The organism is Crossiella sp. SN42 (assembly GCF_023897065.1).
Lineage (GTDB): Bacteria > Actinomycetota > Actinomycetes > Mycobacteriales > Pseudonocardiaceae > Crossiella.
Map to the genome: position 1 here is coordinate 57,672 of NZ_JAMHIV010000009.1, position 114,591 is coordinate 172,262.

Consider the following 114,591-nt stretch of genomic DNA (forward strand, 5'->3'; position numbering starts at 1 on the left):
TCGTCGTCCGGTTGAAGGGCGGCGACTCCTACGTCTTCGGGCGCGGTTTCGAGGAGCTCATCGCCTGCGCCGAGGCCGGTGTGCCGGTCACCGTGGTGCCGGGGGTGACCAGCGCGTTCGCCGTGCCGGCGCTGGCCGAGGTGCCGGTGACGCATCGCGGGGTGGCGCACGAGGTGGTGGTGGTCTCCGGGCACGTCGCACCGGATGACCCGCGTTCGCTGGTGGACTGGTCGCTGCTGGCGCGGATGCGCGGCACGCTCGTGCTGCTGATGGCGGTGGAGCGGGCCGAGGTGTTCGCCGCCGCGCTGGTGGAGCACGGCAGGCCCGCGGACACGCCGGTCGCGGTGATCCAGGAAGGCGCGACGCGGAGTCAGCGCGTGCTGCGCTGCACGCTGGACCGGCTCGGCGCGGCGATCAAGGACGAGGACATCCGGCCGCCCGCGATCATCGTGGTCGGGCCGGTCGCGGGACTCGCCGCGGAGCTGCCCGGCCGCTCCGGCTGATCGCGCGCCGGCACCCCCGCGTCACGCCGAGCGGCGAACCGCGGGGGAGTCGAGCGATCCGCGTGCTGAGCGATCCGCGCGGCAGGCGCATGAGCGCTGGCCTGGACCCCAAACGCGACACACAACGAGAACGGCCCCGGCGCCAGATGAATGGCGCCGGGGCCGTCCCCGTCAGTACTGCTGTTGGTCAGCGACCCGCGCTCGGGCGGCGGGCGGCGCCGCCGGTGTGCCTGCGCGGCTGCCAGCCGCCGCGGTTGGCGCTCGGGCGGCCCTCGCCGCGCCAGCCCTCGCCGCCGGCGCGCCGGTTGTCGCCACCGGAACGGTTCTCGGTGCGGTAGCGGCTGTCGCCACCACCACTGCCGCCGGTGCTGTGCCGGCTCTCGGAGCGGGTGTTGTCGTAACGGCTCTCGCCACCGGCGCGGTTGTCCGAGCGGTAGCGGTTGTCGCCGCCGCGGTAACCGCCGGTGCGCTCACCGGTGCCGCGGTTCTCGCCGTAGGAGGAGCGGTTCTCGCCGTAGGAGCCGCCGCTGCGGTTCTCCGGGTAGCGGTTGCCGTAGGAGCGGTTCTCCCGGTAGCCACCCTCGCGGGTGTCCCTGGCCGCGCCGTCCCTGGGGGCAGCGTCCCTGGCGGCGCCGTCACGGTAGCCGCCCTGCCGCGGGCCGCGGTGGTCGTCGTTGCGGCGGTAGTTGTCGCCGCCCCGGTAACCCTCGGCGCTGCGGTAGCCGCCGCCGTTGCCCCGGTACTCGCCACGCTCCTGCGAGCGGTTGTCAGCGCCGCGGTTGGCCTCGAACCGGCTCTCGCCGCCCTCGCGTCGCGCGTCGGTGAAGTCGCGGCGGGAAGCCCCGCCACGCTCGTCAGTGCTCGGCTTGAAGCGGTTCGGACGACCGCCCTGGCCACGGTCATTCCAGCTGCTGCGACCGCGGTAGCCGCCGCCCTCGCCACGCTCGGGCCGGTCGCCGAACTTGCGGCGGCCCTGCGGGCGCTCCGGCTCGTCCGGGATCGCCACGCCACTGGGCTCGCGGGCGCCGGTCAGCTCGATCAGCGCCTGGTCGCCGGGGCGGACCTTGGTGGTCACCGGGCTGACGCCGGCCTTGCCGGTCATCGCCTGCACCGAGCGGCGCTGGTTGTGCAGCACCAGGGTGACCACGGTGCCCGACTCGCCGGCGCGCGCGGTGCGACCCGCGCGGTGCAGGTAGTCCTTGGGGTCGGCCGGGGGGTCCACGTGCAGGACCAGGCTGACGTTGTCGACGTGGATGCCGCGGGCGGCGACGTCAGTGGCGACCAGCACCGGGGCGATGCCCTCGCGGAACTCGGCCAGCGTACGGGTGCGCGCGCCCTGGGTCTTGCCGCCGTGCAGCGCGCCGGCGCGAACGCCCAGGCTGCGCAGCTTCTTGGTCAGGCGGTCCACGGTGTGCTTGGTCCGCACGAACATGATCGTGCGGCCCTCACGGGCGCCGACCTCGGCCACGATGGTGTTCTTGTCCTCGGCCGAGATCAACAGCACGTGGTGGTCCATGGTGGTCACGCTCGCCGAGGAAGGCGCGGTCGAGTGCGTGACCGGGTTCTTCAGGTACTGACGGACCAGCTTGTCCACGTCACCGTCGAGGGTCGCGGAGAACAGCAGCCGCTGACCATTCGGGTCGACCAGGTCGAGCAGCTCGCGGACCTGGGGCAGGAAGCCCATGTCAGCCATCTGGTCGGCCTCGTCCAGCGCGGTCACGGTGACCTCGGACAGGTCCGCGGTGCCCTGACGCACGTGGTCGGCCAGCCGGCCGGGCGTGGCGATCAACAGGTCGACGCCGCGGCGCAGCGCGCTGATCTGCTTCGGGAACGAGGTGCCCCCGACGACCATGCGGCAGCTGAGGCCGAGCGCGTCGGCGTAGTCGGTGAGCGAGTCCTGCACCTGCATGGCCAGCTCACGGGTCGGCACCAGCACCAGGCCACGCGGCTGGCGGGGCTTGGCGTGCGAGCCGGCCAGGCGGGTCAGCATCGGCAGGCCGAAGGCCAGGGTCTTGCCGGAACCGGTCTGACCACGGCCGAGCACGTCCTTGCCGGCGAGCGCGTCCGGCATCGCGGCGGCCTGGATCGGGAACGGGGTGAGGATGCCCTTGCGCGTCAGCGTCTGCACCAACTGGATGGGCAGGCCCAGCTCGCTGAAGGAAGGAACCGCCTGCTCGACGACGCCGGCAGCGTCCTCAGGGCGAACGGGACTGACAGATGTGTCAACGGACACAGATGACCTCCGAGACGTGGCACGTCTCGGGGATGCCCCCCGCCATGGATGGCGGTTCGGGAGCTGATCGCAAGGACGAGCCCGGCGCGTTGCGCGCCTCTGGTGGGTGTGGTTGGCACCACGGGCCGTTCAGTGTGGCTGGGCGGGGACATATGTCATCCGCCCGATCGCGGTACTCGATCAGTGTAGCTGGTGTCCGAACAAGCTCCGCACCGATCCAGCTCCTAGTGAGCGAGCTAACGTCAGCACTGGTCAGCGGAGCGGTGGTCCGGTGGACGCGACGTGTCCACCGGACCACCCTGACAACTCAGCCGATCACCGGATTCCGGCCTCTCTGGCCAGCAGCTCGACCAGCCATTCCGGGTCGGCCACCGCGGGCGGCATGCCGCGGCTGACAAACCAGTCGCACACCCCGCGCACATCGCGTTCCAGGTAGCTGCTCGCCGCCGGGTTGGCGACCAGGTCCACCGCCTGCGGCAGGTCGATGAGCATCAACCGTCCCTGGTGCACGAGCAGGTTGAACGCGGACAGGTCGCCGTGGGTCAGGCCTTGTCCGGCCAGCTCCAGCAGCGCCTGGACCAGCTGCCGCCACAGGCCACGCAGCTCGTCCGGGTCCGGGCGCAGCTGGGCCAGCCGGGGCGCGGCGGTGCCGTCGGGCTCGCCGAGGAACTCCAGCAGCAGCTCGGTGTTGGCCAGCTGCACCGGGTACGGCACCGGCACCCCGGCCAGCCACAACCGGCTGAGCACGGCGAACTCGGCGACCGCCCACTGCTGGCTGATCACATCGCGGCCGAAGGAGGTGCGCTGTTGCATCGCGCGCATCTGCCGCGACTCGGCGACCTTGCGGCCGTCCAGGTAGCCGGCGTCGCGGTGGAACATGCGGTGCTCGCGGGCCCGGTACCGCTTGGCGGCCAGCAGACAGGAGGTCCCGTCCGCACCGGTCCGCTCGATCAGGTGCACGTCGGCTTCCTTGCCGGTCTTGAGCACACCCAGCTCGACGTCGGTGACGTCCGGGTCGGTCACCAGCCATTCCGGGATCGGCGCGGGTCCGCGTTCGGACCGGGAGAGCTCCTCGAACCGCCGTCGCCGGGTCGCGTCGCGCGGCTCCTCGTCGTCGAAGCGCTTCTTGCGACGCGGGGTGCGGGTGGAACTGAAGGCGTTGTCGTACTCGTGCCTGCGCACGCTGGGTCTCCTAGGTGACTACACCCCAGCCGCGCGCGGAAAAGAGGTCAGCGACCGGCGGGGAGAACGGGTGGGCAGCGGCGGACCGCGCCCATGGCGACAGTCAGTTCCATCTGTCCCACCTCCTCGACCCAGCCGGTGTGCTCACCGGCGCCGGTGCGTGCGAAGGGCAGCATGCCGACCGCCCGCGCGCCGCACAACCGAATTACTTGTCAGCGGCGACTCCTCAGCCGCTGACAATCACATCCAGCGCCAGGTCCCCGGCCCGCTCCACCCGCATACCCGCCGCCACCGCGACCTTGCGCACCGCCTCCACCGTCCCCGGCTCGGACCGGGACACCGCCAGCGCCCGCGCCAACCTGCCCTTGTGCGACTTGTTGTGGTGGCTGACCACGGTCCGCTTGCCGCGCGCGTCCTCGGTCAGCACCCGCACCGCCACCGCACCCGGCACCTTCGCCAGGTTCGCGTAGACCCCGGACCGCAGATCCACCACCAGCCCGTGCACCGCGGCCAGCGCGGGCTCCAGCGCGGGCCGCCACAGCGACCCCAGCGGCCCGATCGCGGGCAGCACACTGCCGCCGGAGAGCCGGTAGGCCGGAATCCGATCACCCGCGGCGAGCACCCCGAACAGCGCCGAACCCACCGCGAGCCGGGCGTTCGCCCTGGCCAGCTCCGCCTTGGTGAACGCGGCCACGTCCAGGGCGTCGTAGAGCACCCCGGTGTAGCGCCGCAGCGCGGGCAGCGTCGGCGCGCGCCGCAGCTCGGCGTTGCGCTCCACCTCACCGGTCTGCCGCGCGGACAGGCCCAGCGCGGCCAGGCTGGCCGGCACATCGGCGGACAACTCCACCAGCGCGTCCACCAGCTTCTCCCGCACCGGGTTCAGCTCGGGCGCGAACAGCCCGTCCACCGCGAGCGCGGGCCCGTCGCCACCGGGCGCCTTGGTTTCCGAAGGGGGGAGCAGAACCAGCACCAACGCACCCTATCCGGGGACGGCGCCGGGAAATTCAGTCGTCACCTCCTCGAGTGGTCCCTACCTTCCTTAGTCATGCGGACCTCCGGCACGGACCTCGTCCATCGGCCCCTCACCACGGCCGACACGCCGGCCTGGGCCGAACTGAGCGCGGCCGTGGCCAAGACCGACCCCGGCGCCGAGGAGTTCTTCGCGAGCGAGCTCGCCGAGGACCTGACCGTGCCCGGCTTCGACCCGGCCGCCGACTCGCTCGGTGTCTTCCACGGCGAGATGCTGGTCGCGGTCGCCCTGGTCCACCGCAAACCCACCGGCGAGCCCGAGCTGTGGTACCGGCTGGACGCCGACGTGCACCCCGACTACCGCCGCCGCGGCATCGGCGCCAACCTGCTGCGCTGGCAGCGCGAACGCGCCAGGCAGATGCACCGCGACAGCGGCAGCACGCTGCCCGGCTTCGTCGCCGCGGGCCGTCACCAGGACGCCGCGGACCACGAGAAGATCCTCACCGCGGCCGGCATGGAGCCGGTGCGCTGGTTCTTCGACATGGAATGCGACCTGACCACACCCCCGGCCGCCGCGCCGATGCCCGGAGGCCTGCACCTGACCGACTTCCCGGTCAGCGAGGACGAGGCGGTCCGGCTCGCCCACGTGGAAGCCTTCGGCGACCACTGGGGCAGCCCGTACGCCGACCCCGAGCACTGGCAGCACCACTTCGTCGGCTCCAGCCAGTTCCGCCGCGACCTGTCCAGGGTGGCCTACGACGGCGACCAGATCGCCGGGTACGTGCTCTGCTTCCAGGGCGAGCACGACCGCGCCGCCCATGGTCAGGAACGGGTGTGGCTCGGCGACATCGGCGTGCGACGGCCCTGGCGCCGCCGCGGCCTGGCCGCCGCGATGATCGCCGACGTGCTCGCCCGCTTCGTCGAGGCCGGGGTGCCGCGCGCGGTGCTCGGCGTGGACGCGGACAACCCGACCGGCGCGCTCGGCGTGTACCGGCGCGCCGGGTTCGTGGTCACCCAGCGCTGGGTCAGCCACGGCGAACGACTCGCGCCCGCCACCGACGAGCCGCGACCGCCGGCGCGCGACCAGCGCTGAGCCGTCCTCAGCTCGCGGCGGTCAGCTCGCCGTGGTCGGCGATGCAGAACTCGTTGCCCTCCGGATCGGCCAGCACGGTCCAGGCCAGGCCCGGCACCTCGTGCGTGGCCAGCACCTTCGCGCCCAGCCCGACCACTCGCTCGATCTGCCCGGCCGGGTCCACGCCGCCGAGGTCGATGTGCACCCGGTTCTTGCCCGCTCGTTCCTCGGGCACCTTCTGGAACCCGAGCACGGTCGCGCCGGGCACGGGCGGCGCGGTGACCACGTAGTCGCCGTAGTCGACCGAGACCGAGGTGCCCAGCACCTGGGTCCAGAACCCGGCCAGCGCCTGCGGATCCGCGCAGTCGATGGTCACCATGCCGATGCTCAGTGCTGCTGTCTGCTCTGCCATGGCGGGCACGCTAGACCCCGCCACCGACAACCCGCCTGCGCTGCGCGGATACCCTTCACTACGCTTCCGTGCGCGCCCAGTCACACCGCGCCCACCCGACACCGAAACCCCAGGAGTCCCGTCGTGATCACCAGGATGTCGTCGTTGTTCCTGCGCACGCTGCGTGAGGATCCGGCGGACGCCGAGGTGCCGAGCCACAAGCTGCTCGTGCGCGCAGGCTACGTCCGCAGGGTCGCCCCGGGCATCTTCTCCTGGCTGCCGCTGGGCTACCGGGTGCTGCGCAACGTGGAGAAGGTCGTCCGCGAGGAGATGGACGCCATCGGCGGCCAGGAGGTGCACTTCCCCGCGCTGGTGCCCCGCGAGCCCTACGAGGCCACCGGCCGCTGGACCGAGTACGGCGACACCCTCTTCCGGCTCAAGGACCGCAAGCGGGCGGACTACCTGCTCGGGCCCACCCACGAGGAGCTGTTCACCCTCATGGTCAAGGGCGAGTACGGCTCCTACAAGGACTACCCGGCCGTGCTCTACCAGATCCAGAACAAGTACCGGGACGAGGCGCGCCCGCGCGCGGGCATCCTGCGCGGCCGCGAGTTCGTCATGAAGGACTCCTACTCCTTCGACCTCGACGACGAGGGCCTCAAGCGCTCCTACGAGCTGCACCGCGAGGCCTACATCCGGATCTTCGACCGGCTCGGCCTCAAGTACGTGATCGTCTCCGCGGTCTCCGGCGCGATGGGCGGCTCGGCCTCCGAGGAGTTCCTGGCCGAGAGTGAGACCGGCGAGGACACGTTCGTGCGGTCCCTGGAGTCCGGCTACGCGGCCAACGTCGAGGCCGTCACCACTCCGGTGCCCCCGGCTCGCCCGATCGAGGGACTGCCCGCGGCCCAGGTGCACCACACGCCGAACACCCCGACCATCGAGACCCTGGTCGACTTCCTCAACGCCGCCGGTCTCGGCCGTGAGTTCACCGCGGCGGACACGCTGAAGAACGTCATGGTCAAGGTGCGCAAGCCCGGCGACGCCGAGTGGCAGCTGCTGGCCGTGGGCGTGCCCGGCGACCGCGAGGTCGACTTCAAGCGCCTGGAGGCCTCGGTCGCGCCGCTGGAGGTCGCGCTGCTGGAGGAGGCCGACTTCAAGGCCAACCCCTGGCTGGTCAAGGGCTACATCGGCCCGAAGGCCATCCAGGACAACGGGGTCCGCTACCTCGCCGACCCGCGCATCGTCACCGGCACCGCCTGGGTGACCGGCGCGGACCGGGCCGACCACCACGTCATCGACCTGGTCGCCGGCCGTGACTTCACCCCGGACGGCGTGATCGAGGCCGCCGAGGTCCGCGCGGGCGACCCCTCGCCGGACGGCGCCGGCACCCTGGTCACGGCGCGCGGCATCGAGATCGGCCACATCTTCCAGCTCGGCCGCAAGTACGCCGACGCTTTCGGCCTGGACGCGCTCGGTCCGGACAGCAAGCCGGTCCGGATCACCATGGGCTCCTACGGCATCGGCGTCTCCCGCGCGGTCGCCGCGGTCGCCGAGCAGAGCTACGACGAGCGCGGCCTGATCTGGCCGCGCGAGATCGCGCCCGCCGACGTGCACGTGGTCATCGCGGGCAAGGACGAGACCCTGCGCGAGGGCGGCGAGAAGCTGGCCGCCGAGCTGGACGCCCAGGGCATCCGGGTGATCCTGGACGACCGCACCGCCTCGCCGGGGGTGAAGTTCGCCGACGCGGAGCTCATCGGCGTGCCCACCATCGTGGTGGTCGGGCGCGGCCTGGCCAACGGCGTGGTCGAGGTCAAGGACCGGCGCTCCGGCGAGCGCGAGGACGTGCCGCGCGAGGAGGCCGTGGCCAAGCTGGTCGCCCTGGTGCGCGGCTGAATCTGGCGTGACAACCAGGCACCGGGTACACCTGCGTAGGTGACTGCGCAGCTACCCCTGGACGCCAACGGCGTGGACGAACTGGCGGCTCGCCTGCGGGCGGGGGGCATCGACCTGATCGCACTGTCCTTTGTGGACAACGCGGGGATCGCGCGGGTCAAGGCGGTGCCCACCCGCAGGCTGCCGGCGGCCGTCCGGCACGGTGTGGGCGCCTCGCCCTGCTTCGAGACCTTCACCTGCGACGACCGGCCGCTGGTCGGCAAGTACCTCGGCGGACCCGACGGCGACCTGCGGCTCATCCCGGACCTGAACCGGCTGGTGCCACTGGCCGGGCAGACCGGCTGGGCGCTGGCCCCCGCCACCAAGTTCACCCAGGACGGTGAGGTCTTCACCGCTTGTCAGCGCAGCTTCGCGGCCCGGCAGGTCGCCGCGGCGGCCGAGCTCGGCCTGGAGCTGCGGATGGCGTTCGAGACCGAGTGGCAGGTCGGGCTGCCCGGTACCGGAACCGAGTTCGTGCCCGCGTTCGAGGGGCCGGGCTACGGGCTGTCCCGGTTGTCCGCGGTCGCCGACTACGCGCGTGAACTGGTGCAGGTGCTCGACCGGCAGGAGATCCAGGTCGAGCAGTTCCACCCCGAGTACGCGCCCGGCCAGCTGGAGCTGTCCATCGAGCCGAACGACCCGGTGGCCGCGGCCGACGACGTGCTGCTGGTCCGGCACACCATCCGCAGGCTCACCGCGGCGCACGGCTGGCGGGCCAGCTTCGCGCCGACCGCGATCGCGGGCCGTTCCGGCTCCGGCGCCCATGTTCACCTGTCCGTGCACGGCAAGGACGGCCCCGTGTTCTCCGGCGGGCCCGGTCGCCACGGTCTGCGACCGGTGGGGGAGGCGTTCCTGGCCGGGGTGCTGCGCGAGTTGCCCGCGCTGCTGGCCATCGGCGCCGGGAACCCGGCCAGCTTCCTGCGGCTGCAGCCCTCGTTCTGGGCCGGGGCCTGGCAGTGCTGGGGCCGGGAGACCAGGGAGGCGGCGCTGAGGTTCATCACCCCCTCGGCCGGTCAGCGGGTCAGCGCGGCCAACGCCGAGGTCAAGTGCTTCGACGCCACCGCCAACCCGTACCTGGTCCTCGGCGGCATCATCGCGGCCGGACTCGCGGGCGTGCGCGCCGAGCTGACCCTGCCCCCGGAGATCACCGGCGACCCGGTCGCCATGACCGAGGACCAGCGCGCCGCCTCCGGCGTGCACCGGCTGCCGACCTCGGTGCTGGCCGCCGCGGACGCGCTCGCCGGCTCGGCGGTCCTGGCCGAGGCGCTGGGCGCGCCGCTGCACGACGCGATCCTCACCGTGCGCCGCGGTGAGGCGGAACGCTTCGCCGAGGCCGGCCCCGAGGAGATCGTCGCGCGCACCCGCTGGCTGTTCTGAATGATCACCGACGAGGTGGTCTTGCTCGACCACCACTGCCACGGCGTGGTCGACGCCGACCTGGACCGGCCCGCCTTCGAGGCGCTGCTCACCGAGGCGCCCACCGCGCACCCGGGCCGCAGCGGCTTCGACTCGCTGCTCGGCGCGGCCGTGCTGCGCTGGTGCGCCCCGCTGCTGGACCTGGAACCGCACTGCGACCCCGAGCGCTACCTCGCGCGACGCTGGGAACTGGGCTGGACCGAGGTCAGCAGACGGCTGCTGCGCGCGGCCGGGGTCGGCACCTGGCTGGTGGACACCGGGTACAGCTCGGTGTCCCTGACCACCCCCGCCGAGCTGGCCGGACTCGGCGGCGGCGTGGCACACGAGATCCTCCGCCTGGAACAGGTCTTCGAAGAGATCTCCAGAGAAGCCGATTCCGCGGGCTTGGCGGATGCGGTGGAGGCGGCGGTGCGGGCCCGCGGCGCGCACGCGGTCGGGCTGAAGAGCATCGTCGCCTACCGCACCGGCCTCGACCTACCAGCCCAGCCACCCTCGGCAGCGGAGTTCACCCGCGCCGCTGACCACTGGCTGCGCGAGGGCGGCGGCAGGCTGGCCGACCCGGTGCTGCTCGGCTGGCTCGCCCACCTGGGCGTGCGGGTCGGCGCCGAGCTCGGCCTGCCGCTGCAACTGCACACCGGCTTCGGCGACCCGGACCTGCGGCTGCACCGCGCCGACCCACTGCTGCTCAGCGACTTCCTCGCCGCCACCCGGCACGGCAGCGCCACCGTGATGCTGCTGCACTGCTGGCCGTTCCACCGCAACGCCGGCTACCTCGCGCACGTCTACGGCCAGGTCAGGGTTGACGTCGGACTCGCCGTGCCCTATGTCGGCGAGCGCGCCCACGAGGTGCTCGCCGAACTGCTGGAACTGGCCCCGTTCAGCTCGGTCTGCTACTCCTCCGACGGCTACGGCCTGCCTGAGCTGCTGTTCCTGGGCGCCAAGCTGTGGCGCCGCGGCCTGGGTCGCCTGGTCGACGCCTGGCTCGCCGACGACGCCCTGTCCACCAGGTCCGCCGAACGCCTGGTGCACGGCATCGCCGCGGGCAACGCCACCAAGGTCTACATCCATGTGCGCCCGAATGGAGCAACCGGCTAGGCGGAATCGCCCACATCGCTTATGAGTCTGTTGAAACGCACCTCCTTTAGTTCGTATCTGCTGGTCACAGCGATCTTGTGTGCTGGATCTCATGCGCCCTGCACGCACCACACTGACCCTGCTGACCGCGGTGACCGCCGCGTTCGCGGGCACCCTGGCCGCCCTGCCGGCCACCGCCGCCCCCGCCCCGCCGGGGATGTCCGTCGTCGCCAACGAAACCCAGCCGATCTACTCCCACGCCGAGGCCATCCGCGAGACCGTCTACATCGAGTCCGCGATCGACAGCGACTCCGACGGCAAGCCCGACCGCATCGCCGCCGACGTGATGCGACCCAAGGAGACCAACACCGCGGGCCTGAAGTCACCCGTGGTCATGGAGGCCAGCCCGTACTACCGCGGCACCACCGCGCGGGAACGCGCCGTCGACGCCGACCGCCAGATCCCCGGCACCGCGCCCCGCGGCTTCGGCCGCTGGTACGACGAGTTCTTCGTGCCGCGCGGCTACGCCGTGGTCGAGGTCGAGATGCAGGGCACCTCGCGCTCCACGGGCTGCCCGACCACCGGCGGCAAGGAGGACACCGCCTCCATCGCGGCCTCCATCGACTGGCTCAACGGCCGCAAGAAGGCCTTCTACGCCGACGGCAAGCCCGCGGTCGCCTCCTGGAGCACCGGCGCGGTCGGCATGCTCGGCGTCTCCTACAACGGCACCCTGCCCAACGCGGTGGCCACCGCGGGCATCGAGGGCCTCAAGACCATCGTGCCGATCGCGGCCATCTCCAGCTGGTACGACTACACCCGCGACCAGGGCATCGGCTACAGCGGCGGCTGGGACCGGCGCTACCCGGAGTACCTGGCGAACTACGTCATCAGCGCCGAGGCCAAGACCAAGTGCGCGGCCAAGGTGAAGGCCCTCGGCGACAACGCCGGTGACGACACCTTCGACTACACCCCGTTCTGGCAGGAGCGCGACTACCGCCCCAACGCCGCCAACATCAAGGCCTCGGTCTTCGTGGTGCACGGCCAGGAGGACTGGAACGTCAAGCCCGGCCACTACTCCAAGCTCTGGTACGAGCTGGTCAAGAACAACATCCCGCGCAAGATCTGGCTGCACCGCGGCGCGCACCTCGACCCGATCGGGTTCCGCCAGGCCGAGTGGCAGAAGGTCATGCACAAGTGGATGGACCACTGGCTGGTCGGCCTGGACAACGGGGTCATGAAGGAGCCGATGGCCGACATCCAGCGCCCCAACGGCGCCTGGGAGACCCACTCCACCTGGCCACAAGCCGGCACCGCCGACGCCAAGCTGTACTTCGGCCCGGCCGCCGCGGGCGCGGTCGGCTCGCTGAACAAGACCGCGAGTACCGGCACCCAGTCCTTCACCAACAACAGCAGCCAGACAGAGGCCACCGCGGTGTCCACCCCGGAGACCACCAAGGCCAACCGGCTCGCCTACCTGACCGCCCCGCTGGCCAAGAACACCACCCTGTCCGGCACCACCAAGCTCGACGTCACAGTCACCCCGGACAGCAACAGCACCCCGCTGACCGCGGTGCTCGTCGACTACGGCCCGGCGACCACCACCACACTGTCGGACAAGACCCCGGAGCAGTTGCTCACCGAGTCCTGCGAGGCAGCTGACCTGGCCATGCGCACCGGCTGCGCGGCCCCGCCCGCGGAAAGCCAGGCGGCGGCCACCTACCAGGTGGTCACCAAGGGCTCCATCGACGTGAAGAACCACGCCTCGCTCAAGACCGGCACCGCGCTGACCCCGGGCACCGCCTACCGGGTGCGGTTCGAGCTGCACCCGAAGGACTACGTGTTCCCGGCCGGGCACCGCATCGGCGTGGTCCTGGTGGCCAACCTGAGCAGCTACGTCTCGGTGGACGCCGCCGCCCGTGGCGTCCGGGTGTCCCTGGCCAACAGCAGCATCGATCTGCCCCTGGTCGGCGGCGGCACCGCCCTCGGCGGCTGACCGGATGACCTCACCCAACAACGGGTAACACCAGGTCAACCGTGGTCCCGCCCGGCAGCGCGCCGGGCGGGACCACCGGCCGTTCCGTGACCAACGTCCACAACCGGACAACCCGAAAGTTGTTCGGCTCCGAAACATTGGGCCATTAGGCCGATTCACGGAACCTGGTCGTCATGTGTGCTGTCAGCGGCCATGCCTCGGTGAGGCAGGTATGGCCGGAGGAGGATTCATGGAACACGCGCGCAGACCTGTCGCGCTGCTCGCCAGTGCGGTGGCCCTGGCCACCGCGTCGGCGCTGATGATGCCGCTTTCCGCCGCGGCGACCCCGCAGGGGCCGGTGGTCGGCAACGAGACCAAGCCGATCTACTCCCACGCCGAAGCGGTGAAGGAGACCGTCTACATCGAGTCGAAGATCGACAGCGACTCGGACGGCAAGCTCGACCGGATCGCCGCGGACGTCATGCGGCCCAAGGAGACCAACTCCGGCCTGAAGGTCCCGATCGTGATGGAGGCCAGCCCGTACTACCAGCTGGCCCCGCTGCTGACCAGGGACCGGATCGATCGGCAGATCCCGAGGCTGCCGAAGGACTTCCGCCGCTGGTACGACGAGTTCTTCGTGCCGCGTGGCTACGCCGTGGTCGAGGTCGAGATGCAGGGCACCGCCCGCTCCGACGGCTGCCCGACCACCGGCGGCAAGGAGGACACCCGCTCCATCGCGGCCTCCATCGACTGGCTCAACGGCCGTGCCAAGGCCGTCTACGCCGACGGCACCCCCGCCGTGGCTTCTTGGAGCACCGGCGCGGTGGGCATGCTCGGCGGCTCCTACAACGGCACCCTGCCGACCGCGGTGGCGGCCACCGGCATCAAGGGCCTGAAGACGATCGTCCCCATGTCGGCGATCTCCAGCTGGTACGACTACACCCGCGACCAGGGCATCGGCTACAGCAACGGCTGGGACGAGCGCTACGCGGAATGGCTCGCCAGCTACGTCGCCAGCCCCGCCGCGCGTGAGCGCTGCAAGGAACAGCTGAAGGCACTCGGCGACAACTCCGGCGACGACACCTTCAACTACACCCCGTTCTGGCGGGAACGCGACTACAAGCCGGACGTGGACAACATCCGCGCCTCGGTGTTCGTCGTGCACGGCCAGGAGGACTGGAACGTCAAGCCCGCACACTACTCGAAGCTGTGGGACCTGCTGGCGAAGAACCACATCCCGCGCAAGCTGTGGCTGCTGCGCGGCGGGCACATCGACCCCAACGGCGTGCGCCAGGCCGAGTGGCAGGCCGCGATGCACCGCTGGATGGACCACTGGCTGTACGGCCTGGACAACGGCGTGATGAAGGAGCCGATCGCCGACATCCAGCGCCCGGACGGCAAGTGGGAGACCCAGACCAGCTGGCCGGACAAGAAGGCGGAGGACACCCGCCTGTTCTTCGGCCCTGCCGCCAACGGCGTCGCGGGCACCCTCGGCTCGCTGCCGAGCTGGCCCACCGGCACCCAGTCCTTCACCGACGACCCGGCGCAGACCGAGGCCAACGCGATCGGCGGTCCGGAAGCCGCCAAGGCCAACCGCCTCGCCTACCTGACCCCGGAGCTGAAGCAGCCGGCCAGGATCTCCGGCACCTCCGAGGTCACCGTGCGGGTCACCCCGGAGACCACCAGCACCCCGCTGACCGCGCTGCTGGTGGACTACGGCTCGGTCAGCGACCCGGCCTTCAGTCCCGTCGTGGTCACCCGCGGCGCGATCGACGTGAAGAACCACCTGTCGCTGAGCTGGGAACACGACCTGAAGCCCGGCCAGTCCTACTACGTGCGCTGGAAGCTGCACCCGAAGGACCACATCTTCGCTGCCGGACACCGCATCGGCCTGGTCGTGGTGGCCAACAACGCGAGCTACGTCTCGGTCGACCCCAAGGCCGGCAAGAACTCGATCTCGCTGCTGACCAGCCACGTCGAGCTCCCGGTGGTCGGCGGCCGCAAGGCCCTCGGCTTCTGACCGACCCCCAGGGGCCGCGCACTCCCGGCGGCCCGCACCACCAGCACTGACCACAGCGCCCCGGCGGCCAACCGCCGGGGCGCTGCCACGTCCACACCAGCCAGGGCAACCGCCCCACGACCGATCCCACCGCTGGTCAGCGCCGGCGTCGCCGCCGATTCCCGCCGCTGGTCAGCGCAAGCGTCACCGCCGGTCTCGCCACTTGTCCGCAGCAACGTCGCCGCCGACCCCCGCCATTGGTCAGCACCACCGCCATCGCCGATCCCGCCGTTGGTCAGCGCCAGTGTCACCGGCAGTCCCGCCGTTGGTCAGCGCACCAACGCCGCCAGCACCCCCGCCGTGTCCGCCAGGTCCGGCAGCACGACATGCGCCCCCGCCGCCCACAGCTCAGCCGCGTCACACCGCCCGGTCGCCACCCCGACCGCGGTCGCCCCGTGGTGCAACGCCGCCGCCACGTCATGCGGCGTGTCACCCACCACGACCACCCGGTCCGCGGGAAACGCGACCCCGTACTTGCGCTCGGCCAGCGCCACCGCCGTACCCACCAGCGGATGCCGCTCCACCGACTCGTGCCCGTACCCGCCGACCTCGAAGTCCACGTGCTCATCCAGCCCGAACGCGTCCAACTTGAACCGCGCGACCTCCGGCAGGTTCCCGGTGACCAGGCTCTGCACCACCCCCGGCGTGCTGGCCAACGCCCGCAACACCGCCGCCGCGCCGGGCAACGCGCTACCCCGCTCAGGCAAGACCGCCCGATCCTCGGCGACCACGTCGACCAGCGCGGCGAACACCCGCCGCACCTCGTCCTCGCTCTCCGGGATGCCGTGCCGGTTGAGCAGTTCGGTGGTGATCGCCCGCTCAGTCCGTCCCTGCATCGACGGCACATGCCGGATCACCTGCCCGGCGACCCGCCGCAACACCGTCCCGTACCAGTCCGCGCCGATCCCGCGCAGGTCCACCAGGGTGAGGTCGATGTCCCACAGCACCAGCGTGTGCGGCGTCATCATTCCGCCGGCCGCAGACTGGAGATGATCTTCTCCAGCTCGGCCGGGTCCGGCGAGTCCGGCGTCTCCTGGTCAGCCTGGACCACGAACACCGCCCCGGTCTCCGGCGTCTCACCCACCACCGCCACCACGTGCACCACACCCACTCGCGGGTTGCACTCGTGTTTGGACGTCACCTCGACCTTGGCCGTGACCCGTGCGGCCGAGCGGCTGCCCACCTTCATCGGTTTCGCCGTGCTCAGCTCCACCCGCGGCTGCACACCCGCGTTCTCGCCGTACCGGCCGTCAGCCCACAGTTTCGCTCCCTCGGCCGCGGTGACGTTCACGTCCGAGATCTTCGCGCCACCGACCCCGACCAGCGCGCGCCGGGCATTGCGCCATTTCGGATCGGCGGTGCAGTAGCCCTCCTTGAAGGCCGACACCCCGCTCATCGCGACCTTCGGCCCGTTCCCGTCCTCGAACCCGACGATCGTGGAGGAGTTGAGCACCTTCCACTCCTTCGGCACGTCGTAGGCCAGCCCGCGCTTCGTCCATACCGCCTGCCACCCGCTGACCTGCGGAACCATGGACTTGCTCGGCACTGTCGTGGTCGGCGCGACCGAACGCGAGGTGGTGCTCCTGGTGGTCCGCGCGGTCGAGCTGGCCGCGGCGGGCGAAGCCGACTCATCCGGCCCGGACTCGTCGGAACCGCTGACCAGGAACACGATCGACACCAGCCCGATGACGATCACCGCACTCAGCGCCACCACCGCGATCCGGCGTCCGGACCGCCCAGGCGGCGGCTGCTGCGGCGGAGCCGGGCCGTCGCTCCGATACACGCCCAGCCCGCCGTACTCCGGCCCCGAGCCGTAGAACTCGGTGTTCTGATACCGCTCCCAGTAGGCCGGATCCTGTCCGTTGCCGGGTCCTGACGATGTCACCCCGCGACCGTACCCGTCCCGAGCCGGAGTGACCGGCTACTTGACCAGCCGCACCGAGTCGAGGATCTGCCGCACCTCGGCGTCGGTCGGCCCGCGATCGGCGAACTTCCCCTCATACGACACGTCGAGCACGAACACCGAGGTGCCCTTCGCGCCCTTCGTCGCCAGCGCGACGACCTGTCCGCGCGGCGCGTTGCACTCGCTGGTCTTCGCCGCCGTGGTGTTCGCGACCACCAGCACCCCGGTCGTCCCGGCGTTGTCGAAGTTCTTCGGCTCGTTCGTGGTCACCTTCGGCTCGACCTTGTCGACCGTGTAACCCCTGGTCGCCACGTTCTTGGCCAGCTCGGTGGCGGCGCGGGCCAGGTTGTTGTCATCGGTGCGGCCGGAACCGACCTCAGCGCGGGTGTACTGCAACGAGTTGCAGGTGTATGGGTGCCGCGCCGCCATCCCGCGCAGGATCGGCCCCGAGGTCGTGCGCGACATGCCCTCAGCGCCCTTCTCCCAGTTCGCGGGCACCTTGTAGGTCAGACCGGCCTCGGCGTTGGTGATGGTCTGCGTCGCCGTGGACCCTGCGGTACCGGAACCGCCCGAGGCCGACGAGGTCGCCGGAGTGGTCTGCGCCACCGGCGGCGGGGTCTCATCCCGGGACAGCAGCACCACGACCAGCACCAGTCCCACGACGATGACCAGGCTCAACGCCGCGATGATCGCCATTCGCCAGCGGTTCTTCGGCGGCTCGGGCTGGCCTTCGCCGAACACGCCCAGACCCCCGTAGGCCCCGGTGAACTCGCCGCCGCCCCTGTTGCCTTGATCCCCAGACCACGTCACGGCTGGACACCGTACCTAACGCAGCTGAGACCGCCGGGTCTCCGGCACGATCAACATGCCGACCACCGTCAAACCCAGGCACGCCGCGAGCATCCAGGCCACCGGTGCGGGTGACCCGGTGCTGCGCAGTAACTGCGTCCCGACCAACGGCGCGGCCGCACCGGCCAGCATCGTCGCCGCCTGGTAGCCGATCGACACGCCCGAATACCGCACCGTGGTGTCGAACAGCTCCGCGTAGAACGCCGCCTGCGCCCCGGTGAGCAACCCGTGCAGCAACAACCCCACGCCCACCGCGAGCAACACCCACGCCTGGTCCCTGGTCGCCACCAGCGGGAAGAACACCGCCGTCCACGCTGCGGCCAGCACGGCCGCGACCACCGCCACCGGCCGCCGCCCAAACCGGTCTGACAAGGCACCACCAGCGAGCATCGCCAGCACCTGCACCACGGAGCCCACCGTCACCGCCGCCGTGGCGGCCCCGGCCGGCAACCCGATGTGGTTCGCGTAGACGAGCAGGAAGATCGTGAAGACGTAGAACGTCGCGTTCTCCCCGACCCGCGCCGCGAACACGCTGAACAACTCCCGCGGATGCCGCCGAAACGCAGTCACCAGCGGCGCCCGCTCCGGCCGCGCCTCCCGTTTCGCCTCGGCGAACAACGGCGACTCCGCCACCCGCAACCGAACCCACAACCCCACCAGCACCAGCACAACTGAGGCCAGGAACGGAATCCGCCAGCCCCAGGAGGTGTAGTCGGCGCTGCTCATCGAGTAGGCGGTCGCCGCCAGCGCGGCGGTCGCCAACAGGTTGCCCAGCGGCCCCCCGCTCTGCGGCGTCGACGTCCAGAACCCCCGCTGCCGGGCAGGCCCGTGCTCAGCGACCAGCAACACCGCCCCGCCGAACTCCCCACCCAGCGCGAACCCCTGCACCAGCCGCAACAACGTCAGCAGCAGCGGCGCCACGATCCCGATCTCGGCATACCCCGGCAGCACGCCGATCAGGAACGAGGACACCCCCATGAGCAGCAGGCTGACCGCGAGCAACTTCTTCCGCCCGACCCGGTCCCCGAAATGCCCGAACACCACCCCACCCAACGGCCGCGCGACAAACCCGACGGCATAGGTGACCAGCGCGAGCAACACCCCGACCAGCCCATCGGCCTGCGGAAAGAACACCGGCCCGAAGATCGTCGCCGCGGCCGCGCCATAGAGGAAGAAGTCGTAGAACTCGACCGTCGTGCCGATGACCCCGGCACTCACCACCCGCATGAGCGGCCCACGCGCCACTGTCCCGTCAGAGCCCGCCCGCACCCCGTCACCCATGCGCGGCAGCCTGAAGCGCCCCCAGCGCGTAGTCAAGATTTTCGGACGACTTTGTCCGTTATCCGGACAACGATCGGAGGGCGGCCGTCGTCAACCACACCGCGAGCTCTCAACTCACCCCACCAACAGGCTGAGCCGCACCTTCCGCACCGGATTGTCCACATTGGTGTCCACCAAGCACACCGACTGCCACGTCCCCAACGCCATCCGCCCGCCCAGCACCGGAACCGTCGCATACGGCGGCAACAACGCGGGCAACACGTGGTCCCGCCCGTGCCCTGGCGAGCCATGCCGATGCCGCCACCGATCGTCCTTCGGCAACAACTCCCGCAGCGCGGCCAACAGGTCGTCATCGCTGCCCGCCCCGGTCTCCAACACCGCCAGGCCCGCCGTCGCGTGCGGCACCCACACGTGCAACAGCCCGTCGCGCCCACCAGCGTTAGCCAGGAACCGCTCGCACTCGGCCGTGAGGTCGTAGACCACCTCGACCGACCCGGTCCGGATCTCGATCTCCTCAGTCAACACCCCTTGCACGCTACCGATCCCGGCCTAGGGTCGCGTTCGTGCGCCCCACCCCAGAACACAAGTTCGACGCCCCGCCCGCCTACCTGAACACCGCCAGCATCGGCATCCCGCCCGCATTCGTGGCAGACGCCGTCAGCGACTCCATCACCCGCTGGCGTACCGGCGCCGACGCCGCCCCGGACTTCGACGAGCACGTCGCCACAGCCCGCGCGGGCTTTGCTGCCCTCGTCGGCGTCCCACCAGAGCAGGTCGCTAGCGGCGCCAGCGTGTCCCAGTTGGTCGCTTTGGTCGCGGGCAGCATCCCCGACGGCACCCGCGTGCTCACCGTGCCCGATGACTTCACCAGCGTCACGTTCCCCTTCGCGGCCCAGGCCCATCGCGGCATCACCGTCACCGAGGTCGAACCCGAGAAGCTCGCGTCCACTGTGGACCAGGCCGACCTGATCGCGGTCAGCCTCGTGCAGTCGGCCACGGGCGCGGTGCTCGACACAAAGGCCCTCCGCGAGGCAGCCGCAGGCGTCCCGGTGCTGCTTGACGTCAGCCAGGCGGCCGGTTGGCTGCCACTCTCACTCGACTGGGCAGACTGGGTCGTGGGCGCCGCCTACAAGTGGCTGCTGTCGCCCCGTGGCGCGGCGTGGCTGGCCGCGCGGCCGGACGCGCTTGAGCGCACGCGTCCGCTGGCCGCCAACTGGTATGCCGGAGAGGACCCTTGGGCCTCGATCTACGGGCTGCCGTTGCGGTTGGCGAGTGATGCTCGACGTCTCGACCTGTCACCAGCGTGGTTCGCCCAAGTGGGTGCCGCGGCCGCGATTCCTTGGCTGGCAGGGCTCGACTTGGGTGCGGTTCGCGACCATTGCGTGGGGCTTGCCAACGCTGTGCGCCGAGGGCTTGAGCTTCCCGAGGGCAGGTCAGCGATCACCTCTCTTGACCTCTCGACGGACCAGATCGAGCAACTGCGCGCGGCGGGAGTGCGGTTCAGCATGCGGGCGGGCAGGGCGCGTCTGTCTTTTCACCTCTACAACACCGCTGCGGACGTCGATCTGGTGTTGGACGCGCTCACGTAGTTCGAGCGCCCCAACGGCCGGCTCGAGCCGCGGCGTGGGTGAGCCTCCTACCCGGGGTCGTGCGTGCAGCCGGTTCCTGGTCTCGGCGCGGTAGGGGGATGGGGCCGGGCGAGACGATGACGGCCGGCGTCTGCGTGGCTGCCGCACGAAGCGGCGGGAGGTCGATCAGGGACGAGAGCGTGCCGCCGACGCGGTGCTTGGCTGTGGCGTGGCGGTTGGAGGGGCGTGGGCGCATGCGGGTGCCCAACCAGCTGGGGATCGTGCGCGATTTGGTGTGCCGCATCGTGCTGAGTTGGCGGTTGCACAAGGTGACCAGTGCCTCGGCCCGGCGTTCGGATTTTGGGGTTGGCGCCTTGCCGGTTGGGGTGGGCAGGACGGTGTTCAGCGCCTCTTGCAGGGTCGCGCCGCCGGGCTGGTCCAACCTGCCGTGCAGGGTGACGGTGCCGTCCTCGTGGGTGCGGATGGCCAGGCGGCCGCGTTCAGGTTGATCCTGGGCAGTGCCTCGGCGGATGGTGGTTTGTTCCCGGCGGACTTGCCGGACGTGTTCGCGGAAGCGGCTCGCGTCGAGGGTTCGGGCTGTTGTCAGCAGGTCCGGCAGTGCGGAGGTGAACGCGGTGGCCCCGATCCCCACGCGGGTCCGGGCGAGCAGGCTTACATGGGCATAAGGAAGTTCGCCTTCGGTGAACAGAGTGGCGACCTTGGGGAGCTCGCGGAGTTGCCGGGCGACGCAGACCCGTTGGGACGCCTCAGATCCAGTCATCCGCAATTCGCCGACCAACCAAGATCGCATCGAAGTGTGGCGGTCGAGTTTGTAGTCGGCGCGGGCGTCCGCCTCGCCGATGGTGCGGCTGAACTCGGCTTGGAGCCGGGTGAGCTGCCGCCACTGGTCGCGGAGTTGTTTTCGCAGGTCAGTCCTCATGCGCTCGACGTTAGGGGGAGGGGCCGACATTTTTCGAGCTGGGGAGGGGGTGGATTTTGTGGAATCACTCAGGTCGGTGAACGTTGCCGCGGTGGCTTTCGGTGGTCTGGGGTGGACCACAATGGTGGAGGGCATGCCCGTGCGCCGTGTCGCCGTTGTCCTTGCCCTTGTCAGTGTTCTTGTCCCGGTTGGATCCGCGCAGTCGCGGCCACAGCCAGTCGAAGTCGTAGATGCTCGGACTGAGTACTCGTCGACGTTCGCCAACCCCGATGGCTCCCGAACGCTGGTGCTGCACACCGGGCCGGTTCATGTTCGGGACGGCGGTAGCTGGCGGCCGGTCGACCTCACGTTGCGGGCGAGCGCGGACGGGCGGGTCGAGCCGGTGGCGCATCCGCTGCGGTTGAGCCTCGGTGGGCAGGGGAGCACGGAGTTGGCGCGAATGGTGGACGGGCAGGCTCGGTTCAGCCGAGCGTGGCCGACGCCACTGCCGGCCCCCGTGCTGGCGGGCAATCGCGCCACCTACCCCGGCGCGCGGCCTGGCGAGGACCTGGTGGTGACGGTGACGCGCAGTGGCTTCACCCAGCGATTGGTGCCCAGTGGCGGAGCGGCGACGCTGACGGTGGCGAGCGAAGGTGCCGGGAGCGAGGCGTCGGATATGGTCGCTGAGCCCACGAGTGTGTCGCTGGGGCCGGTGTTGGACACCTACGTGCAGAGCAACATCCTGACCGCGCCGATGGGATACCAGCCGGACATCCGGGTCGGGACGTTCGACGGGACGATCGTGGCGCGGTCGTTTCTCAGTTGGCAGTTGGCAGAGCTGCGGGGCAAGCAGGTCCGGCGAGCGGAGCTGAAGCTGTGGAACTGGCACTCGTGGTCTTGTCAGGCTCGGGCCTGGCAGGTGTGGGAGACCGCGGCCGCTGACGCGAAGACCGCTTGGAGCAGGCAGCCGGCGTGGTTGCGGCAGGTGGCCGGTTCGACGAAGACCCTGGGGCACTCGGCGAGTTGCCCGGACGGTGCCGTCGAGGTGGAGCTGACCGGGCTGGTGCGTGAGTGGGCCGGTGGCGGCGCCGAGTTGGGCGGGCTGGGTTTGCGGGCTGAGAACGAAGCCGATGTGTTCGGGTGGAAGAAGTGGTCGGCGAGTGAGGCCACTGAGGGGCGGCCGCCTCGGCTGGAAGTGACCTACCAGCAGGGATAATCACAATTGACCACTCGGTTCGTGGTCCCGGGCGGATGCGGTTACGGTGAGAGACCGTGTCGGAGCATCTGTCATCCGGACCGGTGAGGGAACTGTCGGACCCGCGGCGTGGGGGCGGTACCTCGCAGTTGCCGGCTGTGTCTTTTGGGATGGACGGGGGTCACTCGATCGTGGGTGAGCCGGAGACGCCCTCGCTTGCTGAGCGGCCGGTGGTCCACTACGCGATCAAGGGCCTGGGGCTGGTCGGGGTGGCCATTCTGTCCGGGTTGCTGTGGGTGGCTTTCCAGCCTTCGCTGGTGGCGGGCACGCCGACCACGCCGCCTGGGGTGCCGGCGTACCAGTTCGCGGCGCATGCCGAGCACCGGGACACCGAATGCGGGAAGCGGGCCTACGGGGCTGTCGCGGAGTTCCTGGCGAAGTCCTCCTGTCAGCAGGTGGTCCGGTCGTTGCACACGACGAGCATCGCGGACGGGACCAAGGTGGTGGTGTCCGTGGCCGTGGTGCGCATGGCGGACAGCAAGGACGCGGTGGAGTTGAACCGGCTCGCGTCGCGGGACAAGACCGGCAACATCGCCGACCTGCTCCGCGACGGCTACACCGTGCCGGACGGGCCACGGAAGCTGACCGGGGCGGGCTATGCCTCCAGGGTCAGCGGTTCCGTGGTCACCATCGTCGAGTCGGACTTCTTCACCGAGGGCCGGGCGGATGTCGAGCTGCTCAAGGCAATCAGCACCGACGCGTTGCGGTTCGGCGCGATCATGAGCTGAGCGTGCCGACAGCGCTGCGCGCAGGGCCCTTGGACGGCTGGCTGGCTGAGCGCGGTTCGCGCCTTCCGTCGCGGCTCAGGGCTGGCCGGGGAACGGCACGGTGAGCGGTGTCGCACCGCCGGCCTTGCGCCACCGGGTCGCGCGGACCGCGGCCGCGGTCAGGGCATCCAGGCTGGTGCGGCGCAGGTTCGCGTCCGTGGTGCGTTCCAGCACCGCGCGCCACGCCGCCGCGGTGTCGGTTTCGGCGGTGACCAGCAGCGTGATGGCCGTCGGCTGGTCGGTGACCGGCTGCGGCGGGGCGTAGGCGGGTTCGGCCGGCACCGGCGTGGCGCCGACGTCGCGGAGCAGGCGCTCGGTCGTGTCGCGGCGGGCCCGGTGCTGCGTCGCGCCGTCGCGGAGCGCGTTCTGCTGCGCGTCCTTCACGAACGCCGTGGCCAGGCCGTAGGCCCAGTCCGCGGCGTGTTCGGCGGCCAGGGCGCGCTGCAGGGCGGCGAGCGCTTCTGGCTCCATCGCGGCGGTCGAACCGCTCGGCTGCGGCGAGGTCATGCCAGCACCTCCCGCAGGCTCGCGCAGCAGGCGGCGACCGAGCCGACCAGGCCCGCCCGGTACGGCGGCAGGCCGGCGACCAGGCCAGCGGCCTCCTTCTCCGCGGCGGCCACCGCCTCCCGCAACGCGGTCAGCGCGGCGTTCTGCTGTCCGGCCACCGGGGGCGGGGCCGCGCTCGTCGGCGCGGCCGAGGCCGTGCTGGAGGCGCGGGCGGGGCGGGCCCGGTCCAGCTCCTTCCGCAGGGCCTGGACGTGTTGCAGGCGGTCACCGGCCACGGCGTCGGCCTGCGCGGCCAGGCCCTGGTGCGCGGCCGCGGTGGCCTTGGCCAGGGCGGTGTCCGCCTGGGCCCGGGTGAGCAGCGCCTCCAGGGGATCGGCTTGCTCAGGGGCCGGTTCGGGGGTGCACGCGCTGGCCAGCGGCAGCGCCGTCACGGCGAGTGCGCCGGCCAGCAGCACCCGGCGGCGGCCGAAACGCGGGAGGACGATGGTCACACCGAGTCATCCTGCCAGGCCGCCGACCAGGGCCGCGGAACCGCACACTCGGCGACTCAACCGAACGAGGGGTGATCGTCTGGACCCGGGCACCTCCTCCGACGAGATACGCTGAGCAACCTCGGCCGGTGAAGTGCAGCACCGGACGCGGGACGGCTCTTGCCATCTGCGGTCGCCGTCGCAGCCCTCTGCACCGCAGACAAGGAGTGACCACGTGTCCAGCGCGCCGCGCGACGAGCTCGTCGCCCAGCTCGAACCCCTCGTGCGGGAAACCGTGCACGAGGTGGGCTTCGAGCTGGAGGAGCTCGACATCCGGCAGGCGGGACGGCGTCGGCTGGTCAGGGTGGTCGTCGACTCCGACGACGGCATCGGGCTGGACGAGATCGCCAAGGTGTCCCGGTCGGTGTCGGCCACCCTTGACGCCCACGACGCGATCCTGGCCAGCGCCTACACCCTCGAGGTCACCTCGCCGGGCATCGACCGCCCGCTGACCCACCCGCGCCACTGGCGGCGCAACCGGCTCCGGCTGGTGAAGGTGCGCCCGCTGGAGGGCGCCGAGTACGTCGGCCGGGTCGGTCCCGCCGACGAGCACGACACCGGCGGCGTGGTGCTGCTGGTGGACGGCGAGCTGCGCACGGTCGCCTACCGCGAGATGGCCAAGGCCGCCGTCGAGGTGGAGTTCCGCCAGCCGGCCGCCGAAGACCTGATCAAGCTGGACCGTTGCCAGGGCACGGACGCATCGAAGGAGGAGTCGAAGTGAACGTCGATATCGCCGCACTCCGGGCAATCGAACGGGACAAGGACATCCCTTTCGAGACCGTCCTGGAAGCCATCGAGACCGCGCTGCTCACCGCGTACAAGCACACCGACGGGCACGCCCCGCACGCCAGGGTCGACATCGACCGCAAGTCCGGCTTGGTGCGGGTGCTGGCGCAGGACCTCGCGCACGACGGGTCGATCGCCCAGGAGTGGGACGACACCCCTGAGGGCTTCGGCCGGATCGCCGCGACCACCGCGCGCCAGGTCATCCTGCAGCGGCTGCGCGACGCCGAGCACGAGAAGACCTTCGGCGAGTTCGCGGCCAAGGAGAACGAGCTCATCGCCGGAGTGGTGCAGCGGGACGCGCGGGCCAACTCCCGCGGCATGGTCGTGGTGCAGATCGGCGACACCGAGGGCGTGCTGCCGCCGGCCGAGCAGGTGCCCGGCGAGGACTACCAGCACGGCAACCGGATCAAGTGCTACGTGGTCGGCGTCTCCCGCGGCATGCGCGGCCCGCAGATCACCCTCTCCCGCACCCACCCGCACCTGGTGCGCCGGCTGTTCGCGCTGGAGGTCCCGGAGATCGCCGACGGCACCGTCGAGATCGCCGCGGTCGCCCGCGAGGCCGGCCACCGCTCCAAGATCGCGGTGCGCTCCACCGTGTCCGGCGTGAACGCCAAGGGCGCGTGCATCGGGCCGATGGGCGCGCGGGTGCGCAACGTGATGAGCGAGCTGTTCGGGGAGAAGATCGACATCGTCGACTACTCCGAGGACCCCGCGACCTTCGTCGGGAATGCCCTCTCGCCCGCCAAGGTTGTCTCCGTTCAGGTGGTCGACGAGCGGGCGAAGACGGCCCGAGTGGTCGTGCCGGACTTCCAGCTCTCCCTCGCCATCGGCAAGGAGGGCCAGAACGCCAGGCTCGCCGCGCGGCTCACCGGCTGGCGGATCGACATCCGCAGCGACGCGGACCCTGCCGGACCTGCGGCGGGGGCGGCGGCGGCCGGTGCTACGGCATCCGGTTCGGCTGACGGAGCCTGAAGCGTTAGACTCTAACTTGGCGCAACGCTGGGGAGCGGTTTTCGTGCACGAAGGTCCGGTTCGGACGTGTGTCGGATGCCGGTCCCGGGCGTTGGCCCGTGAGCTGCTGCGACTGGTGGTCGATAACGACTCGCTCGTTGTCGATCTTCGGCGTAGGTTGCCCGGTAGGGGAGCGTGGTTGCATCCCGACCCGGAATGCCTGCGCCTGGCTGAGCGGCGTCGAGCGTTCCCGCGTGCGTTGCGCGTTCCGGGACCGGTGGACGCGGTCGAGGTCAGGAACCACCTGGAGCAGCACGCTTGAGAATCTCCACCGACACGAGGACCTCTCGAGTCATGTCCGGAACAAGGAAGCAGGTCGACCCGTCATGAGTCAGCCGTGAAGCTGAAGCCATGAGCGCGTTTCGACGGTAGGCGAGGTCGAGCGGGATTGCCGCTTGGCCTCCAGATAAGGAGACCAGTGCCAGGCAAGGCCCGTGTGCACGAGCTCGCTAAGGAGCTCGGAGTCACCAGCAAGGAAGTGCTGAACAAGCTCAAGGAGCTTGGCGAGTTCGTCAAGTCCGCGTCGTCCACCGTGGAAGCCCCCGTCGCCCGCAGGCTTCGGGACTCCCTGGGCGCCACCGACAGTCCGAAGCGCTCCGCTCCGCGACCCACGCCGCCCGCTTCCCGTCCGTCCCCGACCGATGTGAAGCCCAAGTCCGCCGAGCAGCCCCGGCCGGCCGCGCCGGCGCCCGGCCCGGCCGCGACGCCGGGTCGTCCCGGCCCCGGCCCGAAGCCCGGTCCGCGCCCGCCGGCCCCCAAGCCGGCCGAGCAGGCCCCGGCCCCCGCGGCGGCGGCCGCTCCGGCGGCGGCTCCCGCGCCGTCGGCCCCCAAGCCCGCACAGCCGAAGCCGGCCCCCAAGGTCGAGCAGCCGCGGGTGGAACAGCCCAAGGTCGAGCAGCCGAAGGCCGACGCGCCCCGGTCCGACCAGCCCAAGACCGACCGGCCCTCGGCAAGCCGTCCCGGACCGCGCCCCGGCCCCAAGCCGGCGCCGGACGCCGGTGTTGTGCCGCCGAAGCCGCAGTCCCCGAAGCCCGGTCCGCGCGCGCCGCGTCCCGGCAACAACCCGTTCGGTGTCGGCGCCGGTGCGCCGCCCGCGCGTCCTTCCGGCCCGCGTCCCGGCACGCCGGGCGCCATGCCGCCCCGGCCGAGCGACTCGCGGCCGGGCGACGGGCGTCCCGCGGCCGCGCCGCGTGGTGACCGGCCCGCTCCGGGCAGTGGTGGCCCGCGCCCGACTCCGGGCAACATGCCGCCTCGGCCCAACCCGGGCATGATGCCTCCCCGGCCCGCACGGCCTGCTGGTCCCGGCGGCGGTGGCCGCGGTGGCCAGGGTGGTCCCGGCGGCGGCCGTGGCGGCCCCGGTGGCGGCGCTGGCCGTCCCGGTGGCGGTGCCGGCGGTGGCGGTGGCTTCCGCGGTGGCCCCGGTGGTGGCGGTGGCGGCGCTGGCCGTCCCGGTGGCGGCGGCGGTGGCGGTGGCTTCCGCGGCGGTCCCGGTGGTGGCGGTGGCGGCGGCGGTTTCCGCGGCGGTCCTGGTGGCGGCCCCGGTGGCGCGCCCGCCGGTGGCGGCGGTGGCTTCCGCGGTCGTCCGGGCGGTCCCGGTGGCCGTGGCGGTGCCGCGGGTGCCTTCGGCCGTCCCGGTGGTCCGGCTCGCCGTGGTCGCAAGTCCAAGCGCCAGAAGCGCCAGGAGTTCGACAACATGCAGGCCCCGTCCATCGGCGGCGTGCGCCTGCCGAAGGGCAGCGGCGAGGCCATCCGGCTTCCCCGTGGCGCCTCGCTGACGGACTTCGCCGAGAAGATCGGCGCCAACCCGGCCGCGCTGGTGCAGGTGCTGTTCCACCTCGGTGAGATGGTCACCGCGACCCAGTCCGTCTCCGACGAGGTGCTCGAGCTCCTCGGCTCGGAGATGAACTACCAGGTCCAGGTCGTCAGCCCGGAGGAAGAGGACCGCGAGCTGCTGTCCTCCTTCGCGATCACCTACGGCGAGGACGCCGGTGACGAGGAAGACCTCGTCATCCGCCCGCCGGTGGTGACCGTCATGGGTCACGTCGACCACGGTAAGACCCGGCTGCTGGACACGATCCGCAAGGCCAACGTGCACGAGGGCGAGGCAGGCGGCATCACCCAGCACATCGGCGCCTACCAGGTGCTGACCCAGCTGGAAGGCAACGACCGGCTCATCACCTTCATCGACACCCCTGGTCACGAGGCGTTCACCGCCATGCGTGCCCGTGGTGCGAACTCCACCGACATCGCGGTGATCGTGGTCGCCGCCGACGACGGTGTGATGCCGCAGACGGTGGAGGCGATCAACCACGCCCAGGCGGCCAACGCGCCGATCGTGGTCGCGGTCAACAAGATCGACAAGGAGGGGGCGAACCCCGCCAAGATCCGCCAGCAGCTCACCGAGTACGGGCTGGTCGCCGAGGAGTACGGCGGCGAGACCATGTTCGTGGACATCTCCGCGCGCCAGGCCATCAACATCGACGGTCTGCTCGAGGCGATCCTGCTCACCGCGGACGCCTCGCTGGACCTGCGGGCCAACCCGGCCATGGAGGCCCAGGGTGTCGCGATCGAGGCGCACCTCGACCGCGGCCGTGGCCCGGTGGCCACCGTGCTGGTCCAGCGCGGCACGCTGCGCGTGGGTGACTCGATCGTGGCCGGTGACGCCTACGGCCGAGTCCGCCGCATGGTCGACGAGCACAACGTGGACGTCACCGAGGCGACTCCGTCGCGTCCGGTGCAGGTCATCGGTCTGACCTCGGTGCCGGGTGCGGGTGACACCTTCCTGGTGGTCGAGGAGGACCGGGTCGCCCGGCAGATCGCCGAGCGCCGCCAGGCTCGCATCCGCAACGCGCAGAACGCGGCGAAGCGGAAGCGGATCAGCCTGGAGGACCTGGACTCCGCGCTGAAGGAGACCAACCGCCTCAACCTGATCATCAAGGGCGACAACTCCGGTACCGTCGAGGCGCTGGAAGCCGCACTGATGAAGATCGAGGTCGGCGACGACGTCCAGCTGCACGTCGTGCACCGCGGCGTCGGTGGTGTCACCGAGAGCGACATCAACCTGGCCACCGCGGAGAACACCATCGTCCTGGGCTTCAACGTCCGGGCCGAGGGTCGTGCCACCGAGCTGGCCAACCGCGAGGGTGTGGAGATCCGGTACTACACCGTGATCTACCAGGCGATCGACGAGATCGAACAGGCCCTCAAGGGCATGCTCAAGCCGGAGTACGAAGAGATCCAGCTGGGCCGCGCCGAGATCCGCGACGTGTTCAAGTCCTCCAAGGTCGGCACCATCGCGGGTTGCATGGTGCTCTCCGGGGAGATCAAGCGGAACACCAAGGCCCGGCTCCTCCGCGACAACAACGTCATCGCGGAGAACCTGCCGATCTCGACGCTGCGCCGGTTCAAGGACGACGTCACCGAGGTCCGCGAGGGCTTCGAGTGCGGTCTGACGCTCGGCAACTACTCCGATCTCAAGGTCGAGGACATCATCGAGACCTACGAGATGCGGGAGAAGCCGCGCAACTGAGGTTGTGGCGGGCCCGGACCGACCCCTGGTCGGTCCGGGCCCGTACCCATCGACTTACCCACTGGTGATGCCATTTGTACGTCGGGTCGTTGGAACTCGACATCCTGCTCGGCGACGTGCATTCGCTGAAGCAGAAGCGGTCGCTGGTCCGTCCGGTGATCGCCGAGATCCGCCGCAAGTTCGAGGTGTCCGCCGCCGAAGCCGGCCATCTGGACCTGCATCGCCGTGCCCTGGTCGGGGTGGCCCTGGTGGCCGCGGACCCCGGGCACGTCCGGGACGTGCTCGACGCCTGTGAGCGGCTGGTCGCCGCCCGGCCCGAGCTGGAACTGCTGTCGGCGCGCCGGCGCGTGCACGGCCCGGAAGACGAGTAACAGAGAAGGCAAGACCCGAGAAAGGGAGTGAGCGCCGTGGCCGACCAGGCCCGCGCCCGCAGGCTGGCCAAGCGGATCGCCCAGATCGTGGCCTCCGCGATTGAGCACCAGATCAAGGACCCGCGACTGGCGAAGGTGACGATCACCGACGCCAAGGTGACCGGAGACCTGCGCGACGCCACCGTGTACTACACCGTCCTCGGCGACACCGTGGACTCGCCGCCGGACCTCGCCGGCGCTGCGGCCGCACTCGCCAGCGCGACCGGTGTGCTCCGGTCATTGGTCGGGCAGGGCACCGGGGTGCGGTTCACCCCGACGCTGGCCTTCATCGCCGACACCGTGCCGGACACGGCGCGGCAGATGGACGAGCTGCTGGCCAAGGCCAGGGAGGCCGACGCCGAGGTCGCGCGCATCGCCTCCGGGGCCAGCCCCGCCGGTGACGCCGACCCGTACCGCGCGCCGCGCGATGCGGACGAGGACGAGGCGGACGAACCGGCTGACGGTGAGCTTCGCCACCGCTGAACAGCGCGGATATCGCCGGAAGGCATGGACGTGACCTGGGGTTGTGGGCGAGGCTGACCCCCTGAGGTCAGCTAGAGCAGCACGACTGTCGCGGAGGTGAGCGCCCTGGCCGGCGAACGTGGAGCGATGGCCCCACCCGAGCTCGAGGTGGCGGCGGTCGCCCGGCTGCTGGCCGACGCGACTGACGTCACCCTGCTCGGACACGTCAACCCGGACGCGGACGCCCTCGGCAGCGCCCTCGCCCTCGGTCTCGCCCTGCACCGCCTGGGCAAGACCGTCCGGGTGTCCTTCTCCGCACCGGACCGCGCGCCCGAGGCCCTGGTCGCCCTCGACACCGCGCACCTGCTGGTCCCGCCGTCACAGGTGCCCGAACTGCCGCCAGTGCTGGTCGCCATGGACACCGGCAGCCTCGCCCGCCTGGGCTGGCTGGGCGAACGAGTGCCGCGGATCATCGCCGAGGGCGGACACGTGGTGGTCATCGACCACCACGCCTCGAACACCCGCTACGGCACCCACCACATCGTCGACGACCGCGCCGAGTCGACCACGGTCCTGGTCCTCCGCCTCCTGGACGAACTGGGCGTCGACCTGGACCCCGACATCGCCCGCTGCCTGTACGCCGGCCTGGTCACCGACACCAGCTCGTTCCGCCGAGCACGCCCTCAGACCCACGAGCTGGCCGCGCGCCTGCTTGCGGCGGGCGTGGACGCCGAGGCGACTGCCCGCCCGCTGATGGACCACCACCCGTTCGCCTGGCTGCGCATGCTGTCGACCGTGCTGGGCGGCGCCCAGCTGGAACCGGACGGCGCGCGCGGCTTCGGGCTGGTGCACGCGGTGGTGCGGTTGCGTGACGTGGCGGGCCTGCGCAGCGAGGACGTGGACAGCATCGTCGACGTGGTGCGCAGCACCGCCGAGGCCGAGGTCGCGGTCGTGATCAAGGAGACCGGCGATCAGGAGTGGTCGCTGTCCATGCGCGCGGTCGGCAGGGTCAACGTGGGCGCGGCAGCGCAGGCGTTGGGCGGCGGCGGGCACCGGTTGGCGGCGGGCTGCACGATGCGCGGATCGCTGGAACAGGTGCTCGACGAGGTGCGCGCGGCATTGAACGCGGCTCCGTTGCTGTAGCCGAGCGGAGACGGACGCGGCGCAGGGCCTGGTGGGATTTGGCTTACCGCGATGGTCGGCATGCGGCTCGCGCGCGAACACCGCGGTTGCGTGCGAACAGCGCGATTGCGCGCGATGCCTGGCCGAACCTGCGCTGAACGCCAGCAGGAGCTGCACTGGGCCGATGCCGATGCCGATGCCGATGCCGATGCCGATGCCGATGCCGACGCCCAGAGCTGACGCTTGGCAGGCATGCCGGCACCGCAAACTGGCGCGGTTTCGTGGTCGCCGGGCACTGAGTAAGACTTTGGTACCCGGGAGTTTCGCGTTGTCCGGTTGCTCCTTCGCGGAGAATCCTTGCTGATCAGGTGCGTTGGCGGGCGCGGAAGGCCGCCACATGGACGCGGTTGGCGCAGCGGGCGGAGCAGAAGCGTTTGGCGCGGTTTGTCGAGGTGTCGACGAAGTAGGTGGCGCAGTCCTCGGCGGCGCAGTGGCCCCAGCGGTCCAGGCCGTGGCGGACTACTGCCTGGGCCAGGCCCCAGGCGGCGGCCGCGGCGACTTCCTGGGCGGGTGGGGCGTCGGGTTCGGCGACGTGGATGTGCCAGTTGGGGACCTCCTCGCCGTCGCCGTGGCCGGACAGGCGTGGGCGCGGCGGGTGCGCGGCCAGGAGGGTGTTCACCCTGCTCAGCACGGCGTCAGGGTCGTTGTCGACGGCGGCTGCCAGTGCCTGGCGGAGGGCGGTGGCGACGGTGCGGAGGGCGTCCAGGTCGGCTTCGGTGGTGCGGTCGGCCCACCAGGGCTCGTCGTGCAGGGCGGCGCGGAGGTCGGTCAGGTTGTCCAGGCTCGCGTTGGCGAGGCGGAGGGCCACGTCGAGGTAATCGGCGTTGTCCATTGTCGGTCCTTACGTCTACGCTGCCGGATGTCAGGGGCCAAATCGCTATCAGCACCTTACCGGGAGGTTGGCGTGGAGCAGGTTCCGCTGCGGAGGGTGCTCTCGTTGGCGCTGCCCGCGTTGCTGGTGCTCGCCGCGGAACCGCTCTACCTGCTGGTCGACACCGCGGTAGTGGGGCAGCTGGGTGCGGTGCCGCTGGCCGCGCTCGCGGTGGGCGGCGTGGTGCTCGCGCAGGTGTCGACGCAGCTGACCTTCCTCTCCTACGGGACCACCGCGCGGGCCGCTCGCCTGCACGGGGCCGGGCGACGGTCGGAGGCGGTCGCCGAGGGCGTGCAGGCGACCTGGCTGGCGCTGCTGCTGGGCGCGGTGCTGGTGCTGCTCGGGCAGCTGTTCGCCGGGCCGGTGGCGCGGGTGCTCGCGGGGGAGGGGCCGATCGCGGACTCGGCCGTCTCCTGGCTGCGGATCGCGCTGTTCGGGGCGCCGTTGATCTTGGTCACGATGGCGGGCAACGGCTGGATGCGCGGCGTGCAAGACACCGCGCGGCCGATGCGCTACGTGCTGTTCGGCAACGCGCTCTCCGCCGTGCTCTGCCCGGTGTTCGTGCACGGTCTGGGTGAGTTCGACGGTTGGGGCCTGGAGGGGTCCGCAGTGGCCAACGTGCTCGCGCAGGCCGTCTCCGCGGTGCTGTTCCTGCGCGCGCTGGCGGTGGAGCGAGTGCCGTTGCGGCCGCACTGGCGGAGCATGGCCGCGCAGCTCGGGCTTGGCCGGGACCTGGTGCTGCGCAGCCTGGCCTTCCAGGCCTGCTTCGTCTCGGCGGCCGCGGTGGCGGCGCGGACCTCGGCGGCGACCGCGGGGGCGCATCAGGTGGTGTTGCAGCTGTGGACGTTCCTGGCGTTGGTGCTCGACTCGCTGGCCATCGCCGCGCAATCGTTGGTCGGGGCGGAGCTGGGCGCCGGACGGGCGGGGCGGGCGCGAGCGCTGGCCGGGCAGATGACTCGGTACGGGCTGGTGTTCGGGATCGCGCTCGGGGTGCTGTTCGCGTCGTTGTCCGGGGTGCTGCCGCAGGTGTTCACGCCGGATGCCGGGGTGCTCGCCGAGGTGCCGCACGCCTGGTGGTTCTTCGTGGCGTTGCAGCCGGTGGCCGGGGTGGTGTTCGCGCTGGACGGGGTGCTGCTCGGCGCGGGTGACGCGGCGTTCCTGCGCACCGCGACCCTCTTGTCAGCGGCGCTGGGCTTCCTGCCGCTGGTGTGGGCGTCCATGGCCTTCGGCTGGGGTCTGCTCGGAATCTGGACGGGGCTTACCGCGTTCATGTTGTTGCGGCTGGCCGCGGTGCTGTGGCGGGCCGGCAACGGGCGCTGGGCGGTGGTCGGCGCCGTGCGCGACTGAGCGCGCTCGTGGGTTGTGGGACAGCACACGTCTCAGCTTGATAACGCCAACGAGTGATCATCCGATGTCTAGGGTGGGCCAGCGTCGGCCGCACTCTTTCCCTGATTTCGCATTGTGATTTCTGCTGTTCTCTGGAGGGTTTTCTTGTCGGCCGAGCGTGCCCGTCGTCAGGCGTGGCTGGTCTGGTCCATCGCGGTAATGGTGTACGTGGCCGCCGTCTTCCACCGCACGTCACTCGGGGTCGCCGGACCCCAGGCCGCCGAGCGCTTCGGCGTCGGCCCGGCCGCGCTCGGGGTGTTCACCGTGCTGCAGATCGGCGTCTACGCCGCCATGCAGATCCCCACCGGCCTGCTGGTCGACCGGTTCGGGCCGCGCCGGGTGCTCACCGCGGCCGCGCTGCTCATCGGCGCCGGGCAGATGTTGTTCGCGCTCGCCGAGACCTACCCGCTGGCGCTCACCGCCCGCGCCGTGCTCGGCTGCGGTGACGCGATGACCTGGGTCAGCCTGCTCCGCCTGATCGCCGGGCACTTCCCCGCGCGCAAGTACGCCGTGGTGGTCTCGGTCTCCGCCGCGCTCGGCGGTGCGGGCAACCTGGCCTCGACCGTGCCGCTGACCATGCTGCTCGACAACGTCGGCTGGACCCTGACCTTCCTGGTCGCGGGCGGTCTGACCACCGCCTACGCCGTGCTGGCCGGCGCCAAACTGCGCGACGTGCCCGTCGGCGCGCCCGCACCGGCGGGTGAGCCCGTGCCGCTGCGCGCGGTCGGCCGGTCCGTGGCCGCGGCCTGGCGGATCCCGGGCACCCGGCTGGGGTTCTGGGTGCACTTCTCCACCATGTTCGCCCCGGCCGTGCTCGGCCTGCTCTGGGGCTACCCGTACCTGACCGAGGCGCAGGGGCTGAGCCCGCACGTGGCCAGCGCCATGCTCGGGGTGCTGGTGCTCGGCGCGATCGTCGGCGGGCCGCTGTTCGGCTCGCTCATCGGCCGCCGGCCGGAGCTGCGCATGCCGCTGGTGGTGGGCTTCCTCGGCGGCGCCGTGCTGACCTGGGCTGTGCTGCTGGGCTGGCCGGGCGGACAACCGCCGATCGTGCTCGTCGCGCTCGCCCTGGTGGTGCTCTCGCTGGGCGGACCGGCCTCCACGGTCGCCTTCGCGCTGGCCCGCGACTACAACTCGCTGCGCACGGTCGGCACGGCGACCGGCCTGGTCAACGTGGGTGGCTTCACCGCGACCACGATCGCCGCGCTCAGCGTCGGGCTGCTGCTCGAGCTCGCCGCGCCGCTCGGCTCCGCAGGCAAGTTCCAGGTCGCGCTCTCGGCGATCCTGCTGGTGCTGCTGTTCGGCACCTGGCGGACCGCGGTGTGGTGGCGGCGTGCTCGCGCGGTGGTGCTCGCCGCGGCCGCGCGGGGCGAGGAGGTGCCGGTCCAGCTGCGCGCACGTCGCTGGGACGACCTCGCCGCCGTGCCCGTGCCGGCCGCTGCCTAGGATCGCGCCTCGTGACCCGAGCTGAACGCGCCTCACGTCCCCCCGTGCCACCCGGTCTTGTCGTGGTGGACAAGCCGAGCGGGATGACCTCCCACGACGTCGTCGCGCGGGTGCGCCGGATCATGGGCACCCGCAAGGTCGGGCACGCGGGCACGCTGGACCCGATGGCCACCGGTGTGCTCGTGCTCGGCATCGAGCGCGCGACCAAGCTGCTCGGCCACCTCGCCCTGGACACCAAGGCCTACCTGGCCTGCATCCGCCTCGGCGCGGCCACCACCACCGACGACGCCGAGGGCGAGGTGACCTCGGCCGCCGACGCCTCGGCGGTGTCCGAGGACGCGGTACGCGCGGAGATCGCCAAGCTCACCGGCGACATCATGCAGGTGCCCAGCTCGGTCAGCGCGGTCAAGATCGACGGTCAGCGGGCCTACGCGCGGGTGCGCGCGGGTGAGGAGGTCGTGCTGGAGCCGCGGCCGGTCACCGTGGCCCGCTTCGACCTGCTCAACCTGCGCCGCGAGGGCGAGTTCACCGACCTGGACGTGCTGGTCGAGTGCTCCTCCGGCACCTACGTGCGCGCGCTGGCCCGCGACATCGGCCGCGAGCTGGGCGTGGGCGGGCACCTCAGCGCGCTGCGCCGCACCAGGGTCGGCCCGTTCGGCCTGGCCGTGGCGCGCACGCTGGAGAAGCTGGAGGAGCAGCCGCAGCTGAGCCTGGACCTGGACGCCGCGGTCGCCACCGCCTTCCCCCGCTGCGACGTCGACGCGGGCGCCGCCGCCGCGCTCGCGCACGGTGGCGCGCTGCCCGCGGCGGGCATCGACGGCACTTACGGGGTGTTCGCGCCGTCCGGGAAGGTGATCGCGCTCGCCAAGGACAACGCGGGCCGGGCCAAGCCGCTCGTGGTGCTCGCCCCGTCCGGCTGACGATCACGGGGCACCGTAGGCTCGCCTCGTGCAACGGTGGCGCGGACTGGACAACCTGCCTGGAGGCTGGGGACGCTGTGTGCTGACCGTCGGGGTTTTCGACGGCGTGCACCGCGGTCATCAGCAGCTCATCGCCCGAGCCGTCGAGCTGGCCAGGGAACGCGGCCTGCCCAGCGTGGTGATGACCTTCGACCCGCATCCGTCCGAGGTCGTCCGCGCCGGCAGTCACCCGGCGCAGCTGACCACCCTGGCCCGGCGCGCCGACCTGGTCGAGGAGCTCGGCGTCGACGTGTTCTGCGTGCTGCCGTTCAACCCCGACCTCTCCCGGCTGCCCGCCGACGAGTTCGTGCACGAGCTGCTGGTGGAGCGGCTGCACGTGGCCGCGGTGGTGGTCGGGGAGAACTTCCGCTTCGGGCACCGCGCCGCCGGGGACGTCGAGCTGCTGCGCTCCCTCGGCAGGCGGTTCGGCTTCGTCGCCGAGGGCGTGCGCCTGCTCGCGGAGGACTCGGTCACCTTCTCCTCCACCTACATCCGCGCTTGCATCGACGCTGGTGACGTGGCCGCGGCGGCTGCCGCGCTGGGTCGTCCGCACCGGCTGGAGGGCATCGTGGTGCGCGGGGACCAGCGCGGCAGGCTGCTCGGTTTCCCCACCGCCAACCTCTCCAGTCAACTGCATTCCGCGGTGCCGGCCGACGGTGTGTACGCGGGTCGTCTGGTGCATGTCGGGCACGTCAGCCACGGGGTGCCCGGCGAGGTCCGCTCGCTGCCCGCGGCCATCTCGGTGGGCACCAACCCGACCTTCTCCGGCCGGGAGCGCCGGGTCGAGGCCTACGTGCTCGACATCAACGAGGACCTCTACGGCGAACGCGTCGCGCTGGACTTCGTGCACCGCCTGCGCGCCACCGAGCGCTACGACAACGTCGACGCGCTCATCGCGCAGATGCACCTGGACGTCGCGCGGACGCGTGAGCTGCTCGCTGACGAGTGAGCCCTCGGCGGGTGCACTTGCGAACGCCTCGGCGGTTCGCGCCGGTCCAGGGCGTCCGACCTGGCAGGATTCAAGTCGCTGAGACGCAGGTCGCCGGGGACCGAGCCAACTGGGAGTGCAATAGCAGTGGAGGAACAGAAGATCGTCCAGCGCAACCTCGCGCTTCAGCGTGAGTGGTACGGCGAACCGCTGGGAGACCGGGTCCGGCGGCTGGTGGTCGCCTACGACATCTCCCAGGCGCAGCTGGCCGACGTGCTCGGCATCAGCGCGCCGATGCTCAGCCAGGTGATGAGCGGCCGGCGCGCGAAGATCGGCAACCCCTCGGTGCTCGCCCGGATGGTCATGCTGGAGCGGCGGGTGCTCACCCCCGGCGTCGCCGCTGGTGAGAAGGGCGCCATCGCCGAGGCGCTGGTGCAGGTCCGTGACTCCCGGCCCAAGGTGAGCATGGACACCCTGCCGGTGGACGAGGGCCGGGCCGAACAGGCCACGCTCAACCGGCTGCGCGACCTGGCCGTCGCCGAGGAGCTCAGTGGCGCCGCCGACCTGCTGTCCACCCGCTATCCGGCGCTGGCCGACCTGCTGCGCCGGGCCGCGGAGGAGTCCTGAGCCAGGCGCGGCTGTTCACCGCGATCTGGCCGCCGCCTGAGGTGACCGGTCATCTTGCCGCGCACATCGGAGCCAGTGCGGGGACTCGCCTGAACGGTTCGACCGACGACACCGGTTCCGCCGGGGACACCGCTTCAACCGGCGCTACCGGTTCAACCGGTACTACTGGTTTAACCGGTAGCGCCGGTTTAACTGGTGCGGGCGCCGGCTTGGCCGGAGCGGATACCGGGTTGAGCGGTGTGGGCGCGGGCGCGCGGGCCGAGCCGATCGAGCGCTGGCACCTCACGCTGTGCTTCCACGGACCGGACTCCATCGAGGACCGCACCGCCTACCTGGCACGACGGCTGCCCGGACTGCGCCCGCCACGGCTGCGCGTCGGCGGCTGGGGCGAGTTCCGCAGCGTGCTCTGGGCCGGGATCGAGTACGCGAGCCCGGCCGACGAGCAGGCGCTGCGCGCCCTCGCGGTGGCCGCGGGAACTGACCCGGAGCGCTACCACCCGCACCTGACCCTGCTGCGGTGGTCCGGCGACCGTCCGGAAACACGTTCGCTGACCACCCGGCTGACCGACTACACTGGTCCCTGGTGGACACCAGCGGAGGTCGCCTTGGTCCGCAGCGACCGGACCCCGCTCGGGCCCAGCTATCACTCTGTGGCGCGGCTCGCCCTGACGGGCTGAGACGCACTGCGCCGAACGGCTGCTACCCTCAATCTTTGGGTCCGGCTGCGTTCCGTGGCGGCCGGCACCGTCCAACCCCCGCCTGATCGGCGAGGGGTCCGCACGGAACGAGTGAAGTACAGGAGAAACACGCGTGGCACTGTCCACTGACCAGAAGAAGACCATCCTCGGCGAGTACGCCACCCACGAGGGCGACACCGGTTCGCCGGAGGCCCAGGTGGCCCTGCTGAGCAAGCGCATCAGCGGCCTCACCGAGCACCTCAAGACCCACAAGCACGACCACCACTCGCGTCGCGGACTGCTGCTGATGGTCGGCCGCCGCCGTCGCCTGCTGGACTACCTCAAGAAGAGCGACATCGAGCGCTACCGCTCGCTGATCGCCCGTCTCGGCCTGCGCCGCTGACTTGAGACCGAGGGGGAGTGGCCTGGCCGCTCCCCCTCGGTACATCACGACCGCGCGCGCCCAAGGCGCGCGCATGGGCTGGATGCAGTAGAAAGCCAGCCAGACCGCACAAGGGCCCGCGCCGTCCCAGGCAGCGGAGGTGAGGACGCCGGTCCTCGGTAGTGGTTCCCGGGCAGGACGCCCGGGGGCTTCGATCGAAGACCGGCAGACGTTCGTCGCGACACTTCCGCCGGGACAGCCGCGTGGTGGCCCTACAGAGAGAGAAACAAAGAGGAGTAACCACGTGACCGATGTCGAGATCTACGAATCGACCGCTGTCCTGGACAACGGCAAGTTCGGCACCAGGACCGTTCGCTTCGAGACCGGCCGCCTGGCCCGTCAGGCCGCGGGCAGCGTCGTCGCCTACCTGGACGACGAGACCATGCTGCTCTCCGCGACCACGGCGTCCAAGCACCCCAAGGACCACCTCGACTTCTTCCCGCTGACGGTGGACGTCGAGGAGCGCATGTACGCCGCGGGCCGCATCCCCGGCTCGTTCTTCCGCCGCGAGGGCCGTCCCTCCACCGACGCGGTGCTCACCTGCCGCCTCATCGACCGGCCGCTGCGCCCGTCCTTCGTCGACGGCCTGCGCAACGAGATCCAGGTCGTCGTCACGGTGATGAGCCTCGCGCCCAGCGACCTGTACGACGTGCTGGCGATCAACGCCGCCTCCGCCTCCACCCAGCTCGCCGGCCTGCCCTTCTCCGGGCCGGTCGGTGGCACCAGGGTCGCCCTGATCGAGGGCCAGTGGGTCGCCTTCCCGACCCACGAGCAGCTGGAGAACGCCGTCTTCGACATGGTCGTGGCCGGCCGCATCGTCGGTGACGACGTCGCGATCATGATGGTCGAGGCCGAGGCCACCGAGAAGACCATCGAGCTGGTCGCCGGTGGCGCCGCCGCGCCCACCGAGCAGGTGGTGGCCGCCGGTCTGGAGGCCGCCAAGCCGTTCATCCGGGCGCTGTGCGAGGCCCAGCAGGAGCTGGCGGGCAACGCCGCCAAGGAGACCGCGGACTACCCGGTCTTCCTGGCCTACGAGGCCGACGTGCTGGCCGCCGTCGAGGCCGCCGTGGCCGCCGACCTGGCGCAGGCGCTGACCATCGCGGACAAGCAGGAGCGCGAGTCCCGCCTGGACGAGCTCAAGGTCAAGGTGCTGGACACGCTCGTGCCCGACGCCGACGCCGAGCTCGCCGGCCGGGAGAAGGAGATCGGCGCGGCCTTCCGCTCGCTGACCAAGAAGTCGGTGCGCCAGCGGATCCTGCGCGACAAGGTCCGCATCGACGGCCGCGGGGTCAGCGACATCCGTAGCCTCGGCGCCGAGGTCGCGGTCATCCCGCGGACCCACGGTTCCGCGCTGTTCGAGCGCGGCGAGACCCAGATCCTGGGTGTCACCACGCTGAACATGCTCCGCCTCGAGCAGCAGATCGACTCGCTGTCGCCCGAGACGCACAAGCGCTACATGCACCACTACAACTTCCCGCCGTACTCCACCGGTGAGACCGGCCGCGTCGGCTCCCCGAAGCGGCGCGAGATCGGCCACGGCGCGCTGGCCGAGCGGGCGCTCATGCCCGTGCTGCCCACCCGCGAGGAGTTCCCCTACGCGATCCGCCAGGTCTCCGAGGCGCTGGGCTCCAACGGCTCCACCTCGATGGGCTCGGTGTGCGCCTCCACCATGTCGCTGCTCAACGCCGGTGTGCCGCTGAAGGCGCCGGTCGCGGGTATCGCCATGGGCCTGGTCTCCGACGAGGTCGACGGCAAGACGCGCTACGTCGCGCTGACCGACATCCTCGGTGCCGAGGACGCCTTCGGTGACATGGACTTCAAGGTCGCCGGCACCAAGGAGTTCATCACCGCGCTCCAGCTCGACACCAAGCTCGACGGCATCCCCTCCGACGTGCTCGCCGGTGCGCTCGACCAGGCCCGCGACGCTCGGCTCACCCTGCTGGAGGTCATGGCCGAGGCCATCGACCGCCCGGACGAGATGAGCCCGTACGCGCCGCGCGTGACCTCGGTGACCATCCCGGTCGACAAGATCGGCGAGGTGATCGGGCCGAAGGGCAAGATGATCAACTCGATCACCGACCAGACCGGCGCCGACATCTCCATCGAGGACAACGGCACCATCTACGTCGGGGCCGCGGACGGTCCGTCCGCGCAGGCCGCGATCGACATGATCAACGCCATCGCCAACCCGCAGCTGCCGAAGGTCGGCGAGCGCTTCCTGGGCACCGTGGTCAAGACCGCGGCCTTCGGCGCGTTCGTCTCGCTGCTGCCGGGCAAGGACGGCCTGGTGCACATCTCCAAGCTGGGCAACGGCAAGCGGATCAACAAGGTCGAGGACGTGGTCAAGGTCGGTGACAAGCTCCGGGTGGAGATCGCCGACATCGACCAGCGCGGCAAGATCAGCCTCGTCGTGGTGAACGAGGAAGACGCCGCCAAGGCCGCCGACGCCAAGACCGAGGGTGCCGACGCCACCCCGGAGCCGGCTGACGCGTGACGTCGCGGGACGACAACAGGGCAGGGGGCGCTTCCGGCGCCCCCTGCGCCGTATCGGAGGACTTTGTGACCGAGGTGTTGGAGCGCACCTCGGAGGACTGCGCAGTGCAGCGCACCATGCTGCCGGGCGGCCTCCGGGTGATCACCGAACAACTGCCGGGCGTGCGCTCGGCGTCGGTGGGGATCTGGGTGGCCATCGGCTCCCGGGACGAGCCGCCGGAGGTCGCCGGCGCCGCGCACTACCTGGAACACCTGCTGTTCAAGGGCACCAAGCGGCGTGACGCGGTGCAGATCGCGGAGGAGATCGACGCGGTCGGCGGTGAGCTCAACGCCTTCACCGCCAAGGAGCACACCTGCTACTACGCGCACGTGCTCGACGCGGACCTGCCGCTGGCGGTGGACCTGGTCGGGGACGTGGTCTTCGACGCGGTGTGCGCCGATGCGGACATGGAGCTGGAACGCGGCGTGGTCCTGGAAGAGATCGCCATGCGCGATGACGACCCGGAGGACCTGCTGCACGAGGCCTTCTGCACCGCGATGCTCGGCGACCACCCACTCGGACGGCCGGTGCTCGGCTCCGAGGAGTCGATCACCGCGATGAGCCGGGACGCGCTCTACGGCTTCTACCGGGACAACTACACCCTGCCCCGGATGGTGCTGGCCGCGGCCGGCAACGTGCGGCACGAGCAGGTGCTGGAGCTGGCCCGGACCGCGCTCGGCGACCGGTTGGTCGGCAGCCCGCCGCCGCAGCCGCCGCGGGTCGGCGTCGCGGAGATCACCCGGGGACCGCGGCTGGTGCTCTGCGAGGACGACACCGAGCAGGCGCACCTGATGCTCGGCGTGCCCGCGCTGGACCGGCATGACGACCGGCGCTTCGCCCTCGGCGTGCTCAACGCGGCGCTGGGCGGCGGGATGAGCTCGCGGCTGTTCCAGGAGGTGCGGGAGCGGCGCGGACTGGCGTACTCGGTGTACTCCTCGGTCGCCGCCTACGCCGACACCGGGCACCTCGCGGTGTACGCGGGTTGTCAGCCCGAGCGGCTCGGCGCGGTCGCCGGCGTGGTGCGCTCGGTGCTCACCGGCATCGCCAGGGACGGGCTGCGGCCCGCCGAGGTGGCCAGGGGCAAGGGGCAGCTGCGCGGTGGCCTGGTGCTGGGGCTGGAGGACACCAGTTCGCGGATGTCGCGGATCGGCAAGGGCGAGCTCAACTACGGCGACCACCTCACCGTGGAGGAGACCCTCGGGCGGATCGACTCGGTGACCTCGGAGCAGGTGGCCGAGCTCGCACGGGAGTTGTTGGAACGCCCGCTCAGCGCCGCGGTGGTCGGCCCGTACGCTTCTGCCGACGACCTGCCGAACGAGGTGCACGAGGTGATCGCATGACGGCCCCCGCCCAGTCCGAGGCACGTTCCGCCGACGAGCCGATCCGTGTCGGGGTGCTCGGCGCGCGCGGCCGGATGGGCGCCGAGGTGTGCCGCGCGGTGGACGCCGCGCAGGACATGGAGCTGGTCGCCATGGTCGACGAGGGCGACTGGCTGGCCAGTGTCGGCGACGCCGGCGCCGAGGTGGTTGTCGACTTCACCCACCCCAGCGTGGTGATGGACAACATCCGCTACTGCGTCGAGCAGGGCATCCACAGCGTGGTGGGCACCAGCGGGTTCGACGACCAGCGGCTGGCCGAGATCCGCGGCTGGTTGCGGGACAAGCCGGAGCTGGGCGTGCTGGTGGCGGCGAACTTCGCCATCGGCGCGATCCTGTCGATGCGGTTCGCCGAGCTGGCCGCGAAGTACTACGAGTCGGTGGAGATCGTCGAGCTGCACCACGCGCGCAAGGCCGACGCGCCCTCCGGCACCGCGGCCCGCACCGCCCGGCTCATCGCCGAGGCCAGGGTCAAGGCGGGCATGGGGCCCATCCCGGACGCCACCACGCAGGAGCAGGACGGCGCGCGCGGCGCGGACGTCGACGGCATCCGGGTGCACTCGCTGCGGTTGTCCGGGCTGGTCGCGCACCAGGAGGTGCTTTTCGGCACCGCGGGGGAGACGCTGACCATCCGGCACGACTCGCTGGATCGCAGTTCGTTCATGCCGGGGGTGCTGCTGGGCATCCGCGCGGTGCGCGGCCGGCCGGGGCTGACCCTCGGCCTGGAATCCCTGCTCGACCTGTGACCGCCCGCCGATGAACGCACGCAGAGTCGCCTACATCCTCACCGCCGTGCTCGCGGTGTACCTGGTGCTGCTGGCCGAACGCGCCTACACCCTGGTCACCTCGGGCACGGCGGTGGGCGCGGTGCTGGGCCTGGCCATCCTGATCCTGCCGATCCTGGGCGCCTGGATGGTGCTGGCCGAGCTGCGCTTCGGCAGCCGGACCGAGACCCTGGCCCGCCGCCTGGACGAGGCGGGTGAGTTGCCGGATGTCAGCGACCTGCCGCGACGGCCGTCAGGACGGGTGGAGCGGGACGCGGCGGACGCCTGGTTCGCCGAGCGCAAGGCCGAGGTGGACGCGGCGCCGGAGGACTGGCGCGGCTGGTTCAAGCTCGCCCAGGCCTATGACCTCGCCGGGGACCGGCGGCGGGCGCGCGAGGCGATGCGCAAGGCCATCGAGCTGGGCAACGCCTGACCGCGACCGGCAGTCCGCGTGGTCAGAGCAGCCAGCCGCTGATCAGGGCCGGGGCCGCGGCCAGTGCCGCGAAGCGGGCGAAGCGGCCGATCAGGCAGGCCGAGACGAAGTTCAGCAGGGACACCCGGGCCACTCCGGCGATGACCGCGATCGCCGCGTACGGCGGCACGCTCGCGGTCGCGCTCAGCAGCATCACCGAGTACGACCAGCCCGGCCTGCGCGCGCACACCTCGCGGAAGCGGTCCAGCCGTTCGCCCCACTTGCTCCGCGGGCGGTCCGGGTCGCGGTCGCGGCGCAGGAACTTCGGCAGGGTGATGTCGCCGCGGCCGGCGTAGAAGTACAGCAGCTTGCCCGCGACCTGACCGACGGCCACGACCAGGCCCATCGCCCACCACGGCAGGTCCGGCCGGGCCAGGACCACGCCGAGCACGTACGCCTCGAGCACGATAATGGGGATCAGCGCCGAGGCGATGCCCATGCCCAGGCTCAGTGCCAACCACATCAGCACACCGCGCTCCCGCCTTCTCCGCGCGTCAGCCTACCCGGCGGCCGCTGACAAGCGGTGACCTGCGGGATCTACTCCACCAGGGACAACTCCAGCGACCCGGTCAGCCGGAACTCGCGCAGCGGCCTGCCCCCGGCGTCCAGGGTGCGGACCGTGCCGTCGGTGTCCCAGCCCGCGGCGCGGAAGAAGTTCATCGACGCCTGGTCCGCCTCGGCCACCCAGGTCACCCCGCGCTGCGCACCCGCGGCCCGCATCGTGGCCGCGGCCGTGCCCAGCAGCCGGCCGGCGTGGCCGCGACGGCCCCACCTCGGCTCCACCAGCAGCACGCTGACCAGCGCGGTGGTCTCGGCGTCCACCGGCATCGCGCCGTCCGCGGCGGCGATCTCCTCGGCCGGTGCCGGACCGGCGGCGCAGAAGCCGACCACCCACTCGCCCTCGGTGGCCACCAGCACCGTGGCTGGGCCGGAGGTCACCGCCTCCAGCCACAACCGCTCGGTCTCCTCGACGTCCAGCCCGGCCAGCACCTCGGCGGGCAGGATCTTCGCGTAGGCGGTCTGCCAGGTGATGCGTTGGATGCGGGCGATCTCGGCGGCGTCAGTGGGGAGTGCGGGCCGGACGGCGGCGTCTGCCATGCGACACAACCTATCCGGTTGACCGGCCCGATATAACTTAGGTAAGGCTAACCAAAGCAAGTCGTGTCCTTGGGGGTTGTCATGAGCGAAGGATCCGCCGCCGCACCGAGCACACCCGCCGAGCTGGCCCGCCTGGCCTTCGGCTTCGCCTACACCCACGTCCTGCGAGTCACGCTGGAACTCGGCCTGCCGGAGCTGCTCGCCGAAGGCCCGCGCGAGCTGACCGAACTCGACGCCGCGACCGAGACCCACCCACCGTCGCTGTCCCGCCTGGTCCGGGCGCTGGTCGCGCTCGGCCTGGCCGAGGAGCGGGACGGCCTGCTGCACCTGAGCGAGCTGGGTCAGTGCCTGCGCCGGGAGGTCCCCGGCTCCATCCGCGGCGTGGTCGAGCTGGCCCTGGACCCGGTGCTCAGCCAGGCCTGGACCGAGCTGACCCACACCGTGCGCACCGGCGAGACCGCCTTCGACCGCGTGCACGGCCACGGCCTGTTCGAGCACCTGGACCGCGACCCGGCCGCCGCGGCCGCCTTCCACCGGGTCATGGCCGGCTCGACCCGGATGGTCGCGCCCGCACTGGCCGCGGCCTACGACTTCAGCGGGGTGAGCACCCTGGTCGACGTCGGCGGCGGGGACGGCACCCTGCTCGCCGCGCTGCTCACCGCCCACCCGCACCTGCGCGGCACGGTCTACGACACCGAGGCCGCGGTCAGCGCCGCGCCCGCCCTGCTGACCGCGGCGGGCGTGGCCGATCGGGCGATCGCCCTGGGCGGGGACTTCTTCACAGGGGTGCCCGAGGGGGCGGACCGCTACCTGCTCAAGAGCATCCTGCACGACTGGCCGGATGAGGACTCGGTGACGATCCTGCGGCACTGCCGCGCGGCGATGCGGCCGGAGGGCCGGGTAGTGGTCATCGAGCCCGTGCTGCCGGTCGACCTCCGCGAGCCGGGCGCGCTGAGCGCGGTGATGAGCGACATGCAGATGCTCGCGCTCACTCCGGGGCGAGAGCGGACCCTGGCCGAGTTCAGCCGCGTGTTCGCCGACAGCGGGCTCGCCCTCGCCGAGGCGTACCCGCTGCCGGAACGTCCGGAGATGCACGTGCTGGAGGCGCGGCCGGTCTGAGCCGGAGCGGTGACGGACGCGGACCCGCGCGCCCGCGTCCGTCACCGTGACGAAAGGCCGGTCGGGGTGCTCAGACCCCGGCGACCTGCTTGATCCAGCTGCGCAGGCCGGTGATGTCGGCGTAGCCGCCGAAACCGTCGTTCTGGGTGGGCTTGTGGCCGATCGAGCAGACGCCGACCTGCACGCCGTTGACGATGACCGGGCCGCCGGAGTCGCCGCCGGCCACCTCGCCGTTGTTGCGCACGCAGATCAGGGTGTTGTCCCCGTGGCAGCCCAGCGAGGCGACCGAGCCGGTGGCGTACTTCAGGTTCTCCGGCAGCGGGCCGGACCAGTCGGACTTGGTCGCGCCCCAGCCGTAGTTGGTGTCCGCGGACCCGACCCGCACCGAACCGGCCGCGCCGAGCTGGGAGTAGGTGGTGTTGATGTCGCGGTCGAGCTGCACCAGGCTCACGTCGTTGCGGCCGCTGTAGTTGACCAGGCGGGTCGCCTTGGCGGTCTGGCCGCCGCTGCTGCGCTTGAGCGAGCCGACCCGGACGCTGAAGCTCGCGACCGGTCGCTGCGTGCAGTGCTTGGCGGTGAGCACCCAGCGGGGCGCGATGATCGTGGCGGTGCAGGTGTGGCTGCCGTTGTAGGCCAGCGAGACGATCCAGGGGATGTTCTGGGTGACGGTGCCGCCGCGCACGATGAACGGCTCGGCGCCGGAGTCTCCGGCCGGGGTGGTGGTCTCGGGGGCCAGGGGGTGGGCCACGGTGGCCTCGGGCGCGGCGTTGTCAGCGGCGGTGGCGGCCGGGGCGGTGGCGGCGGTCGCGCAGACGAACAGGGCCAGCACGGTGGCGCGCAGGAGCTTCGTTGTTCCTCGCATGGCGTGTCCTTCACAGGGGTGGCGGCGCACAGGGATGCGGCGGCGGTAGCCTGGCCGCAGGGTCGAGTGTGCGAGCCGGACCCCGGTGGCGGATCCCTTCGGAGGAACCGTGGAATTCGTCGAAAAACGGGTTCTCTAGACAAGCAGAGGGGCGCCACCCCAGCCGGATGGCGCCCCTCCTTGCTGCCCCTCGGTCGTCAGACGCCCGCGTAGGAGCGGATCCAGTCGCGGAAGAGCGCGACGTTGGTGTAGCCGGCCCAGCCGCTGCCGGCCGGCTTGTGGCCGATGGCGCACACGCCGCCCTGGATCATCTGGCCGGTGCGCGGGCTGCGCACGTACACCGGGCCGCCGGAGTCGCCGCCGGCGATGCTGCCGTTGGTCTGCGTGCACAGCACCCTCGGGGTGGCCGAGGCGCAGTTGGCGTCGGAGACCTTGCCGTCGGCGTACTTCAGGCGCTCGGGCAGCGGGCCGGACCAGTCCGCCTTCTCCGAGCCCCAGCCGTAGGCGGTGGCCGCCTGGTTGGTGGCGATGTCCGCGCTGGTGGCCAGCACCGAGTAGGTGGTGTTGATGCTGGTGTTCAGCTCGACCAAGGCGATGTCGGCGTTCGGCCAGGCGTAGCTGGGGTGCTTGATCACCCGGCGGGCGGTGGCGGTGGTGCCGCCGCTGCTGCGGGTCAGCGAGCCGACCCGCACCGAGTAGGTGCCCGCCGCCTCGACGCAGTGCGCCGCGGTGAGCACCCAGCGGGCCGCGATGATGCTGGAGGTGCAGGTGAAGCCGCCGTTGCGGTGCAGGGCGGAGATCCACGGCTTGGCGGAACTGACGAAGCCGCCGCCGACGATGAGCGGATCCACGTCCTGGGTGGTCGTGGGCGCGGCCGCGGCGGGCAGGGCGCCGAGCAGCAGGGAACCGCTCACCGCGATGGTGGCCAGGATGGAACGCAGGGTCTTCTTCCCTCGCATGGTCAAATCCCTCGATCGGCGAACCGCCAGGCCAAGGCAGGGGAGCCGCGGCGGTTCGGAATGGTGAAACCGGACAGAGTGTGGGTGGCCTCACACTTACGGGTGAACCCATCGAACGGCGGGTAGGCCACGGAGTTTTGAACAAACGCTCTCGCCTGCCGAGATGGTCTCGGCTCGCCGGGTTTTGTCAGGGGTGGCTGCGATGATCGGCCGGGTGCAGACCATGAGCCCGGCCGCGGCCCGGCGCACCGCCCTGGCCGCCCAGGGATTCGCCGATCCGCGACCCACCTCGACCCCGACCCGGCGGCACCTGCAACGGGTGCTGGACCGGACCCAGCTGATCCAGCTCGACTCGGTCAACGTGGCGGTCCGCGCGCACTACGCGCCGCTGTTCAGCAGGCTCGGCGCCTACCCGACCGAGCTGCTGGACGAGGCCGCCTGGTCGCACAGCGCACGCAGGCCGCGGCTGCTGGTGGAGTACTGGGGGCACGAGGCGAGCGTGCTGCCGGTGGCGGACTGGCCGCTGTTCCGGTGGCGGATGAACCACTACGAGTCGCTGCGCGGCAGGCACTGGAAGGCCGCGGTGGACACCCCTGAGCTGGTGGCCGACGTGCTGGCCGCGGTCAAGGAGCTGGGGCCGGTCGGCGCGGGCGCGCTGGAGAAGGAGCTCGGCGGGCAGGGGCGTGGGCCGGGGGCCTGGTGGGAGCGCTCGGAGGTGAAGATGGTCTGCGAGTACCTCTTCGCCGTCGGCGGGCTGACCACCGGCACCCGGCGTTCGTTCGAGCGGCTCTACGACCTGCCGGAGCGGGTGATCCCGCCGGAGGTCCTCGGGCGGCCGGAGCTGCCGGTGGACGTGGCGCACCGCGAGCTCATCCGGCGCTCGGCGGTGGCGCTGGGCGTGGCCACCGAGACCGACCTGCGCGACTACTACCGGCTGCCGGTGGCCGGCGCCCGGCAGGCGGTGGCCGAGCTGGTGGAGGAGGGCGAGCTGGAACCGGTGGAGGTGCTCGGCTGGGGGCGGCAGGCCTATCGGCACGTGCGGGCGCGCACTCCGCGCAAGGTGGCCGCGCGGGCGCTGCTGTGCCCGTTCGACCCGCTGATCTGGGAACGGGCCCGCACCGAGCGGATGTTCGGCTTCCACTACCGGATCGAGATCTACGTGCCGGCGCCGAAGCGGGTACACGGCTACTACGTGTTCCCGTTCCTGCTCGATGAACAGCTGGCCGCGCGGGTGGACCTCAAGGCGGACCGGGCGGCCGGGCTGCTGCGGGTGCCGGGGGCGTTCCTGGAGGAGGGGCCGGGTCAGCACCCGAGGGCGCGGGTGGTGGCCGAGCTGGCCGAGGAGCTGACGCTGATGGCGCAGTGGCTGGGGTTGTCCGGGGTGGCGGTGGGCGGGCGCGGCGACCTGGCCGTGGACCTGGCCGCCGCGCTCCGCTGATCCCCCGACCGCCACCACCCCCGGGGCGATCCGGTGCGGGCGCGACCTACCAGGAGGAGGTCGTCACCACGACGTTGCCGTAGCCGGTGCGGCCGGTGATGCGCAGCGTCAGGTCCTCCGGCGGGTTGTCGCCGCGGATGTCCAGCTCGCTGCGCGCCTGCCCGTAGCTGGACTCCAGGTCCAGTTCGGCGGCCACGCCGGGCCGGATCGCGATGCGCAGCTCGCCGGAGCCGGTGCGCAGCTCGAGCTTGCCCTCGGCGGCGTCGGCCACGGTCAGGTCGCCGGTGCCGGTGCGCACCCGCACGTCGGCCTGCACCGCGCCCAGCCACACGCTGCCCCGGCTGGTGGTCAGCTCGCTGGGCCCGCCGACCGAGGAGACCTCCAGGTCCCCGCTGCCGCTGCGGGCGCGCAGCCCGCCGAGCATCGGGCCCAGCCGGACGCTGCCGGAGCCCGCGTTGACCGAGGCGGCGCCGTCGGCGCGGTCCACCGCGATCTGCCCGGTGCCGGTGTTGACGTCGAGGCGGTTCGCCGCGCCGGTCACCGTGACGTCGCCGGAGCCGCTGTGCGCGGTCACGTGCGAGCCGCTGGGCGCCTGCACCTCCACCTTCACCGGGACCATGCGCAGCGGCAGGTCCGACGGGGTGCGCACGCGCAGCCGGTTGCCGGTGAAGTCCACCGTGGTGCGGCGCAGCACCTCCGCGCCGATGTCGGCGGGCGCGCGGTCCGCGGCGCCGCCCATGCCGCCCGCGCCGAACTGGTCGGTGACCCAGGTGAGCAGGCCGGTGAGCTGGTTGCCGAAGCCGGTGCCGGAGTCGGGGTCGTGGGTGAGCCGCACGTGCACCCCCGGCTGGTCCGACAGGCGCACCTCGATCCGGCCGGAGCCGATCTCCACGTGCAGTTCGGCCGGTCCCTCGGCGGTGAACTCCTCGGTCCGGCTCGCCGCGGGACCGGTGCCGGTGCTGTCCTCGGTCATGGTCGCATCCACCCCTCTCTCAGCCCTGCACCCAGCCGCGCAACCGGCTGTTCGTCGCCTCGCGCTGTTCGCTCTGCCGCTCCTGACGCCACTCGTGACGTCGCGACCGCTCGCCCGTGCCCTGTCCCTGCAACGCCCCCTGCACGGCCTGGGACAACCAGGAGTTCAGCGAGACGCCCTGGGCGTTCGCCGCCTTCTCCGCCTTGCCCTTGAGCTCCTCGAACAGCCGCAGCGTGATCCGGCTGATGTCGCCGCCCTCGCCGAGCCCCGGCTGCGGCGGTGGGGGCGGCGGAGGCGGTGGCGGCGGCGAATCCGCAGGTCGGGAGCTGCTCCGCCCGGCGGCGGGGGTGACCACGACCCGCACGTCCCTGCCGTCCAGGCGCACGTCCACCACCTGTCCGTCCAGGTTCGCGGTGACCTCGGCCGCCAGGTCGGACAACGCGTTCATCAGGGCCAGCCGAGCCGCCGGTTCCAGCGCGGCGGCCAGCACGGCCGCGGTCCGCCGGGTCTGCTCGTCCCCGGCTGAGGCGGCGGTGGTCAGGTCCTCCCGCAGTCTGGTGACGTAGCTCGTGAGATCCATGACGTCACCATGCCGTCATATCTGACGTCAGTCAAGGACCGGATGGCGGCACAGTGCCGTCGAGCGGGTGCGGCGGGCATAGCGAACTACTGTGTCCGGCGTGACGGAGACGGTGCGGCCGAAGGTCCAGCTCATCGCGAAGACCGAGTTCTTCCCACCGGCCGACGTGCCGTGGACCACCGACGCCGACGGCGGCGAGGCGCTCGCGGAGTTCGCCGGTCGCGCCTGCTACCAGTCCTGGAGCAAGCCGAACCCGGCCACCGCCGACAACGCCGGCTACCTGCGGCACATCCTGGAGGTCGGCCACCTGTCCGTGCTGGAGCACGGCTCGGTCAGCTTCTACCTCACCGGCATGTCGCGCTCGCTCACCCACGAGCTGATCCGGCACCGGCACTTCTCCTACTCCCAGCTCTCCCAGCGCTACGTGCCCGAGCACGACGCCGCGGTGGTGGAGCCGGAGATCATCGCCGAGGACCCGGAGCTGCATCGGAAGTTCCTGGCCGCGGCCGAGGCCAGCGTGGCCGCCTACCACGAGCTGCTGGCCGGGCTGGAGCGCAAGTTCGCCGGCACCGCCAACGCCACCCTGCGCCGCAAGCAGGCCCGGCAGGCGGCGCGCGCGGTCCTGCCCAACGCCACCGAGACCCGGATCGTGGTCACCGGCAACTACCGCGCCTGGCGGCACTTCATCGCGATGCGGGCCACCGAGCACGCCGATGTGGAGATCCGCTCGCTGGCCGTGGAGTGCCTGCGTCAGCTGCGGAAGGTCGCGGCCAACGTCTTCAGCGACTTCGAGATCTCCACCCTCGCCGACGGCACCGAGGTCGCCTCCAGCCCGCTGGTCACCGAGGGCTGAGCCGGATGCTGGTGGAACGGATCACCGGGTCCGCCCTCGCCGGGCTGGGCCCTCGGCTGACAAGCGCCTACGCCGAGGCCTTCGCGGCCCCGCCCTACGGCTACGACCAGGTCAAGGTGGACCGGGCGATGGCGCGGCTCGGCTTCGCCGCGACCCAGCCGGAGGCGACCGCCGCAGTGGTCAGCGACCAGGACGGCGCGGTGGCCGGCGCCGCCTGGGGCTGGGTGACGCCGCCGGGGCTGCATGGGCCGGAGAGCCCGTTCGCCGGCCTGTACGCCCAGATCAGCGACTCGATCGGCGGCGCGGCGGTGGCGGGCGCGCTGCTGCCCGGCCGGTTCGAGCTGGTGGAGCTGTTCACCCGGCCCGCGCACCAGGGCAAGGGACTGGGCAGGCGGCTGGTCGCCGAGGTGCTCGGCGGACGGGACGGCTGGCTGCTGGCCTGGCCGTCCGCGCCCGCGTACCAGGCCTACCTGCGCTGGGGCTGGCGCGAGCGCGGCGGCTTCGGGGACAAGCACGGCGAGCGGGTCGCGGTGCTGACCTACGACCAGGCTGACCACGGTGGCTGAGCCAGGGTCGTAGGCTGGCGGCATGGGCATCGCGCGCACGGAACGCCGGGAACTCGTCGAGCTGTTCACCGCCCTCGGGCCGGACGCGCCGACCCTGTGCGGCGACTGGCGCACCCGGGACCTGGCCGCGCACCTGGTGCTGCGCGAACGCCGCCCGGACGCCGCGCCCGGCATCGCGCTGAGCGTCTTCGCCGGGCACACCCAGCGGGTGCAGGAGGAGTTCGCGGCCAAGCCGTGGGCCGAGCTGCTCGAGCTGATCCGCGCCGGCCCGCCCTGGTACTCCCCGTTCGGTCTGCCCGGCCTGGAAGACCTGGTCAACGGGGCCGAGTACTTCATCCACCACGAGGACGTCCGCCGTGCTCAGCCGGGCTGGGAGCCCAGGGAGCTGGACCAGGAGCCGCTGTGGCGCACGGTCCGGATGTCGGCCAGGCTGACCTACCGCAAGAGCCCGGTCGGGCTGGTGCTGCAGCGGCCGGATGGACAGCGCGCGGTGGTCAAGAAGGGCCCCAGCCCGGTGACCATCGTGGGTGAACCCGCCGAGCTGCTGATGCACTCTTTCGGGCGAGACCAGGCCAGGGTGGAACTCCAGGGCGAGGCCCGCGCGGTGGCCGTGGTGGAGAATCTCGACCGCAGCATGTGACTGGCCGCAGTATTCGCGGCGCGGCAGGTGAACTGCCGCGAACGGGGGCCGCGCGGTCAGGGCGGGATGGAAAGCGTTGTAGCGTTTCAGACCATGACCGCATGCCCCACCGCACAACCTGGCCGGCCATTCGGCCAGGTGCTTGTCGCCATGGTGACGCCCTTCGACGCCGCAGGAGCTCTTGACCTCGACGCGGCCCAGAAACTGGCCGCGCACCTGGTCGCCAAGGGCTGCGACGGCCTGGTCCTCAACGGCACCACCGGGGAGTCCCCGACCACCTCCGACGCCGAGAAGTCGCAGCTGGTGCGCGCCGTGGCCGACGCCGTCGGCGACCGCGCCGCGGTGATCAGCGGCGTCGGCACCTATGACACCGCGCACAGCGTGCGCCTGGCCGAGGAAGCCGCCAAGGCCGGCGCGCACGGCCTGCTCGTGGTGACCCCGTACTACTCACGCCCGCCGCAGTCCGGCCTGCTCGCGCACTTCACCGCGGTGGCCGAGGCGACCGAGCTGCCGGTGATGCTCTACGACATCCCGCCGCGCAGCATCGTGCCGATCGAGGTGGACACGCTGCGCAGGCTGGCCGAGCACCCGCGGATCGTCGCGGTCAAGGACGCCAAGGGCGACCTGACCGCGGGCACCGAGGTGATCGCCGGGACCGGGCTGGCGTACTACTCCGGCGACGACGTGCTCAACCTGCCCTGGCTCGCCGTCGGCGGCATCGGCTTCGCCAGCGTGATCGGGCACGTGGTGCCGGACCGGCTGCGTCAGCTGCTGACCGCCTACGAGTCCGGCGACGTGGGCGGGGCGCGCGCGGTGCACGTGGGCCTGTTGCCGATCTACGCCGCCTTCGCCAAGCTCGGCGGCGTGATCTTCAGCAAGGCCGCGCTGCGGCTGCAGGGCATCGAGGTCGGCAATCCCAGGTTGCCGTTGCCGCCCGCCACCCCGGAGCAGGTCGAGCTGATCGCGGCGGCACTGCGCGCCGCGGATGTGGAGGTTTCCCGCTAGTGATCGACATCGCGGCAGTGTTGCCCACCAACAAGCCGGGCCCGCTGCCCGAAGGCGGACTACGCGTGGTCGCCCTCGGCGGCATCGGCGAGGTCGGCCGGAACATGACCGTCTTCGAGCACGCCGGGCGGATGCTCGTCGTGGACTGCGGAGTGCTCTTCCCCGAGGACGACGCGCCGGGGGTCGACCTGATCCTGCCGGACTTCCGCGCGCTGGAGACCCGGCTGGACGACATCGACGCGCTGGTGCTCACCCACGGGCACGAGGACCACATCGGCGCGGTGCCGTTCCTGCTCCGGCTGCGGCCGGACCTGCCGGTGGTCGGCTCGCGGTTCACCCTTGCGCTGCTGGCTGCCAAGTGCAAGGAGCACCGGCAGAACCCGGTGCTGATCGAGGTGGTGGAGAACGAGCACCGCACCTTCGGGCCGTTCGAGCTGCAGTTCCTCGCGGTGAACCACTCCATCCCGGACGCGCTCGCGGTGGCCATCCGCACCGAGGCCGGGCTGGTGCTGCACACTGGCGACATCAAGCTGGACCAGCTGCCGCTGGACGGCAGGCTCACCGACCTGGCCGGGTTCCACCGACTCGGTGACGAGGGCGTCGACCTGTTCCTGGTCGACTCCACCAACGCCGAGGTGCCCGGGTTCGTCACCCCGGAACGCCAGATCGGGCCGGTGCTCGACGGCGTGATCGGCAAGGCCAAGCAGCGGGTGATCGTGGCCTGCTTCGCCAGCCACGTGCACCGGGTGCAGCAGGTGCTGGACGTGGCCGCCGCCTACGGCCGCCGGGTCGCGCTGGTCGGCCGGTCGATGGTGCGCAACATGGGCATCGCCGTCGACCTTGGCCTGCTGACCGTGCCGGAAGGGCTGTTCATCGACCTGGACGAGGCGATGCAGCTGCCCGAGGACCAGGTGGTGTTCGTCTCCACCGGGTCGCAGGGCGAGCCGCTGTCCGCGCTGTCCCGGATGGCCCGCGGCGAGCACCGGCACATCAGCATCCGCGCCGGTGACCTGGTGGTGCTGGCCAGCTCGCTCATCCCCGGCAACGAGACCGCGGTCTTCGGCGTGGTCAACGGCCTGGTCCGGCTGGGCGCCCAGGTGGTGCACCAGGGCACGGCGAAGGTGCACGTCTCCGGGCACGCCTCCGCCGGTGAGCTGCTGTACCTGTACAACGCGGTCCGGCCGAGCAACGTGATGCCCGTGCACGGCGAGTGGCGGCACCTGCGTGCCAACGCCGAGCTGGCCACGCTGACCGGGGTGCCGCCGGAACGGGTGGTCATCGCCGAGGACGGCGTGGTGGTCGACCTGGTGGACGGCGCGGCCAGCATTGTCGGCCGGGTCGAGGTCGGCAACGTCTACGTGGACGGCCTGTCGGTGGGCGATGTCGGCGAGTCCACGCTGTCGGACCGGCTGGTGCTGGGCGAGGGCGGGTTCATCGCGATCACGGTCGCGGTGGAGTCGGCCACCGGCCGCGCGGTCGCGCCGCCGACGGTGTCCGGGCGCGGCTTCTCCGACGACCCGAAGGCGCTGGACCAGGTGGTCCCGCTGGTGGAGATGGAGCTGGCGCGCACCGAGGCGGAGAACATCACCGACCCGCACCGCATCGCCCAGTCGGTGCGCCGCGTGGTCGGCCGGTGGGTCGCCGAGACCTACCGCCGCCGCCCGATGATCGTGCCCACCGTCCTGCCGGTGTGACCCGTAGTAGCTGACAAACGCCCTCGGTGAGCTGGCCCCGCGCTAGCCCACCGAGGGCGTGGCGCGTCCGGGGAGCTGGCCAGGACCACACCAGTCAGCAGCACGCCCGCGCCGACCAGCTGCGGCGCGTTCAGCGTCTCGGCGAGCAGCAGCCAGGAAGCGCAGGGCCGCGATGCCGGTCAGGTAGGCGCCGACAGTGCCGATGAGCACCACCCAGACCAGCAGCAGCCAGCCTGGCGGTCCCAGCGCGCTCGGCAGCGCGAGCCGGTTTCACGGCAGCTGCTCAGTGAGCTGACGGCCGAGGGCACGGCGGAGGTCACCGCGTGCTGGTCACAGCTGGTCCGGCGTCCACGGGCTGCGCGACTCGGTGGGCCGGGTCGGGTCGTGGAACTTCAGCTTGTCCAGCTCGCCGGGGCGGATGCCGATCATGCCCTTGGCGATCGCGCGCATGATCCGGTCCCGCGCGCGGGTGGCGTCGCCGGTCTTGGTCGCGGACAGGTCCGACAGGTCCACCGGCGGGCCGAAGTGCACGCGGAAGGTCGGGCGGTTCTTCACCGCGCGGAACCAGGACATCATCAGCGGCTTGAAGTCCGACCAGCCGGAGACCACCAGCGTGCCCCAGATGACCGCCTCGTGCGCGCCCCACTGGCTCACCGGCAGCACCGGCGCGCCCGAGGCGAGCGCGATCCGGGCCGCGCCGGTCTTGCCGCGCTCCGGCCACAGGCCGGGATCGCGGGAGACCCGGCCCTCCGGGTAGATGAGCAGCGTGTGGCCCTCGCCGAGGGCGTTGACCGCGCTGTCCATGGCCTGGGTGACCGTGGCCTTGCCGCGGTCCACCCGGACATGTCCGCAGCGCCGCCACACCCAGCCGGCGATCGGCGCGTCGAAGATGCCGCCGGTGGACATCAGCGAGGGCGCGATCCCGGCCTTGTGACAAGCCGCGACCAGCACGAAGCCGTCGAAGACGCCGATGTGGTTGGTGGCCAGCAGCACCGGTTGTCCCCGCAGGTCAGCCGGGATGTCCCCGGTGACCACGAGTTTTCCGGTGAGGGCGACGAAGGCGCGGTCCGCGGCCATCAGGGCCCGCCAGAGCCTGGATGACCGACGGGCTGGAGCCGACCGGCGTGTCGGCTCGTCTGGAACCGAATGCAGAGCAACCATGACAGGTGCAGCATCGCACGCCGCCCGACCCTGACACCCCATGACTTCCGAATTCGTCACACCCGGGACTCCTGTGACGGGAGTGACGGCTGTGACGCAGGGGGCGATCCGACTACCGTGTGGAGCATGGCGAACCGAACAGCGGCCTCAAAAAAGGGAGGCGGCGGCTCCTCCCGTGCCCGCGCGAGTTCGTCCAGGTCACGCGGAAAGGCCACGGCCAAGGCGCCGGCCCGGCGGCCCGCCGCCAAGGGCAGGGCCAAGGCCAAGCCGAAGCCCAGCGGCGGCGGCGCGATCACGCGCGGTGTCCGCGGCGGATGGGGTCTGCTGGCCAAGGGGGTCGGCGGCATGGCCCGCGCGGTCGGCCGCACCAAGGAGCTCGACCCCGGCCACCGCCGCGACGGTCTCGCCCTGGTCTTCATCGCCCTGGCCGTGATCGTGGCCGCCGGCGCCTACTGGCACGCCGGTGGACCGGTCGGCCGGTGGGTGGAGATCGGCGTGCGCACCCTGGTCGGCGCCGGGGTGGTGGTGCTGCCGCTGGTGCTGGCCGCGGTCGCGGTGGTGCTGATGCGCTCGGACCCGCAGCCGGAGCGCCGCCCCGGTCTGGTGGTCGGCGCGCTGCTGGTCACGCTGCCCGTGCTCGGCCTGCTGCACATCTTCTCCGGCCGCCCGGAGACCCTGGAACAACGCTGGTGGGCCGGTGGCGAGCTCGGCTTCCTCGCCGGGAACCCGCTCGCCCAGGGCCTGAGCGCCTGGGTCGCGGTGCCGCTGCTGATGCTCATCGCCGTCTACGGGGTGCTGGTGCTCGACGGCACCCCGGTGCGCGAGGTGCCCAACCGGCTGCGCGAGCTCACCGGCCTGCGCGAGGACGAGGACGCCGAGCCCGAGGACGAGCAGGACCTGGACGCCGACCCGGGCGCGGTCCGGCTGCGCCGCCCGTCCCGCCGCCGCCAGGCCGCGATGAGCGAGGACGCCGAGGCCCCCGACTCCGGCCTCGACCTGGTCGCGCCCACGCCGGCCAAACCGGCCCGCCCGGTCAAGGTCGCCGCCGCGGCCGCCGCCGAGCCGCCGCCCCCGGCGAAACCGCAGCAGACCCGCCTGGACCTGGTCCGTGAGGTCGACGGCGACTACCAGCTGCCGCCGATCACCCTGCTCAAGGACGGCGACCCGCCCAAGGCGCGCAGCAAGGCCAACGACTCGATGATCGAGGCCATCACCGGCGTGCTGGAGCAGTTCTCCATCGACGCCCAGGTCGCCGGGTTCACCAGGGGACCGACGGTCACCCGGTACGAGGTCGAGCTCGGACCGGGCGTGAAGGTCGAGAAGATCACCGCGCTGACCAAGACCATCGCCTACGCGGTGGCCACGGACAACGTGCGGCTGCTCGCGCCGATCCCCGGCAAGTCCGCGGTCGGCATCGAGGTGCCCAACAGCGACCGCGAGATGGTCCGGCTGGGCGATGTGCTCAAGTCCGCCACCGCGGTCGGCGACCAGCACCCGCTGGTGATCGGCCTCGGCAAGGACATCGAGGGCCACATGGTCACCGCGAACCTGGCCAAGATGCCGCACCTGCTGGTCGCGGGCTCCACCGGCTCCGGTAAGTCCAGCTTCGTCAACTCGATGCTGGTCTCGCTGCTCGCGCGGGCCACCCCGGAGGAGGTCAGGATGATCCTGATCGACCCGAAGATGGTGGAGCTGACCCCGTACGAGGGCATCCCGCACCTGATCACGCCCATCATCACCCAGCCGAAGAAGGCCGCCGCCGCGCTGGCCTGGCTGGTCGAGGAGATGGAGCAGCGCTACCAGGACATGCAGGTCAACCGGGTCCGGCACATCGACGACTTCAACGACAAGGTGCGCTCCGGGGAGATCACCGCGCCGCTGGGCAGCGAACGCGTGTACCGGCCCTACCCCTACATCCTGGCCATCGTGGACGAGCTGGCCGACCTGATGATGACCGCGCCGCGCGATGTGGAGGACGCGATCGTGCGGATCACCCAGAAGGCCCGCGCGGCAGGCATCCACCTGGTGCTGGCCACCCAGCGGCCCTCGGTGGACGTGGTCACCGGCCTGATCAAGACCAACGTGCCGTCCCGGCTGGCCTTCGCGACCTCCTCGCTGACCGACTCCAGGGTCATCCTGGACCAGCCGGGCGCGGAGAAGCTGATCGGCATGGGCGACGGGCTGTACCTGCCGATGGGCGCCTCCAGGCCGGTGCGCGTGCAGGGCGCCTACGTCGGCGACGGCGAGATCACCGCGATCGTCAACTTCACCAAGGAACAGGCCCAGCCCGAGTACGCCGACAACGTCACCTCGGCCAAGCCCGGCGAGGCCAAGGAGATCGACCCGGACATCGGCGACGACCTGGAACTGCTGGTGCAGGCCACCGAGCTGATCGTGACCAGCCAGTTCGGCTCGACCTCGATGCTGCAGCGCAAGCTCCGGGTCGGCTTCGCCAAGGCTGGACGGCTGATGGACCTGCTGGAGACCCGCGGCGTGGTCGGCCCGTCCGAGGGCTCCAAGGCCCGCGAGGTGCTGATCAAGCCGGACGAGCTGGACTCGGTGCTGTACCTGCTCCGCGGCGGTGGCGGTCCCGCGCCGGACGAGGACTGACAAACGCGACGGACCCGGGCCGCGCAGGGAATGCGGCCCGGGTCCGTCGTGGTCAGCGGGGCGGTGGCTCAGGTGCCCCAGCGGCGGACGGCCGCGTAGTACAGGTCGGCGATGCGGTTGCACGCCCAGTTGCCCTTGCAGATGCCGTACAGGTCGGCCTTGAACTTGTTGTCGATGCGGGCCTTGGCGGTGGCGTTCCAGCGGCCCTGCTTCTTGTAGTTGCGGTAGCCGAAGTCGTGGCGGTGGCAGCCGGGGGCGAAGTTGAAGCCCACCGGCTTGTCCGGGGACCAGGAGCAGGCGTCGGAGGACCAGTCGAGCTGGCCGTTGTACGGGCGCTGTCCCCGGATGCTGGAGAACTGGCTCAGCGACTTGCTGAACAGGTAGTCGTCGGTGACCGCCCGGATGTCGACGGCCTGGGCCACGCCGGAACCGGCGAGCAGCCCGAACACGGCGGCGAGGGTGACCAGCGTGCTGGTGAGGACTTTGCGCAACCCGGCAGGGGAATTGCTCACGGTGTACCCCAGTTCTGTGGTGTGAACTACACGTGAGGTTCCTACCGGGCGGTAGCGGCCGCTGGCTGCACTCCGTTCGAAGATTGAGTGAAGACTTGACGGCCCTGTGAGCTGGCTCACTTCATGATCATCGGCGGACGGTCACAGCTCCAGCAGCATCCGGGTGTTGCCGAGGGTGTTCGGCTTGACGTAGGGCAGGTCCAGGAACTCGGCCACACCCGCGTCCGGCGAACGCCGGATCTCCTCGTAGATCTCCGGGGTCACCGGCGTGCCCTGGATCTCGACGAAACCGTGCCGCTGGAAGAAGTGCGACTCGAAGGTCAGCACGAAGATCCGCAGCAGCCCGAGCTGGTTGGCCACGTCCACCAGCTGGCGCACGATCGCCCCGCCGACGCCCTTGCCGCGCACGCTCGGGTCCACCGCCACCGTGCGGATCTCGGCCAGGTCCTCCCACAGCACGTGCAGGGCGCCACAACCGACCAGCACCCCGTCCAGCTCCGCGACCCAGAACTCCTGCACCGTCTCGTACAGGTTCACCAGGTCCTTCTCCAGCAGGATGTCCTTGCTCGCGTACAGGTCCACGAGGGCCTTCACGGCCCGCACGTCCCGCGTCCGCGCGCGGCGCACGGTGATCGCGTCACTCACGACAGATGAACGTAATCGTTCCGGCATGAAAAGGCTCCGTCGCGTTCCCCTGAAGTCTTCTTCCTCTCATTACTAGTGCCGCCCGGTTCGGTTCCCCACCACCGGGTGACGCCGTGGACTTGATCATGTCGCCCGGCGGTTACCCTGATCGACGTGTCTTCACCGTCCACCTCACGCCGGGTCGCGCTGCTCACCCTCGGCTGCGCGCGCAACGAAGTCGACTCCGAAGAGCTGGCAGGCCGCCTGACCTCCGGCGGCTGGGACCTGGTCGACACCGGCGCCGAGGCCGACGGCGGAGCTGAGAACGCCGACGTGATCGTGGTCAACACCTGCGGTTTCGTCGAGGGCGCCAAGAAGGACTCCATCGACATGCTGCTGGCGGCCTCCGACACCGGGGCCAAGGTGGTCGCGGTGGGCTGCTTCGCCGAGCGCTACGGCAAGGAGCTGGCCGACCAGCTGCCCGAGGCCAGCGCGGTGCTGGGCTTCGACCACTACCCCGACCTGGCCGAGCGGCTGGACGACGTGGTGGCCGGGCGCAGCATCGAGTCGCACGTGCCGGTCGACCGGCGCACGCTGCTGCCGATCACCCCGGTGCAGCGCCCGCAGGCCGCGGACCTGGTCTCCGTGCCCGGCCACGGCTGGCTGCCGACCAACGTGCAGCGGCGCCGCCTGGACAACGCGCCGGTGGCCGCGCTGAAGATCGCCTCCGGCTGCGACCGGCGCTGCTCCTTCTGCGCCATCCCCTCCTTCCGCGGCGCCTTCGTCTCCCGCACCGCCGAGGAGATCCTGGGCGAGGCCGCCTGGCTGGCCCAGCAGGGGGTCCGCGAGGTCTTCCTGGTCAGCGAGAACTCGACCTCCTACGGCAAGGACCTCGGCGACCTGCGCGCGCTGGAGTCGCTGCTGCCGAGGCTGGCCGCGGTGCCCGGCATCGACCGGGTGCGGGTGTCCTACCTGCAGCCGGCCGAGACCCGGCCCGGCCTGGTCAAGGCGATCGCCACCACGCCGGGCGTGGCCGACTACTTCGACCTGTCCTTCCAGCACTCCAGCGAGTCGGTGCTGCGCCGGATGCGGCGCTTCGGCAACACCGACTCCTTCCTGGACCTGGTGAAGCAGATCCGCGCGCTGTCCCCGACGGCGGGCATCCGGACCAATGTCATCGTCGGCTTCCCCGGCGAGACCGAGCAGGACCTGGCCGAGCTGGAGCGCTTCCTCACCGAGGCCCAGCTGGACGCGGTCGGCGTGTTCGGCTACTCCGACGAGGACGGCACCGAGGCGGAGAACCTGCCGGACAAGGTCGACCCGGACGTGGTCGGCGAGCGCGTGCACCGGGTCTCCCAGCTGGTCGACGAGCTGATCGCGCAGCGGGCCGAGGACCGGGTGGGCGATGAGGTCGTGGTGCTCATCGAGCACGAGGAGACCGAGGAGATGCACTGCTCCGGCCGGGCCGCGCACCAGGCCCCCGAGGTCGACGGCGAGTGCGTGGTGCACGAACCCGACGGGCTGAAGATCGGCGACCTGGTGCGTTGCCGGGTCATCGCGGCCGAGGGGGTGGACCTGGTGGTGGAGCAGATCGAGGTCCTGCCGCGGAGCGGGACGTGAGCTCTGCCGGTCAGGGAGCTGACCGAGGGGATCACCTGGCGGACCGGGCGTTGCCCGCCGTCCCGATCCTCAACATCGCCAACCTGCTGACCATCTCCCGGCTGGTGCTGGTCCCGGTGTTCATCGTCGCCCTCTTCGCCGGGGGCGGGCACGAGGCGGGCTGGCGCTGGGTGGCCTGGGGGATCTTCGCGCTGGCCGCGATCACCGACCGCATCGACGGGGTGCTGGCCCGCAAGCACGGCCTGGTCACCGACTTCGGCAAGATCGCCGACCCGATCGCGGACAAGGCGCTCACCGGCTCCGCGCTGATCGGGCTGAGCGTGCTCGGCGACCTGCCGTGGTGGGTCACCATCGTCATCCTGGCCCGCGAGGTGGGCATCACGCTGATGCGGTTCTGGGTGATCCGGTTCGCGGTCATCCCGGCCAGCCGCGGTGGCAAGGCCAAGACGCTGGCCCAGGTGTTCGCGATCGGGCTGTACGTGCTGCCGCTGCCGCCGGTGTTCGGACCGCTGCTGTGGATCATGATGGGCCTGGCGCTGGTGCTGACCGTGGGCACCGCGGTCGACTACGTGGTCCAGGCGGTGCGGCTGCGGGCCGGTCGGTGACCGCGGCCGAGGCGCTGGCGCGCACGCTCATCGGCTCACTGCGGGCGCGCGGGCAGACCGTGGCCACCGCCGAGTCGCTGACCGCGGGTTTGGTCAGCGCGACCCTCGCCACCGTGCCGGGGGCCAGCGCGGTGCTGCGCGGCGGGCTGGTGGTCTACGCCACCGACCTCAAGCACACCCTGGCCGGGGTCGACGCCGGGCTGCTGGCCGAACACGGCGCGGTGCACCCCGAGGTGGCCGGTCAGCTGGCCGTGGGCGCCAGGGACCGGTGTGCGGCGACCTGGGGGCTCGGGCTGACCGGGGTGGCCGGGCCGGACCCGCAGGACGGGGTCGGGCCGGGCACCGTGCACCTCGGCCTGGCCGGTCCGGCGGGTGTGACCCTGCGCACGATCACCCTGGCCGGCGAGCGCGCCGAGGTGCGGGCAGGCGCGGTCGAGGCCGCCCTGGAGTTGCTCCAGGATGCGCTCGGCGGCCCGGACGGGGAATGATCGATGGGGAAACCGGCGTTCGCTCTTGGCGAAGTATCCCTGTGATCGCCACTGAGGAGCGCCGCGCTCGGTACCGTGGTCTCCACGGGCCTGGCCGAAAGGAGGCACGCGATGACCGTGCTGCTGCGTGAGGCGATCGGCGAGCGGTTGCGCCGTACCCGCACCGCCCAACGTCGGACGCTTCGCGAGGTGTCCCGGCTCGCGCGTGTGAGCCTCGGCTACCTCTCCGAAGTGGAACGTGGGCGCAAGGAAGCGTCCAGCGAGCTGCTGGCGTCGATCTGTGACGCACTCGACTTACCCCTGTCCGACCTGCTGGGCGAGGTCGCCGCGGATGTCCGCCTCGGCGAGTTCACCGTGCCGGACACGGTGCCCGACGCCGTGGCCGCCGCGGAGCGCGCGCCCAGCCGGGCCGGCGCCGGGGAATCCGGCTTCAGCGGTGGTCGCCTGGTGACCTCCGCGCTGGGCGAGGAGCTGACCGAGCTGCGGCTTCAGCCGTTGCTGCGGCACCAGCTCAACGCCCCGATCAGCGGGCCGCACGCCTCCACCGGGGTCGTGGTCGCGGCCTGAACCGCGTACGCCGAGTCATCCGCCAGGCTGAGATCCGTCTCAGCCTGGCGGTGTCATTTGCGTTGAGTCGGGCCGGTGCGCATTCGAACGAGGGTATAAAAGGCGTACGCCCCTGATTCCGGGCCTGCTCAGGTGGACCCTTGACTTGATCAGGGAGGACCCTGAGTTCCGCGGGGGTCAGTGGAACGGCGTGGCGGTACCTGACACGATGGAACCCAGCACTGGGTTGAGCGCCGGTCACCTCCTGTGTGTGGGGGACGGGTCGCACGGAGAAGGCAGGCGGAGGAGATGGCCAACGCGTTCGTGAAGTTCTGGAAGTACCTCATGGCGGCGTTCTCGTCGAAGATCGACGAACACGCCGACCCGAAGGTACAGATTCAGCAGGCCATCGAGGAAGCGCAGCGTCAGCACCAGGCCCTGTCACAGCAGGCTGCGGCGGTGATCGGCAACCAGCGTCAGCTGGAGATGAAGCTGAACCGCCAGCTGGGCGAGGTCGAGAAGTTGCAAGCTTCCGCGCGGCAGGCACTGGTCCTCGCCGACCAGGCCCGCGCCGCCGGTGACCTGAAGAAGGCACAGGAGTACGAGGACACCGCACAGGCGTTCGCCACCCAGCTGGTCACCGCCGAGCAGTCGGTGGAGGACCTCAAGGGCATGCACGACCAGGCGATCGGCGCCGCGGGCCAGGCCAAGCAGGCCGTGGAGCGCAACGCCATGGTGCTCCAGCAGAAGATCGCCGAGCGGACCAAGCTGCTCAGCCAGCTGGAGCAGGCGAAGATGCAGGAGCAGGTGTCCAGCTCGCTGCGGCAGATGACCGAGCTGGCCGCGCCGAGCAACACGCCGTCGCTGGAAGAGGTGCGCGAGAAGATCGAGCGCCGCTACGCGACCGCGCTGGGTTCGGCCGAGCTGGCGCAGAACTCCATCCAGGGCCGGATGCTGGAGGTGCAGCAGTCCACTGTGGACATGGCTGGCGCCTCCCGGCTGGAGCAGCTGCGGGCCTCCATGCGGGGCGGTCCGGTCGCGGGTGAGGTCACCTCGGGGCAGCAGGCGGCAGCGCCGGCTCCTGCTCCGCAGCAGCAGACCGCCCCGTACCAGAACCCGCAGGGTCAGGCCTGAGGTAGCCGGTGACGTCGCCACGGGACGAGCTGCGCCGCCACGTCGGCGCACTGGTCAACCAGCAGCTGAGCGGGCCGATGGACAAGGTCCGGCGCAAGGTGGCCGCATGGCAGGATCCGCGCGCGAAGCTGCTGCGGCGGCGCCGGCGGGCCTCGCGCTCGCTGGCCTTCCGCTCCACGCTGGCGGCGCTCACCGGCGGGGTGGCCTTCTTCATCGGCGGCAACCCCGCCGTGCTGGAGTGGTCGGAGATCGGCTTCGGTTCGGTGGCGGTGCTCTCCGCCGCGGGCGCGGTGAGCGCTGGGGTGAAGTCGATCCGGCTGCACCGCACGCCACTGCCCGCGGCGGCCGCGCCGCCACCGCCGCCGTTGCCGCCCTCGGGCTCGATGGCACGCGAACCCATGCAGCGGCTGGCCACGGCCGAGTCGAACCTCGGCGAGCTGCTGCGCCAGTTGTCCGCTCCGCACAACGGCCTCGCGCCGCTGTCGCTGGAGACGGTCGAGTACTCCAGGGCCACCGCCGCGGAGGCCGCCTCGGCGGTGCGCGCGGTGGCCCAGCAACTCCGGGCGGTCGAGCTGGCGCGGGACTCCGCCCCCGCGTTGGAGCGCGGTCATCTCGCCGATGAGGTCCGCCGCCTGCGCAACGAGCTGGACGAGGGTGTCGACGGCTACTCCGGCCTGGTGGCCACCGCGGGACGGGCGGTTGCCGCGAGCAGCACGGCCGCGCCGCGACAGGCGCTGGAAGATGCCACCGACCACCTCGCCGGACTGGCCGCCGCGTTACGCGAACTGGCGGGCGGCCGGTCCTGAACCGGCGGCACGACTCCCCGTGGACCTCACGGGGAGTAGTTTTGTTCCGCTGAAAAGCGGCACAGCTGGGAAATGTTTCGGGCAAACGTGTGACATCGGCGCGTCTGTTCGACCTTTCCTTCTACGTCGCGTGGCAGTATCCCTCGCACGAACGGGAGCGCTGGGAGGGGATCGTGGCGCTGTGGACCCTGCACGGCGATGGCCGTCGGGTACAGGACGGTGCCATGGTGGCGCCGGAGGAGCGGCTCAACTGGTTCCTGACCATCGGCTTTGGCGTGCAACACGTCATGGTGATGTTCGGCGCGACCATGTTGGTGCCGCTGTTCACCGGTTTCCCGCCAACGACGACGCTGTTCTTCTCCGGGTTCGGCACGCTGCTGTTCCTGCTGATCACCCGTAATCGAGTGCCCAGTTACCTGGGTTCCTCGTTCGCGTTCGTGGCGCCGTTGACGGCGGCGCTGATGCAGAACGTGCCGATGGCCGCGCGCGTGGGCGGCGTGCTGGTCGCCGGCATCCTGATGGTGGTCATCGGTATCGCGGTGAAGGCGCTGGGCGCGCGGCTGCTGGAGTCGCTGATGCCGCCGGTGGTCACCGGCGCGGTGGTGATCGTGATCGGGCTGAACCTGTCCCGGCACGCGACCACCCCGTTCCAGAGCCAGCCGAGCCTGGCCGTGGTCACCTTCCTGACCATCCTGTTCGTCGGCGTGGTGCTGCGCGGCATGCCTTCCCGCGCCGCGGTGCTGGTGGGCCTGCTGGTCGGCTGGGTGCTGGCCGCCTACAACGGCGAGCTGCACCCGGTCCGGCTGGAGCGGGTGGCGATGGAGCCCTGGTTCGGGCTGCCCGACTTCCACACCCCGGAGTTCCGGCCCGAGGTGGTCATCGCGGTGCTGCCCGCGGTGGTGGTGCTGGTCGCGGAGAACGTCGGCCACCTCAAGGCGGTGGCCGCGGTGACCGGCCGGGACCTGGACGGCTCCGCGGGCGACGTGCTCATCGGCAACGGCCTGGCCACCACGCTGGCCGGGCTCGGCGGCGGCTCGGCGACCACGACCTACGCCGAGAACATCGGCGTGATGACCGCGACCCGGATGTACTCCACGGCGGCGCACGTGGTGGCCGCGCTGGTGGCCATCCTGCTGTCGTTCTCACCGAAGCTGGGCGCGATGATCAACACCGTGCCCGCGGGCGTGGTCGGCGGCGCCAGCCTGGTGCTCTACGGCCTGATCGGCCTGGTCGGCGTCCGGATCTGGCTGGACGCCAAGATCGACCTGACCGACCCGGTGAACCTGATGGTCGGCGGCGCCGCGCTGGTCGCCGGGATCGGCGAGCTGCAGCTCAAGCTCGGTGATGTGGAACTGGGCGGGATCGCCTGGGGCACCATCGTGATCGTGGTGCTGCACCCGCTGCTGCGCTGGCTGCGCGGGCTCACCCACCGCAACGAGCGGCCGGCGACGAAGCGGCCGGGGAGCAGGCAGCCCGGCGCCAAGGACAAGGGCGGCCAGGACACGGCCGAGGGCACGAGCGCCGGTTAGGCAGGGGGCCGCGCCGGGTGAACAGCGGCGTTGGTCAGGGCCGCGGTCAGCGGCCGCGCAGGACCAGTTCGGCCGGATCCAGGGTGAGCGGGAACGGGCGCGAGATCGTGGTCTCGGTGCCCGCCAACGCGGTCAGGGTGTGCGTGTACTGGCCGCGGCGCAGTTCCGAGGTGATCAGGTGCGGCGTGCGCTCCAGCTCCAGCCGCCAGTAGACCGGGATGCCGGCCTCGGCGTAGAGCTGCGGTTTGATGATCCGGTCCTGCGGGTGCGTGGACGGGCTGACGATCTCGACCACCGCGCGGACCTCGGTCGCGGGGTAGCGGGCCGGGTCGGTGTCGGCGTAGTCGCCGTTGACCACCACGATGTCCGGCACGGCCAGCCGCCCGCCGGGGATGACCACGTTGACCGCTTCCAGGATCTCCACATCCGCGCCCGCCCGCTTGGCGGCCCGCTCCAACAGGTTCGCCAAGGCGCGGGAGGCGCGCTGGTGGCGGGTGCCCGGGGCTGGGCTCACCGTGAGGACTCCAGGGGTGAGCAGCTCGTAGCGAGTGTGGTTGCCGCTGTCGGGCAGGGCCTCGATGTCCTCGATGGTCCACGGACCGACATGCCGGACGAACGCGACACTCACGGGCTCCCTCCCTCCAGCTCGGGGTCGACTGTCTCCAGTGTGGCATCAGGCTGGCAGCGGGGACAGTGGTACGTGAGCCTGGGCATTCCGTAACTCTCCTGCTCACCGACCCGCACCGGCCCGCCGCAGCGCAGGCAGCCGGCCCGGCCCCGTTCGAACACCCAGTGGCTGGCCGCGCCGAGCCTGCCGGTGGTGGACTGCTCGGGGCGCAGCCGGTTGCGGAAGAGCAGGCGGCGGCACAGCCGGACCGCGGCCCGCGCGTCGACCGCGCCCACCGGCGACCAGGGGGAGACGCCGAGCAGGAAGCAGACCTCGGCCTTGTAGAGGTTGCCGACCCCGGCCAGCACCCGCTGGTCCAGCAGCGCCGTGCCCAGCTCGCGGGCCGGGTCGGCGGCGAGACGGCGCACCGCCTCGTCCTCCATCGCCTGGTCCCAGTCGGGGGACAGCAGGTCCGGGCCCAGGTGGCCGATGAGGGTGTGCTCCTCGGCGGTGGGCACCAGGGCCAGGTCGTGCAGGCGGAAGCCGACGGCGACCCGGTCCGCGGTGGTCAGCAGCGCGCGGACCTGGTGCGCCGGACCGCGCCAGCGCTCGCCGGGACGGTAGAGGTGCCAGCTGCCGTCCATCCGGAAGTGGGTGTGCAGCGTGGTCTTGTCATCAAAGCGGAACAGCAGGTGCTTGCCTGCCGAACGCACCGAGAGCACTGTGCGGCCGCCCAGGTCGGCCGCGGCGAAGTCCGGGTGCCGCAGCTCGCCGCGGGTGAGCACCTGGCCGCGCAGGGCCTCGTCGAGGCGCTGGGCGGCCAGGAAGACCGTGTCGCCCTCGGGCACCTACGGTCCCTGCAACGCCAGCCGCAGGCCGAGGCCGAGCAGGATGGTCGCGGTCAGCCGGTCCAGCCAGGTGCGCACCCGGCGTTTGGTCAGCCAGCGGCGGGCGCTGCCCGCGACGCCGACCAGCACGAACTGCCAGAGGAAACCCAGGCCGACGTGGATGAGCACGAGCAGCGCGGCCCAGCCGGTGTTCGGCCCGGTCGCGGGCAGGAACTGGGGCAGCAGGCTCAGGTAGAAGACGCCGACCTTGGGGTTGAGCAGGTTTGTCAGCAGACCGGAGCGCAGCGCCCGCCAGCCACCCGCCGCGGGCGCCGGGGGCGGTTCGACCTCGGTGTCCTGGCCCAGGTGGCGGTCCCGCCAGGAGCGCCACAGCGCGGACCCGCCGAGCCACACCAGATAGACCGCGCCGGCCAGCCGCAGCAGGTTGTAGCCGAGTTCCGAGGCGCGCAGCAACGCGGTGATGCCCGCGATGCTCGCCGCGCCCCAGACCAGGCAGCCGAGGGTGATGCCCAGGCCGGTGGCCAGGCCGGTGCGGCGGCCGCCGACGAGCACCGAGCGCAGGATCAGCATGGTGTCCAGGCCGGGGGTGACCACCAGGACCAGCGCGGCCACGCAGTAGGCCAGCAGGATCTCGCCGCTCATTCGACGTCCTGTTCCACCAGCTCACGACCGGCGGCCAGCTCCTCGCCCTCGGCGATCTCGGCGTCCAGCTCGCGGCGGGCGCGGGCGTTCGCGCTGCGCGCCGAGCGCAGCACCCTGGCCAGCAGCAGGTTGAAGGCCAGCGCGACCTCGCGGGCGCCGGGCGTGCCCCACTGGTGGATCGGCATGCACGCGCCCTGCGCCTGCTGCACGGCCAGCCGGTCCGGCAGCGACACCGGCATGACCAGCGGGCCGAAGATCTCACGCAGCTCCTCGATGCGGAACTGGTGCTCGTGCGAACGGGGCCGCACCCGGTTGACCACCACACCCAGCGGCTGCAGCTCGGGGTTGTTCTCCTCGCGCTCGTTCTGCACCGCCTCGAAGGCGCGCTGCACCCCGGAGACGGCGAAGATGGTCGGCTCGGTGACCAGCATCGCGCGGTCGGCGGCCACCAGCGCGGAGCGGGTCAGCTGACCAAGCGAGGGCGGGCAGTCCAGCAGCACCAGCTGGTAGGGCAGCTCGTCCTCGGCCATCAGCTCCTGCACCCGGTCCAGCACCGCGCCCAGCCGGTTCAGCTGGGCCAGGCTCGGGTTGGGCTGGTTGATCAGCTCCGCTTCCTCGGCGCCGACCAGGACGTCGACCTCCTCGCCCCAGGCGCTGGGGGCGATCGCGGACCGCACGGCCGACTTGGTGGGATTCTTCAGGACGTCGACGAGGGAGGACTCGGTCTCCTCCGGCTCCAGCGCCGAGGTGGCGTTGCACTGGGGATCAAGGTCGATCACCAGGGTGCGCACCCCGCGCCGCATCGCTGCTGAGGCGAGCCCCAGCACCACCGTCGTCTTGCCGACCCCACCCTTGAGGCTCAACACCGCGACCGTATGCACGGGTGCAGCCTACGGGTTTGTCGAATCAAGGTCTTGTAGCCCGTTTCGGGACTCCTGTGCCAGGCCGATTAGGGTGCGGCTATGCGATCCGACGCCGTGCACCGTGTGCTGGAGGCCGAGCTGGCCGCGGTCCGGGACCGAGGGGTCAGCGCGCCCCGTGTGCTGGATGTCGGCGGTGGCAGCGGGGTGTGGGCGGTGCCGCTGGCCGCGGCCGGGTGCCGGGTCACGGTGGTCGAGCCCAGCCCCAACGCGCTGGCCACCCTGCAGCGCCGCGCGCAGGAGGCCGGGGTGGCCGACCGGGTCGCCTCGGTGCAGGGCGATGTGGACTTCCTGGGCGATGTGGTCGAGCCCGGTGGGGCGGACCTGGTGCTCGGGCACGGACTACTGGAGCACGTGGACGACGTGACCGCGGCGATGGCCGCACTGGCCGCGGCGGCGGTGCCGGGCGGAGTGGTCTCGGTGCTGGTGGCCAACCGGTACGCGGCGCTGGTCGGACGGGCGCTGGCCGGGCGGTTGACCGAGGCGCGGCGGCTGCTGGACGACCCGGACGGCCGGGTCGGGCCCGCGGACCAGCTGCAGCGCCGCTTCGACGCGGACAGCCTCGGCGAGCTGCTCGCCGGTGCCGGGCTCGCGGTCGAGGTGCTGCAGGGCGACGGGGTGCTCGCCGACTTGGTGCCGGGGGCCGTGCTGGACGCGACGCCGGGTGCGGCGGAGGCGCTGGCCGAGCTGGAACTGGCGGCCGCGGGACGCCCGCCGCTGCGGGACCTGGCGACCCGGCTGCACGCGGTCGGGCGGCGTTGAGTTCGGTCGGGCGGCGCTGAGCGCGGTGTGCGCGGAAAACACGGTTGCCTAGAGAACCGCGTTTCGCGGAGCCGGCGGGACTGCGCGATCACGGCTGTCGCGATCCTCTAGGTCGCGATCGCCGGGGTTCCGGTCGCGACCGTTCCGGTCGTTGGAGCCGCGATCGTCGGCGCGGCTATCGCCAGGGTAACGATCGTGGGGGTCACGATCGTTGATGTCGCGAGCGTCGGGGCTGCGATCGCGAGTGTTGCGATCGTCGACGCTGCGATCGTTGGCGTCGTGATCGCGAATGCCGGCGGCGCTGGGCGCGGGCGCAAGCATCGTGAACCGGTTCATGATCTTCTTCGTGAATCGCGCCCGGTTCAGTAGGGCGTGTGCACCGCGGGTGGGGTCACGTGCACGCCCGCCCGGTACTTCGGCACCCGCACCCTGACCTTGGTGCCCGCGCCGACCGCGGTCTCCACCACCAGCCCGTAGTCGTCGCCGTAGACCTGCCGGAGCCGCTCGTCCACGTTGGCCATGCCGATGCCCTCCGACGGCGCGCCCTCACCGGCCAGGATGCCGCGCAGGGTCTCCGGGTCCATGCCCGCGCCGTCGTCCTCGATCAGGATCTCCGCCTCGGCCCCGGCGTCCCTGGCCAGGATGGTGACCCGGCCGCTCATGTCCCGGCCGGAGAGCCCGTGCTGCACCGCGTTCTCCACCAGCGGTTGCAGGCACAGGAACGGCACCGCCACCGGCAGCACCTCGGGCGCGACCTGGAAGGTCACCGCGAGCTTGTCCCCGCTGCGCGCGATCGCCAGCGTCAGGTACTGGTGGATGGCGCGCAGCTCATCGGCCAGGGTGGTGAACTCGCCGTGCTTGCGGAAGGAGTGCCGGGTGAAGTCGGCGAAGTCCAGCAGCAGCTCGCGGGCGCGTTCCGGGTCGGTGCGCACGAACGCGGCGATGGTGGCCAGCGAGTTGTAGATGAAGTGCGGCGAGATCTGCGCGCGCAGCGCCTGCATCTCCGCCTCCACCAGCCTGGTCCGTGAGCGGTCCAGCTCGGCCAGCTCCAGCTGCGCGGACACCCAGTTCGCCACCTCCTTGGTGGCCCGCACCAGGATCGGCGGGCTGGCGTCGCTGTAGGCGATCAGCGTGCCCAGCACGTGCTCGTCCACCACCAGCGGCGCGATGACCGCGTGCCGCAACGGGCAGCGCGAGTCGGCGCAGCGGGCCGAGCTGACCTGCACCCGCCCGGAGCGCAGCGTCTCCGCGGCCTGGGTGAGCGCGCTGGCCACGTGCGTCTCGCACTCCCCTGACCAGGCCAGCACCGACTCCTGGTCGGTCAGGCAGAGCGCGGGTGTGCCGAGCAGGTCGCGCAGCCGCCGGATCGCCTTGCGCGCGGCCTCGGCGGTCAGCCCGGCGCGCAGCGGCGGCGCGGCCAGTGAGGCGGCGTGCAGGGTCTCGAAGGTGGCCCGGTCGGTGGGTGTGCCGAAGTCCCGGTTGGCGCGCGAGCGCCGCACGATCACCAGTAACGCCACGGTGAGCACGGTGAGCAGCAGCAGGAGCACGAACAGCGCGGAGGTGCGGGTCATCGGCCGGTGGTTCCTTCCGGGGCGTGCAGCCGGGCCATGGTCGCGTTCACCGAACGCGGCACCCGGTCCTTCGTCAGTAGCGAGACCACGATCATCACCGCGAAGGCCAGCGGCACCGACCAGGCCGCGGGCCAGCTCAGCAACGTGGTGAACCAGCCCGCGCGCAGCTCCCCGGAGATGGTGACCAGCACCGCCAGCAAGGTCAGCCCGCCGCCGGTGACCAGCCCCGCGACCGCGCCCGCCGAGGTGAGCCCGCGCCACCAGATGCCCAGCACCAGCAGCGGGCAGAACGAGGAGGCGGCCACCGCGAAGGCCAGGCCCACCGAGCTGGCGATCGGCAGGTCGGTGCCGATCAGCGCGAGCCCCACCGGCACCACGGTGGCCAGCACCGCGGACAACCGGAACCCGCGCAGTCCACGCTTGCGGAAGACGTCCTGGGAGAGCACCCCGGCCACCGACATGGCCAGTCCGGAGGAGGTGGACAGGAACGCCGCGAACGCGCCCCCGGCCACCAGCGCGCCCAGCAGCTCCCCGGCGAACCCGGGGATGAGCCGCTTCGGCAGCACCAGCACCAGCGCGTCGGTGGCGCCGGTCATCAGCAGCTCCGGCGCGTACAGCCGGCCGAGCGTGCCGAAGACCAGCGGGAACAGGTAGAACACGCCGAGCAGTCCGAGCACCACCAGGGTTGTTCGCCTGGCGGCCCGGCCGGTGGGGTTGGTGTAGAACCGGACCAGCACGTGCGGCAGGCCCATGGTGCCCAGGAAGGTGGCCACGATCAGCGAATAGGTGACGTAGAGCGGGTACTCCTCGCGCCCGCCGGAGAGCGGGCTGGCCCACTGGTCGCCGGTGAGCACCCGCGCGGAGTCCAGGTGCGGCACCGCGGCGCCGGCAGGGAACACCACCCTGGTGTCCTGGCCGAGTTCGTGCGCGCCCACGGTCAGCTCCACCTCGGCGCCCTCGTGGGTGATGCCGTCCAGCCGCCCGTGCACGGTGACCCGCACCGGCTCGGCGTTCTGCACCCGCACCGGCGTGCGGATGGTGACCGTGGTCTGCTCGCTGAAGGTGGCCGGCCGGTCCGCGTCCAGCAGCGGCGCGCCGTCACGCTGCCACACCATGATCAGCAGGATCGCCGGGACCGCGATCGCGGTGAGCTTGAGCCAGTAGTGGAAGGCTTGCACGAAGGTGATGCTGCGCATCCCGCCGGAGGCCAGGTTCAGCGTGACCACCACCGCCACCACCACGCCACCCACCCACACGGGCGCATTGGTCAGCGTGTTCAGCGTCAGGCCCGCGCCCTGCAGCTGCGGCAGCAGGTACAGCCAGCCGATGCCCACCACCAGCAGGCTGGCCACCCGGCGCACCGCCACCGACTCCAGCCGGTTCTCCGCGAAGTCGGGCAGCGTGTACGCGCCGGAGCGGCGCAGCGGCGCGGCCACCAGCGCGAGCATGATCAGGTAGCCGGCGGTGTAGCCGACCGGGAACCACAGCATGTCCACGCCGAAGCTGAGGATCAGCCCGGCCACGCCGAGGAAGCTGGCCGCGGACAGGTACTCGCCGCTGATCGCCGAGGCGTTCCACCACGGGCCGACGGTGCGCGAGGCGACGTAGTAGTCGGAGGTGGTGCGCGAGACGCGCAGTCCGTAGGCGCCGATGAGGATGGTCGCCACGGTCACCACGCCGACCGCGATCAGGCCGGAGAGCGCGTTCACGTCGAGGGGTCCTCCACGAATTCCTGGTAGTCGCGCTCGATGCGCTCCGCGCCGCGCACGTACAGCCAGCCGATGAGCAGCAGCACCGGGTAGACCCCGCCGCCCAGGATCAGCCATGGCACCCGCACGCCGAACAGCTCGGCCGCGCGGCTGGCCGGGACCAGCTCGAACAGCACCGGCAGCAGGCCGAGCGGCAGGCCGACGGCCAGGCAGACCGCGATCCCGGCGCGCAGCTGGCTGCGGATGAGCGCGCGCAGCGACACCTCGTCCAGGGTGGCCTTGTCCTCCCGCCCGATCCGGGCGGCCCGGCGCGGCCGGGCCGACCTGGTGCGCGGGCCGGTGACCACCACCCGCCGGGGTGGCTGGCGCGGCTCGGTCACGTCGAGGTTCTCCCCGTGGTCGCGGAGCGTGGTCAGGCGGTCACGGCGCTGACCCGGGTGGATGATGCCGGGCCGGAAGCCCGGCGAACGTGACCCAGGTCACGGCCGAGTCTAAGGTTCGCCGATATCAAGGCCAAACGGATCGAGGGAGCCCTCCGATCGGCGGCCGTTCATCTCGGCGGCTGCCGATCGGGCCGGGCCTGCCGCACCAGCAGGTCGCGCAGCTCGCGGGCGTGCCGCCGGCTCACCGGCAGCACCTGGGCACCGACCCGCACGCTGAGCTGCCCGGTGTCCAGCCGCAGCTCGTCGACGAACCGCAGCGACACCAGGTGGCTGCGGTGCACCCGGACGAACCCGGCGGCCCGCCAGCGCTCCTCCAGCTGGCCGAGCGAGGCGCGGATCAGGTGCGTCTCCTGCCCGGTGTGCAGCCGCGCGTAGTCCCCGCAGGCCTGCGCGTAGTGCACGTCGGCCAGCCGGACGAACCGGGTCAGCCCGCCCAGCTCGACCGGGATGACCTCATCCGGCGGCTCCTGCGCGACCGGGTGCGCGGCGCCGGTCGCGGCCGGCGGCCCGACCACGACGGGCTCGGCGCGTTCGGCCCGGACCCGCTCGGCGACCCGGCGCACCGCCTCGGCCAGCCGGGCGGCGCGGATCGGCTTGAGCACGTAGTCCACGGCCTTGAGCTCGAAGGCCTCGACCGCGAAGTCCTCGTAGGCGGTGACGAAGACGACCAGCGGCGGGGTGCTGAACCGGGTCAGCAGCCTGGCCAGCTCCAGGCCGTCCAGGCCGGGCATGTGGATGTCCAGGAACACCGCGTCGAGGGTCTCGCCCTCCTTGGCCACCTGGTCGATCCGGCGCAACGCCTCCATCGCGCCCTCGGCGCCGTCGGCCTGCTCGATGCGGGCGTCGGCGCGCAGCATGTGCAGCAGCTCCTCCAGCAGCGGAGCCTCATCGTCGACCGCCAGCACACGTAGCATCTTCGGTACTGTATCGACCTGATCAAACGATCAGTAGCGGGTGGCCAGGAGTTTGTGACCGCTGTTGGCGAAATGCCGCCGGATCAGGTCCTGGGCGTAACCGAGCACGCATTCGACCAGCTCGAAGGCGGGTAGCCCGCCCAGGTGGTAGGTGCGCCGCTGACCTTGCAGGGCCTCCAGCCGGTCCAGCGCGCCCGCGGCCAGGTCGGCGGAGCCGAAGTGCGGCATGAACCGCCAGCGGCGCTGCAAGTGCAGCCGGTGCAGGTGTCCGCCCCAGGCGCTGACATCGGTGCGCAGCAGGTCGGCCACCGCCGGTCCGTCCAGGTCGGCGCGGCCGTAGGCGTGGCAGGCCAGCACGTCCTGGTCCGGGTGGCGGCGGTGGAAGGACACGCAGCGGCCGATGCCGGCCGAGCTGTCCAGGTGCGGCCGGACGAGGGTGTGCGCGCCCTCGGGCAGACCGGTGATGGTGCCCAGGGTGGTGTAGAGGTCGAGGTGGCGGATCCGCGCGGCCAGTGCGCGTTCCTCCTCGGTGGCGTCCAGCACCGGCAGCACCTCCGGCAGCGGCACGGTGAGCACCAGGTCGTCGACCAGCAGCGGCGCCCCGTCCACGATGATCCGCACGCCGTCCGGGCCGCGGGTGATGCGCTCGACCCGGACGCCACGGCGGACCTCCGGCAGCTCCGCGGCCACCCGCTGCCACAGCGCGCCGAAGCCGCCGTCGATGGTGCGCACCGGCTCCGCGCCGGCCGCCATACCGGTGAGCTCGGCGTACTTGACGAGGTAGAGCGCGGGCAGGTCCAGGTCAAGATGGCCGTAGCCCGCCGCGGTGTAGCCGGGGCCGAAGACCTCGGCGAGCGCGGTGAGCCGGTACTCGGCCAGCCAGCGCCGGGCGGGCACGGCCAGCGCGCGGGCGGAGTGCGCGAGCCCGGGTTCGGCGATGCGCGGGAACTGCTCGGCGCGGATCCGCCGGTAGCGGGCCAGGGTCTCGCGGCACAGCGGATCGGGCCGGTGGGGGCGGCTCCGGCCGGTCGCGGGGTCGAACACCAGCGGCGGGCCGGTGTCGGTGCTGCTCAGGCCCAGTTCCTCGACCAGTGCGGCCAGCCGGTGGTGGCCGGGGGAGTAGCCGTGCCCGCCGAGGTCGTGCGCCCGGCCGTCTATCTCTGCCGCGGCGCACTGCCCGGCCACCGAATGCCTGGCCTCCAGCACGGTCACCCGGTGCCCGGCCCTGGTCAGCTCACGTGCGGCGGCCAGCCCGCTGGCGCCGGCGCCGAGCACGGCGACCGAACGCGCGTGCTCGAAGTCTGCGGGCATGAGATCCCTCGGTGTGTTCACGCGGTGGCCGGAGAAGAATGACTCCGCGGTCAGCATGACGGAAGCGTCTGCTCGCTTTCCAGTTCCGCACCCGATCGGGTGAGTCGGATGGGAATTGCGGTTCCGCCGCGATCCGCAAACCGTGGGTAATCCCGGTGTTAGCCGAGCGTTGCCGCAGGTGGCTCCAGGTGGAGTAAGGTCAACTCCGGCGAAGGTCGATTCACTTTCAACTATCTGTGGATGAGACCGATGAACGGTGAAAATGACCGTTCATCGGCAAATCTGGGCCATTCATCGGCGCTATGGTTCATTGACGGCGCGCTGGCGGGAACATGTCATTCCACCAGCCGCTATCGTGCGAAATCCGTTCCCCGCCCCGCTGGCGCCGCCGGTGACTCCCACCGATCCGGCCGAGCCGCCGCGGACCCGTGGCCCGTACGGGAGGGGAGCGGACCGCATGCCGCCGCCCGCTTCCTGCCCCAGTGCCGGAAGCGGGCGGTGGCTTCCGGCGGGCAACGATGTTTCCCGGTCACTCACCACAGTGGACCGCACGTGGCAGGATCGGCTCAGCTGAAACCGGTGCGGGTGAGGAGGCGTGACATGTCGGCAGACGCGGTCACCTCGTCCGACGCGGCCGCGCCGGACCGGATGCGGGAGCTGATCAGGGAAGGCGCGCTGAGCGAGGCCATCGCGCTGGCCGACGCGGTGATCGCCCGCGCCGAGGAGCCCGCGATCGTCGGCCGCTCGCTGCTGATGAAGCTGGGCTGCCTGATGATGGACGGCCACCGGCTGGAGGCCGTCTCCGTGGCCGACCAGGCCTTCGACGTGGTGCTGGCCAGCGGCGACCCGGCGCTGATGGGCGAGTTGTACGCGCTGGCCGCCTACGTCGCGCTGACCGAGGGCTCGGTGGACCGCTGTGTCCGGCACCTGGTCCGCGGCTCGCGCACGATGGAGCTGGTGACCAGGGCGGACACCATCGCCGCCGACGCGTGGGCGGACCTGGCGATCACCTATTCCATCGCGGGTTTCCACAACCAGGCGATGCTGGCCTCGGTGCGCGCCCGCAACACCGCGGCCGCGGCCGGGCTGCCGCCGGAGGAGTACCTGATCCCGGAGATCCCGCTGCGCTGCGCGGTGTCGCTGGACCACCGCGGCGACGAGCAGGGCGCGCGGGACATGCTGCGCACCGCGGTGTCGCTGGCCAGGCAGTGCCAGCCGGGCAGTGAGCTGCGCCCGGCCGACTACCCCTTCTACCGCTACGCCAGCGCCCGGCTGACCGCGCTCGGCGAACCGGTCCAGCTGACCATGGCCGAGGTGTTGCTGGAGGGCCACGAGGCCGCTGACCTGGGCGCGCTGGCCCAGGTGTGCGACGCGATCGCGGCAGGCCGCCCGCTGGACGCGCTGGCCAGGCTGGACTCGATGACCCTGGTCGCCAACACCCTCGGCCCGGCCGAGCTGTTCCGGCTGCGCGCGCTGGCCTACGCCGCCGCCGGGGACCACCGCGCCGCGCACACCGCCGACCGGCAGGCGTTCAAGCTGGCCGGTGAGCACCCGTCCCGGCTGGTCGACCGGTTCATCGAGGGCGTCGGCGCCCGGCTGGACCACGAGGACCTGCGCCGCGCGGTCGGCCGCTACGCCGCCGAGGCGCTCACCGACCCGCTCACCGGCCTGCCCAACCGGCGGCACCTGGAGCAGCGGCTGGCGATGATCGCCGAGCAGCGCGGCGCCGCGGCCATCGGCGTGATCGACCTGGACGGCTTCAAGACGGTCAACACCGTGCACGGCCACCTCTCCGGCGACCTGGTGCTGGAACGGGTCGCGGCGATCCTGTCCCGCACGGTGCGCCGCGGCGACTTCGTGGCCCGCTACGGTGGGGACGAGTTCGTCGCGCTGCTGCCGGAGACCAGCGTGACCGAGGCGGTGGAGATCGGCGGCAGGCTGGCCGCCGCGGTCGACGAGGAGGACTGGGAGGCGCTGGTCGCGGGCACCCCGATCTCGGTGACCATCGGCTGGGCGGACCTGGCGCATCCCGCCGAGCTGCCCACCGCGCTGGCCGAGGCCGACCGCGCCATGCTGGAGCTCAAGGGCGCCCGTCGCTGACACCGGCGCCCCGCCGACGCCAGGGAGTCCGCCGTGCCGGGACCGACCAGCCACGCCGAGCACATCGCCGAGATCCGCGCGGTCTGCCGGGCCGGGGAGGCCGTGCTGGGCGCCTTCGCGCGGGTGGACCGGGGCTGGTTCATCCCGCGCCGGATGTGGTGCTCCCCGCGCGGCAGGCAGCCGCGGCCGGTGGACCTGCTGACCGACCCGGAGCTGTGGCGGGAGTGCGTGTACGGCGACACCGTGGTGGTGACCCAGTTCGACGACGGCGCGACCCGCTGGCCGAAGGTCGGCCGGGTGGCCACCAGCAGCGCCTCCCAGCCTCGCCTGGTGGTGGACATGCTGGACCGGCTGCGGCTGATCCGCGGCCAGCGGGTGCTGGAGATCGGCGCGGGCACCGGCTACAACGCGGCCCTGCTGGCCGAACTGGTCGGCCCGCACCAGGTGACCACGGTCGAACTGGACCCCACCCTCGCCGAGATCGCCGCCGCCAACCTGACCCGCACCGGCCATCCGGTGCACGTGACCTGCGCCGACGGCACCCTGGGCTGCCCGGAGCGGGCCCCGTTCGACCGGGTGGTCGCCACGGTCGCCGCGGTCGGCGACGGCCTGCCGTACCCCTGGGTCGAGCAGACCCGCCCCGGCGGCATGATCCTCACCCCGTGGGGCAACGCCTTCGACAACGGCGTGCTGCTGGAACTGACCGTGCGCCCCGACGGCACCGCCGCGGGCCCGGTGGTCGGCGGCGTGGCCTTCATGCAGCTGCGCGGCCAGCGCCTGTTCACCGGCGACGCGGCCGGTCACGCCGAGCTCGCCGACACCGGCGCCCCGCGCACCAGCGCGGTGCCCCCCGGCGAGGTGGCCTTCGGCGAAGGCGTCTTCGGCATCGGCCTGCGCCTGCCGGAGGTCGGCTGCGAGATCAGCTACACCGGCGAACACGACTACGAGATCCTGCTCCACCACGCCGCCAGCGGCTCCGCGGCCATCGCCGAGGTCCGGGACGGCACGGTCGAGGTGCGCGAGGCCGGCCCCCGCCCGCTGTGGACCGAGGTCGAGGCGGCACACCGCTGGTGGGTGGAACGGGGCCGGCCGGGACCACGCCGCTTCGGCGTCACCGTCACTCCCGAGGGGCAGACGGTGTGGCTGGACCGCGAGTCGAACCCGATCTGACAACCGGCTGCGGTGCTGCCCTCAGCCACTGGTCTAACCGATCATCCGGGTTTCCAAGAGGGACAATAATGTCAATATGGGGCATAGACACCATGATCCGGCCGTGGCGAAGATGCACGGGTCCGTTGAGACAACGATAGGAATATCGCACGGATTGTTCGAGATCTGGTCACGGGGGCTCGTCGAGCCTCCGTGCTTCTCGTTCGCCGAGCCTGGTCTGCTGCTGCACTGCGTTGACGACGCGATCGCGCTGACCAGCAAGTTGGCCAGCGGTCAAAGATCAGCAGTTCGGTTGGAAGCGTGGGACGCCGAGCCGCCACATCCGCACGGCACGTGGGATGAACAGGCCGAAGCGGAGATGGTGCTGACCTTGGCAACGGTGGAGTTGTTCGGGGTGACCGCGGGGCATCCCACCGGTGATCCACTCGAACTCGGCTTGCCTGGCCGTTATCAGGTTCGCGCATTCCGGAGCAGGTCTGAGGGGCTCGTATCCGGCGATGGATCAACTCAGGATACGGAGCGCTTTCTCGTGCAGTTCTGGCCCGGCCGTCGACTCACCGCCGATATTGGGCAAAGGCTGGCCGAGGCTACTGATGTGCATGATCAGATCAGGCAGTGGGCCAGGCAACGCGAGTCCCGGTCCTGAATTTCAGCTGGGCAGGCCAGGCCGAGCGGCGATGTCGGACCGGCTGTCTAGACTTCGAGCCACGCCTCGAACGCCCGTTCGAGACCCGGATCGGTGCAGGTGGGGAGGTGCCGGATGGGCCGGAGCGGGGACCTGCCGCGCGGTCTGGTCGACAAGTACAAGGCGCGTGATGGCGCCTGGCCGGAGGACGCCGGCTGTCCGATCCTGCACGTGGACATGGACGCCTTCTACGCCTCGGCCGAGATCAGGGAGCGGCCCGAGCTCAAGGACGTGCCGGTCGTGGTCGGTGGCACCGGCAACCGTGGTGTGGTGTCCTCGGCCAACTACCTGGCCCGCACCTTCGGCGTCCGTTCGGCGATGCCGACCAGCCGGGCCAGGGCGCTGTGTCCGAAGGCGGTGTTCATCCCGCCGAACTTCACCCTGTACACGGCGGTTTCGGCCGGGGTGATGGCGATCTTCCGCGACTTCACCCCGCTGGTGGAGCCGCTGAGCCTGGACGAGGCGTTCCTCGACGTGCGCGGCGCGCTGCGCAGGCTGCGGATGACTCCCGGCCGCATTGGCGAGGAGATCCGGGCCAGGGTGGAGGCTGAGCACGGCATCACCTGCTCGGTCGGGGTCGGCTCGACCAAGTTCGTCGCCAAGCTCGCCTCCGGGCTGTGCAAGCCCGACGGCATGCTGGTGGTGCCCAAGACGGACGTGCTGGCGTTCTTGCGGCCGCTGCCGGTCTCCGCGCTGTGGGGCGTCGGCAAGCGCACCGAGGAACGCCTGGTCGACCGTGGTCTGCACACCGTGGCCGACCTCGCGGAGACCCCGCTGGCCCGGCTGCGCCGCATCGTCGGCAACGCCCAGGCTGAGCACCTGCACAGTCTGGCCAACGGGCATGACACGCGGGCCGTGGTGCCCGAGTCGCCGGAGAAGTCGATCGGCGCCGAGGAGACCTTCGAGGTCGACCACCACGACCGCGCGGTGTTGCGCCGGGAGCTGCTCCGGCTCTCCGAGCGGACGGCGGCCTCGCTGCGGAGCCGGGGACTGCGCGGGCGGACCGTGTCGATCAAGGTGCGGTTCGCCGACTTCAGCACGATCACCCGCGCCCGCACGCTGCCGCTGCCCACCGACGTCACCCAGGAGATCTACCGTCTGGCCTGCCAGCTGCTGGAGGAGCAGACCCCGCCGGGGCCGGTCCGGTTGATCGGGGTGCGGGTGGAGCAGCTGGACGACCACGGCGGCGCGGGCGACCAGCTGACCTTCGACGAACCCGAACGCGGCTGGCGTGAGGCTGACCAAGCCGCCGACGCCGCCCGCGCCAAGTTCGGCGGGGCGGCGATCAAGCCGGCTTCCCTGCTCGGCGCCGCGCCGCAGCGGGCCGATGTGACCAGACCCCGGATGGCCAGGGACTAGGGCGTGTCGTCACAGCCCCGCCAGCGGTAGCCGCGCCGGTTTGGTCGCTGGCGGCACGGCCGGAACGCCCGGATACACCCGGTATGGGGGCATGCCGGCCGTACCGCCAGCGACCAAACCGATCACGACTCCCGCAGACGGGGCTGTGACGACACGCCCTCGAGCTCAGGACTTCGGGGCGCGGACCACGGCGACCGGTCCGTGCGCGTAGTGCACGACCGCGTGACTGACCGAGCCCAGCAGTAGCCGTCGGAACGCGCCCCTGCCGTGGCTGCCGACCACGATCAGCGCCGCGTCCTTGCCGCGTTCCAGTAGCGCGTCCGCGGGCTTCTCGGTGGTCACGACCTCCTCGACCGGGATGTCCGGCCGCTCCCGCCGCAGCGGCAGGAGCCATTGCGCGAGCAGTTCCTGGCCTTCCTGGTGCATGATCTTCGGGTCGAAGTCCCAGGCGCGGACCGGGCCGAAGGCGTCCAGCGGCAGGTCGCTCCAGGTGTGCACGGCGACGATCCGGCGGTGGTGCCGGGCGGCGAAGTCGAAGGCGAAGTCCAGGGCGGCCGCGCTGGTCTCCGAGCCGTCCACGCCGACCACCACCGGGCCCTGTTCGGGATCGGCGGGGGCGCGCAGCACGACCACCGGGCAGGCCACGCCGCGGACCACGCTGGAGGCGATCGACCCCAGCCGGATGCCGGTGGCGGCCGATCTGCCCGCGGCGCCGAGGACCAGCAGGTCGGCGCCCTTGCTGTGCTCGACCAACACGTCGAGCGGGTCGCCGGGGACGAAGTCGCCGTGCACGTCCAGCTCGGGGTGGGCGGCGCGGCACTGCCGCACCAGTTCGGCGAGGGACTGCTCGACCCACTCCCGCACCGAGTCCTGTTCCACCGCGCCCTCCGGCAGCGCGCCGACGCCGTAGCCGGGGGCGGTGACCTCGTGTGCCCACACCAGCCGGAGCGGCAGGTTCCGCAGCCGGGCCTCGGTGGCCGCCCACTCGGCCGCGGCCGCCGCCGAAGGCGAGCCGTCGACCCCTGCGACCACCCGTGCGTCAGGTTCCAGGTCAGCCGTCATATTCCTGACTACCCCTCTCGACAACCGGCAAACAGGACGCCTGCTCGCGTCGGCTCCCGGCCAGTTTGACTGAATTTTCAGTAGATGGCAAGGTGGTCCACATGTCGCCGAACAGCGAGAACAGTCCACCCATCGCGGGGTGGCGCATGCCGGCCGAGTGGGTTCCGCATGCCCGCACGTACCTCTCCTGGCCCGCGCACACCTCGCTGTACCGAGCCGACCTGCCCGCCGTCCGCGACACGGTGGCTCGGCTGGCCAGGGCCGTCGCCGACCACGAACCGGTGGCCCTGCTCGCCCGCCCGGAGCACCGGGACGCCGCCCAGCGGGCGGTCGGTGGCGCGGTCGAGGTGCTGCCCATCCCGGTGGACGACCTGTGGACGCGCGACCACGGGCCGACCTTCGTCAGCAGGCCCGGTGCGGTGGCCGGGGTCGACTTCGGGTTCAACGGCTGGGGCGACAAGCAGCACCCGCATGAGGACGACCACCGCGTGGCCCGGCGATTACTCGACCACCTCGGCCTGCCCCGGCTCGCGGCCGGGATCGTGGCCGAGGGTGGCTCCCTCGAGGTCGACGGCGAGGGAACCCTGCTGGCCACCGAGAGTTCGCTGCTCAACGACAACCGCAACCCGGGTCGCGACAAGGAACACGTGGAGGCCGTGCTCGGCGAGCTGCTGGGCATCGACAAGGTCATCTGGCTGGCCGGTGTCCGGGGTGCGGACATCACCGACTGCCACGTCGACGCGCTGGCCCGGTTCGCGGCCCCCGGCGTCGTGCTGCTCGACCGTCCGGCCGCGGGTTCCGCACCGGATGAGTGGACGGCCGTCAGCGACCAGGCGCTGAAGGCGCTCCAGCACGCCACCGACGCGCGGGGGCGCCCGCTGGAGGTGGTCGAACTCCCGGCGCCGGACCGGTCCCGGATCCGTGGCTCCGGCGACTTCCTGGCCAGCTACCTCAACTACTACGTGGCCAACGGTGCGGTGTTCGTCCCCAGTTTTGGTGACGGACGGGCCGACGACCACGCCCGTGGCCTGCTGGCCGAGCTGCACCCTGGTCGTGCGGTCGTCCAGCTCGACATCGACCCCATCGCCCGATACGGCGGTGGCATCCACTGCGCGACCCAACAGGAGCCGGCCATGACAATGTGATCCCGTGAGCGAAGCGCCCGACCGACGGCAGGCCCTGCTGGAAGCGACCTGCCGGATGATCGCCCGCACCGGCGTCCGCGGCCTCCGCGTGGAGGAGGTGGCGCAGCAGGCCGGGGCCTCCACCGCGTTGATCTACTACTACTTCAAGAGCCGGAGTGGCTTGCTGGCGGCGACCATGCGGTTCGTCGACGAGCGTGCCGCGGAGTACACCCAGTCCAGCCAGGGCGACGGGTACGAACGGCTGCTCGACAACCTCCAGCGCGAGTTCCAGGACAAGCGCCGGGTCCGGGAGAACTCCGCGGTCTGGGGTGAGCTCCGGGCGGCGGCCGTGTTCGACAAGGCGTTGCGGGAGATCGTGGGCAACGCCGGGCTCCGGTGGGGCAAGTACATCGCCGAGCTGATCGAGCAGGGACAGGAGGACGGCAGCATCTCGACCACGGTCGATCCGGCGGCCGCGGCGGTCCGGTTCACCGCGCTCGTGGAGGGGCTCAGCTCACGCTGGCTGGCCAAGCTGCTCAGCACCGAGCAGGCGCACGCGGCGGTCCGGGCGGCGGTGTCGGCCGAATGTCTGCCGGGGCGGCGACCGAGCGTCGCGCCGGAGCGGACTGCTCCGACCGTGTGACGTACGGATCACCTGGCTGGCAGTGATGACCAGGGCGTTCCGCGGGCCGTTGTGGCGGTGGTGGCGATCCGTGGCCCGACCAGGGCGGCGTGATCAAACTGCTCGTCCGTCGGGGTGGGGTTAACGCACTGGAACATCGTCCTGAACGGCGTTCAGTCACCCTTGGCTACTACCCCGAGCGGATGACGTCTGAGACACCACCGTCTCGACTCCGGGGACCGGGTAGTCTAGGCGTCGCACGGATCGTATTCTCAAGGTGACGCCCCACGCGGGGCGCCCGCCGGGTCCGGCGGAACCGCTGAAGCCCGGCGCCCGCTACAAGCTGTGCCGGAGGAGGAGCCATGCCACTCTCCGAGCACGAGCAGCGACTGCTCGACCAGATCGAGCGCGCGCTCTACGCCGAGGACCCCAAGTTCGCCTCCACCGTGCGCGGCGCTCGGTTGCGAAGGCCATCTCGACGGCGACGCCTACAGGGGCTTGCGGTGTTCGTGGTGGGCCTGTTGCTGCTCGTTGTCGGTGTGATCTTGCCCGTATTGCGACCGGCCGAAATCCCGGTGCTGAGCGTCGTCGGCTTCCTGCTGATGTTCGTCGGCGCCGTGTGGGGTCTGTCCGCCACGAACAAGACAGACCCAGCCGCCGAGGAAGGTGGATCGCCACAACAGCGGTCGGCCACGCCGCGGCGGAGTTCGTTCTCTCAGCGGATGGAAGAGCGTTTCCGCCGCCGTTTCGACGACGGTGATCAACACTGATCGCAGCCACCACCATCACCACCACCAGCTAGCCAGACCACCCAGCGGGGCGTCACCTCCCAGCAGCCAGGGAGCGGACGCCCCGCTGAGTCATGTCCAGCCCCGCTAGCCCCGTCACCGGTGCCATGAGTTGCCGGGCGAACACGAGTGCTCCGCCGAGCCCGGCTGTGAGCGGGAGCCACGGCGAATCGAGAACGCCGCGATCCGGCCAGCTGACCAAGATTCGCGGCGAACGGCAACGGCGGTGCGGCCCAGGTTTGGCGTTGCTGCTCGACCGACCGGCCAACCTAACCAGTGCCCAGATCGCTGGTTCTGGCGGCCTGCGGGACGCGTCCGGTTGGCGTCCTTGGACCGTTCGGGTGTGTCGATTGACCTTGATGGGGTAGTCGGCCACAGTGGGCGCCTCACAGGGGACTTGTGGAGGTGCGGCCGTGGTTCGGTGGTCTTGGACGCGTGGGCTGATGGGTGTCACGGCGGTGGCGCTGGCGGGTGTGCTCGGCGTCCTGGCGGCGGCTCCCGCTGAGGCCCTGCCGCGGCTTGGCGTGTCGCAGTGTCTGGGGACGCAGACACTCACCTTCGATCCGCCGCTGACGCTGACCTCGCGGCCGACCACGATCAGGTTCGTCGAGGAGTTCGGCACCTGCCTGCTCGGTGGCGTCTCCTCGGCGCGCGGCTCCGGTGAGTCGACCGAGACGACCAGCGCGGTCGCGGTGACCATCCCGACCGCGGAGGCCACCTACCACTGGAACACCGGGCGCGGCAGCACCGTGCACTGGGCGAGGAACGTGGTCGCCAAGGTGAACGGCAGCATCGTGGTCACGGCTTTTGGCACCGTCACCGACGGTCTGTTCCGGGGGGCCTTGGCACAGAGCGTGGTCGTGCTGCCCGAGCTGGACCTCACCGCGGCGCTGGGCGAGGGAGTGTCCAGGGTGAGCGGGCTGGACACGCTGACCATCCTCCGGTGACCGGCGCGCCCCTTGGCGACATCGAGGGGGTTGAGGCCGGGGCCGGGCTGCGCCTGCTGGGCCAGCTGGTCGACGAGGCCGTGTGGCTGGACCACTGTCCGTTCGTCTACGCCTCGTGCCAGCCGTCGCCCGGCTGGCTCCGGCACGAGCAGGTCTCGGCGTTCCAGCCGCTGCCCACGCCGCCGCCCGGCCACCTGCCTCCTGCGGTGGCTGACCAGCGCCGCGTCTGCGTGTCCTTCGCGCCCGAACACGGCGACAACGCCCGCACCTGGGCGGGCACCCACGGCTACCGCCTGCTCGCGCCCGCGCCCGAGCTGACCGCCTGGGCCGCGGACAAGATCGCCGCCGTCGGGTTGTTCGCCAGGGCGGGGGTGGCCAGCCCGGAGTCGGTCGTCGTGCCGGCGCGCGACCGCATGGCCGCCTCGGCGTACTGGCACCCGGAGTGGCCGAGGACGGTCGCCCAGCGCCGGGAGAACAACCTCATCGGCCACGGCACCCGCGTCCTCGACTCGGTCGCGGACCTGCGGGACTGCCTGGCCGAGTGGCCGGACCAGCCGATCAAGCTGAGCCGGTTCCACCCGGGGATCTCGCTGACCGTCACGGCCTGCGCCGGCGGTGACCGCACCGTCGTCTCGGCGGTCTCGCACCAGCTGGTCGGCCTGCCGGAACTGGCCGCGGCCTGGGGTTCACACTGCGGCAACCAGTTGGTCGCGCCCGACGAACTGCCCGGCGATCTCTACCGGCAGGCCAGGCTCGCCGCCTGGCGGGTCGGTGAACTGTTGCGGGCCAGGGGTTTCCGCGGCATGTTCGGGCTGGACCTGGTGGCCGACTCCGGCCGGCTGCTGGCCATCGAGGTCAACCCGCGGTTCCAGACCGTGGTCTCACTCGTCCAGGCCGTGGAGAGCGACTGCGGGCTGCTCCCGGCGCTGGGCCTGCACATGCTCGCCTTCCTCGCCCCGGCGCTGCCGCCCACCTCGGGCCGGACCTACCCGGCCGGATCGCGGTACAGCCAGCTCGTTGTGCACGCCCCCGCCGACCTCACCCTGTCCGAGGTCCCGCCCTCGGGGCACTACCGAGCCGACGGCCGCGACCCTCTTCCCGGTCCGGACCGGCTCACCGACGTCACGGCGGGGGAGGCCGTGTGGTGGGCCATCGCGGGGCCGGGGCCGATCTGGGCTGGTGAGGAGATCGGTCTGCTCCAGTTCAGCCGGCCGGTCGCCGCCAGGGAACCCCGGCCGCGCCCCAGTGCCGAGGCGCTGAGCTGGATCAGGTCCTTCCAGCTACGGTGTCGTGGGGCCACCAGCTCGCTCCCGCCGCTGCGCATGGGCGAGGCGGACATGCGTCGGGCGGGCAGGCATGCGATCGAGCTGATCATCAAGCGGGTCTCCACCACCGGGGACCGCCCGGCCTGGCACGTCCCGGCCCCTGAAGTCCTGCGCGCGGTCTTGGACGAGCCGCTGCCCGAACACGGCGTCGACGACCTGCCCGCCCTGCTCGACCAGGTCACCGAGCAGGCGCTGGCCGAGGCCACCCGGCTGGACCACCCGCGCAGCTTCGCCTTCGTGCCGGCCACCGGGAACTTCCCCGCGGTGCTGGCCGACGCGCTCGCCGCCGCCTACCTCTCCGTCCCCGGCGCTTGGTTTGTCGGCGCGGGCCCCACCCAGCTCGAACTGACCACGCTGAACTGGCTCAAGGCACTGCTCGGTCTCCCCGCGGGCCACGGCGGACTCTTTGTCAGCGGCGGGTCCGTGGCCACCCTGACCGCCCTGGCCGTGGCCAGGGACCAGCATCTCGACGGCCACCGCGAGCGGGGACGCCTGTATTGCTCCACTCAGGCCCATCCCTCGGTGGCCCGCGCAGCGCACCTGATCGGCCTGACCCGCGACCAGTTGCACGTCCTGCCCGCTGACGAACAGCTGCGGCTCGACCCCGCCGCGCTCGCCGAGCAGATCAGCCGCGACCGGGACCGGGGGCACCGGCCCTTCGCCGTCATCGCCACCCTCGGCACCACCGGCACGGGCGCCATCGACCCGCTCGCCGAGCTCGCGGACCTGTGCGAGCGCGAGGGCCTGTGGCTGCACGTCGACGGCGCGTTCGGCGCCGCCGTGGCCGCCACCAGCCGCGGCCGGCACCTGCGCGCCGCGCTGGGCCGGGCCGACTCGCTCACCGTCGACCCGCACAAGTGGCTCTTCCAGCCGTACGAGATCGGCTGTGTCCTGCTGCGCAGGCCCGAACTGCTGCCCGCCACCTTCAGCCTGGCGCGCCACGCCCTCGACAACGCCTACCTCGACCCCGCCCACGCGCCCGGCACCGAGACCAACCTCTCCGACCACGGTCCCCAGCAGAGCCGGGGGCTGCGGGCGCTGAAACTGTGGCTGTCGTTGAAGACCTTCGGCGCGGCGGCCTTCCGGGACACCATCGAGCGCGGCATCGACCTCGCCGAACACGCGGGCACCCTGATCCGGGCCCATCCCGAGCTGCGTCTGGTCACCCCGCCCAGCCTTTGCGTGCTCACCTTCGCCTACCGCCCGCGCCGGGTCCCCGCCGACTGGGACGGCGACCGCGCGCAGCAGCGGATCAGCCGCGCCGTCTGCGCGGGTGGGGACGGCCTGGTGCTGACCACCCGCGTGCGCGGCGCGGTGGTGCTCCGCCTGTGCACGATCAATCCGGCCAGCACTCGTGAGGACGTGGAAGCCGTCCTCGACCTCGTGGTCAGCCACGGCCGCGAGCTCCAGACGTCCGAGGCCGTGCGGCACTAGCTCATGGGGTGGCGTGCGGCCAGGGGACGTCACCGCCGAGGAGGCGGAGCCAGACGTTGTGCGCGCGGTGGCCGAGGTCCGGGCGGACCGTGGTCAGCTCGGTCCAGGTCTCGGGGTCCAGGTCAGCCAGCGGGTACGGGTTGGTGGCTGGTTCGCGTTCGAGCAGCGTGACCAGGGCTTCCAGCGCCAGGGGAGTGGGGTCGTTCGTCAGGGCGTCGGCGATCAGGCTGGTCAGGGCGGCGATCAGCTCCGGGGTGGGCGGTTCGGGGCGGGTGAGCAGGGTGAGGGCGTGGCGCAGGGCTCGGCGTTCCAGAGTGGTGGCGCGGTGCGGGAGGCGGGACAGGTGAGTGGTCAGCTCGGCGAGTAGCTGGGCGGCCAGGGGGAGTGGGGAGCCAGGGTCGGCGGCCATCAGGGTCAGCACGAGGTCGAGGCTGGCCAGGCGGTCCGGAGAGTCCGGTTCGCCGGGCAGGGCGGTGATCGAGCGGAGGCAGCGCTGGTACTGGGCGGCGCGGTCCTCGGCGGTGTGCCGGTAGGGCAGGGTCAGCAGGTCGAGCACGGCGCGGGGGCGGGTGGGCAGGAGCTTGCCGTCCGCGACGGGGTACAGGGCGTAGAACGGCTCCAGGTGGTCGAACAGCGGTTCCAGCACGTGCAGGTTGATGTCCTCGTTGCCGCACAGGAAGTGCAGCGTGCGGCGCTGCGCCCGCGGGGTCTGGTTGACGAACTGGACGCCGGTGGAAAGGGGGTGGATCCCCTGCGGGCGATGGGTCGACCAGGTGAGGTCGAGAGCGGGCGGGGTGAAGCCGCCGTCGTCCAAGCGCAACTCCAGGTCGCGGCGAGGGCCGCGCCAGGTGCGGGTGAGGGCGAGGCTTTCCACCAGGCCGGTCCAGTCCTCGCTGCTGAGCTGGGAGCGCCACAGCAGGGTGTCACTCTGCCAGTGCCGCACCACCCCCGGCTCCTCCTCCGCCTCGCCGTAGAGCTCGCTGGCGCGCAGCGTGCCCTTGGTGATCACCGTGAGCAGCAACAGGTTTGCGCGGTAGGCTGCGTGCTGGGCGGGGACGGTCATCGGGCGGGGCTGGTAGTCGCCGTGGCTGCGGGTCGGGTGCGTGCCGGGGGCGTCGCGGTACAGCCGGATGAGCAGGATGACCAGCTGGCTGCGGAGGTCGGGTGCGGTGGCCTCGGCGAGCTCGGTGAGGAAGGTCAGCACGGGGCGGCGGCTGCTCAGCGGGGTGTGCGCGAGCAGGGCGTGCGGGAAACCGTCGTTGAGCGGGACCACCGCCAGCGGGTTGGCCGCCGCGGCCTGGGCCATCGCGTTGAGGCCGTGCAGGGCCTGCCAGGTGAGGCGGGCGACCAGGTACTCGCCGAAGGTGGCGTGCAGGAACTCGTAGGTGCGCAGCCGCCGGTCGTCGCGCTGGGCCTCGGCCCGGTGGATGAAGAAGAACCGGCCCAGCGTGGACTCCGCGGGACCGAGCGGGGTGCGCGCGCCGGTCAGCGGGCCGCTCCTGACGCCGAGCAGGGCGGCCAGGTCCGCGTCCAGGTCGGGTTCGGTGATCCACTGCTGGCCGCGGTTGAACATGCCGAAGGCCACCACGGACAGCCGTCGCAGCTCCTGCTCCACCGCGGCCCGCAGCTCCGGCTCGGGCAGTCCGGCGCGGGTCTTGCGCACCTCGCGCAGCGCGAACCGGTGCAGCAGCCGGTCATACAGGTCGCTCTCGCGCAGTTGGGCCTCGCGCAGGTCGCCGCCGTCGGCGTCGTAGATGGCGAGCATCAGCAGCAGCAGCGGCTGGGTGGCCAGCGCGGGATAGCGCATCGCGGTCTGGGTGGTGAGGCGGAACCGGGAGCCGGAGTTGCTGGCCTGCCAGTGCGCCAGCCAGCGGGACACCCTCGGCTCGTCGAAGGGTTCCAGCCGCAGCGCCACGCATCCATGCGGTATACGAGCGCGGTCGGCGACCGTGGTGCGGGTGGTCACCACCACCGCGACCGGGCGGCCCTGCGCCGCCTCGCGCTGCTGGAACGCGCGGACCCGCTCCAGGTAGTCGCTCTGGCTGACGCCGGTGGTCTGCAGCAGCTCGTCGAACCCGTCCAGCAGCACCACCGGCAGCGCGTCCCCCGCCGAGCCCGCCAGCTCCGGCCAGTCCAGCCGGTACCCGGTGCCGAGCCGGACGGCCTGCTCGATCTGGGTCTGCACGTCGACCTCGGTGGCCACCTCGCGCAGCGGCACCCGCACCGGCAGGAAGTCCGTGGCGGGCAGCCGGGCCGCGAGCACCTTGGTCAGCACCGACTTGCCGGACCCCGGCTGCCCGAGCACCAGCAGTGGCAGCTCGGCCGCCTGCGGGGAGGTGAGGTGACCGGCCAGGAAGGCCTGGATGTCGTGCCGCAGCGGCACTTCCTCCCACCACGGCTCCTGGCTCGGGGTGTCGCCCGCGGCGATTTCCCTTACCCGGCACAGCGGATCGACGTAGGCCTGGCCGAGGACGGGGATGCGGAAGTCGGCGGGCAGCTCGTCGGGCTCGACCACCGGCCGGTTCAGCTGGGCCTGGTAGCCGCGGGCCAGTTCGGCACGCCGGGCGTCCGGGTCCCGGCCGGTGGCGATCGCGGCCAGCTGCGTCTGGAGCTGGACCAGGCCGGTGCGGATGAGCTCCTGGGTGCCCTGGTGCTCGGTGAGGTTGGCCCAGAACGCCAGTTCCGGGCACTCGACGGCGAGCTGCCGGAACAGCTCCTGGTACCGCGCGAGCGCCTGGGTGACCAGCCGGTCCTCGGTCTGCGCGGTGAACCGGTCGCGTTCGGTCTGGTTCCACCGGTCCCACACCGCGAGCCCCATCACGAACAGGATCAGCGCGTTGGCCTGCGCGTGGTAGTACAGGGTGAGCGCGCGCAGGTGCTCGCGGTACGGGCTCTGCGGAGTCGGCAGGGGAGCGGCGCTGAGCAGCAGCTCGCGGACCAGTTCCGTTGTGCTGACCCGGCTGTCCAGCAGCTCCTTGGGATCCGGCCGGTGCGGCAGCGCCTGGAACGCCTCGACGAAGGCCAGGGTCACGATGATCGCGTGCGCCGCTTCCAGTCGCTGGGAGCGGTCGAACCGGTGCAGCCCGCGGATCCGGCCGGAGAGGCCGTTGACCAGATCATGGCCGTGCTTCACCAGCTCCGCCTTGGCGTCGAACCAGCCGAGCACCTCCGCCACCCCGGGCGCGGCGCCGAGCATGGCGGCGCCGGTGATCCGGTCCAGCCAGGTGACGGCCTTGCTTTCCTTGCCGCCCAGCAGTCGCACCGCGTCGGCGTAGCTCAGGGTCCGCAGCACGGTCACGCTCCCGGTCGGAGGCTGTTGATGACGAGGTGGCAGCGGTCAAAGCTCGGCAGGCTGGCGCGGAGGCGTTTCTGCGCGCGTTCCCGCAGTGCCACAAGTTCGTCGACGCCCAGGACGGTGTCCGCGGCGAGCCGCTCCAGGATGAGCGTTAGGTACAGGTCATACTCCTCGCCGGTGAGGTCGTCTTGGTTGGCCGCCAGGTAGTCGAACGCCCGGTGGTAGAGCGCGAACCGGTCCTGGGGTCTGACCGGACGGGCGGAGAGCAGCCACAGGTCCATGATCCGGCGCGCGGGAGAGGGCTCGATGACGCCGTTGACACAGGGCAACTTGTTGATCGCCGAACCGAGGTGTCGCAATAGCGGCTCCACCGCGTGCAGCAGGAAGACCTCCATGCCGAGCAGGTGGTTCCGGCGCTGGATCTGCTGCGGGTCCTGATCGATGTGGCCATAGGTTCCCCCGCTGGCGGGACGGTCACCGAACAGGCCAGGCAGTTCGACTGTCGGCGGCGGGTCGTTCGCCTTACGCAACCGCACCCAGGCCTGGCGTCCCTGGCCAGAGGAACGGTAGGTGACGGTGAGGGTTTCCAGGATGCTGAGCCAGCCCGGACCGCCGAGCTGGGAGTGCCAGAAACGGGCCTCCTGGTGCCAGCGGGCGGGCGCGCTGACCGGCACCTCGTCGTCGACGATCACGTTGAGCAGCAACAGGTTCACGCTATAGGCCGCGTGCCGGGCCGGAACCTCGCGCGGGCTCGGCCGGTAGGTGGCGTGGCGGCGCTGGGCGCGTTCCTGGTGCGCCGTGCGGAACAGGCGGTTGAGCAGGTCGGCGGTCGCCTGCCGGGTTGGCTCGTCGAGGCGGCCGGCCAGTTCGGCCAGGAAGGTGAGCACCGGGCGGCGAGTGCTGAGCGGCTGGAAGGAGATCAGCGCGTGCAGGAGGTCGTCGTTGACCTCGGTGGTCGCGTAAGGGTCATCGGCGATGGCTTTTTCCTGTGCCACCAGGCCTTGCAGGACCTTCCAGGTGAAGCGGGCCACCAGGTATTCGCCGAAGGTGGCGTGCAGGAACTCGTAGGTGCGCAGGCGGCGGTTGTCGCGGCTGGCTTCGGCGCGGTGGATGAAGAAGAAGCGGCCCAGGGTCTGTTCGGCCTCGGTCAGGCGGGCTTGCAGGCTTTGTGCGGCAACGGGTTCGCGGGGTGGGCCGGGGAGGGCGGCCAGGTCGGTGTCCAGGTCGGACTCGGCGATCCACTGAGTGCCGCGGTTGAACATGCCGAAGGCGACCACGGACAGGCGGCGCAGCTCCTCCTCCACCGAGCGGCGGATCTCCTTGTCGGGCAAGGCGTCCTGGGTCTTCACCACCTCGCGGCGGGCGAAGCGGAACAGCAGGCGTTCGTAGAGCTCGCTCTCGCTCAGGCCTTCCTCGGCGGTCAGCGCGCCGCCCTCGGAGTGGTACAGGGCGAGCATCAGCAGCAGGAGGGGCTGGGTGGACAGGGCGGGGTGGCGGAGGGCGACTTCGGCGGGCAGGGGAGTGAAGCCGGGGCCGGTGTTGGCGGTGTTCCAGCGGTCGAGCCAGGTGGTGACCCTGGGCTCGTCGAAGGGTTGCAGGCGCAGGGCGATGCTGCCGTCGGGGATGCGGGCGCGGTCGGCGACCGAGGTGCGGGTGGTCACCACGACCGCGACCGGGCGGCCGGTGTCGGACTCGCGTTCCTGGAACTCGCGCACCTTCTCCAGGTAGTTGCTCTGGCTGACGCCGGTGGCCTGCAACAGCTCGTCGAAGCCGTCGAGCAGGACCACCGGCAGCGCGTCGCCTGCCGAGCGCGAGAGTGCGGGCCAGGACAGGGATTCGCCGGTGTCGGCGCGGATGGCCTGTTCGATCTGGGACTGGATGTCGTTCTCCGCGGCCACATCGCGCAGCGGGACCCGCACCGGCAGGAAGTCGGTGGCGGGCAGGCGGGCGGCCAGCACCGAGGTGAGCATGGACTTGCCCGAACCCGGTTGGCCCAGCACCAACAGCGGGAGCTGCGCCGCGATCGGGTTGGTCAGGTAACCGGTCAGGAAGTCGTGGATGTCGGTGCGGTCGGGCAGGTCGAGCCACTCGTGCTCGTGCGCGGGTGTGCGGCCCTCGGCGGCCAGCACCCGGAAAACCGGGTCCACGTAAGCCTTTTCCAGCGCTGGGATGCGCAGGTGGGCGGGCAGGTCGCCGCCGAGGACCGGGCGGGTCAGCTTGGCCTGGTAGCGGCGGGCCAGCTCGGCGCGGCGGGCATCCGGCAGGCGGCCGGTGGCGATCTCGTCCAGGCGGGCGGCGAGGGCGGACAGGCCGGTGCTGACGGTGGCGCGGGTGGCCTGGTGGTCGGTCAGGTTGGCCCAGCAGGCCAGTTCCGGGCACTCGGCGGCCAGTTGGCGGAACTGGTCCTCGTACTGGCGGACCGCGTTGTCCGGCACCGACTTCAGCAACGTGGTGCGGACCCGGTCGCGCTGGGTTTCGTGCCAGCTGTCCCAGATCGCCAGCGCGGGCAGTTCCGCGGCCAGCGCTTCGGCACGGGTGCGGTAGTGGGCGCGCAGGGCGGCCAGGTTGTGCTCGTACGGGTGTTCCGGGCTGGGCAGCGGGAGCGGGGTGCTGAGCAAGTCGCGGACAGCCTGGTCGAAGCCGCGGGACTGGCCCTTGGCGGCGGGTAGCGGCAGGTCGGCGCAGGCGGTGAGGAAGGCGGTGGTGACGATGATCGCGTGCGCGGCTTCCAGGCGCTGGGTGCGGTCGAAGCGGTGCAGGCCGCGCAGCCGCCCGGACAGGCCGGTGACCAGGTCGTGGCCGTGCCTGACCAGGTCGGACTTGGCGTCGAACCAGCTCAGCACCTCCTCGGCGCCGGGGGCGGCGGCCAGCATCGCGCCGCTGGCGAGGCGGTCCAGCCAGGTGACGGCAGGACTCTGGCCGCCGTCGAGCAGCCGGACCGCGTCGCGGTAGCTCAGGATTCTCCGCACGCCTCACGGTATCCAGAGTGAGCGGCCGGTCACTGCCAGCGGAACAATTTTGCCGCACCGAAGAGGGCCGCGGCGGCGAAGGCGGCCGTCACCGCCAGGTGCAACGGGTTGGGCCAGTTGCCGGACCAGGCCGCCTGCATCGCCTGGGTGCCCGCGCCGAGCGGGCTGAACTCGCCGATCCGGCGGACCAGCTCCGGCATCAGCGGGCCCGGCGTCCACAGCCCGGCCAGGAACATCAGCGGGAAGAGGACGACGGTGCCGATGCCCTGGGCGGCCTTGGTGGTGGGCGCGACCGCGGCGATCAGCAGGCCGAGGCCGAAGATCGCGAGCGTGGTGAGCAGGAAGGCCAGCAGCGCCCCGACGAGGTTGCCGGGCAACGGGACGCCGGCCACGATCCCGCCGAGCGCCATCAGCAGGACGGTGGCGACGGTGACCATCAGCAGCTGTACCAGCAGCTGCGCGATCAGCAGCCGGATCGGCGGCACCGGGGTGGTGGCCAGGCGGCGCAGCACACCCAGCTCGCGGTAGCCGGCCAGGCTGCCGGAGAGCGTGCTCAGGCCCAGCATGCCCACCGACATCGTGATCAGGGTGGGCAGGTAGAAGTCCACGATCCGCGCGCCGCCGTAGGCCGCCTGCGGCTCGCGGAAGAACGGGGTCAAGCCGAAGACCAGCAGCAGGATCGGGCCGAGCCCGAGGCTGAGCAGCACGGCGGCCGGATCGCGCAGGAACAGGCGCGCTTCGGTGACGGTCAGGCGGGTCAGGGCGGTCATCGGTCGGTTCCGTTCTCGTCGTCGGTGAGCGGGGCCCCGGTGAGGGCCAGGAAAGCGTCGTCCAAAGTGGACTGTTCGACGCGCAGGTCCAGCGGGGTGAGCCGGTGCGCGGCCAGCGTGGTGACCACGGCGTTGAGCAGGTTTCCCTTGCCGGAGACGGTGATCGCGCGGTGCTGGCGGGTCAGGCCGGTCACCTCGGGCAGCTCGCGCAGCAGGTGCTCGGGGAGTTCCCCGTCGAGGCGGAAGGTCAGCCGCTGCTCACCGTCCACTGTGGACACGAGTCCGGCCGGAGTGTCCACCGCGACCACCCGGCCCGCCTCGATCACCGCGAGCCGGTCGCACAGGTGCTCCGCCTCGGCCATGAAATGGGTGACCAGCAGGATGGTCACCCCGCGCTCGCGGACCTGCTCGATCAGCCGCCAGGTGTCCCGGCGGGCCTGCGGGTCCAAGCCGGTGGTCAGCTCGTCCAGCACCGCGATCTCCGGGTTGCCGATCAGCGCCAGCGCGATGGACAGCCGCTGCTTCTGGCCGCCGGAGAGCTTCTTGAACGGGGTGCGCCGGTGCTCGGCCAGGCCGAGGGTGTCCAGCAGCGCGACCGGATCGGCCGGGTCCGGGTAGAAGGAGGCGTACAGCTCGACCGCCTCGCCGACCCGCAGCTTGTCCGGCAGCGCCGCCTCCTGGAGCTGCACGCCGACCCGGCGGCGCAGCCGGTCGCCGTCGGTGGCCGGGTCCAGGCCCAGCACGGACAGGCGGCCGCCGTCCGGGACGCGCAGCCCGGTCAGGCACTCCACTGTGGTGGTCTTGCCCGCGCCGTTGCGGCCCAGGATCCCGAAGATCTCCCCGCGCTCGACCCGGAAGGACACGTCCGCGACCGCGACCCGGTCGCCGTACCTCTTGTGCAGGTTCGCGACCTCGATGACCGGCATCTCCGCCAGCTCCCTTCTCGTTCCGCTGTTGACACCGCGAAACGCTAGGAACTCGCTGACCTGCGCGGAATGCGTCTGGGACCCGACTGGGGGTTGGGCTAGCCCCACCCCCAGCACGGTGCCTGGACGCATCGCCCGCGCCGGGGCGGGTCGGTCAGACTGGGCCGGCTGGGAACGGAGGTGCGCGGATGGTCCGCCGGTATGGCACGGCCCTCGGCCGCGCGCTTTGGGTGCTCGCGCTCGCGGTACCCGCGCTGGGCGTGCTGGTGGTGGCGCTGCTGAGCTTCCTGCCCTCGATGTTCGGGCTGGTGTTCTGCTACGGGTGGGGGCTGCGCCACGGCCGCCCGTTCCTCAACCGGGTGCGCGCCACGGTGAGCCGGTGGTCCGGGACCACCGTCGCCCCGCCCTACCGCTCCCGGCCGCCGCTGCCCGAACCGGAACCGGATGGGCTCTCCCGGTGGCGGGACCAGCTGTACCGGTCGCGGCGCTGGCTGCGGGTCAACCACCACCTGGACTGGGTCTCCGAGGATCCGGCGAGCTGGCGGGACCTGCGCTGGCTGCTGGTCAACCCGGTGCTCGCGCCGCTGACCGTGCTCGGCACGGTGCTCGCCGGGCCGCGTGCACTTCAGGTATACAACCGGTGGACCGCACATATGCTCGGTCCGCGCGAGCCCTCGGCCGCGAACCGGTTCCTGCACCGGCTCTTCCACTGCTGGGAGGCGTCCTGGCGCGGGTTCCTGCTCGGCCTGCTCGCGCTGGCCGGGCTGCCGATCCTGGTGGTCAACCTGGCCGGGTTCGTCCTCCACCACGTGTTCGGCACCTGGCAGTTCTGGTGGCCGCCGCTGGTGGAGTACACCCGGCAGTTCACCGACCTGCACCGCCGCCTGCTGCGCGAGTGGGCGGGCATCGAGATCCCGGACCCGTACCTGCCCGCGCCGCTGCCGCCCCGGCCGGAGCCCGGCGGCAAGTACCGCTTCGGCAACCAGCTGTTCAGCACCGACGCGCCGGTGCGGCGGATGCGCCGCTACAGCTGGGTGATGACCGACCGGGCCGTCTGGCGGGACCTGCTGTGGCTGCTGGCCAACACCATCGTGGCCCCGGTGCTGGTGCTGCTGCCGCCGCTGGCGGCCACCGGCGGGTTCCTGCTCGGGGTGTGGCTGCCGGTGGTGGTCTCGCCGGTGCTGTCGCTGTTCTTCGGCCGGGACATGCTGCCCACGATGTACCAGTGGCTGCCGTGGGACCCGGTGCCGACCACCCTTTTCCGCACCCTCGGCCCGCTGATCGGGCTGCCGGTGGCGGTACTCGCTGTGTACACCGCGCCCACACTGCTGCTGGCCTACGGCCGCTGGTGCGCCTGGCTGCTCGCGCCGACCAAGGCCGCGCTGCTCGCCCGGCGGGTACGCGGGCTGACCGAGAGCCGCAGCGAGGCGGTGGACAGCCAGGCCGCCGAGCTGCGCCGGATCGAACGCGACCTGCACGACGGCGCGCAGGCCCGGCTGGTCGCGCTGGGCCTGAACCTCGGCGCGGCCAGGGCGCTGGTGGACACCGATCCGGTGCGCGCCAAGGAAATCCTGGACCAGGCGCTGGCCTCCTCCTCGGCCGCGCTGACCGAGCTGCGCGAGCTGGTGGCCGGCATCCACCCGCCGGTGCTGGCCGAACGCGGCCTGGCCGAGGCGATCCGCTCGGTCGCGCTGGACGCCGCGCTGCCGGTGCGGGTGGAGGGCGCGCTGCCCGGCCGGTTCGAGCCGCCGGTGGAGTCCGCGGCCTACTTCGCGGTGTGCGAGGCGATGACCAACGCGGTCCGGCACGCGGAGGCGACCGAGGTCGTCGTACAGCTCGTATACAACGCGGATACCTTGCGCATCACCGTGGTGGACAACGGGTGTGGCGGCGCGGACCCGGCCAAGGGCAGCGGGTTGCGGGGCATCCGGCGCAGGCTGGCACCATTCGACGGTCAGCTCACCCTGGACAGCCCGCCGGGCGGTCCCACGACGGTCCGCCTGGAGATCCCGTGCGCGTTGTCCTCGCCGAGGACCTCTACCTCCTCCGAGACGGCCTGACCCACCTGCTCACCGCGCACGGCTTCGAGGTGGTCGCCGCGGTGGAGACCGGCCCCGAGCTGCGCGCCGCGCTCACCGAGCACCGCCCGGACGTGGCCGTGGTCGACGTCCGGCTGCCCCCGACCCAGACCGACGAGGGCCTGCAGGTCGCCCTAACCGCCCGCGCCGAGACCCCGGGACTGCCGATCCTGGTGCTCTCCCAGCACGTGCAGCAGCTCTACGCCAGGGAGCTGCTGGCCGACGGCACCGGCGCGATCGGCTACCTGCTCAAGGACCGGGTGTTCAACGCCGAGCAGTTCGTCGACGCGGTCCGCAGGGTCGCCGCCGGGGGCACCGTGATGGACCCGGAGGTCATCGCCAAGCTGCTGGACAGCTCCCCGCGCCGCTCCGGCGTGGACCGGCTGACCCCGCGCGAGCGCGAGGTGCTGGAGCTGATGGCGCAGGGCCGCTCCAACGCCGCCATCGCGGCCCGGCTGTTCGTCAGCGAGGGCGCGGTGGGCAAGCACACCGCGAGCATCTTCGGCAAGCTCGGCCTGGCGCCCTCCGACGATGACAACCGCAGGGTGCTGGCCGTGCTCGCCTACCTGCAGGGTGTGGCCGGAGCCTGACCGCGACGCGCGGGCGGGGTCAGCGGGCGGGGCGCAGGACCGAAGGCGGGAACAGGCGCGAGCGCCAGCCCAGCGGGGAGTTCGCGGTGAGGCTGTCCAGGACCTGGCGCACCGCGGCGAACAGCTCCGGCTCCGGCCGTTCCGCGCCGCCGTACCAGGACCGCTCCACCGCGCCGATGATCGTGCGCAGGCCGTTCTGGCCCCGCTCGTCCAGCTTGTGCTCGCGCACCAGCTTCCTGGCCGCCGCGCGCACCGTCTCCGTGCCGGCCACCGCCGCGCCCCGGTCCACCGAGGCCGCCATCAGCTCCTGCCAGGCCGCGCCCGCCGCGTCCGGCCCGCCGACCGCGACCGCGTGCAGGCGGCGGTCCCGCAGGTAGCGGCGCAGCCAGGACGGCACCGCCAGTGCGACCCCGGCCAGGCCCAGCGTGAACAGGGTCCACCACAGCGCGGGATGCACCAGGTGCCACAGCGGTATCAGCACCGCGGCGCCACCGGCCAGCGCGGCCAGGCCCCACCACAGCTCCGGCGGCTCCTTGCCGTTGGAGAGCACCCCGGCCTGGCGTTCCCGCCTGCGGGCCTGGGTGACCGCGGCGCCGCGGGCGGCGGCGGCCAGCGCGAGCAGCAGCAGCGGGCCGGAGGTGAACCACACCCACAGCGGCAGGATGGTGTCGTCCCGGTCGTTGTTCTGCTGGGTGTCGTTGTTCGGGTTCTGGCCGGGGTTCACGGTGGTGGTCGGCGCGACCGTGGTGGGCCGGGCGGCCGTGCTGGGCAGCGCCGAGTTGCCCTCGTCGCCGGGGTTGGGCTGCTCGTAGGGGGCGGTGCTGCCGCGGCTGTCCGGCAGCGGGGTCGGGTCGAACGGGATCCAGCCGAGGCCGTTGAAGAACACCTCGACCCAGGCGTGCGCGTCGTTGGTGGTGATCGTCCGGTAGTTGCCGCTGGCGAAGCCGGGGGTGAACCCGACCGCGACCCTGGCGGGCACCTGCACCGAGCGCAGCATGGCCACCATCGAGGAGGCGAACTGCTCGCAGTAGCCGGTCTTGCCGTTGAACAGGAAGTCCACCAGCGGGTCGCCCTGGCCGGTGCCCTCGGTGCGCAGCTGGTACTTGAACCCGCCGTCCTTGGCCAGGAAGTTGCGCAGCGCCAGCGCCTTGTCGTAGTCGGTGCCCGCGTTCCTGGTGACCTGCCTGGCCAGCGACTCCACCTGCGGGTCCACGCTGTGGTCGTAGTAGCGCTCGCCGATCAGCGCGGCGTTGCGGGACCGCCCGCCCGGTGCGGCGCGCATGGCCTCCGCCGTCGGGTCGGGCAGGATCGAGGCCTGCAGGTACCGGCCAGGGCTCTGCCGGTTGGGCGCGTGCACGATGCCCGCGGTCGGGTCGTAGCTCCAGTTGTCCGCGATGTTGGAGAACATCAGCGGCACGCCGTAGACCGGCAGCCACGGGTCGAGGAAGCCGACGGTCTCGATGTCGACCTCGATCTGCTTGCCCTCGGCGAGCAGCCGCCGCCGGTCCGTCCCCGGCGGCAGCGCCAGCTCACCCCTGGTCGGCTGCCCGTCCAGCTGCGGGTCGACCTCGAAGCCGCGCTGCGCGTCGTACTTGCTCAGCGTCATCACCCGCAGGTACGGGGGCCGGTCCGGCAGCCCGCGCACCCGGAACATCTCGATGTTGCGGTCCCGCTCCAGGTGCCCGCGCAGCGAGGTGAACGCGTTGAGCCCGATCGAGGCGGTCGCGTCGGCCGCGCCCCCGCCGGGCAGCCTGCCCGCGGTGCCGACCATGGTCAGCACCGCGCCGGCGAACAGCGCGATCACCACCGCGGCCGAGGCCACCCCGACCGCGGCGTGCGCCGAGCCGTCCCCCGAGCGCAGCGCGGGCAGGCCGAGCCTGCCCCGCCACAGCCGGTGCCGCTGACGTTCGTCGATGACCAGCAGCAGCGCGAACCCGGCCGCGCCGGCGGCAAAGGACCACCAGGGCAGCAGCTCGTCGGCCAGTGAGGCGGGCACCGCGTACACGCACAACAGCACCAGTCCGGAGGCCGCGGGCGCGGCGGCGGCCACCGCGAGGGTGTCCACCACGATCGCGACCAGGCCGATCGCCACGCACACCAGGCACAGCATCGCCGCGGTCGCGGTCACCGGCGGCACCCCGGTCTGCACCTGGGCCATCGCCTGCCGCAGCACCCCGATCAGGTCGCTGAGCGCGGCCGGGCCGGGCAGCACCACCAGCAGGCCGCTGCGGGTGAACACCGCGGTCAGGAAGCACAGCAGGCCGACGAACTGGCCGAGCGCGACCAGCGGCGTCGGCGTGCGGACCGAGCGCAGCGCGATCCCGGTGCCCGCGATCACCGCCACGGTGACCGCGACGAACACCAGCCAGCGCACCCCGTCGATGACCCCGGACAGCGAGGTGGCCGCGGTCAGCACGGCCAGTCCCGCGGCACTGGGCACCACCGGCCCGGTCCAGCCGACCGGAGCGGCCACCGCCCTCCGCCTGTTCACCATCAGCCCTCGCTCACCACGGCCCAGCGCCGGCCACGTGGCCGCTGGACATCCGTTCCGGCACGGTGTTGCACAGCAGCGACCACACCGCGGCCATGCCCTGCTCCGGCCGGGCCACCACCGCGCCCCAGCCGGCCGAGGTGAGCAGCCGCAGCGCGTCCTGCGGGTCGGCGCCCCGCTCCTCGCGCGCGCTGGCCCACCCGTTGACGTCCAGCAGCACCGCGAGGCTGCGCACCCCGCGCGGCCGGAAGCGCACCAGCTCGGCCACCGCGGCCGGGGTCACATCGCCCAGCACCGCGATCATCTCCCGGCCCGCGCCGGGGTCGCCGGTGACCGCCAGCTGCGCGCGGTGCGCCGGGTGCAGCGCGGCCAGCGCGTCCAGCACCGGCACGTCGCTGAGCCCGGCCGAGGCGGAGCCGCCGGCCAGCAGCACGCCCTCCTCGGTGCACAGCCGCACGTGCTGGCCGTGTTTGTGCAGGTGCAGGCAGATGCTCGCGGCCAGCGAGATGGCCCACTCCAGGCTGGAGGTGGGGCCGTTGCCGCGGTGCGCGTCGGCCCTGGTGTCCAGCAGCACCGAGACGCCGCCGTGCCACGGGCTCTCCTCCACCCGCACCATCAGCTCGTCCCGCCGCGCGGTCGACTTCCAGTGCACCTTGCGCAGGTCGTCGCCGTGCCGGTACTGCCGGATGATCGCGTCGTCCTCGCCCTGCCCGGCCCGCAGCCGCACCGCGCCGTCATCGCCGGCGCCCATGCCGGAGCCGTGCGGCAGCCCGGTCAGCGCGACCACCTTGGGCACTACCACCAGCCTGCTGCGCCCGCCGAGCTCGCGCTCGAACTCGGCCAGCCCGAACGGGTCGGTGACCCTGGCCCGCAGCGGGCCCAGCTGGTGCACGCCGCGCATCACCGGCTGCAGCGGGTAGCGCAGCACCGCGGCGCTGCGCCGGGGCAGCCGCTCCACCACGAACCTCGGCTTGTTGCCCAGGGCGTAGGGCACGCCGTCCTCCAGCATCAGCCCGCCCGCGGGCAGCCGTCCCGAGCTGCGCACCTCCAGGCGCACCTCGGAACTGGTGCCCACCGGCACCCGCTCCGGCACCAGGTGGCGCAGCGCGGCCAGGCCGATCCGGGCGTTGGCCGCCATCACCGCGGCGATGATCGGCAGCGCGACCACGAACACCGCGATCCGCAGCAGGTCACGTTCGTCGAGCAGCAGCGCGCACAGGGCGGCGGCGAGTCCGGCGGCGAGCAGGCATCGGCCCCTGGTGGTCAGTCCCGCCAACACGCCCATGGATCACCTGGCTCCGCGCAGGCCGGCGTGCCACTGCTGGCTCTGGCCCTGGCTGTTGCCGGGACCCTGCGGCACCGGCACCCGCTGCACCAGCCCGCGGACCAGGTCGGCGGGGGAGCGGCGGGCGGCCTGCGCCTCGGCGGTGAGCACCAGGCGGTGCGCCAGCACCGGCACGGCCACCGCGTGCACGTCGTCGGGCACCACGAACTCGCGCCCGGACAGCGCCGCCTGCGCCCGCGCGGCCCGCACCAGGTGCAGGGTCGAGCGCGGCGAGGCGCCCAGCCGCAGCTCGGGCAGGCGGCGGGTGGCCGAGACCAGCTCCACGGTGTAACGCCGGATCTCCGGCGAGAGATGAACCTCGCGAACGGTGGCCACGAGCTGGCGCACCCGTTCGGCGTCGGAGACCGGCTTGAGGTCGGCCATCGGGTCGTGCCCGGCGTGCTCGTCGACCATGGCCAGCTCGGCCTGCGGGTCGGGGTAGCCGATGGAGACCCTGGCGGTGAACCGGTCGCGCTGGGCCTCGGGCAGGGCGTAGGTGCCCTCCATCTCCACCGGGTTCTGGGTGGCGATGACCATGAACGGCGAGTCCAGGGTGTAGCTGCGGCCGTCCACCGTGACCTGGTGTTCCTCCATGCACTCCAGCAGGGCGGACTGGGTCTTCGGGGAGGCGCGGTTGATCTCGTCGCCGACCACGATGTTGGCGAAGACCGGCCCGGGCCGGAACTCGAACTCGCTGTTCTGGCGGTTGAAGATGGACACGCCGGTGATGTCGCTGGGCAGCAGGTCCGGGGTGAACTGGATCCGGCTGACCGAGCAGTCGATGGACCGGGCCAGCGCCTTGGCCAGCGAGGTCTTGCCGACTCCCGGCACGTCCTCGACCAGCAGGTGGCCCTCGGCGAGCAGGGTGACCAGCGCGATCCGCACCACTTCCGGCTTGCCGACCAGCACCCGTTCGACGTTGGCCGCGATCCGCGAGGCGGTGGCGTGTAGCTCCGGCAACCCGCCGACCTCGCGCGGACTGACCGTGGTCCCGTCCTCGCCGTACTGATGGCCGGATAGTGCGGCGGGCTGGGTACTGGGCGTCACACGTCCTCCTGCTGAGACCTTATGCGGCAGCCTGCCACGCAGTCTGTCAAAACCGGGCTAAGGGACCTACCGGTCGGGGTCAGTCATACCGCACACCTGGTGCCCCACATCGTCCCCCACTTCTCACCACCGTGGACGGCCGATAGGCCAACTGGTTGCTCTTCCGGCCTGGATTCGTGGGCGGAGGGTGATCGGATGGCTGTGGTTTCCACCCGCTCCGGCTGCCTCTCCGGGCAGGTCCCCCCACGGGGCCCCACGCGGCACCACCGCCTCCTTCCTGCGAAAACGCCGACACACCCGGGGGACAACGGGCCCGTTTCGCGTTGACTGTGGAGCAAAGTGGGGTACTGTGGCGGCCGGTGGGGCAAACGGGGGCCCCGCTGCCGGTCCCGTCGGGTCGGTTGGGAGGTGCGTTGCCGATGTTCCTCGGTACCCACAGCCCAAAGCTCGACGACAAGGGGCGGCTCACCCTGCCGGCGAAGTTCCGGGACGCACTCGCGGGGGGTCTGATGCTCACCAAGGGCCAGGACCACTGCCTGTTCGTCTTCCCGCGAGCGGAGTTCGAGCAGATGGCGCGGAAGGTGGCCGAGGCGCCGTTCACCAACGAGGCGGTCCGCGCGTACCAGCGCTACTTGTTCGCAGGCACGGACGAGCAGCGTCCTGACTCGCAGGGCCGGATCTCGATCACGCCGGAACTGCGGCGCTATGCCTCGCTGACCAAGGAGTGCGTGGTCATCGGGGCGATCAACCGGCTGGAGATCTGGGACGCCACCGCCTGGGAGCGCTACCTCGAAGAACACGAGGACAGCTACGCGCAGGCACGCGAGGAGGTGCTCCCCGGAGTCTTCTAGAAGACGTGCGTGAGGCATTCATTCGGATGCGGCTTGGCCTCGGTCCGCTCGGCTTTCGACCCTGGTGCACCTTCCCCGGCACCAGGTGCGACGGGCGGGCGGGGACCTGGCGGCATCCGGGAGACGTTCCAGGCACCTGCTTGTCGCGCATGGGCGGGTAAGAGAGGTAGTGACCGCCATGACCGGGCAGCCGCAACACGTGTCGGTGCTGTTGGACCGCACGCTTGAGCTGCTCGCGCCCGCGCTGAGCGCACCGGGAGCCGTGGCCGTCGACGCCACCCTCGGCCTCGGCGGGCACTCGGAGGCACTGCTCGCCGCGCACCCCGGGCTGACGCTGATCGGCCTGGACCGGGACACCCAGGCCCTCAAGCTCGCCGGCGAAAGACTCGCTGCATACAACGCGCGTACCCATCTTGTGCACGCGGTGTACGACGAGCTGCCCGAGGTGCTGCTCGACCTCGGTATACCGCGAGTACACGGAGTGCTCTTCGACTGCGGCGTGTCCTCGCTGCAACTGGACGCGGTCGAACGCGGCTTCGCCTACTCCAAGGACTCGCCGCTGGACATGCGGATGGACCCGAGCGGGCCGATCACCGCGGCGGACATCCTCAACACCTACGGCCACGGTGACCTGGCCCGGATCCTGCGCGACTACGGCGAGGAGCGGTTCGCGGGCAAGATCGCCTCGGCCATCGTGCGGGAACGGGAGAAGGAGCCGTTCACCACGAGTGGACGCCTGGTGGACCTGCTGTACGCAACGGTCCCCGCGGCCACCCGGCGCACCGGCGGCCACCCGGCCAAGCGGACCTTCCAGGCGCTGCGCATCGAGGTCAACGCCGAGCTGGACGTGCTGCGCCGGGCCATCCCGGCCGCGATCGACGCGCTGGTGCTCGGCGGCCGGATCGCGGTGATGTCGTTCCAGTCGCTGGAAGACAAGATCGTCAAGCGGGTGCTGGTCGAACGCGCCACCTCGACCACCCCGCAGGGCCTGCCGGTGGAGCTGCCCGGCCACGGACCCGAGCTGCGGCTGCTCACCCGCGGCTCCGAACAGGCCAGTGAGCAGGAGGTGGCGGTCAACCCGAGGGCCGCCTCGGTGCGGCTGCGCGCCGCGGAGCGGATCAGGGAGGCGACATGACCGCACCAGCTCGGCAGACCCCGCCCGAACTCCCGGAGCACCAGACTCCGGTCACCCCCGGCGATCGCGGTCGCTCCTCCGCGGCCGAACGCGCCTACGCCCGCCGCGAGCAGCGCAAGGACCGCTGGCTGCGCCCGGTGCAGGAACGCGCGGCCGCCACCGGTTTCCGCGCGCCGTTCGTGCTCATGGTGATGTCCCTGCTGGGCATCGGCCTGGTCACCTCGCTGTGGCTGACCACGGCCGCGGCCGCCGACTCGGTGAAGCTGGAGCAGATCAAGAAGGACGCCCGCGCCCAGGCCGAGCTGGTCGAGCTGCTGCGCCGGGAGGTGGCGACCAAGGAGTCCCCGGCCGAGCTGGACCGCAAGGCGCGCGAGATGGGCCTGGTGCCCGCGATCGACCCGGCGATGCTGGTGCAGAAGCCGGATGGCAGCTGGGGCGTGGTCGGCGAGCCGAAGGCGGTCAAGCCCCAGTCCCGGCAGCAGCCGAACTCCTCGGCGCAGAGCCCGCCGCCGGAGCAGGACCCGCAGGGCCGGCCCGCCGACGGCGCGCAGGGTGGTCAGCACCAGGGCGGTGAGCCGCCAGCGGACCACCAGCCCGGCGCGGAGCAGGGCGAGCAGCCAGGAGGAACGGGCTGATGCAGCGTTCGCGCACGAGCCGCCCGGTCCGGTCGCGGTCCGTCCGCGGCGCCCGGTCCAGCCGCCCGCCCGGCGGCATGGGCAACCACCGCACCAGGACCGTGGTCGGCAGGCTCATGCTGGTCGTCATGCTGGTGGCGGCCGCGGTCAAGCTGGTCGAGGTGCAGATCGTGAACGCGGCCGAGTTCTCCGCCGCCTCCTCCCGGCAGCGCAGCACCCCGCAGGAGCTGCCCGGCCCGCGCGGCTCGATCACCGACCGCAACAGCGCGCTGCTCGCCTTCTCCAGCCAGGTCCGCGCGCTGTACGCGCTGCCGCAGCGGATCAACCAGGAGTGGGACAAGCTCGCCGAGGAGGGCAAGGCCAAGGGGGCCAAGGAGCCCGTGCCCAACGGCGAGGAGCGCAAGCGCCTCATCGCGGCCAAGATGAAGCAGGTGCTCGGCGACCAGGTCGACGAGAAGGACCTGCTGGACAAGCTGCGCAGGGAAGTCAAGTACGTGGTGCTGGTGCCCAGCGTCGAGCCGGGCAAGGCCAGGGAGATCACCAAGGCCTTCCCGGAGATCGGCGCGGAGTCCCGCGAGGAGCGGCAGTACCCCGGCGGCACGCTGGCCGCCGACGTCATCGGCTACGCGAACTGGCGGACGGAGGACAAGCCGGGCCGCCTGGCCGGGCTGGAAGGCCTGGAGTCCTACCGCAACCAGCTGCTGACCGGCAAGAACGGCAAGCGGATCGTGGACACCGTGGCCAACAACGAGGACGCGGTCATCCCGGGCAGCGAGCGCGAGCAGATCCCGCCGACCCCCGGCTCCGACCTGGAGCTGACCGTGGACGCGGACCTGCAGTACCGGGTGCAGCAGCTGCTCAGCGACTACGTCCGCCGGGCAGGCGCGCGCAACGGCACGGCCGTGGTGATGGACGTCAAGACCGCCGAGGTCTACGCGCTGGCCGATGACAAGCCCTACGACCTGAAGAACTTCACCAGCGCGACCAAGGAACAGATGAACCCGTTCGCGGTGACCTCGCCGTTCGAACCGGGTTCGGTGAACAAGATCGTCACCGCCGCGGCGGGCATCGAGTACGGGCTGGTCACCCCGACCACCGTGCTCAACGTGCCCGGCAGCCTCAACTACCCCGGCTACACCGTCTCCGACGCCTGGGACCACGGCCTGGAGAAGATGACCTTCACCGGGGTGCTGGCCAAGTCCTCCAACGTGGGCACCCTGCTCACCGCCAAGGAGATCGGCGAGGACCGCTACGCCGACATGCTGGCCAAGTTCGGCCTCGGCAAGAAGACCGGCATCGGCCTGCCCGGCGAGTCGGCGGGCACGGTGCCGCCGCGCTCGCAGTGGTCGCAGTCCACCTTCGGCAACCTGCCGATCGGCCAGGGCCTGAACATGACCGTGCTGCAGATGGCCGGGATGTACCAGGCCATCGCCAACGACGGGGTGCGCATCCCGCCGCGGATCGTGCGCGCGGAGATCGGCCCGGACAAGCAGCGCCGGGAGGAGAAGCGCCCGGACGGCGTGCGGGTGGTCTCGCCGGAGACGGCCAAGACGGTGCGCGACATGATGCGTGCGGTGGTGCAGCAGGTGCCCGGCAAGCCGGACCTGCGGGGCACCGGCCCGGCGGCCGCGCTGGAGGGGTACCAGATCTCCGGCAAGACCGGCACCGCGCAGCAGGTGGAGAACGGCCGGTACAGCAACACCAAGCACTGGATCACCTTCGCCGGCATGGTGCCCGCGGACAACCCGCGGTTCGTGGTCGGGCTGATGCTGGACGCGCCCACCGAGGGCGGGCCGGACGGCAAGTCGGCGGCCCCGCTGTTCCACGAGATCGCCTCGTACCTGGTGCAGCGCTACCGCATCCCGGTCTCGCCGGAGCCCAGCCCGATCCAGAACCTGATCGTGCGCTGAACCCCCGCCCCCAGCAGCGGGGACGGGGGTTCAGGCACAGCTGTCCGGGCGGTCAGAGGCGGCGCAGGACCGCGACCACCTTGCCCAGGATCTTCGCCTCATCGCCCAGGATCGGCTCGTAGGCCGGGTTGTGCGGCATCAGCCAGACGTGGCCGTCGCGGCGCTTGAAGGTCTTCACCGTGGCCTCGCCGTCGATCATCGCGGCCACCACGTCACCGTTGTCCGCGTCGGGCTGCTGGCGCACCGCGACCCAGTCGCCGTCGGTGATGGCCGCGTCCACCATCGAGTCGCCGACCACCTTGAGCAGGAACAGCGAACCCTCGCCGACCAGCTCCTTCGGCAGTGGGAAGACCTCCTCCACCGACTCCTCCGCCAGGATCGGGCCACCGGCGGCGATGCGGCCGACGACCGGCACGTAGGTCGGGCTCGGGCGGTCGAAGCGCTCCGGCTCCTCCTCGCCCTCCGGCGTGCGCACCCCGTAGGCGCGCGGGCGGTTGGCGTCGCGCCGCAGGTAGCCCTTGCGCTCCAGCGCGCGCAGCTGGTGGGCCACCGAGGAGGTGGAGTTCAGGCCGACCGCCTCGCCGATCTCCCGGATGCTGGGCGGGTAGCCGTAGCGCTCCAGCCAGTCCTTGATGACCTCGAGCACCTTGCTCTGCCTCGGGGTCAGGCCGACTAGCTCGACGCCTTCGGACACCGGTTCCGGTAGCACGTGCACTTCCGCGCGCCGCGCCGCCTCGCCCGCCGTGGCGGGCTCGGCGCCGGTAAGAACAGGCTCCTTGGTCGTCTCGCGTGCCACGGGGTTGCCCTCCAGTCCCAGGTGAACTCAGGTTCGAACGGTAGTCGCACAGCGTGTTGAGATCAAACGCGTGTTCGAACGACACGCCGGAAATGCTTCAAATCGGTCCGCGGTGGTGGTAGACATTCGCACGGACGTTCGATCGAACACCCGTTCGATCGGGGTCCGGGCCAGGGACCGCTCGCGTTGGATGGAGACGTCATGTCGGCGCTCGCACACACCGAAACCGCGGACCAGCAGCAGGCCGGGTCGGGCCACGTGCCCGCCCACGTGGCCTGGCAGCGGCGCAGTCCGCGGGTGCGCCGCGCCGGGGACGGGGCCCGCCCGCAGGGTCGTCCGGACGGCGAGCAGTTCGCCGAGGACGCCACCGGCCGGGTCATCGCCTCCTGCGGACCGGCCCGCCGCCGCGCCACCTGGGTGGACCTGGTGCTGGTCGCCCTGGTCACCGCGCTGGCCGTGCTCGGCCTGGGCCTGCTCGCCGAGATCCGGATGGGCGGGGAGTCCGAGCCGCTGCCCGCCAAGACCATGCTCACCCAGCTCGGCGCCGGGGAGACCCTGACCGACCTGGCCCGCCGGGTCGCGCCCGGCCGCGCGCCCGCCGAGGTCATCGCGCGCATCCACGAGCTCAACGCCTCGCTGTCCAACGGCCCGCACGCCGGCCAGCCGCTGTGGGTGCCCGACCTGGACGCCGACCCGGCCCGCCCCTGAGCCGCAGGAGTCCCCTCGGCTAGGTTGGCTGTCACCTGTTGGCGTGATCCCGCTCGCACGTCCTCGGAACACGTGGTGGCATGCGCCTGTCAACTTGCTTCCGTCACCCGCTCGGCCTAGGTTCTACCCCTACATCTAGTAGTTACACCGCTGTGGTTGTCCCACTGATTGGGTCGCGGCGGGCTGGTGCGGGGAAGGGGCGAGGACCGTGCGGTGTCCGTTCTGTCGGCACTCCGACTCCCGGGTGGTGGACTCCCGCGAGGTCGACGAGGGTCAGGTCATCCGCCGTCGCCGGTCCTGCCCGCAGTGCAGCCGCCGGTTCACCACGGTCGAGGAGGCCGTGCTGGCCGTGGTGAAGCGCTCCGGTGTCACCGAACCCTTCAGCAGGGAGAAGGTGGCGCGCGGGGTCAGCCGCGCCTGCCAGGGCCGTCCGGTCGATGAGGACAAGCTGCAGCTGCTGGCGCAGCAGGTGGAGGAGGCGATCCGCGCCACCGGCGTCGCGGAGGTGCCCAGCCACGAGGTGGGGCTGGCCATCCTCGGCCCGCTGCGCGACCTGGACGAGGTCGCCTACCTGCGCTTCGCCAGCGTCTACCGGTCCTTCTCCTCGGTGGAGGACTTCGAGAAGGAGATCCTCGACCTCCGCGAGGCCAAGCAGCCGGAAGCGGCGGACGAGCAGGAAGCGGCGAAGAGCGAATGACCAGCCAGGAGAGCCCCCGCAGGCGACCCAAGGCCGGCGCGGCCAAGACCCGTGGTGGGACGGGCAAGGGTGGCGCGGCGGGCAAGAGCGCGGCGGGGAAGAACACCAAGAGTCTTGCCGGACCGAATCGGACGGGGACACCGGACGGGGCCGGGCACGCAGCAGCGAGCGAGGGAGAGCACAAGGTCATGACGGAGACCGTCGGGACCCCGGCCGCCGGGGATCAGGCCACTGGCCTACGCATGGAGCGCGTCTACACCACCCCCGGTGTGCACCCGTACGACGAGGTGACCTGGGAGCACCGCGACGTCGTGATGACCAACTGGCGCGACGGCACGGTGAACTTCGAGCAGCGTGGCGCCGAGTTCCCCGACTTCTGGTCGGTGAACGCGGTCAACATCGTGACCAGCAAGTACTTCCGCGGCGCTGTCGGCACCGAGCAGCGGGAGAACAGCCTGCGCCAGCTCATCGACCGCGTGGTGCTGACCTACACCAAGGCCGGGGTGGACAACGGCTACTTCGCCACCCCGCAGGACGCGGAGATCTTCGAGCACGAGCTGACCTGGATGCTGCTGCACCAGGTGTTCAGCTTCAACTCCCCGGTCTGGTTCAACGTCGGCACCGCCTCCCCGCAGCAGGTCTCCGCCTGCTTCATCCTCGCCGTCGACGACACCATGGAGTCGATCCTCAACTGGTACAAGGAAGAGGGTCTGATCTTCAAGGGCGGCTCCGGCGCCGGGGTCAACCTCTCCCGCATCCGCTCCTCCCGTGAGCTGCTCTCCTCCGGCGGCAGCGCCTCCGGCCCGGTCTCGTTCATGCGCGGCGCGGACGCCTCCGCTGGCACCATCAAGTCCGGCGGGGCCACCCGGCGCGCGGCGAAGATGGTCATCCTCGACGTCGACCACCCGGACGTGGAGGAGTTCATCGAGACCAAGGCCCGCGAGGAGGAGAAGATCCGCATCCTCCGGGACGGCGGCTTCGACATGGACCTCGGTGGCAAGGACATCACCAGCGTCCAGTACCAGAACGCGAACAACTCGATCCGGGTCTCGGATGAGTTCATGCGTGCGGTGGAGAGCGGTGGCAGCTACCACCTGCGCTCCCGCACCACCGGCGAGGCGATCGACTCCAGGGACGCCAAGGAGATCTTCCACAAGCTGGCCCAGGCCGCGTGGGAGTGCGCCGACCCCGGCATCCAGTACGACGGCACCATCAACGACTGGCACACCTGCCCGGAGTCGGGCCGGATCAGCGCGTCCAACCCGTGCTCGGAGTACATGCACCTGGACAACTCCAGCTGCAACCTGGCCTCGCTGAACCTGATGAAGTTCCTCAACGATGACGGGACCTTCGCCGGTGAGCGCTTCGCCAAGGCGGTGGAGTTCGTCATCACCGCGATGGACATCTCCATCTGCTTCGCCGACTTCCCGACCGAGCCGATCGGCGAGACCACCCGCAAGTTCCGCCAGCTGGGCATCGGCTACGCCAACCTGGGCGCGCTGCTGATGGCCACCGGGCACGCCTACGACTCCGACGGCGGCCGCGCGCTGGCCGCCGCGATCACCTCGCTGATGACCGGCACCGCGTACAAGCGCTCCGCCGAGCTGGCCGGGGTGGTCGGGCCCTACGAGGGCTACGCGCGCAACGCCGACGGGCACCAGCGGGTGATGCGCAAGCACGCCGCGGCCAACGACCTGGTGCGCACCATGCACCGCAATGACAAGGCCGTGCACAAGCTGGCCACCATCGCCTGGCAGGACTGCCTCGAGGTGGGCAACCGCAACGGCTGGCGCAACGCGCAGGCCAGCGTGCTCGCGCCCACCGGCACCATCGGCCTGATGATGGACTGCGACACCACCGGCATCGAGCCGGACCTGGCGCTGGTCAAGTTCAAGAAGCTGGTCGGCGGCGGCTCCATGCAGATCGTCAACCAGACCGTGCCGCGCGCGCTGACCGCGCTGGGCTATCAGCCCGAGCAGGTCGAGGCGATCGTGGAGTACATCAGCGAGCACGGCCACGTGGTGGACGCGCCCGGCCTGCGGCTGGAGCACTACGAGGTCTTCGACTGCGCGATGGGCGAGCGCTCCATCGCCGCGATGGGCCACGTCCGGATGATGGCCGCGGTGCAGCCGTTCATCTCCGGCGCCATCTCCAAGACGGTGAACATGCCGGAGACGGCCACCGTGGAGGAGGTCGAGAAGATCTACTACGAGGGCTGGAAGCTCGGCCTCAAGGCGCTGGCGATCTACCGGGACAACTGCAAGGTCGGCCAGCCGCTGTCGGCGGGCAAGAGCGCGAGCAAGGCCGCTGACAAGCAGCCGGAGACGGTGATCGAGTACCGCCCGGTCCGCAAGCGCCTGCCGA

104 protein-coding genes (2 of these 104 running past the window's edge) are annotated in these 114,591 nt (G+C 71.7%); 63 read left to right on the forward strand and 41 right to left on the reverse strand.

The annotated features are described in order from the left end of the window. Positions 1 to 503 carry the 3' end of a uroporphyrinogen-III C-methyltransferase gene (gene cobA, locus M8C13_RS12610; RefSeq protein ID WP_252480727.1) on the forward strand. Its footprint begins 760 nt before the window's first position, so the window shows 503 of its 1,263 coding nt (coding positions 761-1,263); the start codon falls outside the window, past its left edge; the stop codon is at positions 501 to 503. A 187-nt stretch (positions 504 to 690) separates the two neighbouring features. On the opposite strand, the gene M8C13_RS12615 is transcribed toward cobA, so the two are convergent. From M8C13_RS12615 to yaaA, 3 genes are all read right to left on the reverse strand, one after another. Beyond that, positions 691 to 2,640 (reverse strand): DEAD/DEAH box helicase, encoded by a 1,950-nt coding sequence (locus M8C13_RS12615; protein ID WP_308202796.1) that lies wholly within the window; start codon positions 2,638 to 2,640, stop codon positions 691 to 693. A gap of 411 nt (positions 2,641 to 3,051) precedes the next feature. Further along, the gene (locus tag M8C13_RS12620) at positions 3,052 to 3,918 is read right to left on the reverse strand and encodes a serine protein kinase RIO (RefSeq protein ID WP_252480729.1); all 867 of its coding nucleotides are present in this window, start codon (positions 3,916 to 3,918) and stop codon (positions 3,052 to 3,054) included. Between the two features lie 226 nt (positions 3,919 to 4,144). Then, positions 4,145 to 4,888: a peroxide stress protein YaaA gene (gene yaaA, locus M8C13_RS12625; RefSeq protein ID WP_252480730.1), complete on the reverse strand. Its 744-nt coding sequence runs from the start codon at positions 4,886 to 4,888 to the stop codon at positions 4,145 to 4,147. A gap of 75 nt (positions 4,889 to 4,963) precedes the next feature. Here yaaA and M8C13_RS12630 point away from each other — a divergent pair, with 75 nt between their 5' ends. Next, positions 4,964 to 5,980, forward strand: a complete 1,017-nt coding sequence (locus M8C13_RS12630; RefSeq protein WP_252480731.1) for a GNAT family N-acetyltransferase — start codon at positions 4,964 to 4,966, stop codon at positions 5,978 to 5,980. Positions 5,981 to 5,987: 7 nt separating this feature from the next. On the opposite strand, the gene M8C13_RS12635 is transcribed toward M8C13_RS12630, so the two are convergent. Beyond that, entirely contained in the window at positions 5,988 to 6,371 is a 384-nt protein-coding gene (locus M8C13_RS12635) for a VOC family protein (RefSeq protein WP_252480732.1), read from the reverse strand. 123 nt (positions 6,372 to 6,494) lie between these two features. Between M8C13_RS12635 and M8C13_RS12640 the strand changes: the two genes are divergently transcribed. The 5 genes from M8C13_RS12640 to M8C13_RS12660 all read left to right on the forward strand — a co-directional run bounded on the left by M8C13_RS12640 (position 6,495) and on the right by M8C13_RS12660 (position 14,764). After that, positions 6,495 to 8,243, forward strand: a complete 1,749-nt coding sequence (locus M8C13_RS12640; RefSeq protein WP_252480733.1) for a proline--tRNA ligase — start codon at positions 6,495 to 6,497, stop codon at positions 8,241 to 8,243. Between the two features lie 39 nt (positions 8,244 to 8,282). Then, complete coding sequence (locus tag M8C13_RS12645) at positions 8,283 to 9,659, forward strand: glutamine synthetase family protein (protein WP_252480734.1); 1,377 nt, start codon at positions 8,283 to 8,285, stop codon at positions 9,657 to 9,659. Next, entirely contained in the window at positions 9,660 to 10,793 is a 1,134-nt protein-coding gene (locus tag M8C13_RS12650; protein ID WP_252480735.1) for an amidohydrolase family protein, read from the forward strand. 91 nt (positions 10,794 to 10,884) lie between these two features. Further along, positions 10,885 to 12,765, forward strand: a complete 1,881-nt coding sequence (locus tag M8C13_RS12655) for a Xaa-Pro dipeptidyl-peptidase (RefSeq protein WP_252480736.1) — start codon at positions 10,885 to 10,887, stop codon at positions 12,763 to 12,765. 229 nt (positions 12,766 to 12,994) lie between these two features. Beyond that, the gene (locus M8C13_RS12660; RefSeq protein WP_252480737.1) at positions 12,995 to 14,764 is read left to right on the forward strand and encodes a Xaa-Pro dipeptidyl-peptidase; all 1,770 of its coding nucleotides are present in this window, start codon (positions 12,995 to 12,997) and stop codon (positions 14,762 to 14,764) included. 308 nt (positions 14,765 to 15,072) lie between these two features. Here M8C13_RS12660 and M8C13_RS12665 read toward each other — a convergent pair whose 3' ends face one another. From M8C13_RS12665 to M8C13_RS12685, 5 genes are all read right to left on the reverse strand, one after another. Beyond that, positions 15,073 to 15,768 (reverse strand): haloacid dehalogenase-like hydrolase, encoded by a 696-nt coding sequence (locus M8C13_RS12665; protein WP_252480738.1) that lies wholly within the window; start codon positions 15,766 to 15,768, stop codon positions 15,073 to 15,075. After that, positions 15,768 to 16,688 (reverse strand): hypothetical protein, encoded by a 921-nt coding sequence (locus tag M8C13_RS12670; RefSeq protein WP_252480739.1) that lies wholly within the window; start codon positions 16,686 to 16,688, stop codon positions 15,768 to 15,770. Before M8C13_RS12670 ends, M8C13_RS12665 begins: the two co-directional genes overlap by 1 nt. A gap of 36 nt (positions 16,689 to 16,724) precedes the next feature. Beyond that, positions 16,725 to 17,516, reverse strand: a complete 792-nt coding sequence (locus M8C13_RS12675) for a hypothetical protein (protein ID WP_252480740.1) — start codon at positions 17,514 to 17,516, stop codon at positions 16,725 to 16,727. A 15-nt stretch (positions 17,517 to 17,531) separates the two neighbouring features. Then, the gene (locus tag M8C13_RS12680; RefSeq protein ID WP_252480741.1) at positions 17,532 to 18,782 is read right to left on the reverse strand and encodes an MFS transporter; all 1,251 of its coding nucleotides are present in this window, start codon (positions 18,780 to 18,782) and stop codon (positions 17,532 to 17,534) included. 168 nt (positions 18,783 to 18,950) lie between these two features. Further along, entirely contained in the window at positions 18,951 to 19,361 is a 411-nt protein-coding gene (locus tag M8C13_RS12685; RefSeq protein ID WP_252480742.1) for a secondary thiamine-phosphate synthase enzyme YjbQ, read from the reverse strand. 38 nt (positions 19,362 to 19,399) lie between these two features. On the opposite strand from M8C13_RS12685, the gene M8C13_RS12690 reads away from it, so the two are divergent. Further along, a complete protein-coding gene (locus M8C13_RS12690) occupies positions 19,400 to 20,425 on the forward strand; it encodes an aminotransferase class V-fold PLP-dependent enzyme (protein WP_252480743.1) in 1,026 nt (341 codons plus the stop codon). On the opposite strand, the gene M8C13_RS12695 is transcribed toward M8C13_RS12690, so the two are convergent. Further along, positions 20,418 to 21,344 (reverse strand): DUF222 domain-containing protein, encoded by a 927-nt coding sequence (locus M8C13_RS12695; RefSeq protein ID WP_252480744.1) that lies wholly within the window; start codon positions 21,342 to 21,344, stop codon positions 20,418 to 20,420. The two genes, M8C13_RS12690 and M8C13_RS12695, sit on opposite strands and share 8 nt — an antisense overlap. A 49-nt stretch (positions 21,345 to 21,393) precedes the next feature. Here M8C13_RS12695 and M8C13_RS45405 point away from each other — a divergent pair, with 49 nt between their 5' ends. Together M8C13_RS45405 and M8C13_RS12705 are read left to right on the forward strand one after the other, a co-directional pair. Continuing rightward, positions 21,394 to 22,539 (forward strand): DNRLRE domain-containing protein, encoded by a 1,146-nt coding sequence (locus M8C13_RS45405; protein WP_252480745.1) that lies wholly within the window; start codon positions 21,394 to 21,396, stop codon positions 22,537 to 22,539. 170 nt (positions 22,540 to 22,709) lie between these two features. Next, the gene (locus M8C13_RS12705; RefSeq protein ID WP_252480746.1) at positions 22,710 to 23,306 is read left to right on the forward strand and encodes a hypothetical protein; all 597 of its coding nucleotides are present in this window, start codon (positions 22,710 to 22,712) and stop codon (positions 23,304 to 23,306) included. A gap of 75 nt (positions 23,307 to 23,381) precedes the next feature. Here M8C13_RS12705 and M8C13_RS12710 read toward each other — a convergent pair whose 3' ends face one another. Beyond that, positions 23,382 to 23,852 (reverse strand): ferritin-like domain-containing protein, encoded by a 471-nt coding sequence (locus M8C13_RS12710; protein WP_252480747.1) that lies wholly within the window; start codon positions 23,850 to 23,852, stop codon positions 23,382 to 23,384. Further along, a complete protein-coding gene (locus M8C13_RS12715; protein ID WP_252480748.1) occupies positions 23,849 to 24,343 on the reverse strand; it encodes a hypothetical protein in 495 nt (164 codons plus the stop codon). Before M8C13_RS12715 ends, M8C13_RS12710 begins: the two co-directional genes overlap by 4 nt. A gap of 214 nt (positions 24,344 to 24,557) precedes the next feature. Between M8C13_RS12715 and rimP the strand changes: the two genes are divergently transcribed. From rimP to M8C13_RS12755, 8 genes are all read left to right on the forward strand, one after another. Then, entirely contained in the window at positions 24,558 to 25,103 is a 546-nt protein-coding gene (rimP, locus tag M8C13_RS12720; RefSeq protein WP_252480749.1) for a ribosome maturation factor RimP, read from the forward strand. Next, the gene (nusA, locus tag M8C13_RS12725) at positions 25,100 to 26,140 is read left to right on the forward strand and encodes a transcription termination factor NusA (RefSeq protein WP_252480750.1); all 1,041 of its coding nucleotides are present in this window, start codon (positions 25,100 to 25,102) and stop codon (positions 26,138 to 26,140) included. Before rimP ends, nusA begins: the two co-directional genes overlap by 4 nt. A 115-nt stretch (positions 26,141 to 26,255) precedes the next feature. Continuing rightward, on the forward strand, positions 26,256 to 26,441 hold the full coding sequence (locus M8C13_RS12730; RefSeq protein WP_252480873.1) for a YlxR family protein: 186 nt from the start codon (positions 26,256 to 26,258) through the stop codon (positions 26,439 to 26,441). 156 nt (positions 26,442 to 26,597) lie between these two features. Next, entirely contained in the window at positions 26,598 to 29,708 is a 3,111-nt protein-coding gene (gene infB / locus M8C13_RS12735) for a translation initiation factor IF-2 (protein ID WP_252480751.1), read from the forward strand. A 74-nt stretch (positions 29,709 to 29,782) separates the two neighbouring features. Next, positions 29,783 to 30,079 (forward strand): DUF503 domain-containing protein, encoded by a 297-nt coding sequence (locus M8C13_RS12740; RefSeq protein WP_252480752.1) that lies wholly within the window; start codon positions 29,783 to 29,785, stop codon positions 30,077 to 30,079. Between the two features lie 36 nt (positions 30,080 to 30,115). Then, positions 30,116 to 30,601, forward strand: coding sequence for a 30S ribosome-binding factor RbfA (gene rbfA / locus M8C13_RS12745; RefSeq protein ID WP_252480753.1), 486 nt, complete (start codon positions 30,116 to 30,118; stop codon positions 30,599 to 30,601). 126 nt (positions 30,602 to 30,727) lie between these two features. Beyond that, positions 30,728 to 31,723: a bifunctional oligoribonuclease/PAP phosphatase NrnA gene (locus M8C13_RS12750; protein ID WP_252480754.1), complete on the forward strand. Its 996-nt coding sequence runs from the start codon at positions 30,728 to 30,730 to the stop codon at positions 31,721 to 31,723. A 51-nt stretch (positions 31,724 to 31,774) separates the two neighbouring features. Then, positions 31,775 to 31,942, forward strand: a complete 168-nt coding sequence (locus tag M8C13_RS12755; RefSeq protein WP_252480755.1) for a hypothetical protein — start codon at positions 31,775 to 31,777, stop codon at positions 31,940 to 31,942. A 124-nt stretch (positions 31,943 to 32,066) separates the two neighbouring features. Here the strand turns inward: M8C13_RS12755 and M8C13_RS12760 are convergent, their stop codons facing one another. Then, entirely contained in the window at positions 32,067 to 32,594 is a 528-nt protein-coding gene (locus tag M8C13_RS12760; RefSeq protein WP_252480756.1) for a CGNR zinc finger domain-containing protein, read from the reverse strand. A gap of 27 nt (positions 32,595 to 32,621) precedes the next feature. On the opposite strand from M8C13_RS12760, the gene M8C13_RS12765 reads away from it, so the two are divergent. The 11 genes from M8C13_RS12765 to M8C13_RS12815 all read left to right on the forward strand — a co-directional run bounded on the left by M8C13_RS12765 (position 32,622) and on the right by M8C13_RS12815 (position 44,201). Beyond that, entirely contained in the window at positions 32,622 to 33,980 is a 1,359-nt protein-coding gene (locus M8C13_RS12765) for an MATE family efflux transporter (RefSeq protein ID WP_252480757.1), read from the forward strand. Positions 33,981 to 34,178: 198 nt separating this feature from the next. Then, on the forward strand, positions 34,179 to 35,462 hold the full coding sequence (locus tag M8C13_RS12770; RefSeq protein WP_252480874.1) for a nitrate/nitrite transporter: 1,284 nt from the start codon (positions 34,179 to 34,181) through the stop codon (positions 35,460 to 35,462). 11 nt (positions 35,463 to 35,473) lie between these two features. Next, complete coding sequence (truB, locus tag M8C13_RS12775; RefSeq protein WP_374213062.1) at positions 35,474 to 36,382, forward strand: tRNA pseudouridine(55) synthase TruB; 909 nt, start codon at positions 35,474 to 35,476, stop codon at positions 36,380 to 36,382. Between the two features lie 28 nt (positions 36,383 to 36,410). After that, positions 36,411 to 37,370, forward strand: a complete 960-nt coding sequence (locus M8C13_RS12780) for a bifunctional riboflavin kinase/FAD synthetase (RefSeq protein ID WP_252480758.1) — start codon at positions 36,411 to 36,413, stop codon at positions 37,368 to 37,370. Positions 37,371 to 37,496: 126 nt separating this feature from the next. Continuing rightward, positions 37,497 to 37,976: a helix-turn-helix domain-containing protein gene (locus M8C13_RS12785; RefSeq protein WP_252480759.1), complete on the forward strand. Its 480-nt coding sequence runs from the start codon at positions 37,497 to 37,499 to the stop codon at positions 37,974 to 37,976. Positions 37,977 to 38,215: 239 nt separating this feature from the next. Continuing rightward, positions 38,216 to 38,653: a 2'-5' RNA ligase family protein gene (locus tag M8C13_RS12790; protein WP_252480876.1), complete on the forward strand. Its 438-nt coding sequence runs from the start codon at positions 38,216 to 38,218 to the stop codon at positions 38,651 to 38,653. Between the two features lie 133 nt (positions 38,654 to 38,786). Next, positions 38,787 to 39,056, forward strand: coding sequence for a 30S ribosomal protein S15 (gene rpsO, locus M8C13_RS12795; protein ID WP_086785274.1), 270 nt, complete (start codon positions 38,787 to 38,789; stop codon positions 39,054 to 39,056). 283 nt (positions 39,057 to 39,339) lie between these two features. Continuing rightward, a complete protein-coding gene (locus M8C13_RS12800) occupies positions 39,340 to 41,589 on the forward strand; it encodes a polyribonucleotide nucleotidyltransferase (protein WP_252480760.1) in 2,250 nt (749 codons plus the stop codon). A gap of 116 nt (positions 41,590 to 41,705) precedes the next feature. Continuing rightward, the gene (locus tag M8C13_RS12805) at positions 41,706 to 42,968 is read left to right on the forward strand and encodes a pitrilysin family protein (protein ID WP_252480877.1); all 1,263 of its coding nucleotides are present in this window, start codon (positions 41,706 to 41,708) and stop codon (positions 42,966 to 42,968) included. Next, positions 42,965 to 43,750, forward strand: coding sequence for a 4-hydroxy-tetrahydrodipicolinate reductase (dapB, locus tag M8C13_RS12810; RefSeq protein WP_252480761.1), 786 nt, complete (start codon positions 42,965 to 42,967; stop codon positions 43,748 to 43,750). The genes M8C13_RS12805 and dapB overlap by 4 nt, the downstream gene beginning before the upstream one ends. A gap of 10 nt (positions 43,751 to 43,760) precedes the next feature. Then, positions 43,761 to 44,201 (forward strand): hypothetical protein, encoded by a 441-nt coding sequence (locus tag M8C13_RS12815; protein ID WP_252480762.1) that lies wholly within the window; start codon positions 43,761 to 43,763, stop codon positions 44,199 to 44,201. A 22-nt stretch (positions 44,202 to 44,223) separates the two neighbouring features. On the opposite strand, the gene M8C13_RS12820 is transcribed toward M8C13_RS12815, so the two are convergent. Both M8C13_RS12820 and M8C13_RS12825 read right to left on the reverse strand, forming a co-directional pair. Beyond that, on the reverse strand, positions 44,224 to 44,703 hold the full coding sequence (locus tag M8C13_RS12820; protein ID WP_252480763.1) for a VTT domain-containing protein: 480 nt from the start codon (positions 44,701 to 44,703) through the stop codon (positions 44,224 to 44,226). A 74-nt stretch (positions 44,704 to 44,777) separates the two neighbouring features. Further along, positions 44,778 to 45,338 (reverse strand): GNAT family N-acetyltransferase, encoded by a 561-nt coding sequence (locus M8C13_RS12825; RefSeq protein ID WP_252480764.1) that lies wholly within the window; start codon positions 45,336 to 45,338, stop codon positions 44,778 to 44,780. Between the two features lie 81 nt (positions 45,339 to 45,419). Here M8C13_RS12825 and M8C13_RS12830 point away from each other — a divergent pair, with 81 nt between their 5' ends. Beyond that, on the forward strand, positions 45,420 to 46,457 hold the full coding sequence (locus M8C13_RS12830; RefSeq protein WP_252480765.1) for an acetylserotonin O-methyltransferase: 1,038 nt from the start codon (positions 45,420 to 45,422) through the stop codon (positions 46,455 to 46,457). A 70-nt stretch (positions 46,458 to 46,527) separates the two neighbouring features. Here M8C13_RS12830 and M8C13_RS12835 read toward each other — a convergent pair whose 3' ends face one another. After that, entirely contained in the window at positions 46,528 to 47,319 is a 792-nt protein-coding gene (locus M8C13_RS12835) for a trypsin-like serine protease (protein WP_252480766.1), read from the reverse strand. A gap of 197 nt (positions 47,320 to 47,516) precedes the next feature. Next, positions 47,517 to 48,278 (reverse strand): trypsin-like serine protease, encoded by a 762-nt coding sequence (locus tag M8C13_RS12840; protein ID WP_252480767.1) that lies wholly within the window; start codon positions 48,276 to 48,278, stop codon positions 47,517 to 47,519. Positions 48,279 to 48,480: 202 nt separating this feature from the next. Between M8C13_RS12840 and M8C13_RS12845 the strand changes: the two genes are divergently transcribed. Further along, a complete protein-coding gene (locus M8C13_RS12845) occupies positions 48,481 to 49,716 on the forward strand; it encodes a winged helix-turn-helix domain-containing protein (protein ID WP_252480768.1) in 1,236 nt (411 codons plus the stop codon). 46 nt (positions 49,717 to 49,762) lie between these two features. On the opposite strand, the gene M8C13_RS12850 is transcribed toward M8C13_RS12845, so the two are convergent. Beyond that, positions 49,763 to 50,689, reverse strand: coding sequence for a DUF4097 family beta strand repeat-containing protein (locus M8C13_RS12850; protein ID WP_252480769.1), 927 nt, complete (start codon positions 50,687 to 50,689; stop codon positions 49,763 to 49,765). Positions 50,690 to 50,708: 19 nt separating this feature from the next. After that, complete coding sequence (locus tag M8C13_RS12855) at positions 50,709 to 51,269, reverse strand: toxin-antitoxin system HicB family antitoxin (RefSeq protein ID WP_252480770.1); 561 nt, start codon at positions 51,267 to 51,269, stop codon at positions 50,709 to 50,711. Between the two features lie 100 nt (positions 51,270 to 51,369). On the opposite strand from M8C13_RS12855, the gene thyX reads away from it, so the two are divergent. From thyX to M8C13_RS12880, 5 genes are all read left to right on the forward strand, one after another. After that, a complete protein-coding gene (gene thyX / locus M8C13_RS12860; RefSeq protein ID WP_252480771.1) occupies positions 51,370 to 52,122 on the forward strand; it encodes an FAD-dependent thymidylate synthase in 753 nt (250 codons plus the stop codon). 5 nt (positions 52,123 to 52,127) lie between these two features. Continuing rightward, entirely contained in the window at positions 52,128 to 52,688 is a 561-nt protein-coding gene (locus tag M8C13_RS12865; protein ID WP_252480772.1) for a GNAT family N-acetyltransferase, read from the forward strand. A gap of 22 nt (positions 52,689 to 52,710) precedes the next feature. Then, a complete protein-coding gene (locus M8C13_RS12870) occupies positions 52,711 to 53,328 on the forward strand; it encodes a TIGR03085 family metal-binding protein (RefSeq protein WP_252480773.1) in 618 nt (205 codons plus the stop codon). A 93-nt stretch (positions 53,329 to 53,421) separates the two neighbouring features. Continuing rightward, on the forward strand, positions 53,422 to 54,333 hold the full coding sequence (gene dapA / locus M8C13_RS12875; protein ID WP_252480774.1) for a 4-hydroxy-tetrahydrodipicolinate synthase: 912 nt from the start codon (positions 53,422 to 53,424) through the stop codon (positions 54,331 to 54,333). After that, positions 54,333 to 56,027, forward strand: a complete 1,695-nt coding sequence (locus tag M8C13_RS12880; RefSeq protein ID WP_374213063.1) for a ribonuclease J — start codon at positions 54,333 to 54,335, stop codon at positions 56,025 to 56,027. The genes dapA and M8C13_RS12880 overlap by 1 nt, the downstream gene beginning before the upstream one ends. 330 nt (positions 56,028 to 56,357) lie before the next feature. Here the strand turns inward: M8C13_RS12880 and M8C13_RS12885 are convergent, their stop codons facing one another. Then, entirely contained in the window at positions 56,358 to 57,104 is a 747-nt protein-coding gene (locus tag M8C13_RS12885; protein ID WP_374213064.1) for a lysophospholipid acyltransferase family protein, read from the reverse strand. Between the two features lie 210 nt (positions 57,105 to 57,314). On the opposite strand from M8C13_RS12885, the gene M8C13_RS12890 reads away from it, so the two are divergent. Continuing rightward, positions 57,315 to 59,798 carry a DNA translocase FtsK gene (locus tag M8C13_RS12890; protein ID WP_252480776.1) on the forward strand — a complete coding sequence of 828 codons (2,484 nt, stop codon included), beginning with the start codon at positions 57,315 to 57,317 and terminating at the stop codon, positions 59,796 to 59,798. A 68-nt stretch (positions 59,799 to 59,866) separates the two neighbouring features. Here M8C13_RS12890 and M8C13_RS12895 read toward each other — a convergent pair whose 3' ends face one another. Continuing rightward, a complete protein-coding gene (locus M8C13_RS12895) occupies positions 59,867 to 60,310 on the reverse strand; it encodes a phospholipase (RefSeq protein ID WP_374213065.1) in 444 nt (147 codons plus the stop codon). A 141-nt stretch (positions 60,311 to 60,451) separates the two neighbouring features. Then, positions 60,452 to 60,982: an amino-acid N-acetyltransferase gene (locus M8C13_RS12900; protein ID WP_252480777.1), complete on the reverse strand. Its 531-nt coding sequence runs from the start codon at positions 60,980 to 60,982 to the stop codon at positions 60,452 to 60,454. Positions 60,983 to 61,108: 126 nt separating this feature from the next. On the opposite strand from M8C13_RS12900, the gene rimO reads away from it, so the two are divergent. The 7 genes from rimO to M8C13_RS12935 all read left to right on the forward strand — a co-directional run bounded on the left by rimO (position 61,109) and on the right by M8C13_RS12935 (position 67,662). Then, a complete protein-coding gene (gene rimO, locus M8C13_RS12905; RefSeq protein WP_252480778.1) occupies positions 61,109 to 62,554 on the forward strand; it encodes a 30S ribosomal protein S12 methylthiotransferase RimO in 1,446 nt (481 codons plus the stop codon). After that, on the forward strand, positions 62,551 to 63,159 hold the full coding sequence (pgsA, locus tag M8C13_RS12910; RefSeq protein WP_374213066.1) for a CDP-diacylglycerol--glycerol-3-phosphate 3-phosphatidyltransferase: 609 nt from the start codon (positions 62,551 to 62,553) through the stop codon (positions 63,157 to 63,159). The genes rimO and pgsA overlap by 4 nt, the downstream gene beginning before the upstream one ends. Then, on the forward strand, positions 63,156 to 63,647 hold the full coding sequence (locus M8C13_RS12915; RefSeq protein ID WP_252480779.1) for a CinA family protein: 492 nt from the start codon (positions 63,156 to 63,158) through the stop codon (positions 63,645 to 63,647). Before pgsA ends, M8C13_RS12915 begins: the two co-directional genes overlap by 4 nt. Before the next feature lie 111 nt (positions 63,648 to 63,758). Next, entirely contained in the window at positions 63,759 to 64,214 is a 456-nt protein-coding gene (locus tag M8C13_RS12920) for a helix-turn-helix domain-containing protein (RefSeq protein WP_252480780.1), read from the forward strand. A 288-nt stretch (positions 64,215 to 64,502) separates the two neighbouring features. Beyond that, positions 64,503 to 65,327, forward strand: coding sequence for a PspA/IM30 family protein (locus M8C13_RS12925; RefSeq protein ID WP_252480781.1), 825 nt, complete (start codon positions 64,503 to 64,505; stop codon positions 65,325 to 65,327). An 8-nt stretch (positions 65,328 to 65,335) separates the two neighbouring features. Then, positions 65,336 to 66,133: a hypothetical protein gene (locus M8C13_RS12930; RefSeq protein ID WP_252480782.1), complete on the forward strand. Its 798-nt coding sequence runs from the start codon at positions 65,336 to 65,338 to the stop codon at positions 66,131 to 66,133. Positions 66,134 to 66,222: 89 nt separating this feature from the next. After that, positions 66,223 to 67,662: a solute carrier family 23 protein gene (locus M8C13_RS12935; RefSeq protein ID WP_308202794.1), complete on the forward strand. Its 1,440-nt coding sequence runs from the start codon at positions 66,223 to 66,225 to the stop codon at positions 67,660 to 67,662. Positions 67,663 to 67,708: 46 nt separating this feature from the next. On the opposite strand, the gene M8C13_RS12940 is transcribed toward M8C13_RS12935, so the two are convergent. The 4 genes from M8C13_RS12940 to M8C13_RS12955 are packed head-to-tail and all read right to left on the reverse strand — an operon-like array spanning position 67,709 to position 70,640. After that, positions 67,709 to 68,290: a Uma2 family endonuclease gene (locus M8C13_RS12940; protein ID WP_252480783.1), complete on the reverse strand. Its 582-nt coding sequence runs from the start codon at positions 68,288 to 68,290 to the stop codon at positions 67,709 to 67,711. Then, positions 68,287 to 69,117: a DNA-formamidopyrimidine glycosylase family protein gene (locus tag M8C13_RS12945; RefSeq protein WP_252480784.1), complete on the reverse strand. Its 831-nt coding sequence runs from the start codon at positions 69,115 to 69,117 to the stop codon at positions 68,287 to 68,289. Before M8C13_RS12945 ends, M8C13_RS12940 begins: the two co-directional genes overlap by 4 nt. Continuing rightward, positions 69,118 to 69,759 carry a LysE family translocator gene (locus M8C13_RS12950; protein WP_252480785.1) on the reverse strand — a complete coding sequence of 214 codons (642 nt, stop codon included), beginning with the start codon at positions 69,757 to 69,759 and terminating at the stop codon, positions 69,118 to 69,120. Further along, on the reverse strand, positions 69,756 to 70,640 hold the full coding sequence (locus tag M8C13_RS12955) for a ParA family protein (protein ID WP_252480786.1): 885 nt from the start codon (positions 70,638 to 70,640) through the stop codon (positions 69,756 to 69,758). The genes M8C13_RS12950 and M8C13_RS12955 overlap by 4 nt, the downstream gene beginning before the upstream one ends. A gap of 81 nt (positions 70,641 to 70,721) precedes the next feature. Between M8C13_RS12955 and M8C13_RS12960 the strand changes: the two genes are divergently transcribed. Continuing rightward, complete coding sequence (locus M8C13_RS12960; RefSeq protein ID WP_252480787.1) at positions 70,722 to 71,441, forward strand: bifunctional 2-polyprenyl-6-hydroxyphenol methylase/3-demethylubiquinol 3-O-methyltransferase UbiG; 720 nt, start codon at positions 70,722 to 70,724, stop codon at positions 71,439 to 71,441. 48 nt (positions 71,442 to 71,489) lie between these two features. On the opposite strand, the gene M8C13_RS12965 is transcribed toward M8C13_RS12960, so the two are convergent. The 6 genes from M8C13_RS12965 to M8C13_RS12990 form a co-directional block, all read right to left on the reverse strand. Next, a complete protein-coding gene (locus M8C13_RS12965; RefSeq protein WP_252480788.1) occupies positions 71,490 to 71,777 on the reverse strand; it encodes a hypothetical protein in 288 nt (95 codons plus the stop codon). 26 nt (positions 71,778 to 71,803) lie between these two features. Then, entirely contained in the window at positions 71,804 to 73,012 is a 1,209-nt protein-coding gene (locus M8C13_RS12970) for a histidine kinase (protein WP_252480789.1), read from the reverse strand. Next, entirely contained in the window at positions 73,009 to 74,721 is a 1,713-nt protein-coding gene (locus M8C13_RS12975) for a cation acetate symporter (RefSeq protein WP_252480790.1), read from the reverse strand. Before M8C13_RS12975 ends, M8C13_RS12970 begins: the two co-directional genes overlap by 4 nt. After that, entirely contained in the window at positions 74,718 to 75,101 is a 384-nt protein-coding gene (locus tag M8C13_RS12980; protein WP_252480791.1) for a hypothetical protein, read from the reverse strand. The genes M8C13_RS12975 and M8C13_RS12980 overlap by 4 nt, the downstream gene beginning before the upstream one ends. A 170-nt stretch (positions 75,102 to 75,271) precedes the next feature. Continuing rightward, positions 75,272 to 76,078, reverse strand: coding sequence for a LytTR family DNA-binding domain-containing protein (locus M8C13_RS12985; protein ID WP_252480792.1), 807 nt, complete (start codon positions 76,076 to 76,078; stop codon positions 75,272 to 75,274). A gap of 30 nt (positions 76,079 to 76,108) precedes the next feature. Then, entirely contained in the window at positions 76,109 to 77,389 is a 1,281-nt protein-coding gene (locus M8C13_RS12990) for an FAD-dependent oxidoreductase (RefSeq protein ID WP_252480793.1), read from the reverse strand. Between the two features lie 600 nt (positions 77,390 to 77,989). Between M8C13_RS12990 and M8C13_RS12995 the strand changes: the two genes are divergently transcribed. The 4 genes from M8C13_RS12995 (at position 77,990) to M8C13_RS13010 (ending at position 82,703) form a co-directional block, all read left to right on the forward strand. Further along, on the forward strand, positions 77,990 to 79,489 hold the full coding sequence (locus tag M8C13_RS12995) for a diguanylate cyclase (protein WP_252480794.1): 1,500 nt from the start codon (positions 77,990 to 77,992) through the stop codon (positions 79,487 to 79,489). Between the two features lie 33 nt (positions 79,490 to 79,522). Then, positions 79,523 to 80,659, forward strand: coding sequence for a methyltransferase domain-containing protein (locus tag M8C13_RS13000; RefSeq protein WP_252480795.1), 1,137 nt, complete (start codon positions 79,523 to 79,525; stop codon positions 80,657 to 80,659). A gap of 103 nt (positions 80,660 to 80,762) precedes the next feature. After that, positions 80,763 to 81,305: a hypothetical protein gene (locus M8C13_RS13005; RefSeq protein ID WP_252480796.1), complete on the forward strand. Its 543-nt coding sequence runs from the start codon at positions 80,763 to 80,765 to the stop codon at positions 81,303 to 81,305. Positions 81,306 to 81,419: 114 nt separating this feature from the next. Then, a complete protein-coding gene (locus M8C13_RS13010; RefSeq protein ID WP_252480797.1) occupies positions 81,420 to 82,703 on the forward strand; it encodes a DNA polymerase IV in 1,284 nt (427 codons plus the stop codon). Positions 82,704 to 82,868: 165 nt separating this feature from the next. Here M8C13_RS13010 and M8C13_RS13015 read toward each other — a convergent pair whose 3' ends face one another. Then, positions 82,869 to 83,765, reverse strand: a complete 897-nt coding sequence (locus tag M8C13_RS13015) for a universal stress protein (RefSeq protein WP_252480798.1) — start codon at positions 83,763 to 83,765, stop codon at positions 82,869 to 82,871. A gap of 101 nt (positions 83,766 to 83,866) precedes the next feature. Between M8C13_RS13015 and M8C13_RS13020 the strand changes: the two genes are divergently transcribed. The 5 genes from M8C13_RS13020 (at position 83,867) to M8C13_RS13040 (ending at position 90,005) form a co-directional block, all read left to right on the forward strand. Beyond that, positions 83,867 to 84,910 (forward strand): agmatine/peptidylarginine deiminase, encoded by a 1,044-nt coding sequence (locus tag M8C13_RS13020; RefSeq protein WP_252480799.1) that lies wholly within the window; start codon positions 83,867 to 83,869, stop codon positions 84,908 to 84,910. Between the two features lie 4 nt (positions 84,911 to 84,914). Continuing rightward, positions 84,915 to 85,532, forward strand: coding sequence for a TetR/AcrR family transcriptional regulator (locus tag M8C13_RS13025; protein ID WP_252480800.1), 618 nt, complete (start codon positions 84,915 to 84,917; stop codon positions 85,530 to 85,532). Positions 85,533 to 85,873: 341 nt separating this feature from the next. After that, positions 85,874 to 86,281 (forward strand): DUF3040 domain-containing protein, encoded by a 408-nt coding sequence (locus M8C13_RS13030; RefSeq protein WP_185008604.1) that lies wholly within the window; start codon positions 85,874 to 85,876, stop codon positions 86,279 to 86,281. Positions 86,282 to 86,742: 461 nt separating this feature from the next. Continuing rightward, positions 86,743 to 87,246, forward strand: a complete 504-nt coding sequence (locus M8C13_RS13035; protein ID WP_252480801.1) for a hypothetical protein — start codon at positions 86,743 to 86,745, stop codon at positions 87,244 to 87,246. Then, entirely contained in the window at positions 87,243 to 90,005 is a 2,763-nt protein-coding gene (locus tag M8C13_RS13040; RefSeq protein ID WP_252480802.1) for an aminotransferase class V-fold PLP-dependent enzyme, read from the forward strand. The genes M8C13_RS13035 and M8C13_RS13040 overlap by 4 nt, the downstream gene beginning before the upstream one ends. 1 nt (position 90,006) lies before the next feature. Here the strand turns inward: M8C13_RS13040 and M8C13_RS13045 are convergent, their stop codons facing one another. The 4 genes from M8C13_RS13045 to M8C13_RS13060 are packed head-to-tail and all read right to left on the reverse strand — an operon-like array spanning position 90,007 to position 97,965. After that, positions 90,007 to 93,297, reverse strand: a complete 3,291-nt coding sequence (locus M8C13_RS13045; protein WP_252480803.1) for an NACHT domain-containing NTPase — start codon at positions 93,295 to 93,297, stop codon at positions 90,007 to 90,009. Between the two features lie 2 nt (positions 93,298 to 93,299). After that, a complete protein-coding gene (locus tag M8C13_RS45060; protein WP_305883952.1) occupies positions 93,300 to 96,269 on the reverse strand; it encodes an NACHT domain-containing NTPase in 2,970 nt (989 codons plus the stop codon). Positions 96,270 to 96,298: 29 nt separating this feature from the next. Further along, entirely contained in the window at positions 96,299 to 97,039 is a 741-nt protein-coding gene (locus tag M8C13_RS13055; protein ID WP_252480804.1) for an ABC transporter permease, read from the reverse strand. Beyond that, on the reverse strand, positions 97,036 to 97,965 hold the full coding sequence (locus M8C13_RS13060) for an ABC transporter ATP-binding protein (RefSeq protein ID WP_252480805.1): 930 nt from the start codon (positions 97,963 to 97,965) through the stop codon (positions 97,036 to 97,038). Before M8C13_RS13060 ends, M8C13_RS13055 begins: the two co-directional genes overlap by 4 nt. A 188-nt stretch (positions 97,966 to 98,153) precedes the next feature. Between M8C13_RS13060 and M8C13_RS13065 the strand changes: the two genes are divergently transcribed. Together M8C13_RS13065 and M8C13_RS13070 are read left to right on the forward strand one after the other, a co-directional pair. Further along, the gene (locus M8C13_RS13065; RefSeq protein ID WP_252480806.1) at positions 98,154 to 100,025 is read left to right on the forward strand and encodes a sensor histidine kinase; all 1,872 of its coding nucleotides are present in this window, start codon (positions 98,154 to 98,156) and stop codon (positions 100,023 to 100,025) included. Next, positions 99,977 to 100,633 (forward strand): response regulator transcription factor, encoded by a 657-nt coding sequence (locus M8C13_RS13070; RefSeq protein ID WP_252480807.1) that lies wholly within the window; start codon positions 99,977 to 99,979, stop codon positions 100,631 to 100,633. Before M8C13_RS13065 ends, M8C13_RS13070 begins: the two co-directional genes overlap by 49 nt. Positions 100,634 to 100,652: 19 nt before the next feature. Here M8C13_RS13070 and M8C13_RS13075 read toward each other — a convergent pair whose 3' ends face one another. Genes M8C13_RS13075 through M8C13_RS13085 form a run of 3 tightly spaced genes read right to left on the reverse strand, consistent with a single transcriptional unit; the run spans position 100,653 to position 105,495 of the window. Further along, entirely contained in the window at positions 100,653 to 103,127 is a 2,475-nt protein-coding gene (locus M8C13_RS13075; RefSeq protein ID WP_252480808.1) for a DUF3488 and transglutaminase-like domain-containing protein, read from the reverse strand. 10 nt (positions 103,128 to 103,137) lie between these two features. Next, complete coding sequence (locus M8C13_RS13080; RefSeq protein WP_252480809.1) at positions 103,138 to 104,409, reverse strand: DUF58 domain-containing protein; 1,272 nt, start codon at positions 104,407 to 104,409, stop codon at positions 103,138 to 103,140. Between the two features lie 3 nt (positions 104,410 to 104,412). Further along, the gene (locus M8C13_RS13085) at positions 104,413 to 105,495 is read right to left on the reverse strand and encodes an AAA family ATPase (protein WP_374213067.1); all 1,083 of its coding nucleotides are present in this window, start codon (positions 105,493 to 105,495) and stop codon (positions 104,413 to 104,415) included. A 419-nt stretch (positions 105,496 to 105,914) separates the two neighbouring features. Here M8C13_RS13085 and mraZ point away from each other — a divergent pair, with 419 nt between their 5' ends. The 4 genes from mraZ (at position 105,915) to M8C13_RS13105 (ending at position 110,026) form a co-directional block, all read left to right on the forward strand. After that, complete coding sequence (gene mraZ, locus M8C13_RS13090) at positions 105,915 to 106,346, forward strand: division/cell wall cluster transcriptional repressor MraZ (protein ID WP_252480810.1); 432 nt, start codon at positions 105,915 to 105,917, stop codon at positions 106,344 to 106,346. 178 nt (positions 106,347 to 106,524) lie between these two features. Beyond that, complete coding sequence (gene rsmH, locus M8C13_RS13095) at positions 106,525 to 107,481, forward strand: 16S rRNA (cytosine(1402)-N(4))-methyltransferase RsmH (RefSeq protein WP_252480883.1); 957 nt, start codon at positions 106,525 to 106,527, stop codon at positions 107,479 to 107,481. Next, positions 107,478 to 108,116 (forward strand): hypothetical protein, encoded by a 639-nt coding sequence (locus tag M8C13_RS13100; RefSeq protein ID WP_252480811.1) that lies wholly within the window; start codon positions 107,478 to 107,480, stop codon positions 108,114 to 108,116. Before rsmH ends, M8C13_RS13100 begins: the two co-directional genes overlap by 4 nt. After that, entirely contained in the window at positions 108,116 to 110,026 is a 1,911-nt protein-coding gene (locus M8C13_RS13105) for a penicillin-binding protein 2 (RefSeq protein WP_252480812.1), read from the forward strand. The genes M8C13_RS13100 and M8C13_RS13105 overlap by 1 nt, the downstream gene beginning before the upstream one ends. A gap of 52 nt (positions 110,027 to 110,078) precedes the next feature. Here M8C13_RS13105 and lexA read toward each other — a convergent pair whose 3' ends face one another. Next, on the reverse strand, positions 110,079 to 110,741 hold the full coding sequence (gene lexA, locus M8C13_RS13110) for a transcriptional repressor LexA (protein ID WP_252480884.1): 663 nt from the start codon (positions 110,739 to 110,741) through the stop codon (positions 110,079 to 110,081). Positions 110,742 to 111,023: 282 nt separating this feature from the next. Here lexA and M8C13_RS13115 point away from each other — a divergent pair, with 282 nt between their 5' ends. From M8C13_RS13115 to M8C13_RS13125, 3 genes are all read left to right on the forward strand, one after another. Next, positions 111,024 to 111,530 (forward strand): hypothetical protein, encoded by a 507-nt coding sequence (locus M8C13_RS13115; RefSeq protein ID WP_252480813.1) that lies wholly within the window; start codon positions 111,024 to 111,026, stop codon positions 111,528 to 111,530. Between the two features lie 208 nt (positions 111,531 to 111,738). Further along, complete coding sequence (nrdR, locus tag M8C13_RS13120; protein ID WP_252480814.1) at positions 111,739 to 112,227, forward strand: transcriptional regulator NrdR; 489 nt, start codon at positions 111,739 to 111,741, stop codon at positions 112,225 to 112,227. A 188-nt stretch (positions 112,228 to 112,415) separates the two neighbouring features. Continuing rightward, positions 112,416 to 114,591, forward strand: the 5' portion of a protein-coding gene (locus M8C13_RS13125) for a vitamin B12-dependent ribonucleotide reductase (protein ID WP_252480815.1). 638 nt of this gene lie beyond the right edge of the window; only the first 2,176 of its 2,814 coding nucleotides appear in the window; it begins with the start codon at positions 112,416 to 112,418; its stop codon lies beyond the right edge, outside the window.

Coding starts and splice junctions, on each gene's coding strand:
- M8C13_RS12630 (WP_252480731.1), top strand. CDS start 4,964: ATGCGGACCTCCGGCACGGACCTCGTCCATCGGCCCCTCACCACGGCC.
- M8C13_RS12635 (WP_252480732.1), bottom strand. CDS start 6,371: ATGGCAGAGCAGACAGCAGCACTGAGCATCGGCATGGTGACCATCGAC.
- M8C13_RS12650 (WP_252480735.1), top strand. CDS start 9,660: ATGATCACCGACGAGGTGGTCTTGCTCGACCACCACTGCCACGGCGTG.
- M8C13_RS12655 (WP_252480736.1), top strand. CDS start 10,885: ATGCGCCCTGCACGCACCACACTGACCCTGCTGACCGCGGTGACCGCC.
- M8C13_RS12660 (WP_252480737.1), top strand. CDS start 12,995: ATGGAACACGCGCGCAGACCTGTCGCGCTGCTCGCCAGTGCGGTGGCC.
- M8C13_RS12665 (WP_252480738.1), bottom strand. CDS start 15,768: ATGACGCCGCACACGCTGGTGCTGTGGGACATCGACCTCACCCTGGTG.
- M8C13_RS12680 (WP_252480741.1), bottom strand. CDS start 18,782: ATGCGGGTGGTGAGTGCCGGGGTCATCGGCACGACGGTCGAGTTCTAC.
- M8C13_RS12695 (WP_252480744.1), bottom strand. CDS start 21,344: ATGAGGACTGACCTGCGAAAACAACTCCGCGACCAGTGGCGGCAGCTC.
- M8C13_RS12710 (WP_252480747.1), bottom strand. CDS start 23,852: ATGACCTCGCCGCAGCCGAGCGGTTCGACCGCCGCGATGGAGCCAGAA.
- M8C13_RS12750 (WP_252480754.1), top strand. CDS start 30,728: ATGGCCCCACCCGAGCTCGAGGTGGCGGCGGTCGCCCGGCTGCTGGCC.
- M8C13_RS12755 (WP_252480755.1), top strand. CDS start 31,775: ATGGTCGGCATGCGGCTCGCGCGCGAACACCGCGGTTGCGTGCGAACA.
- M8C13_RS12760 (WP_252480756.1), bottom strand. CDS start 32,594: ATGGACAACGCCGATTACCTCGACGTGGCCCTCCGCCTCGCCAACGCG.
- M8C13_RS12765 (WP_252480757.1), top strand. CDS start 32,622: ATGTCAGGGGCCAAATCGCTATCAGCACCTTACCGGGAGGTTGGCGTG.
- M8C13_RS12770 (WP_252480874.1), top strand. CDS start 34,179: ATGGTGTACGTGGCCGCCGTCTTCCACCGCACGTCACTCGGGGTCGCC.
- M8C13_RS12805 (WP_252480877.1), top strand. CDS start 41,706: ATGCTGCCGGGCGGCCTCCGGGTGATCACCGAACAACTGCCGGGCGTG.
- dapB (WP_252480761.1), top strand. CDS start 42,965: ATGACGGCCCCCGCCCAGTCCGAGGCACGTTCCGCCGACGAGCCGATC.
- M8C13_RS12815 (WP_252480762.1), top strand. CDS start 43,761: ATGAACGCACGCAGAGTCGCCTACATCCTCACCGCCGTGCTCGCGGTG.
- M8C13_RS12820 (WP_252480763.1), bottom strand. CDS start 44,703: ATGTGGTTGGCACTGAGCCTGGGCATGGGCATCGCCTCGGCGCTGATC.
- M8C13_RS12825 (WP_252480764.1), bottom strand. CDS start 45,338: ATGGCAGACGCCGCCGTCCGGCCCGCACTCCCCACTGACGCCGCCGAG.
- M8C13_RS12830 (WP_252480765.1), top strand. CDS start 45,420: ATGAGCGAAGGATCCGCCGCCGCACCGAGCACACCCGCCGAGCTGGCC.
- M8C13_RS12835 (WP_252480766.1), bottom strand. CDS start 47,319: ATGCGAGGAACAACGAAGCTCCTGCGCGCCACCGTGCTGGCCCTGTTC.
- M8C13_RS12840 (WP_252480767.1), bottom strand. CDS start 48,278: ATGCGAGGGAAGAAGACCCTGCGTTCCATCCTGGCCACCATCGCGGTG.
- M8C13_RS12845 (WP_252480768.1), top strand. CDS start 48,481: ATGATCGGCCGGGTGCAGACCATGAGCCCGGCCGCGGCCCGGCGCACC.
- M8C13_RS12850 (WP_252480769.1), bottom strand. CDS start 50,689: ATGACCGAGGACAGCACCGGCACCGGTCCCGCGGCGAGCCGGACCGAG.
- M8C13_RS12855 (WP_252480770.1), bottom strand. CDS start 51,269: ATGGATCTCACGAGCTACGTCACCAGACTGCGGGAGGACCTGACCACC.
- M8C13_RS12865 (WP_252480772.1), top strand. CDS start 52,128: ATGCTGGTGGAACGGATCACCGGGTCCGCCCTCGCCGGGCTGGGCCCT.
- M8C13_RS12870 (WP_252480773.1), top strand. CDS start 52,711: ATGGGCATCGCGCGCACGGAACGCCGGGAACTCGTCGAGCTGTTCACC.
- dapA (WP_252480774.1), top strand. CDS start 53,422: ATGACCGCATGCCCCACCGCACAACCTGGCCGGCCATTCGGCCAGGTG.
- M8C13_RS12885 (WP_374213064.1), bottom strand. CDS start 57,104: ATGGCCGCGGACCGCGCCTTCGTCGCCCTCACCGGAAAACTCGTGGTC.
- M8C13_RS12890 (WP_252480776.1), top strand. CDS start 57,315: ATGGCGAACCGAACAGCGGCCTCAAAAAAGGGAGGCGGCGGCTCCTCC.
- M8C13_RS12900 (WP_252480777.1), bottom strand. CDS start 60,982: ATGCCGGAACGATTACGTTCATCTGTCGTGAGTGACGCGATCACCGTG.
- M8C13_RS12920 (WP_252480780.1), top strand. CDS start 63,759: ATGACCGTGCTGCTGCGTGAGGCGATCGGCGAGCGGTTGCGCCGTACC.
- M8C13_RS12925 (WP_252480781.1), top strand. CDS start 64,503: ATGGCCAACGCGTTCGTGAAGTTCTGGAAGTACCTCATGGCGGCGTTC.
- M8C13_RS12950 (WP_252480785.1), bottom strand. CDS start 69,759: ATGAGCGGCGAGATCCTGCTGGCCTACTGCGTGGCCGCGCTGGTCCTG.
- M8C13_RS12960 (WP_252480787.1), top strand. CDS start 70,722: ATGCGATCCGACGCCGTGCACCGTGTGCTGGAGGCCGAGCTGGCCGCG.
- M8C13_RS12965 (WP_252480788.1), bottom strand. CDS start 71,777: ATGAACCGGTTCACGATGCTTGCGCCCGCGCCCAGCGCCGCCGGCATT.
- M8C13_RS12970 (WP_252480789.1), bottom strand. CDS start 73,012: ATGACCCGCACCTCCGCGCTGTTCGTGCTCCTGCTGCTGCTCACCGTG.
- M8C13_RS12985 (WP_252480792.1), bottom strand. CDS start 76,078: ATGCTACGTGTGCTGGCGGTCGACGATGAGGCTCCGCTGCTGGAGGAG.
- M8C13_RS12990 (WP_252480793.1), bottom strand. CDS start 77,389: ATGCCCGCAGACTTCGAGCACGCGCGTTCGGTCGCCGTGCTCGGCGCC.
- M8C13_RS12995 (WP_252480794.1), top strand. CDS start 77,990: ATGTCGGCAGACGCGGTCACCTCGTCCGACGCGGCCGCGCCGGACCGG.
- M8C13_RS13010 (WP_252480797.1), top strand. CDS start 81,420: ATGGGCCGGAGCGGGGACCTGCCGCGCGGTCTGGTCGACAAGTACAAG.
- M8C13_RS13015 (WP_252480798.1), bottom strand. CDS start 83,765: ATGACGGCTGACCTGGAACCTGACGCACGGGTGGTCGCAGGGGTCGAC.
- M8C13_RS13020 (WP_252480799.1), top strand. CDS start 83,867: ATGTCGCCGAACAGCGAGAACAGTCCACCCATCGCGGGGTGGCGCATG.
- M8C13_RS13030 (WP_185008604.1), top strand. CDS start 85,874: ATGCCACTCTCCGAGCACGAGCAGCGACTGCTCGACCAGATCGAGCGC.
- M8C13_RS13035 (WP_252480801.1), top strand. CDS start 86,743: ATGGGTGTCACGGCGGTGGCGCTGGCGGGTGTGCTCGGCGTCCTGGCG.
- M8C13_RS13055 (WP_252480804.1), bottom strand. CDS start 97,039: ATGACCGCCCTGACCCGCCTGACCGTCACCGAAGCGCGCCTGTTCCTG.
- M8C13_RS13060 (WP_252480805.1), bottom strand. CDS start 97,965: ATGCCGGTCATCGAGGTCGCGAACCTGCACAAGAGGTACGGCGACCGG.
- M8C13_RS13065 (WP_252480806.1), top strand. CDS start 98,154: ATGGTCCGCCGGTATGGCACGGCCCTCGGCCGCGCGCTTTGGGTGCTC.
- M8C13_RS13075 (WP_252480808.1), bottom strand. CDS start 103,127: ATGGTGAACAGGCGGAGGGCGGTGGCCGCTCCGGTCGGCTGGACCGGG.
- M8C13_RS13080 (WP_252480809.1), bottom strand. CDS start 104,409: ATGGGCGTGTTGGCGGGACTGACCACCAGGGGCCGATGCCTGCTCGCC.
- mraZ (WP_252480810.1), top strand. CDS start 105,915: ATGTTCCTCGGTACCCACAGCCCAAAGCTCGACGACAAGGGGCGGCTC.
- rsmH (WP_252480883.1), top strand. CDS start 106,525: ATGACCGGGCAGCCGCAACACGTGTCGGTGCTGTTGGACCGCACGCTT.
- M8C13_RS13100 (WP_252480811.1), top strand. CDS start 107,478: ATGACCGCACCAGCTCGGCAGACCCCGCCCGAACTCCCGGAGCACCAG.
- M8C13_RS13105 (WP_252480812.1), top strand. CDS start 108,116: ATGCAGCGTTCGCGCACGAGCCGCCCGGTCCGGTCGCGGTCCGTCCGC.
- M8C13_RS13115 (WP_252480813.1), top strand. CDS start 111,024: ATGTCGGCGCTCGCACACACCGAAACCGCGGACCAGCAGCAGGCCGGG.